General features: G+C 67.2%; 108 protein-coding genes and 1 pseudogene (2 of these 109 cut by a window edge). 36 read left to right on the top strand and 73 right to left on the bottom strand.

Annotated elements, in window-relative coordinates; genetic code table 11:
• Nucleotides 1–506, top strand: the 3' portion of a protein-coding gene (locus ACSFA7_RS06995; protein ID WP_435498696.1) for a bifunctional acetate--CoA ligase family protein/GNAT family N-acetyltransferase. It extends 2,194 nt beyond the left edge of the window; 506 of the gene's 2,700 nt are visible here — the last part of the coding sequence; the start codon falls outside the window, past its left edge; its stop codon occupies nt 504–506.
• Between the two features lie 18 nt (nt 507–524).
• Here the strand turns inward: ACSFA7_RS06995 and ACSFA7_RS07000 are convergent, their stop codons facing one another.
• Both ACSFA7_RS07000 and ACSFA7_RS07005 read right to left on the bottom strand, forming a co-directional pair.
• Nucleotides 525–1,493: a hypothetical protein gene (locus tag ACSFA7_RS07000; RefSeq protein ID WP_435498697.1), complete on the bottom strand. Its 969-nt coding sequence runs from the start codon at nt 1,491–1,493 to the stop codon at nt 525–527.
• Nucleotides 1,494–1,537: 44 nt separating this feature from the next.
• Nucleotides 1,538–4,678, bottom strand: a complete 3,141-nt coding sequence (locus ACSFA7_RS07005) for an amidohydrolase family protein (RefSeq protein WP_435498698.1) — start codon at nt 4,676–4,678, stop codon at nt 1,538–1,540.
• Nucleotides 4,679–4,893: 215 nt separating this feature from the next.
• Between ACSFA7_RS07005 and ACSFA7_RS07010 the strand changes: the two genes are divergently transcribed.
• Genes ACSFA7_RS07010 through ACSFA7_RS07020 form a run of 3 tightly spaced genes read left to right on the top strand, consistent with a single transcriptional unit; the run spans nt 4,894 to nt 8,151 of the window.
• Entirely contained in the window at nt 4,894–5,934 is a 1,041-nt protein-coding gene (locus ACSFA7_RS07010) for an Lnb N-terminal periplasmic domain-containing protein (protein ID WP_435498699.1), read from the top strand.
• On the top strand, nt 5,931–7,868 hold the full coding sequence (locus ACSFA7_RS07015; protein ID WP_435498700.1) for an esterase/lipase family protein: 1,938 nt from the start codon (nt 5,931–5,933) through the stop codon (nt 7,866–7,868). The genes ACSFA7_RS07010 and ACSFA7_RS07015 overlap by 4 nt, the downstream gene beginning before the upstream one ends.
• 37 nt (nt 7,869–7,905) lie before the next feature.
• Nucleotides 7,906–8,151 carry a hypothetical protein gene (locus tag ACSFA7_RS07020; RefSeq protein ID WP_206173390.1) on the top strand — a complete coding sequence of 82 codons (246 nt, stop codon included), beginning with the start codon at nt 7,906–7,908 and terminating at the stop codon, nt 8,149–8,151.
• On the opposite strand, the gene ACSFA7_RS07025 is transcribed toward ACSFA7_RS07020, so the two are convergent.
• From ACSFA7_RS07025 to ACSFA7_RS07075, 11 genes are all read right to left on the bottom strand, one after another.
• Nucleotides 8,135–9,325: a YeeE/YedE family protein gene (locus ACSFA7_RS07025; RefSeq protein WP_435498701.1), complete on the bottom strand. Its 1,191-nt coding sequence runs from the start codon at nt 9,323–9,325 to the stop codon at nt 8,135–8,137. The genes ACSFA7_RS07020 and ACSFA7_RS07025 overlap by 17 nt on opposite strands.
• 142 nt (nt 9,326–9,467) lie before the next feature.
• Nucleotides 9,468–10,418, bottom strand: a complete 951-nt coding sequence (locus ACSFA7_RS07030; protein WP_206173392.1) for a sulfurtransferase — start codon at nt 10,416–10,418, stop codon at nt 9,468–9,470.
• A 136-nt stretch (nt 10,419–10,554) separates the two neighbouring features.
• On the bottom strand, nt 10,555–11,604 hold the full coding sequence (locus ACSFA7_RS07035) for an LLM class flavin-dependent oxidoreductase (protein ID WP_435498702.1): 1,050 nt from the start codon (nt 11,602–11,604) through the stop codon (nt 10,555–10,557).
• 20 nt (nt 11,605–11,624) lie between these two features.
• On the bottom strand, nt 11,625–12,551 hold the full coding sequence (locus ACSFA7_RS07040) for an ABC transporter substrate-binding protein (RefSeq protein ID WP_435498703.1): 927 nt from the start codon (nt 12,549–12,551) through the stop codon (nt 11,625–11,627).
• Nucleotides 12,552–12,564: 13 nt separating this feature from the next.
• Nucleotides 12,565–13,497, bottom strand: coding sequence for an ABC transporter substrate-binding protein (locus ACSFA7_RS07045; RefSeq protein ID WP_435498704.1), 933 nt, complete (start codon nt 13,495–13,497; stop codon nt 12,565–12,567).
• A 35-nt stretch (nt 13,498–13,532) separates the two neighbouring features.
• On the bottom strand, nt 13,533–15,371 hold the full coding sequence (locus ACSFA7_RS07050) for an amino acid ABC transporter permease/ATP-binding protein (protein WP_435498705.1): 1,839 nt from the start codon (nt 15,369–15,371) through the stop codon (nt 13,533–13,535).
• Nucleotides 15,368–15,904, bottom strand: a complete 537-nt coding sequence (locus tag ACSFA7_RS07055; RefSeq protein WP_435498706.1) for a GNAT family N-acetyltransferase — start codon at nt 15,902–15,904, stop codon at nt 15,368–15,370. The genes ACSFA7_RS07050 and ACSFA7_RS07055 overlap by 4 nt, the downstream gene beginning before the upstream one ends.
• A complete protein-coding gene (locus ACSFA7_RS07060; protein WP_435498707.1) occupies nt 15,904–17,238 on the bottom strand; it encodes an LLM class flavin-dependent oxidoreductase in 1,335 nt (444 codons plus the stop codon). The genes ACSFA7_RS07055 and ACSFA7_RS07060 overlap by 1 nt, the downstream gene beginning before the upstream one ends.
• 46 nt (nt 17,239–17,284) lie before the next feature.
• On the bottom strand, nt 17,285–18,289 hold the full coding sequence (locus ACSFA7_RS07065; RefSeq protein WP_435498708.1) for an LLM class flavin-dependent oxidoreductase: 1,005 nt from the start codon (nt 18,287–18,289) through the stop codon (nt 17,285–17,287).
• A gap of 100 nt (nt 18,290–18,389) precedes the next feature.
• Nucleotides 18,390–18,890: a P-loop nucleotide/nucleoside kinase family protein gene (locus ACSFA7_RS07070; RefSeq protein ID WP_435498709.1), complete on the bottom strand. Its 501-nt coding sequence runs from the start codon at nt 18,888–18,890 to the stop codon at nt 18,390–18,392.
• Nucleotide 18,891: 1 nt separating this feature from the next.
• A complete protein-coding gene (locus ACSFA7_RS07075; RefSeq protein ID WP_435498710.1) occupies nt 18,892–19,089 on the bottom strand; it encodes a hypothetical protein in 198 nt (65 codons plus the stop codon).
• A gap of 151 nt (nt 19,090–19,240) precedes the next feature.
• On the opposite strand from ACSFA7_RS07075, the gene ACSFA7_RS07080 reads away from it, so the two are divergent.
• Nucleotides 19,241–19,447: a dodecin gene (locus tag ACSFA7_RS07080; RefSeq protein ID WP_012747952.1), complete on the top strand. Its 207-nt coding sequence runs from the start codon at nt 19,241–19,243 to the stop codon at nt 19,445–19,447.
• Between the two features lie 24 nt (nt 19,448–19,471).
• Here the strand turns inward: ACSFA7_RS07080 and mgrA are convergent, their stop codons facing one another.
• Nucleotides 19,472–20,512, bottom strand: coding sequence for an L-glyceraldehyde 3-phosphate reductase (mgrA, locus tag ACSFA7_RS07085; protein ID WP_435498711.1), 1,041 nt, complete (start codon nt 20,510–20,512; stop codon nt 19,472–19,474).
• 153 nt (nt 20,513–20,665) lie between these two features.
• Between mgrA and ACSFA7_RS07090 the strand changes: the two genes are divergently transcribed.
• The 5 genes from ACSFA7_RS07090 (at nt 20,666) to ACSFA7_RS07110 (ending at nt 24,753) form a co-directional block, all read left to right on the top strand.
• A complete protein-coding gene (locus ACSFA7_RS07090; RefSeq protein ID WP_435498712.1) occupies nt 20,666–21,721 on the top strand; it encodes an ABC transporter substrate-binding protein in 1,056 nt (351 codons plus the stop codon).
• Between the two features lie 12 nt (nt 21,722–21,733).
• Complete coding sequence (locus ACSFA7_RS07095) at nt 21,734–22,543, top strand: ABC transporter ATP-binding protein (protein WP_435498713.1); 810 nt, start codon at nt 21,734–21,736, stop codon at nt 22,541–22,543.
• The gene (locus ACSFA7_RS07100; protein ID WP_435498714.1) at nt 22,540–23,367 is read left to right on the top strand and encodes an ABC transporter permease; all 828 of its coding nucleotides are present in this window, start codon (nt 22,540–22,542) and stop codon (nt 23,365–23,367) included. The genes ACSFA7_RS07095 and ACSFA7_RS07100 overlap by 4 nt, the downstream gene beginning before the upstream one ends.
• Nucleotides 23,360–24,220 (top strand): substrate-binding periplasmic protein, encoded by an 861-nt coding sequence (locus tag ACSFA7_RS07105; protein ID WP_435498715.1) that lies wholly within the window; start codon nt 23,360–23,362, stop codon nt 24,218–24,220. Before ACSFA7_RS07100 ends, ACSFA7_RS07105 begins: the two co-directional genes overlap by 8 nt.
• A 104-nt stretch (nt 24,221–24,324) precedes the next feature.
• Complete coding sequence (locus ACSFA7_RS07110) at nt 24,325–24,753, top strand: GNAT family N-acetyltransferase (protein WP_435498716.1); 429 nt, start codon at nt 24,325–24,327, stop codon at nt 24,751–24,753.
• A gap of 24 nt (nt 24,754–24,777) precedes the next feature.
• Here the strand turns inward: ACSFA7_RS07110 and ACSFA7_RS07115 are convergent, their stop codons facing one another.
• Nucleotides 24,778–26,265, bottom strand: a complete 1,488-nt coding sequence (locus ACSFA7_RS07115) for an MFS transporter (RefSeq protein ID WP_435498717.1) — start codon at nt 26,263–26,265, stop codon at nt 24,778–24,780.
• A gap of 111 nt (nt 26,266–26,376) precedes the next feature.
• Here ACSFA7_RS07115 and ACSFA7_RS07120 point away from each other — a divergent pair, with 111 nt between their 5' ends.
• Nucleotides 26,377–27,303, top strand: a complete 927-nt coding sequence (locus ACSFA7_RS07120; RefSeq protein ID WP_435498718.1) for a LysR substrate-binding domain-containing protein — start codon at nt 26,377–26,379, stop codon at nt 27,301–27,303.
• 137 nt (nt 27,304–27,440) lie between these two features.
• The gene (locus ACSFA7_RS07125) at nt 27,441–29,153 is read left to right on the top strand and encodes a carboxylesterase/lipase family protein (protein ID WP_435498719.1); all 1,713 of its coding nucleotides are present in this window, start codon (nt 27,441–27,443) and stop codon (nt 29,151–29,153) included.
• Between the two features lie 17 nt (nt 29,154–29,170).
• Here ACSFA7_RS07125 and ACSFA7_RS07130 read toward each other — a convergent pair whose 3' ends face one another.
• The 3 genes from ACSFA7_RS07130 to ACSFA7_RS07140 all read right to left on the bottom strand — a co-directional run bounded on the left by ACSFA7_RS07130 (nt 29,171) and on the right by ACSFA7_RS07140 (nt 32,483).
• Nucleotides 29,171–30,403, bottom strand: a complete 1,233-nt coding sequence (locus ACSFA7_RS07130) for a class I SAM-dependent methyltransferase (RefSeq protein WP_435498720.1) — start codon at nt 30,401–30,403, stop codon at nt 29,171–29,173.
• Nucleotides 30,404–30,526: 123 nt separating this feature from the next.
• On the bottom strand, nt 30,527–31,468 hold the full coding sequence (locus tag ACSFA7_RS07135; RefSeq protein ID WP_435498721.1) for a cation diffusion facilitator family transporter: 942 nt from the start codon (nt 31,466–31,468) through the stop codon (nt 30,527–30,529).
• A gap of 22 nt (nt 31,469–31,490) precedes the next feature.
• Complete coding sequence (locus ACSFA7_RS07140) at nt 31,491–32,483, bottom strand: AraC family transcriptional regulator (protein WP_435498722.1); 993 nt, start codon at nt 32,481–32,483, stop codon at nt 31,491–31,493.
• A 222-nt stretch (nt 32,484–32,705) separates the two neighbouring features.
• On the opposite strand from ACSFA7_RS07140, the gene ACSFA7_RS07145 reads away from it, so the two are divergent.
• On the top strand, nt 32,706–33,740 hold the full coding sequence (locus ACSFA7_RS07145; protein WP_435498723.1) for an aldo/keto reductase: 1,035 nt from the start codon (nt 32,706–32,708) through the stop codon (nt 33,738–33,740).
• Nucleotides 33,741–33,749: 9 nt separating this feature from the next.
• Here ACSFA7_RS07145 and bioD read toward each other — a convergent pair whose 3' ends face one another.
• From bioD to ACSFA7_RS07165, 4 genes are all read right to left on the bottom strand, one after another.
• Nucleotides 33,750–34,478, bottom strand: coding sequence for a dethiobiotin synthase (bioD, locus tag ACSFA7_RS07150; RefSeq protein WP_435498724.1), 729 nt, complete (start codon nt 34,476–34,478; stop codon nt 33,750–33,752).
• Nucleotides 34,475–35,707 carry an 8-amino-7-oxononanoate synthase gene (gene bioF, locus ACSFA7_RS07155; RefSeq protein WP_435498725.1) on the bottom strand — a complete coding sequence of 411 codons (1,233 nt, stop codon included), beginning with the start codon at nt 35,705–35,707 and terminating at the stop codon, nt 34,475–34,477. Before bioF ends, bioD begins: the two co-directional genes overlap by 4 nt.
• Nucleotides 35,691–37,088: an adenosylmethionine--8-amino-7-oxononanoate transaminase gene (bioA, locus tag ACSFA7_RS07160; protein ID WP_435498726.1), complete on the bottom strand. Its 1,398-nt coding sequence runs from the start codon at nt 37,086–37,088 to the stop codon at nt 35,691–35,693. Before bioA ends, bioF begins: the two co-directional genes overlap by 17 nt.
• A 311-nt stretch (nt 37,089–37,399) precedes the next feature.
• On the bottom strand, nt 37,400–37,906 hold the full coding sequence (locus ACSFA7_RS07165; RefSeq protein ID WP_435498727.1) for a DUF3658 domain-containing protein: 507 nt from the start codon (nt 37,904–37,906) through the stop codon (nt 37,400–37,402).
• A 73-nt stretch (nt 37,907–37,979) separates the two neighbouring features.
• Between ACSFA7_RS07165 and ACSFA7_RS07170 the strand changes: the two genes are divergently transcribed.
• Nucleotides 37,980–39,143, top strand: coding sequence for a hypothetical protein (locus ACSFA7_RS07170; RefSeq protein ID WP_435498728.1), 1,164 nt, complete (start codon nt 37,980–37,982; stop codon nt 39,141–39,143).
• A 124-nt stretch (nt 39,144–39,267) separates the two neighbouring features.
• Here the strand turns inward: ACSFA7_RS07170 and ACSFA7_RS07175 are convergent.
• From ACSFA7_RS07175 to ACSFA7_RS07205, 7 genes and pseudogenes are all read right to left on the bottom strand, one after another.
• Nucleotides 39,268–39,614, bottom strand: a pseudogene (locus ACSFA7_RS07175) (esterase-like activity of phytase family protein).
• Nucleotides 39,615–39,656: 42 nt separating this feature from the next.
• Nucleotides 39,657–40,523, bottom strand: coding sequence for an NmrA family NAD(P)-binding protein (locus ACSFA7_RS07180; RefSeq protein ID WP_435498729.1), 867 nt, complete (start codon nt 40,521–40,523; stop codon nt 39,657–39,659).
• A 10-nt stretch (nt 40,524–40,533) separates the two neighbouring features.
• Nucleotides 40,534–40,848: a plasmid stabilization protein gene (locus tag ACSFA7_RS07185; protein ID WP_435498730.1), complete on the bottom strand. Its 315-nt coding sequence runs from the start codon at nt 40,846–40,848 to the stop codon at nt 40,534–40,536.
• A 123-nt stretch (nt 40,849–40,971) separates the two neighbouring features.
• Nucleotides 40,972–41,685 (bottom strand): glycosyltransferase family 2 protein, encoded by a 714-nt coding sequence (locus ACSFA7_RS07190; protein WP_435498731.1) that lies wholly within the window; start codon nt 41,683–41,685, stop codon nt 40,972–40,974.
• The gene (locus ACSFA7_RS07195; protein ID WP_206173429.1) at nt 41,682–42,296 is read right to left on the bottom strand and encodes a class I SAM-dependent methyltransferase; all 615 of its coding nucleotides are present in this window, start codon (nt 42,294–42,296) and stop codon (nt 41,682–41,684) included. Before ACSFA7_RS07195 ends, ACSFA7_RS07190 begins: the two co-directional genes overlap by 4 nt.
• On the bottom strand, nt 42,293–43,054 hold the full coding sequence (locus ACSFA7_RS07200; protein ID WP_435498732.1) for a PIG-L deacetylase family protein: 762 nt from the start codon (nt 43,052–43,054) through the stop codon (nt 42,293–42,295). Before ACSFA7_RS07200 ends, ACSFA7_RS07195 begins: the two co-directional genes overlap by 4 nt.
• On the bottom strand, nt 43,042–44,052 hold the full coding sequence (locus tag ACSFA7_RS07205) for an acyl-CoA dehydrogenase family protein (protein WP_435498733.1): 1,011 nt from the start codon (nt 44,050–44,052) through the stop codon (nt 43,042–43,044). Before ACSFA7_RS07205 ends, ACSFA7_RS07200 begins: the two co-directional genes overlap by 13 nt.
• A 275-nt stretch (nt 44,053–44,327) precedes the next feature.
• On the opposite strand from ACSFA7_RS07205, the gene ACSFA7_RS07210 reads away from it, so the two are divergent.
• A complete protein-coding gene (locus ACSFA7_RS07210) occupies nt 44,328–44,540 on the top strand; it encodes a hypothetical protein (protein WP_435498734.1) in 213 nt (70 codons plus the stop codon).
• Nucleotides 44,541–44,613: 73 nt separating this feature from the next.
• On the opposite strand, the gene ACSFA7_RS07215 is transcribed toward ACSFA7_RS07210, so the two are convergent.
• From ACSFA7_RS07215 to ACSFA7_RS07255, 9 genes are all read right to left on the bottom strand, one after another.
• Nucleotides 44,614–45,243: an ANTAR domain-containing response regulator gene (locus ACSFA7_RS07215; RefSeq protein WP_435498735.1), complete on the bottom strand. Its 630-nt coding sequence runs from the start codon at nt 45,241–45,243 to the stop codon at nt 44,614–44,616.
• Nucleotides 45,244–45,247: 4 nt separating this feature from the next.
• Entirely contained in the window at nt 45,248–46,396 is a 1,149-nt protein-coding gene (locus tag ACSFA7_RS07220; protein WP_435498736.1) for a transporter substrate-binding domain-containing protein, read from the bottom strand.
• Nucleotides 46,397–46,456: 60 nt separating this feature from the next.
• Nucleotides 46,457–47,173 (bottom strand): branched-chain amino acid ABC transporter ATP-binding protein, encoded by a 717-nt coding sequence (locus ACSFA7_RS07225; protein ID WP_435498737.1) that lies wholly within the window; start codon nt 47,171–47,173, stop codon nt 46,457–46,459.
• Nucleotides 47,170–48,969 (bottom strand): ABC transporter permease subunit, encoded by a 1,800-nt coding sequence (locus ACSFA7_RS07230; RefSeq protein WP_435498738.1) that lies wholly within the window; start codon nt 48,967–48,969, stop codon nt 47,170–47,172. The genes ACSFA7_RS07225 and ACSFA7_RS07230 overlap by 4 nt, the downstream gene beginning before the upstream one ends.
• Nucleotides 48,970–48,973: 4 nt before the next feature.
• On the bottom strand, nt 48,974–49,807 hold the full coding sequence (locus ACSFA7_RS07235) for a branched-chain amino acid ABC transporter permease (protein ID WP_435498739.1): 834 nt from the start codon (nt 49,805–49,807) through the stop codon (nt 48,974–48,976).
• Nucleotides 49,808–49,843: 36 nt separating this feature from the next.
• Nucleotides 49,844–51,004 carry a substrate-binding protein gene (locus tag ACSFA7_RS07240; RefSeq protein WP_435498740.1) on the bottom strand — a complete coding sequence of 387 codons (1,161 nt, stop codon included), beginning with the start codon at nt 51,002–51,004 and terminating at the stop codon, nt 49,844–49,846.
• Nucleotides 51,005–51,071: 67 nt separating this feature from the next.
• Entirely contained in the window at nt 51,072–51,962 is an 891-nt protein-coding gene (locus tag ACSFA7_RS07245; RefSeq protein ID WP_435498741.1) for a nitrilase family protein, read from the bottom strand.
• A 154-nt stretch (nt 51,963–52,116) separates the two neighbouring features.
• The gene (locus ACSFA7_RS07250) at nt 52,117–52,758 is read right to left on the bottom strand and encodes an alpha-ketoglutarate-dependent dioxygenase AlkB (RefSeq protein WP_435498742.1); all 642 of its coding nucleotides are present in this window, start codon (nt 52,756–52,758) and stop codon (nt 52,117–52,119) included.
• Nucleotides 52,745–55,063 (bottom strand): ATP-dependent DNA helicase, encoded by a 2,319-nt coding sequence (locus ACSFA7_RS07255; protein WP_435498743.1) that lies wholly within the window; start codon nt 55,061–55,063, stop codon nt 52,745–52,747. Before ACSFA7_RS07255 ends, ACSFA7_RS07250 begins: the two co-directional genes overlap by 14 nt.
• Nucleotides 55,064–55,209: 146 nt before the next feature.
• On the opposite strand from ACSFA7_RS07255, the gene ACSFA7_RS07260 reads away from it, so the two are divergent.
• From ACSFA7_RS07260 to ACSFA7_RS07285, 6 genes are all read left to right on the top strand, one after another.
• On the top strand, nt 55,210–58,707 hold the full coding sequence (locus ACSFA7_RS07260; protein WP_435498744.1) for a response regulator: 3,498 nt from the start codon (nt 55,210–55,212) through the stop codon (nt 58,705–58,707).
• An 86-nt stretch (nt 58,708–58,793) separates the two neighbouring features.
• Complete coding sequence (locus ACSFA7_RS07265; protein ID WP_435498902.1) at nt 58,794–59,576, top strand: CheR family methyltransferase; 783 nt, start codon at nt 58,794–58,796, stop codon at nt 59,574–59,576.
• Nucleotides 59,573–60,178 carry a chemotaxis protein CheB gene (locus ACSFA7_RS07270; RefSeq protein ID WP_435498745.1) on the top strand — a complete coding sequence of 202 codons (606 nt, stop codon included), beginning with the start codon at nt 59,573–59,575 and terminating at the stop codon, nt 60,176–60,178. Before ACSFA7_RS07265 ends, ACSFA7_RS07270 begins: the two co-directional genes overlap by 4 nt.
• A complete protein-coding gene (locus tag ACSFA7_RS07275; RefSeq protein ID WP_435498746.1) occupies nt 60,168–61,385 on the top strand; it encodes a hybrid sensor histidine kinase/response regulator in 1,218 nt (405 codons plus the stop codon). Before ACSFA7_RS07270 ends, ACSFA7_RS07275 begins: the two co-directional genes overlap by 11 nt.
• A 73-nt stretch (nt 61,386–61,458) precedes the next feature.
• Nucleotides 61,459–61,821 carry a response regulator gene (locus tag ACSFA7_RS07280; RefSeq protein WP_206173444.1) on the top strand — a complete coding sequence of 121 codons (363 nt, stop codon included), beginning with the start codon at nt 61,459–61,461 and terminating at the stop codon, nt 61,819–61,821.
• A gap of 63 nt (nt 61,822–61,884) precedes the next feature.
• Nucleotides 61,885–62,370 (top strand): hypothetical protein, encoded by a 486-nt coding sequence (locus ACSFA7_RS07285; RefSeq protein WP_435498747.1) that lies wholly within the window; start codon nt 61,885–61,887, stop codon nt 62,368–62,370.
• 22 nt (nt 62,371–62,392) lie between these two features.
• On the opposite strand, the gene ACSFA7_RS07290 is transcribed toward ACSFA7_RS07285, so the two are convergent.
• The 6 genes from ACSFA7_RS07290 to ACSFA7_RS07315 all read right to left on the bottom strand — a co-directional run bounded on the left by ACSFA7_RS07290 (nt 62,393) and on the right by ACSFA7_RS07315 (nt 68,328).
• Nucleotides 62,393–63,034 (bottom strand): CAP domain-containing protein, encoded by a 642-nt coding sequence (locus ACSFA7_RS07290; RefSeq protein WP_435498748.1) that lies wholly within the window; start codon nt 63,032–63,034, stop codon nt 62,393–62,395.
• A gap of 51 nt (nt 63,035–63,085) precedes the next feature.
• On the bottom strand, nt 63,086–63,430 hold the full coding sequence (locus ACSFA7_RS07295) for a hypothetical protein (protein WP_435498749.1): 345 nt from the start codon (nt 63,428–63,430) through the stop codon (nt 63,086–63,088).
• Nucleotides 63,427–64,902, bottom strand: coding sequence for a DUF1501 domain-containing protein (locus ACSFA7_RS07300; RefSeq protein ID WP_435498750.1), 1,476 nt, complete (start codon nt 64,900–64,902; stop codon nt 63,427–63,429). The genes ACSFA7_RS07295 and ACSFA7_RS07300 overlap by 4 nt, the downstream gene beginning before the upstream one ends.
• A gap of 16 nt (nt 64,903–64,918) precedes the next feature.
• Complete coding sequence (locus ACSFA7_RS07305) at nt 64,919–66,742, bottom strand: DUF1800 domain-containing protein (protein ID WP_435498751.1); 1,824 nt, start codon at nt 66,740–66,742, stop codon at nt 64,919–64,921.
• Between the two features lie 211 nt (nt 66,743–66,953).
• Complete coding sequence (locus ACSFA7_RS07310; RefSeq protein ID WP_435498752.1) at nt 66,954–67,307, bottom strand: hypothetical protein; 354 nt, start codon at nt 67,305–67,307, stop codon at nt 66,954–66,956.
• A 73-nt stretch (nt 67,308–67,380) separates the two neighbouring features.
• Entirely contained in the window at nt 67,381–68,328 is a 948-nt protein-coding gene (locus ACSFA7_RS07315) for an adenylate/guanylate cyclase domain-containing protein (protein ID WP_435498753.1), read from the bottom strand.
• 264 nt (nt 68,329–68,592) lie between these two features.
• On the opposite strand from ACSFA7_RS07315, the gene ACSFA7_RS07320 reads away from it, so the two are divergent.
• Complete coding sequence (locus ACSFA7_RS07320) at nt 68,593–68,931, top strand: hypothetical protein (RefSeq protein WP_206173451.1); 339 nt, start codon at nt 68,593–68,595, stop codon at nt 68,929–68,931.
• A gap of 45 nt (nt 68,932–68,976) precedes the next feature.
• Here the strand turns inward: ACSFA7_RS07320 and ACSFA7_RS07325 are convergent, their stop codons facing one another.
• From ACSFA7_RS07325 to ACSFA7_RS07360, 8 genes are all read right to left on the bottom strand, one after another.
• Entirely contained in the window at nt 68,977–69,936 is a 960-nt protein-coding gene (locus ACSFA7_RS07325) for an LD-carboxypeptidase (protein ID WP_435498754.1), read from the bottom strand.
• Entirely contained in the window at nt 69,933–71,039 is a 1,107-nt protein-coding gene (gene tadA / locus ACSFA7_RS07330; protein WP_435498755.1) for a tRNA adenosine(34) deaminase TadA, read from the bottom strand. The genes ACSFA7_RS07325 and tadA overlap by 4 nt, the downstream gene beginning before the upstream one ends.
• Entirely contained in the window at nt 71,029–71,259 is a 231-nt protein-coding gene (locus ACSFA7_RS07335) for a hypothetical protein (RefSeq protein ID WP_435498756.1), read from the bottom strand. Before ACSFA7_RS07335 ends, tadA begins: the two co-directional genes overlap by 11 nt.
• A 7-nt stretch (nt 71,260–71,266) precedes the next feature.
• Nucleotides 71,267–71,911 carry an FMN-binding negative transcriptional regulator gene (locus ACSFA7_RS07340; protein ID WP_435498757.1) on the bottom strand — a complete coding sequence of 215 codons (645 nt, stop codon included), beginning with the start codon at nt 71,909–71,911 and terminating at the stop codon, nt 71,267–71,269.
• 44 nt (nt 71,912–71,955) lie between these two features.
• Nucleotides 71,956–72,654 carry an ankyrin repeat domain-containing protein gene (locus ACSFA7_RS07345; RefSeq protein WP_435498758.1) on the bottom strand — a complete coding sequence of 233 codons (699 nt, stop codon included), beginning with the start codon at nt 72,652–72,654 and terminating at the stop codon, nt 71,956–71,958.
• Nucleotides 72,654–73,148 carry a GlcG/HbpS family heme-binding protein gene (locus ACSFA7_RS07350; protein WP_435498759.1) on the bottom strand — a complete coding sequence of 165 codons (495 nt, stop codon included), beginning with the start codon at nt 73,146–73,148 and terminating at the stop codon, nt 72,654–72,656. The genes ACSFA7_RS07345 and ACSFA7_RS07350 overlap by 1 nt, the downstream gene beginning before the upstream one ends.
• Nucleotides 73,149–73,283: 135 nt before the next feature.
• Nucleotides 73,284–73,922 (bottom strand): response regulator transcription factor, encoded by a 639-nt coding sequence (locus tag ACSFA7_RS07355; protein ID WP_435498760.1) that lies wholly within the window; start codon nt 73,920–73,922, stop codon nt 73,284–73,286.
• The gene (locus tag ACSFA7_RS07360) at nt 73,919–75,397 is read right to left on the bottom strand and encodes a sensor histidine kinase (RefSeq protein ID WP_435498761.1); all 1,479 of its coding nucleotides are present in this window, start codon (nt 75,395–75,397) and stop codon (nt 73,919–73,921) included. Before ACSFA7_RS07360 ends, ACSFA7_RS07355 begins: the two co-directional genes overlap by 4 nt.
• Nucleotides 75,398–75,458: 61 nt before the next feature.
• Between ACSFA7_RS07360 and ACSFA7_RS07365 the strand changes: the two genes are divergently transcribed.
• Both ACSFA7_RS07365 and ACSFA7_RS07370 read left to right on the top strand, forming a co-directional pair.
• Complete coding sequence (locus tag ACSFA7_RS07365; protein WP_435498762.1) at nt 75,459–76,538, top strand: DUF72 domain-containing protein; 1,080 nt, start codon at nt 75,459–75,461, stop codon at nt 76,536–76,538.
• A 57-nt stretch (nt 76,539–76,595) separates the two neighbouring features.
• Nucleotides 76,596–77,126, top strand: a complete 531-nt coding sequence (locus ACSFA7_RS07370; RefSeq protein ID WP_435498763.1) for a DinB family protein — start codon at nt 76,596–76,598, stop codon at nt 77,124–77,126.
• A gap of 3 nt (nt 77,127–77,129) precedes the next feature.
• Here ACSFA7_RS07370 and ACSFA7_RS07375 read toward each other — a convergent pair whose 3' ends face one another.
• The 7 genes from ACSFA7_RS07375 to ACSFA7_RS07405 all read right to left on the bottom strand — a co-directional run bounded on the left by ACSFA7_RS07375 (nt 77,130) and on the right by ACSFA7_RS07405 (nt 82,144).
• Nucleotides 77,130–77,624, bottom strand: a complete 495-nt coding sequence (locus ACSFA7_RS07375; RefSeq protein ID WP_435498764.1) for a RidA family protein — start codon at nt 77,622–77,624, stop codon at nt 77,130–77,132.
• A 92-nt stretch (nt 77,625–77,716) separates the two neighbouring features.
• On the bottom strand, nt 77,717–78,037 hold the full coding sequence (locus ACSFA7_RS07380) for a non-heme iron oxygenase ferredoxin subunit (protein WP_435498765.1): 321 nt from the start codon (nt 78,035–78,037) through the stop codon (nt 77,717–77,719).
• Nucleotides 78,038–78,057: 20 nt separating this feature from the next.
• The gene (locus ACSFA7_RS07385; RefSeq protein ID WP_435498766.1) at nt 78,058–79,017 is read right to left on the bottom strand and encodes a Bug family tripartite tricarboxylate transporter substrate binding protein; all 960 of its coding nucleotides are present in this window, start codon (nt 79,015–79,017) and stop codon (nt 78,058–78,060) included.
• Complete coding sequence (locus ACSFA7_RS07390) at nt 79,014–79,382, bottom strand: chorismate mutase (protein ID WP_435498767.1); 369 nt, start codon at nt 79,380–79,382, stop codon at nt 79,014–79,016. The genes ACSFA7_RS07385 and ACSFA7_RS07390 overlap by 4 nt, the downstream gene beginning before the upstream one ends.
• A 3-nt stretch (nt 79,383–79,385) precedes the next feature.
• Nucleotides 79,386–79,871 carry an aromatic-ring-hydroxylating dioxygenase subunit beta gene (locus ACSFA7_RS07395; protein WP_435498768.1) on the bottom strand — a complete coding sequence of 162 codons (486 nt, stop codon included), beginning with the start codon at nt 79,869–79,871 and terminating at the stop codon, nt 79,386–79,388.
• A complete protein-coding gene (locus ACSFA7_RS07400) occupies nt 79,868–81,127 on the bottom strand; it encodes an aromatic ring-hydroxylating dioxygenase subunit alpha (protein WP_435498769.1) in 1,260 nt (419 codons plus the stop codon). The genes ACSFA7_RS07395 and ACSFA7_RS07400 overlap by 4 nt, the downstream gene beginning before the upstream one ends.
• Before the next feature lie 27 nt (nt 81,128–81,154).
• Nucleotides 81,155–82,144, bottom strand: coding sequence for a 2Fe-2S iron-sulfur cluster-binding protein (locus tag ACSFA7_RS07405; RefSeq protein ID WP_435498770.1), 990 nt, complete (start codon nt 82,142–82,144; stop codon nt 81,155–81,157).
• A 137-nt stretch (nt 82,145–82,281) separates the two neighbouring features.
• Between ACSFA7_RS07405 and ACSFA7_RS07410 the strand changes: the two genes are divergently transcribed.
• On the top strand, nt 82,282–83,196 hold the full coding sequence (locus ACSFA7_RS07410; protein WP_435498771.1) for a LysR family transcriptional regulator: 915 nt from the start codon (nt 82,282–82,284) through the stop codon (nt 83,194–83,196).
• Nucleotides 83,197–83,222: 26 nt separating this feature from the next.
• Here ACSFA7_RS07410 and ACSFA7_RS07415 read toward each other — a convergent pair whose 3' ends face one another.
• The 7 genes from ACSFA7_RS07415 to ACSFA7_RS07445 form a co-directional block, all read right to left on the bottom strand.
• The gene (locus ACSFA7_RS07415; protein WP_435498772.1) at nt 83,223–83,723 is read right to left on the bottom strand and encodes a pentapeptide repeat-containing protein; all 501 of its coding nucleotides are present in this window, start codon (nt 83,721–83,723) and stop codon (nt 83,223–83,225) included.
• 95 nt (nt 83,724–83,818) lie between these two features.
• Entirely contained in the window at nt 83,819–84,481 is a 663-nt protein-coding gene (locus ACSFA7_RS07420) for an Imm43 family immunity protein (protein ID WP_435498773.1), read from the bottom strand.
• 4 nt (nt 84,482–84,485) lie between these two features.
• Entirely contained in the window at nt 84,486–89,297 is a 4,812-nt protein-coding gene (locus ACSFA7_RS07425) for an RHS repeat-associated core domain-containing protein (RefSeq protein WP_435498774.1), read from the bottom strand.
• A gap of 52 nt (nt 89,298–89,349) precedes the next feature.
• Nucleotides 89,350–92,436 carry a type VI secretion system Vgr family protein gene (locus ACSFA7_RS07430; RefSeq protein WP_435498775.1) on the bottom strand — a complete coding sequence of 1,029 codons (3,087 nt, stop codon included), beginning with the start codon at nt 92,434–92,436 and terminating at the stop codon, nt 89,350–89,352.
• Nucleotides 92,437–92,614: 178 nt separating this feature from the next.
• Nucleotides 92,615–93,148 carry an endonuclease V gene (locus tag ACSFA7_RS07435; RefSeq protein ID WP_435498776.1) on the bottom strand — a complete coding sequence of 178 codons (534 nt, stop codon included), beginning with the start codon at nt 93,146–93,148 and terminating at the stop codon, nt 92,615–92,617.
• Nucleotides 93,145–93,750 carry a 2'-5' RNA ligase family protein gene (locus ACSFA7_RS07440; RefSeq protein WP_435498777.1) on the bottom strand — a complete coding sequence of 202 codons (606 nt, stop codon included), beginning with the start codon at nt 93,748–93,750 and terminating at the stop codon, nt 93,145–93,147. Before ACSFA7_RS07440 ends, ACSFA7_RS07435 begins: the two co-directional genes overlap by 4 nt.
• Before the next feature lie 81 nt (nt 93,751–93,831).
• A complete protein-coding gene (locus tag ACSFA7_RS07445) occupies nt 93,832–94,734 on the bottom strand; it encodes a LysR family transcriptional regulator (RefSeq protein ID WP_435498778.1) in 903 nt (300 codons plus the stop codon).
• 130 nt (nt 94,735–94,864) lie between these two features.
• Between ACSFA7_RS07445 and ACSFA7_RS07450 the strand changes: the two genes are divergently transcribed.
• Entirely contained in the window at nt 94,865–95,731 is an 867-nt protein-coding gene (locus ACSFA7_RS07450) for a pirin family protein (protein WP_435498779.1), read from the top strand.
• Between the two features lie 42 nt (nt 95,732–95,773).
• Here the strand turns inward: ACSFA7_RS07450 and ACSFA7_RS07455 are convergent, their stop codons facing one another.
• Complete coding sequence (locus ACSFA7_RS07455) at nt 95,774–96,712, bottom strand: LysR family transcriptional regulator (RefSeq protein WP_435498780.1); 939 nt, start codon at nt 96,710–96,712, stop codon at nt 95,774–95,776.
• 123 nt (nt 96,713–96,835) lie between these two features.
• Here ACSFA7_RS07455 and ACSFA7_RS07460 point away from each other — a divergent pair, with 123 nt between their 5' ends.
• The 6 genes from ACSFA7_RS07460 (at nt 96,836) to ACSFA7_RS07485 (ending at nt 104,692) form a co-directional block, all read left to right on the top strand.
• The gene (locus ACSFA7_RS07460; protein ID WP_435498781.1) at nt 96,836–98,317 is read left to right on the top strand and encodes a short-chain fatty acid transporter; all 1,482 of its coding nucleotides are present in this window, start codon (nt 96,836–96,838) and stop codon (nt 98,315–98,317) included.
• Between the two features lie 17 nt (nt 98,318–98,334).
• A complete protein-coding gene (locus tag ACSFA7_RS07465) occupies nt 98,335–101,613 on the top strand; it encodes a molybdopterin-dependent oxidoreductase (RefSeq protein ID WP_435498782.1) in 3,279 nt (1,092 codons plus the stop codon).
• Between the two features lie 26 nt (nt 101,614–101,639).
• On the top strand, nt 101,640–101,795 hold the full coding sequence (locus ACSFA7_RS07470) for a 2Fe-2S iron-sulfur cluster-binding protein (protein WP_435498783.1): 156 nt from the start codon (nt 101,640–101,642) through the stop codon (nt 101,793–101,795).
• Between the two features lie 30 nt (nt 101,796–101,825).
• Nucleotides 101,826–102,770, top strand: coding sequence for a bifunctional Delta(1)-pyrroline-2-carboxylate/Delta(1)-piperideine-2-carboxylate reductase (gene lhpI / locus ACSFA7_RS07475; protein WP_435498784.1), 945 nt, complete (start codon nt 101,826–101,828; stop codon nt 102,768–102,770).
• A gap of 226 nt (nt 102,771–102,996) precedes the next feature.
• The gene (locus tag ACSFA7_RS07480) at nt 102,997–103,590 is read left to right on the top strand and encodes a TetR/AcrR family transcriptional regulator (protein WP_435498785.1); all 594 of its coding nucleotides are present in this window, start codon (nt 102,997–102,999) and stop codon (nt 103,588–103,590) included.
• Between the two features lie 64 nt (nt 103,591–103,654).
• Nucleotides 103,655–104,692 carry an MBL fold metallo-hydrolase gene (locus tag ACSFA7_RS07485; RefSeq protein ID WP_435498786.1) on the top strand — a complete coding sequence of 346 codons (1,038 nt, stop codon included), beginning with the start codon at nt 103,655–103,657 and terminating at the stop codon, nt 104,690–104,692.
• A gap of 24 nt (nt 104,693–104,716) precedes the next feature.
• Here ACSFA7_RS07485 and guaA read toward each other — a convergent pair whose 3' ends face one another.
• The 4 genes from guaA to guaB all read right to left on the bottom strand — a co-directional run bounded on the left by guaA (nt 104,717) and on the right by guaB (nt 108,571).
• Nucleotides 104,717–106,333, bottom strand: a complete 1,617-nt coding sequence (gene guaA / locus ACSFA7_RS07490; protein WP_435498787.1) for a glutamine-hydrolyzing GMP synthase — start codon at nt 106,331–106,333, stop codon at nt 104,717–104,719.
• 11 nt (nt 106,334–106,344) lie between these two features.
• Nucleotides 106,345–106,764 (bottom strand): type II toxin-antitoxin system VapC family toxin, encoded by a 420-nt coding sequence (locus ACSFA7_RS07495; RefSeq protein WP_435498788.1) that lies wholly within the window; start codon nt 106,762–106,764, stop codon nt 106,345–106,347.
• 11 nt (nt 106,765–106,775) lie between these two features.
• On the bottom strand, nt 106,776–107,024 hold the full coding sequence (locus ACSFA7_RS07500; RefSeq protein WP_435498789.1) for a type II toxin-antitoxin system Phd/YefM family antitoxin: 249 nt from the start codon (nt 107,022–107,024) through the stop codon (nt 106,776–106,778).
• A gap of 77 nt (nt 107,025–107,101) precedes the next feature.
• Entirely contained in the window at nt 107,102–108,571 is a 1,470-nt protein-coding gene (gene guaB, locus ACSFA7_RS07505) for an IMP dehydrogenase (RefSeq protein ID WP_435498790.1), read from the bottom strand.
• Nucleotides 108,572–108,699: 128 nt separating this feature from the next.
• Here guaB and ACSFA7_RS07510 point away from each other — a divergent pair, with 128 nt between their 5' ends.
• A complete protein-coding gene (locus tag ACSFA7_RS07510; RefSeq protein ID WP_435498791.1) occupies nt 108,700–109,221 on the top strand; it encodes a DUF4124 domain-containing protein in 522 nt (173 codons plus the stop codon).
• A gap of 22 nt (nt 109,222–109,243) precedes the next feature.
• On the opposite strand, the gene ACSFA7_RS07515 is transcribed toward ACSFA7_RS07510, so the two are convergent.
• Nucleotides 109,244–109,579: an RnfH family protein gene (locus ACSFA7_RS07515; RefSeq protein ID WP_435498792.1), complete on the bottom strand. Its 336-nt coding sequence runs from the start codon at nt 109,577–109,579 to the stop codon at nt 109,244–109,246.
• Nucleotides 109,580–110,026 carry a type II toxin-antitoxin system RatA family toxin gene (locus ACSFA7_RS07520; protein WP_435498793.1) on the bottom strand — a complete coding sequence of 149 codons (447 nt, stop codon included), beginning with the start codon at nt 110,024–110,026 and terminating at the stop codon, nt 109,580–109,582.
• A 62-nt stretch (nt 110,027–110,088) separates the two neighbouring features.
• On the opposite strand from ACSFA7_RS07520, the gene smpB reads away from it, so the two are divergent.
• From smpB to ACSFA7_RS07535, 3 genes are all read left to right on the top strand, one after another.
• Nucleotides 110,089–110,565, top strand: coding sequence for an SsrA-binding protein SmpB (gene smpB, locus ACSFA7_RS07525; RefSeq protein ID WP_042576821.1), 477 nt, complete (start codon nt 110,089–110,091; stop codon nt 110,563–110,565).
• 97 nt (nt 110,566–110,662) lie between these two features.
• The gene (locus ACSFA7_RS07530) at nt 110,663–111,052 is read left to right on the top strand and encodes a COG4315 family predicted lipoprotein (protein ID WP_435498794.1); all 390 of its coding nucleotides are present in this window, start codon (nt 110,663–110,665) and stop codon (nt 111,050–111,052) included.
• Nucleotides 111,053–111,076: 24 nt separating this feature from the next.
• Nucleotides 111,077–111,121, top strand: partial view of a sigma-70 family RNA polymerase sigma factor gene (locus ACSFA7_RS07535; RefSeq protein ID WP_435498795.1) — the 5' portion only. It continues 471 nt past the right edge of the window; only the first 45 of its 516 coding nucleotides appear in the window; the start codon lies at nt 111,077–111,079; the stop codon falls past the right edge of the window.

Consider the following 111,121-nt stretch of genomic DNA (forward strand, 5'->3'; position numbering starts at 1 on the left):
GCGACATCTACACCGTGCGGCCTGTGCATCCGAACGACGCGCAGATGCTGCAGGCGCTGGTGCAGGGCCTCTCGCCCGAGAGCCGGTGGTTTCGCTTCGTCTCGCGCTTCCACGAGCTGCCGCCGTCGATGCTCTCGCGCTTCACGCTGATCGACTACGACCGCGAGATGGCGCTGGTGGCGGTGGTGATGGAGCGCAGCAACGCGCCCGACGGCACCATCCTCGACAGCGAGCGCATCGTGGGCGTGTCGCGCTATGTCACCAACCCCGACCAGACCAGCTGCGAGTTCTCGCTGGTGGTGGCCGACGAGTTCAGCGGCAAGGGCATCGGCTCGCGGCTGCTCGAAAGCATCATCGACGTGGCGCGCGACCGGGGCCTGGCGGAAGTCGACGGCCTCGTGCTCGCGAACAACCCCGACATGCTGAAGCTGGTGCGCCGGCTGGGCTTCAGCGTGAAGTCGTTCCCCGAAGACCCCGATTTCAAGCTCGTGACCTACATGCTGTAGCTGGGTGCGTCGGTTCGCTCAGTTCGAATCGACCATGTAGAACCAGATCGGCTCCAGCCGCGAGGTAGCCGTGGGCCGGTGCAGGTAGATGTCGTAGACCAGCGTGCGGTCTTGCCTGAACTTCTGGTACGGCACGCGCAGCACGCCTTCGCCGAGGTTGGGTGCATCGGTCCGCTTCAGGCGAACCAGCTTGTTGCCCGACAGCGTCTCGACGGCGTAGTTCTCCAGCGGCGCCAGCGTCATGCCACCTCCATTCACCGAGTTCACCCACTGGTCGAACCGGCGCCGCGCTTCATCGGGCGTCATGTAGTTGACCTCGTAGGCCATGAACTCGGCCTTGGCCAGTGCCCCCATGAAGGCCACGCCGTTCCTCTTGCGGAAGTCGTCCATCAGCCGTTCGTAGGCCGCGACCACCTCGGTCTTCAGTTGCGCATCGCCCGCATCCAGCGGCACGCTGTTGCGCCAACCAGCGAGCGCATAGGGCACCGACGCATCGAAGGTGAGCGACTTCGAGGCCTCGTTCCCCTGCTTGAATTCGGGCTGCTTGCCATCGACCAGCTTGGGCAATTCGTAGTTGGCCAGCGTCTTCGCCGGCTCGCGCCCGCCTCCCTTCATCCAGCCGCTCGCGATCACCTCGAGCTTGAACGCGTCGGTGTCGGGCAGCCGCTCCTGACCGGGGCCGGGTGCGAAGCGCACTGTCACCGTCTGCGGCCCGCTTTGCAGGATCGCCTGATTGACGAAGAATTTGAAGGTGCCGGCCCGCTTGAGCGGACTCTTGTAGAGCGGCAGTTCATTGACGAACACCTGGAAGGCCAGCGTGCCGTCGCCGGTAACCGCCACCTCGTAGGTTGGCTTGCGGTCGTACTGCACGAGGTTCTTGAACGCCTGCGCGGAGGGTGGACGCGGCGCGGGGGCCATGGGTTGCGCGAACGCTGCGAGTGCCTGCAGCAGCAACAGCGAAACGACGACACGAACGATCCTCTTCATCCCATGGCCCTTTTTTCTTGAACGACGATGCAGCCGCTGCGCGCTCAGTCCGCGTGGTTCATGTCCGCGCAGTTGTGCGGATCGGCACGGCACAGCTTCTCATAAGCGACCACCGCTTTCCTTCGCTCGTGCAAGGCGGCCGGCGTGCGGAACGGCGCGAGGATCTCGCCGAGCGACATGCTCACCCCGTTCTTCACCACGTACTCGACGGCGGCCGCGGCCTTCAGGTCCTGCAGCGGATTGCCGCGCACGATCACCAGGTCGGCCAGCTTGCCGACCTCCACCGTGCCCAGGTCCTGCTCGACGCGGCTCATCCGCGCGGCGTTGATGGTCACATCCTGCAGTGCCTGGTGGTTGGTCGCGGCCATGCCCGCCGCGCGCAGGTTGGTCTGCAGCGCGATGCCGGGCGCGACCAGCGGCGTATCGGTGCCGATGGCCAGCAGGCCGCCCGCGCGCTGCACCTTGGCCGATTGCTCGGCGTCCTTGCGGGCGAGCTGCAGCACGGCCGGGGTCGGCGCCTTGGTGTCGCGCAGGCCCGTGAGGAAGTTCGGCGGGATCAGCAGCTTGAAGCGGTCGTCGCTGGTCATCAACGGGTCTTCCCCCACCAGTGCAAGCGAGGAGAACAGCGTGTCGACCAGGCGGAAATCGGCCTTCGCATGCAGGTCGTACGCGTCCTGGTAGGTGAAGCCGCCGACCGACTTCGACCATCCATAGCCCATGCGCTGCGTCGCCGACAGGTGCGTGGTGCCGCCGATGCCGGCCGCCGCGCCCGGCGCCAGCATGTGCGTGCCGGTGGGCACGCCCATGTCGAGCCCGGCCTGCGCGATCTTCGCCATGATCGGGATCGGCGCGCGCACGTACGACTTCAGGTAGTCAGCCCCCATGGCCTTGGCCTTCGCGATCTCCAGGTCGGCCACCTCGGGCGTGCGCAGGGTCCGCGCAAAGCTGTAGAAGAGCCGGTTGCCCTCCCACAGCGGCGGCGAGACGAACAGGCGCGGGCCCACGAGGTTGCCCGCGTCCAGCGCCTCGCGCATCTCGATGCTCTGGTGCAGCGGCCCCGCGACCGATTGCGTCGAGGTGATGCCATAGGCCAGCATCGACGCGGCCACCTGCCCGTACTGCCCGCCCTGGTACAGGGTGAGCGGATGGAAGTGCGGGTCCCACAGCCCCGGCATCACAGTGAGCGCCGATGCGTCGATGTACTTGCGGGCACGCCGCGCAGCCGCCGGATCGTGCGGGCGAATCGCCGTGATGCGGTTGCCGTTGATGACGATGTCGACGTCGGTGCGCAAGGTGTCGCTGTTGCCGTCCCACAGGCGGCCCGCGCGCACGATCGTGGTTCCGTTCGACACGGCCTGCGTCCACGAGAGATCGAGCGGAATCTCCCTGGCGCCCGAGCCGTCGGCCGCGATGGTCTTGAGCTTGTCGGTCGCCTTGTAGAGGATGGTGCGCGAGTCGCCCGCCCACGAAGGCAGGTCTGCCGCCTCCCCGGCGAGCTTGACCGGCGCGCCGAAGGGCGAGCCGTCGGGGTTGAGCTGCATCACGTGCAACACCGAATCCATGATGAAGGCCACCTTGGTGCCGTCCGGCGACACGACCGCGGCGCCCTCCTCGCGGTCGGAGATCTGCATCGGCTCCTTGGCCACGGAATGGAAGGTGCCGGTCCGGGCCGCGATGTCGATCACGCGCAGCTTGTTGTAGCCCTCGCGAAAGCGGTTGTTCATGCGCTCGTTGTCCACCAGCACCACCCGCTTGCCGTCCGGCAGCCACGAGGGCGTGCTGACCTGCGAGCTCACCTGCGCGATCACCACCTGCGGCGTGCGCGAGGCGATGTCCCACACCTCGAGCTGGCCGGAGCCAGTGGTGTAGGCGATGCGGTCCCCAGTCGGCGACATCTTCGGCGTGACCATCGACTTCGCCTGGATCGCCGCAAGGCGCGTGCGCCGCTTCGAGCCGATCTCGACCTGGTCGATGGCCAGTGCGCCGCCGTTGCCCTTCTCGGTCGAGAAGTACACGGCACGCCCGTCGGGCGTGAACTGTGGGCTGCCATCGCGCGCCTTGTCGTTGGTCAGGCGCACCGGCGTCTGGCCGATCTTCATCACCCACACGTCGTTGAGCGCGACGAAGGCCACGCTCTGGCCGTCGGGCGAGATCACCGGTCCGCTGATGCCGCGCACCGGCTGCGGGCCCATGGCGTTGAAGCCGCGGTCTTTCTGCTTGTCGATGGCGGGCCGGCGCACGGTCAGCGTCGCGCTGAAGGGCACGTTGGCGGGCGCTTCGCCGGCCGCATTGCGGATCTTGATCTGGCCGTCCGCCGTGTACATGAAGCGACCATCCGCAAGGTGGCGCACCGGGAACGGGAAGAAGTCTTCGTTCTGCGCCACGTCCTTGCCGCGCACGCTCAAGGTCTTGCGGTCGGTCTGGAACACCAGGCCCGAGCCGTCGGGCGCCCATGCGGGCATGGTGCCGGGGCCGACGAGCTTCGGGGCCTCGGTGCTGCCGACCGTCCGCGTGAAGACGCGGGCCGTGTCCACGAAGGCAAGCTGCCTGCCGTCGGGCGAGAGGGCCGGATTGCTTTCCGCACCGGCGCCCGAGGTCAGGGCCGTGTAGCGCGCATCGTCGAGCGACACGCGCCAGATCTTGTATTGGCCGTCGTTGCTGCGGTCCGATGCGAAGACCAGGCCCCTGCCGTCCGGCGTCCACGCGGGCTCGCGGTCGTCGTAGGGGCCGGTGGTGATGCGCCGAAGGCCTGCGCCATCGGGCTGCACGACCCAGAGGTGATAGTTGCCTTCCGCGTCGTAGTTCTGGAATGCTACGAGGCGACCATCAGGCGACCACACCGGTGCGGTCGGCTCCATGTCCCAGCTCGTGATGCGCGTGGCGATGCCGCCGCGCAGCGGAAGCATCCAGAGCGCGCCCATCGCGGTGAATGCGATGCGCTTGCCGTCGGGCGACGGCGCGGCGGCCATGTTGGTGCCTTCGTGGAATTCGACCGACACGTCCTTGGTCGAGCCCTGCAGCGTGTTCACGCTCGTGATCGGCACGGCGGGCTTCGTGACGCCCGTGGAATCGGTACGGGCAACGAGGCCGCTGCTGCTGCCGATGCCGATGCCGCATCCGGCGATCAATACCGAAACGGCCGCGGCAACAGCCAAGGCCGGCGCGTGTTTGCGCATCTTCTTCATGAGGGAGGTCTCCTGTTGGTCTTCTTGTTCCGCACATTCGCCTGCGGACGGACGGCACACGGGGGCGTACCGGTTCACTCTGTGTGCGCTTTCTGACAGCGCGCTTACCCGCTAGCGGTGGAGACCACAAACCGCCGGCGCGCCGTAATAAGCTTGGGCGTTGCGCGCCCTGCGTAATGAATTCGTTGCAAATCACCGGTTTCCCTTCCCCTTCCATGATTCGAACCTTCCTGCGTTTCTCCGGCCGCCTCGTGGCCTCGCTCGCCGTGCTGCTCACGGCCGCATGGGCCTGTGCGGCCCTGTGGTACCAGCTGCCGGCAACACCCGCCATCAAGATCGCAGCCGGCGTGCTCTGGGCCGGCTTCGGCCTCGTGGCGATCGCGCTGCTGTGGCGCGGCAAGGCCGCACGCGCCCTGCTCTCGTATGCCGTGGGGTTCGCCATGGTGCTCGCGTGGTGGGGCACCGTCCTGCCTTCGCAGGATCGCGTCTGGGCCGACGACGTGGCGCGGCAGCTCGTCGCGCGCGTCGAGGGGAACGTGGTCACGATGGAGAACGTGCGCAACTTCGACTGGCGCAGCGACACCGACTACACCCCGCGGTGGGAAACCCGCCGCTACGACCTCGACCGCCTTCGCTCGGTCGACGTGTCGCTCTCCTACTGGACCGGCCCAGCCATCGCCCACACGCTCGTGTCCTTCGGCTTCGACGACGGCCAGTTCGTCACCTTCTCCATCGAGATCCGCAAGGAACGCGGCGAGAGCTTCTCGTCCGTCGGCGGTTTCTTCAAGGAGTTCGAAATGAGCCTCGTCGCGGCCGACGAGCACGACATCCTGCGGGTGCGCACCAACGTGCGCGGCGAAGACGTCTACATGTACCGCGTGCGCCTGCCCCAGGCCGAGATGCGCTCGCTGTTCCTCGGCTATCTGAATGAAGGCGCGGCGCTGGTGCGCGCGCCGAGCTTCTACAACACGCTCACCGCCAACTGCACGACCATCGTCTACGCGCTTGCCAGGCATGTGGTGCCGGGGCTGCCGATGGACTGGCGGCTGCTGGCGTCGGGTTACCTGCCGGAGTACCTCCACGACGTCGGTGCCCTGACGCCGGGCCTTGGCATGGAAGCGTTGCGCGCGGCCGGGCGCATCACCGAACGTGCACGCGCGTTCGACAAGAATCCCGGCGCGGACAACTTCTCGCAGGCCATCCGGGACGAATTGCCGGGCGTCGAAATGGCAGTCGATGCCGGAGCCAAGCCATGACGGCTTCGCGTTTCCTGGCACTGCCGGCCCTGCTCTGCGCCGCCCTGCTGCTGACCGGCTGCGCAGGCGTCACGGTCGGCTCGATCTCTCCCTCCGAATACCTTGCGCAGCGCCGCGGCGACGTGCTCATCACCGGCAAGCTGAGCACCTCGGCGCAGGAGGTGCTGCGCGTGATCGGATCGGACACCGACCAGTGCACCGCGAACGGACAGGCCTGCCGCCAGGCCCTGGCCGACTCCACCGGCCTCACCGATGAGCAACGGCTCTCCGCCCTCTCGGAAGTCTGGCTCCAGGTGGCACTCACGACCGGCAAGGCCGGTGGCACGAATGCCGGCCCCTCTGCGCCCGAGACCATCGAGGCCTACCTGGAGACCGCGCGCCATGCCTACGCCTACCTGTTCTTCACCGCGCGCAAGCCGCGCGACCGGGCCTTCGAAGACCGCCAGACGCAGGTGCGCGACTACTACAACTACGCGGTGCAACAGGCCATCACCGGCCTCTTCAGCCGCTACCGCCAGAGCGGCCTCGCAGGCGACGATGCGCTGCCGCGCGTGCCGCAGGTGGGTGCCTGGCGCATCGACACCGACCTGTCCGCGCTCGAACTGCGTCCCGACGATCCGGTGCCGCAGGCGCTGATTCCCGCCGCCTCGCTCACCTTCTCAGGCCTGCGCAATACCTACCGGCGCGACGGATTCGGCGCCGAGCTGGTGGTGGAGACCAACCAGCCGGCGCCCTCGCCACGCCCCGCGGACAACAAGACCGAGGACGACACGCCGCCCTACAGCGAGATGCCCTTCCCCGGTCTGACCGCGCTCCTGCGCTTCGAAGGCGCGGACCTGCGCGCGGTGCTCGCCACGCACACCGCGCGCATCGTGGTGTTCGACCCCTATCGCACCTCGACCACGCGACTCGCGGAGCAGGACATTCCGCTTGCCGCCAACTTCACCTCCGGCTACGGCCTCTGGCTCGCCCGCTCCGACTTCGCACGCCAAGCGCTGCGCAGCCTGTTCGGCAGCGCCGACGGGCTCACCCGGCCGCGCATCTACCTGATGCAGCCCTACGACCCGAACCGGCGCACGGTCATCATGCTGCACGGCCTCGCGAGCAGCCCCGAGGCGTGGATCAACGTGGCCAACGAGGTGCTGGGCGACGAAACGCTGCGCCGCAGCTACCAGATCTGGCAGGTCTACTACCCGACGAATGCGCCGCTGCCGATCAACAACTTCGCGATCCGCCAGGCCATCACCGAGACGCTGGCGCACTTCGACCCGGGCGGCAAAGCCGAGGCCTCCCGCAACATCACGCTGATCGGGCACAGCATGGGCGGCGTGCTCTCGCGCCTCTTGGTGTCTTCGTCGGGCGACAAGCTGTGGGACGCGCTCATCACGAGCTACCCCATGCAGGGCGCACAGCAGCAGCGCATCGAGCAGCGGCTCGCGCCCTACCTGCGCTTCGAGCCGCTGCCGCAGGTGAGCGATGCGATCTTCATCGCCTCGCCGCACCGCGGCACGCCGTTCGCCAACAACCGCGTCGCGCGCTGGGTGGCCAACCTCATCACGCTGCCGGTGGCGATGCTGGGGCAGCTGAACGACATCTCCCGCGATCTGATGCGCATCGCGCCCGGCAAGCAGGACATCGGGCCGCTGCGCATTCCCAACAGCATCGACAACCTGAGCGACCGCGATGCCTTCGTGCAGATGTCCTCGGGCCTGCCGATGAACCCGCGCGTGCGCTTCCACTCGATCATCGGCAACGACACGCCGGGCGTCGCCCAGGCGCTCTCGAGCGACGGCATCGTGCCCTACGAGAGCGCGCACCTGGACGGCGCGGCGTCCGAGCTGGTGCTTCGGTCGGCGCACAGCGTGCAGGAGAACCCGCTGGCCATTCTGGAAATTCGGCGAATACTCCGGGAACAATTGCGGCCCGCCCGGTAGTCAGAGCAGGCGCCCCCCACATCATCCCCACTCGCCCATGGACAACTTGCAAGCATTGCAGTCGCTCGGCATCACCCTGCCGAGCCCGGCCTACATCTTCGGTGCCGTCCTGTTCGGCCTCGCGGGCATCGCGGCGTACAGGTACGGCAAGCGCTCCGGCCGCAAGCGAAGCAAATGGATCGGCGTGGCGCTGATGTTCTATCCCTACGCGGTCCCATGGACCTGGTTGCTCTACGTCGTCGGCATCGCGCTGTGCGCGGGCGTCTTCATCGACCGCGATTGAGTACGCGCAGCCCCGCCCACACCGCAAACAGCACGCTCGCACCGAACACCCAGCCCGACAGCGCACCAGCCATGGTGCCCGAGAGCAGGTTGCCGACCGTGCAGCCGAGCCCGGTCATCGCGCCCCATCCGAGCAGCACGCCGCCGCCGAGACCGCGCGCGATCTGACCGGGCTTCGGCCATGCAGGCTTGAACTGCCCGCTTGCGAGCGCCGCGGCCAGCGCGCCAGCCACGATCCCGCCGATCAGCAATGCATTGGGCGTTTGCCAGAGGCTCTCGACCACGGCTGTGACGCAACCGCCGAAGCCATCGAGCCCGTCGAGCCGCTGCGGCAGAAGGTCCTGTGCGTTCCCGAGGTCGCGCGCCGCGCTGCCCAGCGCGGCCGTCACGCCCAGCGGGCGCAACCGCAGCACCACGATCACAGCGATCGCGCCGACCGCGATGCCGCCCCAGCCATAGGCCCAACGCCCTTGCAGCAAGCCGCGCAACGCAGCCGCAAAGCTGCGGGGCGTTGTCGCCGGTGCTTCGGGCGTTGGCAACCGTCGCCAGAGCACGGCGCTCAGCACACCGAGCAACGCGAGCTGCAACGCGGCCGATCCCGCATAGCCCAGGTGATGCGGCAGCCACACCACCGGCGCAGTGGCGATGGTGGCGCTGTAGAGCCAGTTCCAACTGTTGAAGCCCAGCAGGAACCCACCTGCAGCCCCCAGCAGCGCGAAAGGCGCGGTCGGCGAGCCTTCGCCCAGCCGGTACCAATGGGCGCTGATGCACGAGCCGGACACCACCATGCCCGCGCCGAAGGCTAGGCCCGCGAGCACCAGCGCCCAGCTGACCGGCCCGATGTGCGCATCGGGCGGAAGCCGGCCGGGCTGCGGCACCGGCAGCCAGCCCGTCATGACGACATGCATGCCCACCGTGCCGACCGCGAGCGCCGCCACGATGGCGAGCAGCCCGCGCGCATCGCCACCCTCGAAGTAGTCGCGCGCATGGCAGTAGAAGCAGAAGCGCGAACGCTGCAGCACCACGCCGAGCACGGCGCCCAGCCCGAGTGCGAACGCGAGCGCCCGGCCGCCGCTGCGTTCGCCGAGCAGGTGCACGCCGGCGGCGATCAGCAGCACCGTCGCCGTTGCTGCGACGAGGCCGGTGCGGGAAAGTGAAGGCAATGAAGTGGCCATGTCCGTTCCGGGTCATCCATAAAAAAAGCGAGCCCGAAGGCCCGCTCAAAAGTCGTCCATCAAGTTGGCTGTGAAGACAACCCGACTCCGACTCACCTCGAACTCATTCGTCAACCTGGCTGGAAGCCTGTTTGGAGAGCTGTCACTTGGAAGCCCAGACCGTGCCGCTCGGGTTGTTGACCGGCACGCCGACCGCGTTGCCGTATTCGGTCCACGAGCCGTCGTAGTTGCGCACGTTCTTGTAGCCAAGGATCCTGTTGAGCGCGAACCAGGTGTGGCTCGAACGCTCGCCGATGCGGCAGTAGGTGATGGCCGGCTTGCTGCCGTCGATGCCCACGCCCGCATAGAGCGCCTTCAGTTCGGCGGCCGACTTGAAGGTGCCGTCTTCATTGACCGCACGGCCCCATGGCACGTTGGCCGCGCCGGGGATGTGGCCTGCACGCACCGCCAGCTCGGCGGCGCCGGCGGGCGCAAAGATCTTGCCGCTGTACTCGTCGGCCGAGCGGATGTCGACCAGCTTCGTGTCGCTCTTGCCCTCGGCCACGGCCAGCACGTCGGCCAGCCGCGCGCGAATCTGCGGATTGGGTTGCGTCACCTTGAAGCGGGTGGCGGCGTACTCGGGCGCGCGGTTGTCCAGGCCCCGGTTCTCGGCCTCCCATTTCTTGCGGCCGCCATCGAGCAGCTTCACGTTCGACAGGCCGTACTGGTCGAAGACCCAGGCGCCCCATGCCGCGAACCAGTTGTTGTTGTCGCCGTACAGGACGATGGTGGTGTCCTTGTCGACGCCGGCCGCGGACAGCAGCTTCTCGAAATCGGCCTGGCTCACGATGTCGCGCCGCACGCGGTCGTTGAGGTCGTTGTGCCACGAGAAGTTGACGGCGCCGGGAATGTGGCCGCGCTCGTAGAGGCCGGGGTTCACGCTGACCTCGATCACGCGCAGCTTCGGGTTCTTGAGGTTCTTCTCGAGCCACTCGGTCGACACGAGCGGGCCGCTGCCGTCGGCCGATGCCTGGGCGAACGCGACGGGCGAGGTGGCCAGGAAGGTCAGCGTGGCGAAGGACGCGGCTCGCCACCATCTGCTGAGAATCGACATGCGGAACTCCTTGTGAATGATCATGAAAAAGACAGGCTGGACTCTAGGCAAGCGCGCGCCGATCACCAACGAAGCGTTTGCGATAAGTCCATAACCAATTCAGCAAATACACCCAGCTCGACTAAGGGCAGCCGCATCAATCGGCAAGGAGCGCGGCTTCGCGCACGGGCTTGGGCTCGGCGGGCGCATGCCATCCCAGCTCGGGCGCGATGCGACGTGCGAGGTCGTCCAGGATCTGCTCGTACTCCTCGCTCGCGAAGTTGTAGGGCAGCTCCACGCGCAGTTCGCGCACCTGCGGCAGCACCGGGTCCTTGCGAAGCCGCTCCAGGATTTCGTCGGACGAGCCCACGAGGTCCGTCGCGAAGAGCGTGCGCCGCTCGCCCTGCGGCGTGAGCGTGCGTTCGACGCGGCCCGCCGCGAACTCGCGGTAGCGCCTTCGCATGGCCGCATCGGCACCATCCAGCGGCACGATCACGCGGCCCAATGCCACCCGGCCAGTGCGCAGCCCGGCCTCGCTCGCGCGGTAGCGCTCGATGAGGGCCGACTGAGCCTGCAGGAAATCGTCCGTGTGCTCGCCCGAGAGCACGTTGCCCAGCAACAGGTTGAATCCGTTGCGCCCCGCCCATTCGGCCGAGCGCAGCGATCCGCCGCCGTACCAGAGCCGGTCGATGAGCCCCGGCGCATAGGGCTGCACGCGCGGACGCACGCGCCCGCCCGCCGATTCGACGAAGGTGTCTTCGTCGCCGAGCAGCACGTCTTCCAGGTTGGCTCTGAGGCGCGCCACGCGCTTGTGCGTGAAGTCGATGGTGTTCGGCGCCGCGTCGTAGAAGCGGCTGCCCAGCAGCGCGCCATGCGGCGGCACGCCCGCGCTCAGGCCGACCTGCAGCCGGCCGCGCGAGAGCACGTCGACGGTGGCCAGGTCTTCGGCGAGGCGGAACGGGTTCTCGTAGCCCATCTGGATCACCGCGGCGCCCAGCTCGATGCAGCGCGTGCGCTGTGTCGCGGCCGCGAGGATGGTCGTGGCCGACGACACGCCGCGCTCCAGGTGCCGCTGCCGCACCCAGGCGCTGTCGAAGCCGCGCCGCTCGCCGAACTCGAAGAGCTTCAGTGCCGCCTCGAGGCCGGCCAGCGGGTTGGCCTCGGCGTAATTGCCGGGCGTGAGAAAACCGATGTGATGGATGGCCACGGTACCGCCCTCCTTCTTCTTCAGAACTTGGGCAAGCCCGGGGGATTGATCTCGGACTTGGGCAGCGCCTCTTCCGCGAGGCTCCAGCGCGCGAGCGCCTTGCCGTAGGTGCCGCTGCGGATCAGGTTGTTGGCTGCCACGCTCAGCGCCGCAGCAAGGCCGCTGCCCTTGCGCGTGGCGATCGCCACGTCGGACTTCAGCGGCCAGCCCGCATTCACCGTGCCGACCAGCCGCAACTGCCCGTTCTTCGCCGCCTCGTAGGCCTGCGGCGCGTTGGGGTTGAAGTTGGCATCGACGCGCTTCGTGGTCACCGCCAGCCAGCGTGTCACATCGTCGTCGAAGTACTGGATCGCGACCGGCTTCAGGCCCGCGGCCACGTTCTGCCGGTCCCATTCGAGCAGGATGCGTTCCTGGTTCGTGCCGGCGCCGGTCGTGAGCTTCAGGCCCGCCACGTCCTTCGGTTCCTTGATCGATTTGATGGCGCTGTCCGTGCGCACGTAGAAGCCGTGAAGGCCGAGCCGGTAGGTGGAGAAATCGAACTTCTCCTTGCGCTGCTCGGTCACGCCCACGTTGGAAATCACCGCGTCGTACTTGCCCGAGGCCAGGCCCAGCGGCCAATCAGCCCAGGCGACGGGCTGCAGCTCGAGCTTCAGGCCCAGCGACTCGGCAATGAGGAGCGCGAAGTCGGGGTCGAAGCCAACGACGGTCTTCGCATCGGTGGCGTAGGTGGAGATGGGCGGCGCGAACGGCGAGATCGCGATGGTCAGCACGCCCTCCTTCACGAACTTGAAGCCCGGTGGAATGGCGTTGACCGCTTCGGCGTCCTTGGCCGTATGCAGGCGGCCTTTCTGTTCGGGGCTGAAGTCGAACTTGTCGGCGGCGTGTGCCGTCGTTGCGGCCATCAGGCCGAAGGCGACCAGCGCGACCACTTGGGTCTTGAAAGACATGGTGACTTCGGCCTCAGTTCTTCGGCAGGCCCGGCGGATTGGTGCGCGCCACCTCGATGGCCTCGGAGCTCAGGTTCCAGCGCGACAGGGCCTTGGCGTAGTTGCCGTTCTTGATCTGCGCGTTCAGCGCCACCGTGATGGCCTCGGCAATGCCCGAGCCCTTGCGGGAGGTCACCGCGATCTCGGCATTCAGCGGCCAGCCGCCGGAGACCAGGCCGGCGAGCCGCGTCTTGCCGTCGCGTGCCTCGTACGCAGCCAGGGCGTTGGGGCCGACGTAGGCATCGGCGCGGCCCGACTGGAGCGCGAGGCGCTGCACCACATCGTCGTCGTAGTACTGGATCTCCACGGGCTTCAGCCCGGCCGCGATGTTCTGCTTGTTCCAGCGCAGCAGGATCTGCTCCTGGTTCGTGCTGGCCGACACGATGAGCTTGAGCCCTGCGATGTCCTTCGGCTCCTTGATCGCACCGAGCTTGCTGTCGGACTTCACGTAGATGCCCAACTGGTCATTGCGGTAGGTGGAGAAATCGAACTTCTCCTTGCGCTCCTCGGTGACGGTCACGTTGGACACCACCACATCGAACTTGCCCGACTGCAGGCCCAGCGGCCAGTCGGCCCAGACGGTGGAGACCAGCTCGAGCTTGCGGCCCAGGCTGTCGGCCACGAGCTGTGCGATGTCGGGTGCATTGCCCACGGGCGTCTTCGTGTCGGTGGCGTACGCCGCCAGCGGCAGCCGTCCCGTGGTGGTACCCACCACCAGCACGCCCTCCTTCAGGAACTTGAAATCCTTGGCGAGCCTGACGGCCTCTTCCACCTTCTGCGAACGCGGGCGGCTGGCCTGTTCCGGGCTCAGGTCGTCGGCGGCAGCAGCTCGCTGAGCCGATGCGGCCAGGGGCACCAGCATGGCAGCGCCCAGGAGCGCGGAGAGGATGTTCTTGCGATGGATCATGGGAAGGATTTCAGTCAGAGAGGGGAAAAAAGCAGTCAGAGAACCTTGGCCAGGAACTCGGACGTGCGCGGATGCGAAGGCGCGTTGAACACCTTGTCGGGCGTGCCGGTTTCGAGAATGCGGCCCTGCTCCATGAAGACGATGGTGTCGGCCACCTCGCGGGCAAAGCCGATTTCGTGCGTCACGATGACCAGCGTGGTGCCCGAGCGCGCGAGTTCCTTGATGACGGCCAGCACCTCGCCCACCAGCTCGGGGTCGAGCGCCGAGGTGGGCTCGTCGAACAGCAGCACCTTGGGCTTGAGCGCGAGCGCGCGGGCAATGGCCACGCGCTGCTGCTGGCCGCCCGAGAGCTGGCGCGGATAGGCATGTGTCTTGTTGCCGAGGCCCACGCGCACCAACAGCTCCGAAGCCAGCGCCTCGGCCTCGTCGCGTGCCAGGCCGCGCACCGACACGGGCGCCTCGACGATGTTCTCGAGCACCGTGAGGTGTGGGAACAGGTTGAAGTTCTGGAACACCATGCCGACGTCGACACGACGCTTGAGGATGTCCTTCTCGTGCAGCTCGTACAGCGTGTCCTCGTCGCGCCGGTAGCCGATGAGTTCGCCGTCGATCGCGATGAAGCCGTCGTCCACGCGCTCCAGGTGATTGATCGCGCGCAGCAGCGTCGACTTGCCCGAGCCCGACTGCCCGAGGATCACCGTCACGCTGCCCTGCGGCACGGTGAGCGTCACGTCGTCGAGCACCTTGAGTGCGCCGAAGCTCTTCGAGACACCATGGATCGTGACCTCGCCGCCCAGCGTGAGCGGATCGGTCCAGCGCGGCACCAGCACCGGTGCGGGCGGCGCGGACACCAGCGGCTCCGCCGCCACCGGCGCCTTCGACCGCCACAGCCCGCGCGCCACGCCGGCCAGCCGCGAGCGCGGCGGGTTGCGCAGCGCACCGCGCGAGAAATGCCGCTCGATGTAGTGCTGCGCCACCGACAGCACCGTGAGGATCACCAGGTACCAGACGGTCGCCACCATCAGCAGCGGAATCACTTCCAGGTTGCGCCGGTAGATGATCTGGATCGTGTAGAACAGCTCGGGCAGCGCGAGGATGTAGAGGTTCGACGTGCCCTTGGCGAGGCCGATGATGTCGTTGAACGCCGTCGGCAAGATGGTCCGCATCGCCTGCGGCAGCACGATGCGAAAGGCCTGGCGCTTGCGAGAAAGGCCCAGCGCCGCCGCCGCCTCGAGCTGCCCCTGCTCCACCGACAGGATGCCGCCGCGCACGATCTCCGAGGCAAAGGCCGCCTGGTTCAGCGTGAGGCCCAGCAGCGCCGCGATGAACGGGCTGATCAGCTGCGTGGTCGGGTACGAGAAGAAGGTGATGTCGGTGCCCGGGATGCCCAGCGCCACCGTCTCGTAGAGGTAGCCGAGGTTGTTGATGATCAACAGCAGCACGATGATCGGCACCGAGCGGAAGAGCCAGGTGAACACCCACGACAGCCGCGCCAGCAGCGGCGAGCGCGAGACGCGTGCCAGCGCCAGCCCGGTGCCGAGCACGAAGCCGAACACCGCACCCAGCGCCGTCAGGAGCAAGGTGCGGCCGAGCCCTGCGAGCACTGGCTCGGAGAAGAACCATTCGGCAAAAACGCCCCATCCCCAGCGCGGATTGGTCAACACCGAATGCAGCACGATGCCGATGAGCAGCACGGCGAATACCGTGCCGACCGTGCGTGCCGGGTACTTCGCGGGCACCACGCGGAAGTGCGAGTAGTCGCCTTTCGCGGGCGCGGCTTGCTGGGGCGTCGAAGGCTCGGGCCGGACGACGGGACGAACCGGTGCCGGGTTGCGCGGCTCTGGGCCAACGTCCAGGATGGTGGTCGTGTTCATCGCTGCACCGCCTCGCTCAACGCTTCGGTGGCTCGGGCCTGATGGCGCTGCGTCACCAGGTATTTCTCGAACGGCAGCTTGCGCGGCACTTCGGGGTCCGCCGCTTCTTCGAACAATGCGGTATAGCCATGGCCGCGATACAGGCCCACGGCCTCGGGCTGACGAAATCCCGTCGTGAGGTAGATGCGCTCGTAGCCCTGGCGCCGCACCTGCGCCTCCAGCTCCAGCAGTACCTTGCTTGCGAGGCCCTGCCGGCGCAGGTCGGTGCGCGTCCATACGCGCTTGAGTTCGGCGGTGCGCTCGTCATGCCGCATGAAGGCGCCGCCGCCGATGGCGATGCCGTCGCGCAGCAACAGCACGAAGTTGCCGTGCGGCGGCGCGAACACCTCGGGCGGATAGCGGTCCATCTCGCGCGGTGCACCGGGCTCGCGCAGCACGTCGCCGTAGCGGCTGTCGTACTCGAAGGTCAGGCCCTCGACCAATGGCTGGGCGCGCGGATCGAGAGGCGTGGTGTAGACGAACTGTTCGCTCATCACGCGGCCTTTCGGGAGGTGGCGTCGCTTGTCGCCGCATAGCGGCTCGCCTTGCGCGGCAGCCCGAGGTGATCGCGCAAGGTCTGCCCGGGCAGCTCGCGCTGGTAGCGCCCGCGCGCCTCCAGCACGGGAATCACGAACTCGATGAAATCGTCCAGTCCCTGCCCCAGCACCGGAAAGCCGAGGATGAAACCATCGGCCGCGCCCTCGTCCACCCAGCGGATGATCTCGTCGGCAATGCGCTCGCCGGTGCCCACGAACTGCGTGCGCGGCGTCGCGACTTCGAGCGCCACCTCGCGCAAGGTCTGGCCGCCGGCCTTCGCCTTGGCCTTGATGCGGTCGGTGGTCGAACGGAAGCTGTTGCGGCCGATCTCGCCCAGCTCGGGAAAAGCTTCGTCGAGCGGGTACTGGCTGAAATCGTGGTGGTCGAAGAAGCGGCCGAGGTAGGCCAGTGCTTCCTCGATGGTCAGCAGTTCGCGGATGGCGCGGTACTTGGCCTCGGCCTCTTCCTCGGTGGCCGCGACGACGGGGCCGATGCCGGGAAAGATCTTCACGTCGTCGGCCTGCCGGCCCTGCGCCACCGCGCTGGCCTTCACCTGCTTCAGGAAAGCACGCGTTTCCTCGATCGACGGGGAATGGGTGAACACCGCATCCGCGTACTTGCCAGCAAGGCCCACGCCCGCATCCGACGAGCCGGCCTGGAAGATCACCGGCTGCCCCTGCGGTGAGCGCTGGATGTTGAGTGGCCCCGCCACCTGGAAGAAGCGCCCCTTGTGGTCCAGCGTGTGCAACTTCTCGCGGTCGAAGAACTGGCCGGTCTCGCGGCTGCGCATGAAGGCGTCTTCATCCCAGCTGTCCCACAGGCCCTGCGTCACGGCCAGGTACTCATCGGCGATCTCGTAGCGCAGCGCGTGCTCGGGGTGGTTCCGGCTGTAGTTCTTCGCGCTGCCTTCCAGCGGCGTGGTCACCACGTTCCAGCCCGCACGCCCGCCGCTGATCAGGTCGAGCGAGGCGAACTGGCGCGCCACCGTGAACGGATCGCTGTACGAGCTGGAGACGGTGCCCGCGAGACCGATCTTCGAGGTGACGGTCGCGAGCGCCGACAGGATCGAGATCGGCTCGAAGCGGTTGAGGAAATGCGGGATCGACTTCTCGTTGATGTAGAGCCCGTCCGCCACGAAGGCGAAGGCGATGCCGTTGTCTTCTGCCTTCTTCGCGGTGCGCACGAAGAAGTCGAGGTTGACGCTGGCATCGGCCGGACCGCCCGGATGCTTCCACGAATTCATGTGGCTGCCGGCACCTTGCAGCATGACGCCGAACTTGATGTTGCTCATCGCGACTCGTTCTTGTAGAGGTGGAAAAGGGAAACGGTGAAGGCGTTCAGGCCAGCGCGGGTTCTCGCGCCTGCGCCAGCAGCTCCACGGCCGTGGCGCGCTCGGCGAAACCGGCCACGGGGATGTCGATGACGAACTCCTCGATGCCGTAGCGCTCACTCAGCGCATCGAGTTCGTCGCGCACCTCGTCGGCCGTGCCCGCGATCACATGCGGGCGCCGCTCCTCGGTGCGGTAGTCGGTCGCGCCGGCCTGCCGCGCGAACTCGGCGGCGGCCTCGAGGCTCCCGAGGTTCACGCTCTGGCCGCTGGGCAGGTGCACCTTGAAGCTGCGCAGCGCGCCGACGAGTTCGGCGGCCTTCTCATGCGTCTCGGCCGCGAAGGCGAAGAGCGCGAGCAAGGGCGCGCGGCCGGTGGCCGAGCGATAGGCCTCGATGGATTGCCCGATGTTCACCGGGTCGCCGTTGAAGTGCCCGGCGTAGACGAACTCCCAGCCGAGGCGCGCCGCGAGCACTGCGCTCTCGGGCGTGCCACCGAGCAGCACGCGCTGCGGCAACTGCGGCGGGTTCGGAGTGGCGACCGCGCCAGCCAGCGCATGGTCCGCGGCAACACCGTCATGCAGGAACGCATCGAGCTCGGCGAGGCGGACCGCGAAGTCCTCCTTCTTCTTCACCGGATCGTGCAGCCACTGCAGCGCCTTGCTGGTCAGCGGCAGGCCACCGGGCGCCTTGCCGACGCCCAGGTCCACGCGACCCGGCGCCAGCGAAGCCAGCACGCGGAAAGTCTCCGCGACCTTGAACGGGCTGTAGTGCTGAAGCATGACGCCGCCCGTACCGACGCGGATGCGCGAGGTCTTCGCGAGCAGGTGCGAAGCCAGCACCTCGGGCGCCGAGCCGGCATAGCCGCGATTGCCGTGATGCTCCGCGAGCCAGTAGCGGCGGTAGCCCAGGCGCTCGGCGCTTTGAGCGAGCGCGATCGTGTGCTGGAACGCTTGGGCGGCATCGGCGCCCTCGGGGATCAGGCTCTTGTCGAGCAGAGACAGCGAATAGGACACGGTGTGCAGCAATGACGCCTTTGAAAGAATTGCTGCGAATTCTCTTGGGCATCGCGCGCACCGCTTGCGCCGATTTCCTCTATCGATATCTGCATATTGTTCAGAGGCGGGCTGCTGCGGCGATCCGCTGCGCCGCGTCGACGGCGCTGACGGTGGCCGTGTCGATGACCAGGCGTTCCGTCGTCCACGGCGCATAGTCGTGCCGCAGTACAGAAGCCCAGTCGGGCAGCACGTGATCCGGAATGTCGGGCTCGCGATGCTCTATGCGCCGACGATGCTCCGCGGCATCCGAGCAGATGACCTCGACCTCCAGCACGCGCGACGATGTGCTCGCCGCGACCGCGCGCCACGCTTCGCGCGTGACCGGCAGCGGGTTGACGCAATCGGCCACCACCGTGAGGCCGAGCGCAAGGTTGGAGCGCGCGAGCGCATAGGCAACGTCGTAGCCCGCGGGCCCGACCTCCCCGGCCAGCGCCTTCGCCGACACCAGCGCCTGCTCGATGGCATCGATGCGCAGATAGACAGCCGAAAGCCGCGCCACGAGCTCGCGCGCGACCGTGGTCTTGCCCGAGCCGGGCAAGCCTGAAAGAACGATCAGCATCTCACCATGAGTGCGGCAGCAAGGCCAGGGCCGCAGCTGCATGGAAGCGCCGCATGGCGCGAATCGGCACATAGCCGTGCGGTGCACGGCGCGCCACTTCGTGCGGCGAAGACGGCGCGATGCGCCACGCTGCCGTGGTCAGCGCGAGAACGTGGCGGGCCTGGGCCGCCGGAGAAACATAAGGACTGCGCTGTGGCATGAGGGACTTCCGGTGAACGCTGCGGCGATTCTGCGCAGCCGGCCTGCTTTCTCAAAGAAGGATTGCGAGTTACCTGATGCAGAAAATTCCACCCGCCGCGGCGCGCCGTGACTACGATGGCCCCACACACCCATTCACAAGGAGCAGAGACATGTCGAACCACGTCTACAAGTCCCTCGAGCTGACCGGCTCGTCGCCCATCGGCATCGAGGATGCGGTGCAGACCGCCATTGCCAAGGCCCACGAAACGGTGCGCAACATCCAGTGGTTCACCGTCACCGAGACGCGCGGCCATGTGGTGGACGGCAAGGTCGCGCACTGGCAGGTGACGGTGAAGATCGGGTTCACGCTGGAGTAGCAGCCGCGGCAGCGAAGGCCGTCGTCACGCGAAGTCGGTCGACGGCTTTTCCCACAGATTCACGCCGCCTTCCACCGCGTACTTGTCGATCTCCGCGAGCTCCTCGGCACTCAGCGGCGCATGGCGCAGCGCCGCGACGTTGTCGACGATCTGCTCGGGCCGGCTCGCACCAATCAGCGCGGAGCTCACGCGCGGATCGCGCAGCGTCCACGTCAGCGCAAGCTGCGCGAGGCTCTGGCCACGGCGCTTGGCGATCTCGTTGAGCGCGCGTGCGCGTTCAACGTTCTCATCCGACAGGTGCTCCTGCTTGAGCGAGCCGCCGCCGGGCCGGTTGATGCGCGCATCGGCCGGAATGCCCTTGAGGTACTTGTCGGTGAGCAACCCCTGCGCGAGTGGCGTGAAGGCGATCACGCCCGTGCCGAGTTCATCCGTCGCATCGAGCAGGTCTTTCTCGATCCAGCGGTTGAACAGGTTGTAGGCCGGTTGATGGATGAGCAGCGGCACCTTCCATTCGCGCAGCAGCGCTGCGATCTCGCGCGTCTTGCCGGCGGAATAGGACGAGATGCCGATATACAGCGCCTTGCCCTGTTGCACGGCCTGCGCCAATGCGGACGCGGTTTCTTCCAGGGGCGTGTGCGGATCGAAACGATGCGAATAGAAGATGTCGACGTAGTCAAGGCCCAGGCGCTGCAGGCTCTGGTCGAGGCTCGCGAGCACGTATTTGCGGGAGCCTCCGCCCTGGCCGTACGGGCCGGGCCACATGTCCCAGCCGGCCTTGCTGGAAATGATGAGCTCGTCGCGATAGACCTTGAAGTCTTCGCGCAGCAGGCGCCCGAAATTGGTCTCGGCGCTGCCGTACGGCGGACCGTAGTTGTTGGCCAGGTCGAAGTGGTTGATGCCCAGGTCGAAGGCCGTGCGCAGCAGCTTGCGTTGCACGTCGATGGGCGTGCTGTCGCCGAAGTTGTGCCACAGGCCGAGCGAGATGGCGGGCAGCACGAGCCCGCTGCGCCCGACGCGGCGGTAGGGAATGGCGTCGTAGCGCTCGGGGGCGGCAAGGTAGGTCATGGGATGCGGAGGAAAAGTGGGAAGGGAGCGACATGATGCCCGCGTGTTTGCGCATATGCATGCGCGGTTTTCTTCGTTGGTGACGCGGGCAGGGCTTTCTACGATCGTCGCTTCCCAACCAGCCCCACCGCTCCCGTGCCGGAGCGCGCCGTCATGCCCACCGAGACGCCCTCTTCCATTCCTTCGCGCCGCATGGCGCTCAAGACCCTCGCCTCGTTGGCGGCCATCGGCGGCCTGGCGCTCGCGGGCTGCTCGCGGGAAGACGGCAACAAGGCCGCAGCGGCCGGCGGTCCGGCCGTGGTGAAGAAGACCGGCGAGAAGGTCGCCTTCAAGTACCCCAACAACCCGTCGTTCGACCTCATCTACCTGGCCGACGAGCTCGGTTACTTCGAGGGCACCAACACCCGCCCCGAGTACGTCGGCAAGATCGCCGCGCCGCAGATCATTCCGCTCGTGGGCACGGGCGAGATCGATTTCGGCAGCCGCATGGTGCCGCTGGTGATCTCGGCCATTGCCTCGGGCGCCGACCTCAAGGTGGTGGCGGCGGGGGGCAAGACGCTGCAGGAAGCGCCGCACATGAAGTACTTCGTTCGCAAGGACTCGGGCATCCGCAACCCGAAGGACCTGGAAGGCAAGACCATCGGCTTCAACAGCTTCGGCGCCTGCGCCGAGTTCGTGACCAAGAAGTACCTGCGCCAGCACGACGTGGACGTGAACAAGATCAACTTCGTCGTCATTCCCGACGAGCAGGCCGAACAGACGCTGGTCACGGGCAACACCGATCTCGCGATCATCCACGCGCCTTTTTCCGGCCGCGCCGACAACGCCGAATCGCTGGTGCGCCTGTGGAGCGACTTCGACCTGGACGGCGGCCTCGGCGGCATGGCGCCCTACAGCGCGCACGGCCAGTTCATCCGCCAGCACCCCGAGGCGGTGCGGGACGTGGTGGTGGCGCTCGCCAAGGCCGGCAACTGGGTCAACGCCAACACCGAAGAGGCGCGCAAGCTCGTGGCCAAGCGCATCAACATGGACCTGAAGAACGTCGACCGCTACGCCTATGTCGACGACCTGGTGGTGACCGAGCCGCCGATCCAGTACTACATCGACATCCTGCAGTCCGAGGGCAAGCTCGCCGCCGGCAAGGTGGCGGTGAAGGACGTGTACACCAACGAATTCAACCCCTTCGCGCAGCAGGCCGCGAAGTCCTGACCCGTGCGCGCCATGAGCCTCAAGATCTCGGCCCGCGACGTGCGGATGGACTACGCGGCGCGCGGCGCAAGCGAGCGCGTGCGCGTGCTCGAAGGCTTCGACCTCGACGTGCGCGACGGAGAATTCCTCTCGGTGCTCGGCCCTTCCGGCTGCGGAAAATCAACCTTCCTCGGCATACTGGCCGGGCTCACCGAGCGCACAGGCGGCCGCATCGCCATCAACGGCCAGCCGCTCGCAGGCGTCAACCGCAACCAGGGCGTGGTGTTCCAGGGCTATGCGCTCTTTCCTTGGCTCTCGGTGCTCGACAACATCGCGGTGGGCCTCGAGATCCGAGGCATCGGCAAGACCGAGCGCCGCCGCACCGCGCACGAATACCTCGAGCTCGTCGGCCTGCACGGCTTTGCCGACCGCTATCCGCACGAGATCTCGGGCGGGATGAAGCAGCGCGTAGCCATCGCCCGCTCGCTCGCCTACAAGCCCGACGTGCTGCTGATGGACGAGCCCTTCGCCGCGCTCGACGCGCAGACGCGCGAGATCCTGCAGGGCGAGCTGCTGCGCATCTGGGAGCAGTACCGCAAGACCATCGTCTTCATCACGCACAGCCTCGAGGAGGCGGTGTACCTGTCGGACCGCGTGGCGGTGATGACGCAGCGGCCCGGACGCATCAAGGACATCGTCGACATCCCACTCGCGCGTCCGCGTTCTGCGGAGATTCGTCACTCGACCGAGTTCGCCGCGCTGCGACAGCGCGCGTGGGAGGTGCTGAAGGACGAAGTGCAGGTCGGGCTGAAGCCGCGATCGCTGGAAGGAGTGGTGTCATGAGTGCCGTGCTCGATGCACCGGCAGTGCGCCCACCCCATCGCTTCTTCAAGTTCGCGCGCGGCTTCGCCCGGGTGGCCGAACGCGGCATCGGCATCGTGATCTTCCTGGCGTTGTGGGAGGCGCTGCCGCGCCTGGGCATCGTAAGCGATGCCTACCTGAGCCCGCCCTCCGCCGTGGTCGCGAGCATCGCCCAGCTCGTGGACACCGGCCAGCTCTGGAAGCACCTGGCCGCGAGCCTGCAGCGCTCGCTGTGGGGCCTGCTGCTCGCGAGCTTCTTCGGCGTGGTGCTGGGTTTGCTGATCGGCAGTTCGAAGCGCCTCGCGGCCATCGTCGATCCGGTGCTGCAGCTCTTTCGCCAGACCTCGGCCTTCGCGCTGTTCCCGGTGTTCATCCTGTTCCTGGGCATCGGCGAACTCTCGAAGGTGGCGATCATCTTCTGGGCCTCGTTCTGGCCGGTGCTGCTCAGCACGGTGAGCGGCGTGAAGCAGGTCGACCGCCTGCTCGTCAATTCGGCGCTGTCGATGGGCGCGTCGCGGCGCTTCATCTTCTTCAAGGTGGTGCTGCCGGCCTCGCTGCCGTCGATCTTCACGGGCGTGCGGCTGGCGGGGGCGTACAGCATCACCGCGCTCGTGGCGGCCGAGATGATCGGTGCGCATTCGGGGCTGGGCTTTCTCACGCTCAATTCGCAGGAGACTTTTCAGATCCCGACGATGTACGCCGGCATCCTGCTGCTGGCCGTGCTCGGGTTGCTGCTCAACTACCTGCTCGCCTTGCTGGAGCGGCGGCTGCTGCGCTGGCGCAAGGGACTGAGCCTCGATGACTGAGCGCAAGCTGGTTCTTGCGGGCGCGGCGCTCGCTGCAGCCGTGGCGCTCGCCGGCATCGGCGGCGCATGGGCCTTTGCGACACCTTCGCTGTCGAGCCTGCCGAAGGGGCCGGTGCTGGCGCAAGCCATCGAGCGCGGAAAGCTCGTCGTCGGTGTGCGGCGCTATCCGCGCCCTGCCCCGCCCGAGGCACCGACACCGCCCGAGCCCGATGGCTTCGACGCGACGTTGGCGCGACAGGTGGCGGCATCACTCGGCGTTCCACTGGAACTGGTCGGCCTCGATGCGGCCGCGCAAGAAGCCGCGCTGCGCGAAGGTCGCATCGACCTGCTGGTCGCCGGCGTGCCTGCTTCTTCAACCGCACAGGACATCGCCGCTGCACCCGGCAGCTACGACACCGGCCGCGGCCTAGTGGTCGCACTGCGCCGCGGCAAGGTGCAGGACGAAGCCGCGCTGCGCGGCGCCTCGGTCTGCGTCGGCGAAGGCTCAGGCTATGCGGGTGCGGTGTCGCAGCGCTACGGTGCGCAGCCGCGCAGCTACCCGTCGTCGGTGCATGCGGCATCGGCCTTCATGGCTGGCGAATGCGCAGCGCTGGCCGAGGATGGCGAGGTGCTCGCGCGGCTCATGCAGAACGAAGAGTGGCGCTTCTACAAGCCGCTGGCGAGCGATGTGCGCCTGCCATCCGATGCTGCGATTCGACTGGCCGATGGCGATGCGGCCTCGCGCGACTATCTGGCGGCGGCCCTGCGCCAATGGCGCTCGGACGGCACGTTGGCCAAGGCGAGGGATGCGCGTGCGGGCAACTTGCAGTTCGAGATCACGCTGCTCAAGGACGGGTTCGTCTGCCACTCCTAGCGCGCGCATCCTGTCTTGGTGGACCGCGGGTGTCGCAAAATCGCGTCCCGCATCGAAAAGCCGACCGTCCCAAGAACCTCGCTGCATTCCCGGCCGCCCCCCCGATGAACACCATCCACATCGTTCCTCCCACCGACGAAGAACTCCGTTCCGGCGAACTCGGCCGCAAGCTTCGGCATTTCAACTACGGCGTCGTCGGCGAGTACCCCGAGCAAAAATACATCCGCCTGAACGCCAAGGACGACAGCGGCCGCCTGCTCGGCGGACTTCGCGGCTTCGTCTTTCTCTACTGGTTCAACGTGGAAGTGCTCTTCGTCGAGGAAGACGCACGCGGCGCGGGCCTCGGCCGTCGCCTGCTCGCGGAAGGCGAGCGCCAGGCCATGGCCCTGGGAGCGAAACACGCGAAGCTGGACACCTTCGAATGGCAGGCCAGGCCCTTCTACCTGAAGCAGGGCTACGAGGAGTACGGCCGCATCGACGATTACGCAGCCGGCTTCTACCTCGTGCACATGAAGAAAGCGTTGACGGGCTGAGCCCACCCACCGCGAACGGCCAGGCTACTTCTGCACAACCTTGTTGTCCTTGACCGCCTGCGTCCCCAACCCTTCCTTGGGCAGCCACAACGCCAGCGCCACCACGCCAAGGCTCACGACCAGCATCATCAAAAACGTGAGATGCAGCGAGCTTCCCAACGCCAGCCGGATGCCCGCATCCCCCGCGACGGAACCGTGCACGCCCTGCAGCAGCAGACGCAGCTCGTCGTCGGTGAACATCATGCTGCCGTCCCCACGCGTCAGCCCGAAGTTGAAGACGGCACCGAAGAACGCCGCGCCCAACGCGCTCCCCAGGTTGCGCGAGAACACGTTCGAAGCCGTCGCGATGCCGCGCTGCGAGAGCTCCACGCCCTCCTGGATCAGGATCAGCGAAGCCAGGCTCATCACGCCCATGCCCAGGCCGATGATGAACGAGCCGATGGCCGGCAGCACCGGCGAGCTGCCGGCCCCGAGCAATGCGAAGGTCGACGTGCCCACCGGAATCAGCGCGGCGCCGACGACCACCATGCGCCAGAGCCCGATGCGGTGAAAGGTGCGCGAGGTCAGCGTCGCGCCGATGGGCCAGCCGAGCATCACCATCGTGAGCGTGAGGCCGGCCGTGACCGACGAGCGCTCCAGCACCACCTGAACGTACATCGGCAGGAAGGTCGTGATGCCGATCAGCACCATGCCCGCCAGCATTGCCGCACCGTTGACGGTCGCGATCATCCGCGCGCCCCAGAGCTTGAGCGACACCATCGGGTCGGCCGCGCGGCGCTCCTGTGCGATGAACAGCGCGAGCGTGACCACGAAGAGCCCCGCCCATGCGAGCGCGACGCCCGAGTTGCCGACGCCGAACTCGGTCAGCGCGATCATCAGCGACGCGATGCCGACGGTGAACAGCACCGCGCCCACCATGTCGATGGACGAACGGCGCACCGTCGGCGCCTCGTGCAGGAAGAACCAGAAGCCCGCCGCCGCGGCCAGGCCGATGGGCACGTTGACCCAGAAGATCCAGGCCCACGACAGCTTCTGGACGATCAGCGCGCCGATCATCGGCCCCACGACGGCCGACACGGCCCACACGCTCGCGAGATAGCCCTGCACCTTGCCGCGTTCGCGCACCGGATAGAGATCGCCCACGATGGTGAGCGACACGGGCTGGATCGCACCCGCGCCGATGCCCTGGATGAGCCGGAAGCAGATCATGGCCGGCATCGACCACGAGAAGCCCGCCAGCACCGAGCCGATGACGAAGATCGCGATGCCCACGAACATGATGGGCTTGCGCCCGTACAGGTCGGAGAGCTTGCCGAACACCACGGTCATCGCGGTCTGCGCCAGCAGGAACGAGGCAAAGACCCAGCTGTAGAGATGCAACCCGCCGAGTTCGGAGGCAATCTGCGGCATGACGGTCGAGACGATCGTGGCTTCGATGGCGACCATGGCCATCGAAGCCATGATCGCCGCGATGACCAAGGGGCGGTTTGTTGTTTTGGTGCTGGACGTCATGAGGGGGTGGATGCTATCGGGAGTGCTAAGCCTTGTCCGTCGCTCAAGCTCTCGCGCCCGGGCGCAGAATGCGGCCCGGTTCGAGAGGGCTGAAACCTGGAGGCAAATGGCATGGATGAAATGGACGGCGTCGTCGACGACCTGATCGCGCTCGTGCTCGTGGTGGAGGCCGGCGGCTTCAATGCGGCCAGCGTGCGCCACGGCATTCCCGTCTCACGGCTGAGCCGCCGCATCGCGGCCCTCGAGAAACGACTGGGCGTGGGCCTCTTGATGCGCAGCTCGCGTCGCTTCAAGGTGACCGAAGTCGGTGAGCGCCTCTACCAGCACGGCCTGGCGATCCGCGCCGAGACGCGCAATGCGCTGGCCGTGGCGCAGGACACGCTGAACGAACCCGCGGGGCACCTGCGCGTGTCGTGCCCCGTGGCGCTGGCGACCAGCCTGGTCGGCCGCTTGTGCGTCGAGTTCGTCAAGCGGCATCCGAAAGTCACGCTCACGCTGGACTCCACCGATGGCCGCCCCACCGCTTCCGGCGAGGCGGCCGACCTGCTGATCCGCCCAAGCATCGACACCCTGCCCGATTCGAGCATGGTGTCGCGCAAGCTCGGCGACTTTCCCTACGTTCTCGCGGCCACGCCTGACCTGTACGAATCGCTTGGCCGCCCGGCCACGCCGGCCGCGCTCGCCGGCTGCCCCGCCATCGGCTGGACCTTCGGCGTGCACCCATCGCGCTGGCCGCTGCACGGGCCGGACGGTGCCGAAGCCGAACTGCACGTGCAGACGCGCTTCACCAGTGACAGCCTGCTGCAGATCCGCCAGGCGACGCTGGCGGGCATCGGCATCGCGCGCCTGCCGCTGACGATGTGCAGCGCCGACCTGGCGCAAGGCGGCCTCTGTCTCGTCGCTCCGGGCTGGACGCCGCCGACCATTTCAGTCCACGCGCTGTATCCGTCGCGGCGCGACCTCACCCGGGCGGGACGCGAGTTCCTGGCGCTGCTGGTCGAGTCGATGGAGCCCTATTCGAAAGAGATTCGCCGGTAGGCACGCAGGCGCCTGGACCTTCATTTTCAGAAAGCTGCGTTGCACTCGCGCGGGTGTCATCGCGCGGTCATCACTCCTAGCATCGGCCCGGCAAGCCAGACCTGCTGTGGGTCGGCGATCAGCCAAGAGAGACGACGATGACGCAACGAGGCGATTCTTTTTCGACCCGGCCGGACTCCCGCCGGCGGTTCATCCAGGCAGCCGGCGCGCTGATCGCGGTGCCGTTGGCTGGCTGTGGCGGCGGTGGCGGTGGCGGCTTCTCGATGCCCTTCGCAGGCGCCGGCACGGCATCTGCCTCGCGTGTCGCCGAAACGACGTCGGGGAGCTTCAAGGGACAGGTCAGCGGCGACGTCGTCTCCTACCTGGGCATTCCATATGCGCAGCCGCCCGTCGGCGCATTGCGCTTCCAGTCGCCCAAGCCGTACAAGCCCGCGGCGGAAGTCGTCAATGCCGATCGCTTTGGCGCCGCGAGCGTGCAGACGCTGCCGCCCTACGTCACCTGGATCTACCCCGTCCCGGCACTGCAGGGCGAGGACTGCCTGACCGTCAACGTATGGGCGCCCGCGAACGCAAACGGCGCTCCCGTCATCGTGTGGCTGCACGGCGGCGCCTGGCGCACGGGGGCCACGAGCATGCCGCTGATGAACGGCCAGGCGCTCGCCGCGCTCGGCGTCGTGGTGGTTACCGTCAACTTCCGGCTGGCCGCAATGGGCGGGCTCTCGCACCCGGACTTGGCCGACAACGACAACGGCAGCACCGCCAACTGGCAGCTGCAGGACCAGATGGCCGCGCTGCAATGGGTGCACCAAAACGCCGCGGCCTTCGGTGGCAACGCCGGCAACATCTGCCTCATGGGGCAGTCCGCCGGCGGCACCAGCGCAGCGGTGATCGCGCAGAACCCCGCGTCGCGAAAATTCCTTCGCAAGGTCGTGCTGCTGAGCCCGGGAAGCAATGCCGCGCCCGGCGGCTTCAACCTCAAGGATGCGGCCGCGTACACCGAGTTGCTGGCCGCGCGCCTGAGCACCACGCCCCGGGGCCTGCGCGACGTGCCCGCGGCCACACTGCACGCCGCCGAGATCGCCCTCAACGCCCTGCCGCTTCCCGCGGGCATTGCGACGGGCCGCGGCTCGAGGTTCATTCCCGTCATCGACGGGCAGTTCTGCCTGGCGGACTGGACGCGCACGCCATGGCCGGCCGACCTGCCCGTGATCATCACGACCACCGCCACGGAAGGCACCTTCTTCGTCGATCTCATCGACCCCGCCGGCAAGGTGCTGACCGCGCCCCTGCCGCAGAACGATGCACAACTGTTGGCGGCCGTGATGGCATTGACCCGCTCCGAGGCTGCAAGCAACCAGGTCATCGCCGCCTACCGGCAGGCGGCCACGCAGGAGTCGCGTGCCGGCGGCGCGGGCGACCTGTGGGTCGAAATCTACGGCGACTTCACGATACGGAATCACTCTGTCCGCTACGCGGGCCAGCTCGCTCGCGAAGGCATCGACGTGCGCCTGGGCACCTACGCCCACACGCTGAAGGCACCCGCGCATGGCGCGCCGCATTGCGCCGATCTTCCGCTGCTGTTCGGCACCTACGGTCTCGACTACTACAAGGAAAAGGTCGGTGCCGGTGCCGCGGAGGCCCGGTTGTCCACAGCCATGATGGCCGCGCTGGTGTCGTTCGCCGGGGAGTCGCAGACCGTCGCCTTCGGTGCCGATGTCTCGTGGCCACGCTATGCCCCGCAGGCCGCGACATCGGTCCGTATGGGCGAAGGCGCCCGCAGCGACGTCGTGGTGGGCACGGTCCCGAAGCTCGCGCAGTTGGCCGTCTGGGACACCGTGCTTGGCTATTGAAGCCGGCAGCGCGAAGTTCAGCCCGCGTTCAACGCCGAGGTGCCGTCGTAGATATAGCGGCGCGACCACGGCAGCGTCTTCGCCGCCCTGCCCGCCTTGCGCCCCACGATCTGGTAGATCGCCACGTCGTCGTTCTCGAAGGCATACGCGCAGCCCGCGAGGTACACGCGCCAGATGCGGAATTTCTCCTCGTCGACCATCGCGTGCAGCTTCTCGCTGTTGGCCTCGTAGCTGTCGCTCCAGTAGCGCAGCGTCTGCGCATAGTGACGGCGCAGGTTCTCGATGTCGAAGGCCTCGAGCCCGCCCTGCTGCATGGCCTGCAGCGCGAGGCTGATGTGCGGCAGCTCGCCGTTGGGGAACACGTAGCGGTCGATGAAGTCGCCGCCGCCGTACGAGACGCCACCGCCCTCGGGGTCGGACGAGGTGATGCCGTGGTTCATCACCACGCCGTCGTCGGCCAGCAATTCGCGCACACGCTTGAAATACGCCGGCAGGTTCTTGCGGCCCACGTGCTCGAACATGCCCACGCTGGTGATGCGGTCGAACTGGCCTGTCACGTCGCGGTAATCCTGCAGGCGGATCTCGATGCGGTCTTGCAGGCCCGCGGCCTTCACGCGCTCGGTGGCCAGGTCGAACTGGTTCTGCGAGAGCGTGACGCCCACGCAGCGTGCGCCGAACTTCTGCGCGGCGCGGATCACCAGCGCGCCCCAGCCGCAGCCGATGTCCAGCAGCGTCTGGCCCGGCCGCAAGTCGATCTTGGTGAGGATATGGTCGATCTTCTTCAACTGCGCGGTGGCGAGGTCTTCATCGCCGTTCTCGAAGTAGGCGCACGAATAGACCATGTTCGGGTCCAGCCACTGCTGGTAGAACTCGTTGGAAACGTCGTAGTGGTACTGGATCGATTTCTTGTCCGACGACTTGGTGTGCGTGAAATAGCGCGCCATGTTCTGCAGCGCGCCGCCCTGCTTGTCGATCGACGTCTTCGCCAGGCCGTAGGCGATGTCGATCACGTCGCTGAGCTTGCCCTCGATGTCGATTTTGCTCTTGACGTAGGCCTCGCCCAGGTTGTCGAGCGTGGGCTGCAGCATGAGCGACAGCGCAGCGGGCGACTTGACGTGCAGCGTGACCGAAGGTCCGCTGAAATTGCCGAAATCGTAGGACTGGCCGTCCCACAGCGTCAGCCGCGCGGGCAGGTTCGCGCGGTCACGAACGGCGGCGCTCCACTGCGCCAGCTTTTTTTCCCAAAGCATGCATCTCTCCGTGTTGTTTGGTTCTCCCGGCGCCTGTGCGCCAGGGTGCTGCAGCGAGCAAAACAATAACGAAAAAATTTGAAACCTGCATGGTCGTGACGACGCAAGAAATTGCAGTAAGTGCTACAAGGCGCCGCCGTCCTTTGCCGGTGCCGCGTCGGCCTGCGGCGCATCGGTCGCCTCGATGAAGATGCGCTTGATCGTCGGGAAACGCGCACGCACCTGTTGCTCGATGGCCGCGATGGCTTCGCCCGCCTCGCCGGTGGAGATGTCGTCCTTGAAGTTCACGTCGACGATCACCAGCGCCTCGTCGGCCCCGATGTACATCGACAGCACATGGCCCACGTCCTGGACGCTGGGCTGCTCCATTGCGATGGCGCGGATGGCGCGCGCGGTCTCGGGCCGGATGCCTTCGCCGATCAGGAGGCCCCGAGCCTGCGCGATGAGCAGCACGGCCACGCCCGCGAGCAGCACGCCGATGACCACCGAGGCCACGCCGTCGAGCACCGGCATGTCCAGCGTGTGGCTGAAGTAGATGCCGAGCGCGGCCACCAGCAGGCCCACGAGGGCTGCGGAGTCCTCGGCCAGCACGGTGTAGGTGGTCGGGTCCTTGCTGCGGTCCAGCGCCTGCCAGAACGGCGTTCCCCCGGCCTGCGCACGAAACTGCTTCAAGGCAATGAGGAAGCTCGCACCCTCGAACACGAAGGCCGCCGCGAGCACGACGTAGTTCCATGTCGGATCGCGCATCGGCTCCGGCGCGCGGATGTGCTGGATGCCTTCGTAGAACGACACGCCGCCGCCCAGCCCGAAGATCAGCACCCCCACGATCAGGCTCCAGAAATAGAGCTCCTTGCCATGGCCGAACGGATGCTCGGGCGTCGCAGGCCGCTTGCTGAGCTTCAGGCCCACGAGCAGCAGCACGCCGTTGAAGGTGTCGACCGCCGAGTGGATGCCCTCCGACAGCATCGCCGAGCTGCCGGTGATGCCCGCCACGACGAACTTGGTGATGGCGATCGCGACATTGGCGCCGATGGCGCCATAGATCGCGACCTTGGATTCGGCCATGCGGCTCAGTCAGCCGGGCCGCTCAGGCCGCTTCCATCGACGCCGCCGCCATCGCATCGTTGCCGGCCTCGGAGAGCCAGCGCTGCTTGTCGCGCAGCGGCGGTGCACCGAACATGCGGCCGTACTCGCGCGCGAACTGCGACGGGCTTTCGTAGCCCACGCTGTGCGCCGCGCTCGCCACGTCGATTCCGGTCACCAGCATCTGGCGACGCGCCTCCTGCAGGCGAAGCTGCTTCTGGTACTGCAGCGGGCTCATCGCGGTCACCGCCTTGAAGTGATGGTGGAACGACGACACGCTCATGTGCACCGCGCGCGCCATGTCTTCCACCCGCAGCGACTGCGCATAGTTCACGCGCAGCGCGCTGATGGCCTTGGCGATGCGCTGGGTGTGGCTGTCCTGCAGCGCGATCTGGCGCAGGCGCGCGCCCTCGCCGTTCACCAGCAGGCGATACATGATCTCGCGCTTGATGAGCGGCGCCATGATCGGCACGTCCTCCGGCGTCTCGACGAGTCGCAGCAACCGCAGCACCGGCTCCAGCACCGGCATCGCGATGCGGTTGACGTACATGCCGCGGGAAGCCGGCGCGTTGGCCTTGGCGGGCAACTTCTCGTCGCCGATGAGTTCGCCGATCTCGTCGAGCGCAAGCTCCAGCCGCAGGCCCAGGTAGGGCTCGTTGTCGCTCGTCAGGCGCACCTGGCCGCACACCGGCAGGTCGACCGAGGTGACGAGGTAGTGCATCGGGTCGTACACATAGATGTCGTCGCCCATGATGATCCGCTTGGAGCCCTGCGCGATCAGCCCGAGCGCCGGGGTGGCGAAGGCGTGCTTGGGGCGGTCGGGCTTGCTGATGCAATACACCTGCAGGCCGGCCACCGGCGTTTCCACCGTGCCGTCGCGCCCGCCGGTGATGCGGTTGATCAGCGCCACCAGTTCCTTCCTGGCTTCGTCGAGTTCGGGCTCCAGCGGCATCGGCTGGGCAATGGCTACAGCGATTTCGGGTGTTTCGTCGGACATGTAGAGGGCCTTGTCGCGGTTGAGGACACGGTGGCGCGCACCGTGGAGGATCGGGTGGTTTGCAGCTTAGCGCCGCTCCCATGAAACTGCACGCCCGCGGAACAAGGTCTGGAGAAATAGGCAAAGACTTTGCAGGAACGCGCTCGCCGCCCCGGGGGTCGCAGGCGGATACTTTTTGCCAACACCTCCCCGAACACCTCTCCCAACACAAAGGACCTTTCCATGCAGTACCGCAAATTCGGCCGCACCGGCCTCCTGGTTTCCGAACTCTGCCTCGGCACGATGACCTTCGGCGGCGGCTCGGGCATCTGGAGCCAGATCGGCGACCTCCAGCAGAGCGAGGCCGAAGGCCTTGTCGGCCGGGCCGTCGACGCCGGCATCAACTTCATCGACACCGCCGACGTGTACTCCGAAGGTCAGTCGGAAGTCATCACCGGCCAGGCGCTGAAGAACCTCAAAATCCCGCGCGACAGCGTGGTGGTCGCCACCAAGGTGCTCGGCGAAACCGGCAGCAAGGGCCCGAACGCGGGCGGCGCCTCGCGTTATCACATCATGGACGGCGTCAAGGCGAGCCTGAAGCGCCTGCAGCTCGACCACATCGACCTGTACCAGATCCACGGCTTCGACCCGCTCACGCCGATCGAGGAAACCGTGCATGCGCTGGACAACCTCGTGCAACAAGGCCACGTGCGCTATGTCGGCGTGTCGAACTGGGCCGCCTGGCAGATCGCCAAGGCGCTGGGCATCGCCGAGCGCGACCGGCTCGCGCGCTTCGAGTCGCTGCAGGCCTACTACACCATCGCCGGGCGCGACCTGGAGCGCGAGCTGGTGCCGATGCTGCGCAGCGAGAACGTCGGCCTCATGGTCTGGAGCCCGCTGGCCGGCGGCCTCCTGAGCGGCAAGGTCGACCGCCACACTGAAACCGAAAAGGGCACCCGCCGCGCCACCTTCGACTTCCCGCCGGTGAACCGGGACCGAGCCTACGACTGCATCGATGCGATGCGCGTGCTGGCCGAGGCCCGCAAGGTGTCCGTCGCGCAGATCGCGCTGGCGTGGCTGCTGCACCAGCCTGTGGTGACCAGCGTGATCATCGGCGCCAAGCGCGTCGACCAGCTGGACGACAACATCGCCGCCACCGCCATCGAGCTCTCCGCCGACGAGCTCGCCACCCTCGACAAGGCGAGCGCGCTGCCGGCCGAGTACCCGGGCTGGATGCTGGAGCGCCAGCGCGCGAACCGCGACAAGCACCTGGCCTGATCGAACGGTTCAGGCCAATGCAAGCGCGGCCGAGCGCCGCGCGGCGTGGGCCGCGGTCGCGCGCAGTGCGCGCAGGTCGAGGTGCCGCGCGGCGCTGGCCGCACCGGGCTCGGCCAGATGCGGCACCACGCCGAGCAACGGCGCACCGAGCCGGTCGCGCAGGGTCTGCAGGTTGGCCTCGGGCGACAGCATCTGCGGCTCGATGACGCTCGCGACCCAGCCCGCCAGCACGAGGCCACGCGCGCGAATGGCCTCGGCGGTCAGCAGCGCATGGCTCAGACAGCCGAGCCGGAGCCCGACCACGAGGATCACCGGCAGGTCGAGCGCCACCGCAAGGTCGGCGCTGTCGAGGTCGTCGCCGAACGGCACGCAGAACCCGCCCACGCCTTCGACCACCACCGCATCGGCGCGCTGCGACAGCGCCGCGAAGGCCGACAGCAGCGGCGGCAGCTCGATGCGCACGCCCTCTTCCCGCGCCGCGAGATGCGGTGACATCGGTGCGCGCAGCAGGTAGGGGCAGCGCAAGGCCAGCGGCGCATCGACATTGCCGGCCGCGCGCAGTTGCTCGACGTCTTCGTTCTGCCATGCCCCGTCAACACGCTCCAGGCCCGCGGCCACCGGCTTCATGCCGACCGCGCGCAGGCCCGACGCGGCCAGCAGGCTCAGCATCGCGCTGCTGACCAGCGTCTTTCCTACCCCCGTATCGGTGCCCGTGACGAACCAGCGGCGCTGTGTCATGCGGCCTCCTTCCACGGCTGCGCCAGTGCCTCGCCCAGCACATCGACCAGACGGGCGACGTCGGCCTCACTGTGACTGGCTGAGAGCGCGATTCGCAGGCGCGCGGTGCCGGCAGGCACGGTCGGCGGGCGGATCGCACCGACACGAAGGCCGCGCGCATCGAGCTGCGCCATCGTCCGCATCGCGCGCGCGTTGTCGCAGAGGATCAGCGGCTGGATCGCGGTAGGTGAATCAGGCAGCCAGGCGCTGCCATCCGCCGGCAGGATTGCTCGCACGCCCCGGCGCAGCTGTGCAATGCGCGCCTTCAATTGCGCACGACGCTCGTCACCCTCCTCGCCCTCGATCAGCGCGAGGCTCGCGAGCAGCGCATGCGCAATGGCCGGCGGCGCGGCCGTGGTGAAGATGTACGGGCGCGCCCGCTGCACGAGGTAGTCGATGACGGTGCGATGCGCCGCTACGAACGCACCCGACACCCCCGCCGCCTTGCCCAGCGTGCCGATGAGCACCAGCCGCTCCGAGCGCAGCGCCACCGCCTGCAGCGCACCCCGGCCCGTGGCGCCCAGCACGCCGAAGCCATGCGCGTCGTCCAGCACCAGCCACGCGTCGTGGCGCTCCGCAAGCGCGAGCAGTTCGGCCACGGGCGCGATGTTGCCGTCCATGCTGAAAACCGCATCGCTCACGATGAGCTTGACCGGCGCGTCGCAGGCCGCGAGCTGCGCGTCGAGCGCCGCCACGTCGCAATGCGGATAGCGCTCGACCCGCGCCTTGGCCAGCCGCGCGCCGTCGATCAGCGAGGCGTGATTGAGCGACTCCGAAAATATCACCGCCTCCGCGCCACCCAGCGCCGACAGCACAGCGAGGTTGGCCATGTAGCCCGTGCAGAAAAAGAGGCTGCGCGCCTCGGGGATGAATGGCGCCATCCAGTCGGCCAGCCGTTCTTCGAGCGCGGCATGCGCGCGCGAGTGGCCGAGGATCAGGTGCGACCCGCCGCTGCCCGTGCCGTAGCGCGCCGCGCCTTCGGCCAGAGCGGCCGACAGCGCCGGATGCGCGGCAAGGCCGAGGTAGTCGTTGCTGCTGAAGCCGAGCATGGTGCGCGGCGCGGTCGCACCGCCCAGCGTCAGCGACTGCTCGGGCGCGCAGGCCGTCTCGGCGACTTGACGGCGGCGGCGCAGCGATTGCGCATCGAGCGCCGTGATCTCATCCTGCAGGCGTTCAAGCAAGCGCAGCATCGCGGACTCCTGCTTCTGCATGGCCGGGAATGGACACCGCCTGCAGCGTGGCCAGCGTGCCATCGACCAGCAGGTCGATCTCGTCGTCGTTGATAGCGTAGGGAGGCATGAGGTAGACGGTCGGACCGATGGGCCGCATCAGCAGTCCGTTCGCACGCGCGGCGAGATGAAAGCGCTCGGCAAAACGGCCCCCGGGCTCGCGCACGTCGAAGGCCGTGATCATTCCGCGCTGGCGCAGGTGGTCGACGGGCATGCCACGGAGCCCTTCGCGCAACCGGCCGATCAAGCGTTCGACACGGCCGCGGTTGCGCCGCAATGCATCCTCGCGCTCGAACAGGTCGAGCGTCGCGAGCGCCGCTCGGCAGGCCAGCGCGTTGCCGGTGTAGGAATGCGAATGCAGGAAGCTGCGCGCCACGTCGTCGTCCACGAAGCCTTCGTAGATCGCATCGCGCGTCATCACCAACGCGAGCGGCAGGTAGCCGCCGCTGATGCCTTTGGAAAGGCACAGGAAATCGGGCCAGATGCCGGCCTGCTCACATGCGAAGAAAGTGCCGGAACGGCCGCAGCCCACCGCGATCTCGTCCGCGATGAGGTGCACTTCGTAGCGATCGCACAGGGCGCGCACAAGGCGCAGGTATTCGGGGTCGTGCATCGCCATGCCGGTGGCGCACTGCACGAGCGGCTCGACGATCACGGCGGCGATGGATGCGTGCCGCTCGGCCAGCAGCGCTTCGAGTTCTGCGGCAGCACGCCGCGCCACGGCGAGCGCATCCTCGCCCGGCAGCGCGGTTCGCGCGTCGGGCGACGCGACAAGGTGCGCGTTCGCCAGCAGCGGCGCATAGGCATCGCGGAACACCGGCACGTCGGTCACATGCAATGCGCCCAGCGTTTCGCCGTGGTAGCCATGTCGCAGCGCGACGAAGTTCTGCTTGCCGCTGCGACCTGCGTTGCGCCATGCGTGGAAGCTCATCTTCAGCGCGATCTCCACGGCCGAGGCGCCATCGGAGGCATAGAAGCAATGGCCCAGCGCGTGTCCGGTCAATGCGGACAAGCGCTCGGCCAGTTCGACGGCCGGCGCGTGCGTGCAGCCGGCGAGCATCACGTGCGAGAGCGTGTCGAGCTGGTCCTTCAGCGCTGCGTTGATGGCCGGATGCGCATGGCCGAAGAGATTGACCCACCACGAGCTCGTTGCGTCGAGATAGCGGCGGCCGTCATGGTCGTAGAGCCAGACGCCCTCGCCCCGCGCGATCGGCAGCGGCGGCACCGCTTCGAGCCGGATGCTCTGCGTGCATGGATGCCAGACATGGCGTCGGCTGCGCTGCTGCCAGCCGGTGTTTTTCGACGGCGCAGGCATTGTGGGAGAAGCAATCGTTGGAGGCATCCGCGCATTCCTTTGAGGGGCAAGGCGCGGGATCGTATCGATGCGAATCCGCTGCGGCAAACGACTGGCGCGGGTGTTGAATGGCTCGCACTTGAGCGACGTTGGCAGGCATAGGCCGCTCGTTCCGGGCAGCCTCGCGCAACACGACGGCTTCACGTGTGGTGGCCGCCGCAAGGGACACATGCAAGTTGTCTTGCAGGCACCAAAGATAGTGGTGGAATGTCTGATTTCCGCCGATAGAAGGCTGTTTTTTCGTCTATCGGACAGCCCAATGGCCGATCCAGACTAAAGAGCCTGGATTGCCCTTCATTTCAGTTGCCGGGCAACCTGACCTCGCTGTGGCGCATGTGATCGAGGTTGCCTTGCGACTCCAGTTGTCCCGCTTCGACCAATACTTTCACCCTCTGCACGAAGTACCCATATGGGATGTCCGCGAACTGATTGGCCCCGCGCGTCGACGCCATGCCGACCACGCTCGCAACCTTTTTCCACGACGGCGCGCAAGCCGCAAGAAGGAACTCATCGATCTCGCGCGTCTGTGCTGCAGTCAGCCGACTCACTGCGTCCTGCTCATCCGGTTCCAGCAATGTGCTGGGGACCCCATTCGGAGTGCCCGTGTCGAGTTCGGGAAACTGAAGAACCAATGGGGCACGCAGCCTGGAAAGCATGTCCACGGTGACGTCACTGTGCGCATGCAGCAGCTTGTCGCGTGCAGGCCCCTCGGGTATGTTCCAGAGCAATGCTTCAGCCTCGTCCAGCGCGCCGAGGGCACGTTCGTAGGCTTGGTACAACGCCTCAGCGTCTTGTTGACTGATCATGGTTGGAGCGTATGTGACGATGCGCCACGCATCAAGAGTCCGCCGACAGAGATCGGCATCCAGCATCTTTCGCATGACTGCGCCCAACAACCATTCCTCGGTTCTCATTGCCTACGGCAGCCGTGCACCGGGCGGTGCCAACCACCACATCTACGCATCCTTGCCCGGAAAGTGGCGCAAGGGATTCATCAACCAGATCTGCCACGAGGCACCCGACGACATTGGCCCGGGAGAGGGACACCTGATCGAGGCATGGCTCCTCGAACTGCCGGGCAAGAACGTCGAGATGTACACGCCGGAATACGAGGCTCGGAAGAGAACGCTGCACGACATCTGGACCGGCCTCGATGCAGCCATCGGCCCCGAATGGGGGCGCACCGACATGAGGTGGTGGCCCGAGGGTTCCGAGCCGCTCGCCAGCGCCGGCGGGATGCTCGTTGCCAACATCCACGTGCCGCTCCATCGCTTCGCCTACCTCGCCGACCCGGACGATGTACCGCACCCGGACGATGCGGACGACATCGTGAAGTTATGGCAACAGGTCAAGCGAGGCGAGAAGGAATACGACTGGTCTCATTTCCCCGCGCTCATCAAGGACGCGGACCCCGCCGAGTTCGACGACCTGTTCGGCGAACTGCCGAATTCCCACAAGTTCCTGTCTCGGCTCAAGCAACTGTTTGCCGACCATCTGTTGAGCAAAACCTCGGTGCTCACGGATGGTGAAGAAAAGTTCTACTGGTATGTCTACCCGTTGCAACGCAACGCCTTGCCCATGTCCGCGCTGATGGAACTTGCCAAGCAGGACATCGCTCAGCGGGTGGCGTTCCTGCGCCGACGTGACCTCGACGCTGAAGCCGATGTCTTGGCACGTCTTCATTTCGAGCCGGGCAGTCCCGACGATCCGGTCTATGAACCCGCCGCAGCGGCGATGGCCAGGTTCGACGACGAACTGCGCTATACCGGCCAGGATCATCCACGTTGGATGTACTGCCTCAAGGAGGCCTGCTATGGCATCGCGGCCAGCTTCGTGCTTCGGGATTGGCTGATGCTGGCCCTGAATGTCGAATTCCTGCGGCCGGCCCGGGCGTCGCATGGAATGCTCAAGACGCTGGGTCTGCGCAAGGGCGAGCCAGCGTTCGATCTGGAGCCTGCTTATCGGCTTTGGAAGGCCGGAGGCGAGTACGTGCTGGACGGCGAAACCTGCTTTGTCCGTGAGGTCGACCGACGCCAAGCGTGATCTTCCGGCCCGTCATGGCCCAAAGAAAGTCCGATGTTCGAGATGCAGCGCTACGGCAAGCTGACCGACCGTTTCGGCGGACACTGGATGCTGAACCGCACAGGCCCTGCGCGCTAGCCCAGCCCTACTTCCCCACCACCTCGAAAGCCAGCACCTGCGTGATCTGGCTCGCGGCATTGAAGTTGTTGTCCGACACCAGCACCAGCGTGTCATGCCCGTTGGCGAGCTTCGGGCCCCAGGTCATTCCTTCGATGTTATCGAGCTTCTTCAGGCCCAGTGTGTTGAGGTTGAGCACCAGGCGCTTCTGCACGGGTTGTAGTCGGCGCCGGCCAGGCTCGCGATGGCGCGGACGTCGGTGGCACCGGCGATGTCGATCTGGTAGAGGCGGATGTAGTTGACGTAGACGCCGTCGGCACCCTGCACGCCCGAGCGTTCGATCACGAGGAACTGGTGGTCGTTGATCGCCAGCATCTCCTAGACGCCGTTGTCCGCCGACTTGCCGGCCCGGCCCACTCAGCCTGTGTTCTTCCTGACCAGCGCCGTGATGTATTCGTCCAGCGAAGTCGCCCCGCGCTCCGGCTTCCCTGGCTCTTCCTTGCTCTCCAGCGTCATGCGGGTCATGGCCACATACGACTTCGCTGCAGCCTCTGAAAATCCCTGCGACCGGAACGCCTGCTCCCACTGCTCGGGCGGCGTCACCGCCACCTCCACAGATCGCCCCAGCGCCTGAGAAAACGCCCGCGCAACATCGCCCGGCGAATAGCGCTTCGGCCCTTCGACGTAGTGCGGCCCCGAGGCCTCGGCCGCGCCCAGCATCAGCCGTGCGGCGAACTCCCCGAGGTCATGCGGCGCGACCATCGGCAGCCTGAAGTCGGGCGGGTACATGCTGTGGACCTTGCCTTCCTTCTGCGCGGTTTCCAGCGAGGCGTCCCAGTTGCTCATGTAGTAGGCCGCACGGATGGCGCTGACCGGTGCTGCGCCGGCTGCCCGCAGCGCTTGCTCCATGTCGTACAGCACGCCGAGGTCGCCGATGCCGTCGCCGGGTTGCGCGCCGTAGGTCGATTCGCAAACGATCTTCTCGAGCTTGCAGCCCTCGAGCGCGGCCACGATGGCGTGCAGGCTCCTGCGCTCTTCGGCGACCGTGTCGGTCGATGGCGGCGCCGGTGGGTTGAGCGCGAAGAGCCGCTGCCCACTCGCGATCACGCGGTGCAACGCGGCCGTGTCGAACACGTCGACCTCGGCCACATGGGCGCCCTTCGTCTTCAGCGACTCTGCGTGGCGCGCATCGCGCGTAACCACGGTAACCGGCTCGTTGCGCGCCAGCAGGGCTTGCGCGAGCGACGAGCCGACGTGGCCCGTAGCGCCCAGGATGATGTGCATCGCCATCTCCTTACGACCGCTTCTCGGCGGCATTGCGCTTACGCGTGGCGGCGCCCTTCTTCGCGGACGCCGAGCGCTCCGCGGCAGTGCGGGATGCTGCAGCCGCCCCGCCCTTGTGGCCGCCCTTGCGCGACGGCGCATGGTTCTCGGCCTTGCCGCGGCCCGATCCGCTCTTCTTGCCGCCGCCGGTCTCGGCATTCACCGTGGCCCAGGCGCGCCTTTCGGCTTCGCCCTTGCCGACACCGCGGTGCTCATAGCCTTCCTCGATGTGCTCGGCCTTGCGTTTCTGCTTGTCCGTGTAGGACGATTTGTCGCCTCTTGGCATGGTCATCGCTCCTTCAGGTTGAGAAGCTTCACATGCTGGGCGTGCGAATCGCGACGCGGGTAAGAAGACGGACGCGATGCGCGTCAGCGTTGTCCGTCGCGATGCAGGCTCAACGTGAGCCGCTCAGGCTGCGGTTTGCCCGAATGGGCTGAGTCCTGGTTCGGGCGGCTTCGCGAGCGACGCGACCATGGCAAGGATGGTGTCGCCGAAGCCGCCGCGGGCGCGCGCATCGGTTCTTGCGCTGGTCGTCACGCGCGGCCCCGCGCTCCATGCGATGCGCGCCCCGGCCGCCTGCAGCGCCTCGACCAGTGCCACGTCTTCGCTGCACGCCAGCGGCGGGAACCCGCCCACGCGGCAATAGGCCTCGGTCGACACGCCCAGGTTGGCGCCGTGGATGTGCCGATGGCCGTCGGCATCGACATAGTGAGTCGCGAAATGCGCCTGCACCGCGCTGCCTTCGAGGCCATACACGCCCCAGTCTTCCACCCCGATCGAGCCGCAGACGACATCGGCGTTCTCGGCCAGTTGCTTGACCAGCCAATCCGGCGAGACAAGCGTGTCGGCGTCGGTGAAGGCGAGCCAGCGCGCGCCGCCGCCGACGAACAACTCCGCGCCGCGGGCCCGTGCGATGCCGACATTGCGGGCATCGAGCGCAATGCCGGTGACGGGGTATTGCGCGACCACCGCGCCCGTCGAATCGCTGCAGCTGTCGAGCACCACCGCCACGCCGACCGTTTCACCGAAGAGCGCCGGGTGTGCCGCCGCATGCAGCACCGCCTCGAGCGCCGCGCCGATGCGCTCGCCCTCGTTGTGCGCGGGAATGACGACGCCGATCACCGGATGCCCTCGCGCTCGGCCACCGAGCGGCTGTCGCGGGTCCAGACCTGCATCACGAAATCGTCTTCTTCATGGAGCGCCAGCCGGGCGAGCCCGAGCGCGGCGAGCGCGCCGTGCACATCCTTCGTGGACAGGCTGCGCTGCGCGAAATCGGGGCGCCAGTCGCAGGCGACGAGGGTGCCGTCGGCTTCCAGCGTTTCTTCGCAGCAACTGGCCAGGCGCTGCATGTCGTTGCGGTCGAGAAAGTAGCCCAGCTCGCTCAGCACGATGAGGTCGAAGCGGCCGTCCTCGCGCGGCCAGTCGGCAGGCAGCACGTGCTGCGCGATGCGCACGTTGGCGCGGCCCTCGGTGCGCTTTCGTGCAAGCGCCACCGCATGCGCCGAGAAATCGCTCGCCAGCAGATGGTCGCAGCGGTGCGACAGCGCCAGCGTGAGCTCGCCGATGCCGCAGCCCGGCTCGTAGACCCGCCGGTAGCGCGCCTGCGGCAAGGCCGCCAGCAGCAGCGCCCGCTTGCGCGCTTCGTACCAGCGCTGGCGCAGCGCATAGGGGTCTTCGCTGGCCGAATAGAGCGCGTCGAAATAAGGCCGCTGGTCATTGTTGCCGGCGCTCACAGGAAGATCACCTCGAAGGGGCGCGCCGCGCGCTGGACGGTGGTGGCGCGCAGCACCGGGCCGGAGCCGGTGGACGCATCGCGCCGCAGTTGGCTGGTGAACGCATTGACGGCCGCGCGCTTGCGCCGCACCGCCTCTTCGCTGAGCGGGAGCCGGAAGGCGTGCTGCCAGGGCATGCGCACGTCGCCGGGGCGCGACCAGTGCCAGCCCCACACGGGCACTTCCGCGAGCCGCGCGCCGGTGCTGGCGGCGGCCAGCGCGCAGGCCTCGCCGGTCGCTTCATGGTCGGGGTGGCCGTCGCGGCGCCAAGTGGTGAACACCACGTCGCCGGGCCGCAGCAATGACACGAGCCGCGCCGCGAGCACGGCGCGCACCCCCTTCAGGCCGCCATCGGGCAGGCCCAGGCGGATGGGTTCGATGGCGAGGCCGAGGCACTGGAGCGCCTTCAGGCTCTCGCGCGGCCGGGTGCGTGCAAGCCGCTCGACGGACCATTCGGTCGAGCCCCGGTGGCTGGCGGTGCCGTCGGTGACCGCGATCACCTCGACAGGTCGGCCGCACGCGGCCAGTTGCGCGAGCAGGCCGCCGACCGAGAGCACCTCGTCGTCGGGATGCGGCGCGACGACCACCGCGCGGGCGCTCTTCGGAACCAGGTCCTGCGGGGTGATCGCGGGCAGGCGTGCCAGGCCGGGCCAGCGGCTCCACTCGGCCTCGGTCGTGCCCTCCCCCCGGATGGCGCGTCGTTGCGCTACAGCGTCCATGACGATGGCTCCTCTTGCTCGTTCACAGCGAATTGACCGAGGGCGGCGAGATCGCGCTCGGCATGGCTCTGGCGCAGGAACACCGGCAGGTCCGCCATCGCGCGGGCGAAGCGCGGGTCGCGGCAGAGCGGGCCCGCGCCGACCGCGCGGCCGGCGTGGTGCATCACCTCGTTGGCGGCCTGTTCCACGGCGAGGCGGGCGCGCAAGGCGATGCGCTGCGCGTTGTCCTGCGGATGGCGGTCGATCCAGGCGGCGGCTTCACGCAGTTGCGCGGCCGCTGCGGTCAGTGCGACGTCGATGGCGCCGAGATGTGCGAGGCGGTGAGCGTCCGGCTTGGGCCCCTTGCGCTGCTGGACCATGCGCGCAATGCCGAGCACGCCGCCGAACCAGCAGGCCGCGATGCCCGCGCCGCCCTGCCAGAAGCCGGCGCGGCTCACATAGTCGCCGGGCCGGCCGATCTGCGTGGCCACCGCGCGGTTGAACCGAACATCGACGCTGGCGCTTGCAGCCATGCCAACGGCATGCCAGCCGTTCTCGGTCACCCAGACGGTGGGCTGGTCCATGGCGACGGCCGCCAGGCACGGCTCGCCGGCCGCATTCCAGCAGCTGACGACAGCGTGCGACACGGTTGCTGCGCCCGAGCACCAAGCCTTGGTGCCGCTCAGGCGAACGCGGCCGTTCTGTTGCGCATCGAGCGTGACGCGTGCATCGGGCGGCTCCGCGCACCACGTTCCCCAAGATGCGCCTGCCGGCGTGTCCGGGGTGCCGCCGAGTTCGGCCAGGATGGCGAGCGCGTCGGTGTGCCCCTCGAACAGCTTCACCAAGGAGAGGTCATGCGCCGCCACTTCGGCCAGCACGCGCCAGCGCGCGAGGGTCTGGCCGGCGCCGGGCCGTGGAAGCGCGTCGATGCGCGCATCGACCAGATGCTTCAGCGCCAGGTCGCCGCCGTGGCGAAGCTGCAATTGCAGGAGGGCATCGTCGGGAGCAGGTTGAAGCATGACGGTGGGCCACATGAATCGAAAGAAAAAGAAACTTCGACCCAAGGTAGGCAAGCCATGCAACGCGAATCGTCGGTGGGCAGCCTTCGCCCGTGTAGGAGGAACCGAATAACGCGGCCATTGCCCATGGAAGCCGCACTCAGGCCACGCGCAGCCACCCGCGCGGCATGGCCGACGCCCGGGGTCGGCCTCTTCCCACATGACACGGCCAGCCACGGGAAGAGAAAGGTGCTTTCACCCGCACATTCATTCATCCATCCATGCAAGGAGCCCCGATGACGAAACCCAGCACCATCGATACCCGCGAAGACACGAACGAACGCGACGACAGCGACACCACGCAGCCCTCGGCGCACAACAAGGCGGGCCACCAGCAACCCACCTCCCGCAACGAGCCGCGCCGCACGCCCGAGAGCCGCCACGACCGCGAAAGCCATGTGGGCGGCAGCAATCAGATTCAATCCCGCCGAGGAGGCGGCTCGCGATGAAGCATCGGGCGCGATGACCCGGTGCATGGCCACGGTCTGACGACAGCGGCCTGGGGGCAGCATCTGCCCCCGTTCAGCTCCCGCCGCCGCCCTCGCGCAGGCGCCCGAGGCCCAGCTTCTCCATCGCCTCGTGCGCCTCCACCACCATCAACGCCACTTCCGCCACCGTAACCCGCAGCGTGGTGGCACGCGTTCGCATGTGCTCGTAGGCCTTGGCTTCGGTCAATGACTGCGTTTCGGCCAGCATGCGAACGGCCTTCTCGATCTGCCGGCGCGACCTGATCGTCTCTTCGAGCTTGCTGACCTTGCTCTGCAGCCGCTCCTGGTAGCCGCGCGACGAACGCGCCAGCACCAGCGTGCTCAGCACGCCCGACGAACGGAACGGCCGGGTCAGCACGCCGTGCGCGCTGGTGTCGAGCAGCAGCTTCAGCGTGGTCGGGCTTTCGTAGTCGGACAGCGCGATCAGCGTCGCCTCCACCGCGCTGGCGCACCAGCTGGTGCTGTCCTGCAGTTCCTGCGAGACCTGAAAGAAGATCACATCGCACCCGGTGGGCGGCGCGGAGGGAAAGGGCCAGATGATCTTGAGCCGGCAGCCGATGCGCTTGAGCTGGTCGAGAAGGATGTCGCGATCCTCGCCCGGTGGGTACACCACCGCGACGCAGATGCTGCGCAGGTCATCGTAGAGGCGACGCAAGCTGCTCATTGGGTCAGCTCAGCCAGAACTCGGAAAAACCGAAGGTCGACAGATAAGGGTCCGGCTTGACCGGCCCCGCCCCTTCCCACAACAGGTCGAACTGTCCGTCGCTGCGGCACACGCCGATGCGAGGGGTCAGGAACGTGTGATTGTTCTCGGCATCAATGGACAGCGGCCCCTCGGGCGACTCGAAACGCACCGAGCGCACGGCGTTGACGAGCTTGCGCGTGTCCAGGCTGCCGCTGCGCTCCAGCGCCCGCGCGAACAGGTGGACCTGGCTGTAGGCCGCCTCGGACCACATGCTGGTGGGCCGGTCGCCATAGCGCTTGCGCCACAGCGCGCTGAAGCGGTCGTTGCATTCGTTCTTCAGCGAACTGAAGTACGTGGCCGAGGTGATGTGCCCCGCGCAGGCGTCGGCGCCGGTCATGCGAACCTCTTCCTCCACCATCGACAGGCTGGCGATGGGCATGCGCTGCGGATCGAGCCCGTGCTCGCGGTAGATCTGGTAGAGGCGCCGGGCCGACTGGCCGACGATGGTGCAGAAGATGACGTCGGGCTGCGCATCGGCGATGTCGCGCATGACGTCCTGCAGTTGAGTCTCGGAAGCCTCCAGCGGCACGTAGACCTCGTCGAGGATCTCGCCGCCGTGCTGCTCGACCATCTCGCGCATCACGCGGTTCGACTCGCGCGGAAAGATGTAGTCGGCGCCGATCAGGAAGAAGCGCCGGCCCCGGTTCTTCAGCAGGTAGGCCGCGAGTTGCACGCTGTTCTGGTTGGGCACCGCGCCGGTGTAGATGACGTTGGACGAGTATTCGAAGCCCTCGTAGAACGAGCAATACCAAAGGAGCGCGTTGTTGCGCTCGATCACCGGCAACACCGCCTTGCGGCTGGACGAGCGCGAGCAGCCGAAGATCACGTTGACCTCGTCCTCCAGTAAGAGCCGGGTGGCGAGCCGCCGGTATTCGTCGGCATCGCCCTTGGGGTCGTAGGCCACCGGCAGCAGCGGGCGGTCTAGTACGCCGCCGAGGCCGTTGATTTCCTCGATGGCCAGCGCGGTTCCGAAGAAGTGCTCCGACTCGGTCACGCCGGTCGCGCCCGAGCGCGAATGCAGCACGCCGATGCGCCAGCCGTCTTCGGCGGGGGCGGGTTTGTCAGTGGTCATCGGCTTTCTCCATCGTCATTCAAGAAGGCACCAGCAGAATCCGTGCCTCCGCGTCCGAAGTCAGACACGCAGGTGATCGAAAACGGACGCTGCGGCACCTGGGGCCTTCGCATTTCCCTCGTCCACCAGCTCGCCCTGCTTGAGCACCACATAGCGGTCGGCGACCTGGAGCGCGAACGGCACGTTCTGCTCCACGATCAGCATCGCGGTGCCGCGCCGGGCGCGTTCGTCCATCAGCGCGCGGGCCAGCCGGTCGATGACCGAGGGTTGCAGCCCTTCGGTGATCTCGTCCAGCAGGATCATCGTGGGCCGCATCATCAGGGCACGGGCGAGCAGCAGCATTTTCTGCTCACCGCCCGAGAGCGTGCCCGCGTCCTGCTTCAGCCGGGTCTTGAAGACCGGGAACAGCGGCTCGATGTCCGCAAAGCGCTCGTCGAACACGGACTCTTTCGCGAGTCCCAGCCGCAGGTTGTCACGGATGCTCAGGTCGGCGAACAGCGCCTGCTCCTGCGCCGCATAGGCGATGCCCTGCCGCGCGATGCGGTGCGGCGGTTGCCGCGTGATGTCCTGCCCGTTCAGGTGGACGTGGCCGCCCTTCTTGGGCAGGTAGCCCATCACGGTCTTGAGCAGCGTGCTCTTGCCCATGCCGTTCTTGCCCAGGAGCGCCACGGCCTCGCCGGCTACGACGTCCAGCGACAGCCCGCGCAGTACCACGGAAGCCCCGTAGCCGCTGCTCAGTTGCTCCAGCCGCAATGCCTTCGTCTGGTCTTCGCTCATGCGGCCTCCTGCGGTGCGTGCGCGCTGCCGGCGTAGATGGTCTTCACCAGCGGCGAATTCACCACCTCCTCGAAGCTGCCCTGCATCACGATGGTTCCCTGGTGCAGCACCACGATGCGGGTGGCGATCTGCTCGACGAAATCGAGATCGTGTTCCACCAGCAGGCAGCACAGGCCATGGCGGTGCGCGAGCGACGAGAGCACCTCGCCGATCTGCGAACGTTCGGTCTTGGTGAGCCCTGCGGTCGGCTCGTCGAGCAGCACGATGCGCGGCTCCAGCGCCAGCACCATCGCGAGTTCGAGCGCCTGCTGCTCGCCGTGCGAGAGATCGCGCGCGACGGTGGCCAGCTTGGCGTCGAGCCCGGTAGTGCGCACCACGTCGAGCGCATAGGCCGGCAGGCGCAGCGCGGCCTCCTGGCGCACCAGCGAGGGCTTCTCGAGCAGGGTGCCCGCGATGCGAAGGCACTGCGCCACCGTGAGCGACTCGAAGATGTTGGCGTTCTGGAACTTGCGCCCGAGGCCGAAGCGCACGCAGGCCTCGGGCGGCAGGTCTCGGATGTCGTGGCCGCACAGCCTCACGGTGCCGGCGCTGCGCTCGGCCCCGTCGCTCATGCAGCGCATCAGCGTGGTCTTGCCCGCGCCGTTCGGCCCGATCAGCCCGACCAACTCGCCGGCGCGCGCTTCCAGGTCGATGCCCTGCAGCACCTTGAGCGCACCGTAGTGCTTCGCCACCTGCTGCATGTGCAGGGCCGGCTCGGTTGCCTCTGCCGCCACGCTCCTGCCCTGTCGTGCTTCGAGCACCGGAACGCGCGCGGCGATGCGGCCCAGCCCGAAGGGCTTGAGCAGCAGCGGCACCAGCCCCTGCGGCAGCAGCACGATGACCAACACGAAGGCCACGCCGACGATCAGTTGCCACGCGAACGGCATGCTGCCGCTGAGATAAGCCGTGGCCACGTTGATCAGCACCGCGCCGATCAGCGGCCCCCAGAGCGTGCCCCGCCCGCCCAGCGCGACCCAGATGATCAGCTCGGTGCCCAGCGCGAAGCCGGTGAGCTCGGGTGCCACCACGCCGCTGAACGCGCCGTAGCCGAAGCCGGCGATGCCCGCGACCATCGCCATGACGGTCAGCAGCGCGATCTTGACCGCCGCGGTCGGAATGCCGAGGTAGGTGCAGCGCGATTCGTTGTCGCGAATGGCGGCGAGCACGCGTCCGGCGTCGCTGCGCACCAGCAGCCAGCCCAGGAGGCCGAACAGCACGAGCATGCCCCCGGCCACCCAGTACCAGGCCTCGATCGAAAAGTCGAAGCTCTCGTAGCCGGTCAGGCCCGAGCTGGAGCCCGTCCACTGGCCGCCCGACAGCAGCAGTTGCGTCAGCACGATAGGCAGCACCAGCGAGATGACCGTCGCGAAGAACGGCGAGGCGCCCCGGTAGAACGACAGCCACCCCACCAGCGCCCCGACTGCCGCGCTGACGGCGATGGCGGCGCCCAGCGCCAGCAGCGCCGTCGACATGCTGAAACCGCTGTGCGTGAACACCAGCCCCGCCGCATAGGCGCCGATGCCGAAGAGGGCCGACTGGCCGAAGCTCAGGTAGCCCGTGTAGCCCCACAGCACATCGACCGTGATCGCGGCGATAGCGAAGAAGAAGGCCTTGACGAGGATGTTGAGCAGGTAGGTGTCGAACACCCAGGGCCCGGCCACGATCAGCAGCAGGCCGATGCCGCCCAGCACCGAGAGCCCGCGGCCCGAACGCAGCGTGGCGCGCAGCGAAGCAGGCGCCGTGGAGGCGATTGCCATGTTCTCAGCCACGGGCAAACCCCTTCGGACGGATGCGCAGCGTGACCGCCGCGAGCACCGCGATGGTCAGTCCGCCGAGCACCGGATTGGCATAGGTGCTCACCAGCACCTGGCAGGCCCCGAACACCACGCAGGTCAGCAAGAGGCTCGGCATCGAATGGCCCGACACCATGACCAGCATGAAGGCGCTCACCAGCCAGGGCAGCCCCATGTTCGGATCGACGCTGGACAGCGGCGTGATCATCGTGCCCGCCAGCGTGCCCAGCCCCGCACCCAGGCTGAAGGTGATGAAGCGCACGCGTCCCGCGTGGATGCCCAGGCCGCTGGCCAGCTCCTCGTTCATGATCACCGCGCGTGTGCGGATGCCGAAGCGCGTGCCGTTCAGCAGCGCGGTGAGCAGCAGGCACAGCGCGATGGCGATGGGCACCAGCAGCAGGCGATAGGCCGAGTAGTCCACGCCGCCGATCGACCAGGTGCCCGCGAGCGGCGCGTCGACGAACTGCACCTCGCGCCCGAACGCCATCACGATCGACTGCCCGATGACGATGCCCAGCCCCCAGGTCGCGAGGATGGCGTCGAGCGGACGCTTGTAGAGCGGTTTCACGATCAGCCATTCCACCGCCATGCCCGCCACCACGCCGACCACCAGCGCCAGCGGCCAGCTCAGCCACGGGTCGAGCTTGAGCTGGGTCACCACGTAGCTCGCATAGCCGCCCAGCGTGAGCAGCGCGCCGTGGGCGAAATTGACGATCTTCATGACCCCGAAGATCATCATCAGCCCGGCGGTGACGATGAAGAGCATCGCGGCGGTCGTGAGCAAATCCAGCAACAGCACCATGTAGAGGCCTTTGTCTGCGACGTTGTTTCTGCGACGTTATTTCAGGTTCGGGCACTGGGCACCGGGATCGACGCTCGCGAAGGTCTCGAGGATCTTGATCGATCCATCCGCCTGCACCTGACCCAGGCGCATCGACAGTGGCGTGTGGCGGCTCTTGTTCATCGACACCGCACCGCGCGGGCCGGTGAACGACACCTCGCCGAGCGCCTTGACCACCTTGGCCGCATCGGTCGAGCCGGCCTTTTCAACGGCGGCCTTGTAGAGGAAGAAGGCCTCGTACTGCGGCTCCGACAACTCGTTGGGCGTTTTCAGGTCGGCGCCGAACTTCTTCTTCATCGCATCGAGAAACTTCTTGTTCTCGGGAATGTCGATGCCCGTCAGGTACGAAGCCGACATGTACATGCCGCTGGCCACGTCGCCCATGGTCTTTGCCGTGCCCTCGTCGATCGCGAGGTTGCCGTAGGGCAGCGTGAGGCCCGCGCCCTTGAGCTGCTTGGCCAGCGAGACGTTGGGCGCGCCGCCCGCGGTGGCGCTGATGAGCGCATCGGGCTTGGCGGCGCGCAGCTTGGAGATCACCGAGGTCCAGTCGCTGCCGTCGATCGGCAGGTATTCCTCGCCCACCACCTTGCCGCCCTTCTGCTCGATGTACTTGCGGGTGAAGTCGAGCATGCCGCGGCCGAAGGCGTAGTCGTTGCCGACAAGGAAGAAGGTCTTGGCGTTCTTGCTCTTGAGGAAGTAGTCGACCACCGGTGCGACCTGCTGCTCGGGGACCCAGCCGTTCACGTACATCCAGTTGTTGCACGAGCGCCCCTCGTAGAACGAGGTGTAGATGTAGGGCACCTTGCCCTTGCTCACCACCGGCAGCGCCGCATTGCGCGCCGCGCTGTTCTCCATCGCGATGATGGCTGCCACCTTCTTCTGGAACACCAGCGTGTCGAAGGCCTTCTGCGCGCCGACGGCGCCGGAGGCGTCGTCCACGATCTCCAGCTCGACCTTGCGGCCGAGGATGCCGCCGGCGGCGTTGATCTCGTCGACGGCCAGCTGCGACGACTGCACCGCGGCCGGCGCCACGACGCTGTTGGCGCCCGACAGGCCGACCGCCACGCCGATGCGTAAGGGGTCGGCGGCCTGGGCGTGGGCAGCCAGCAAGGTGGCGGCCGTCATGGCGCCGAGGCGCAGGAGGGAAGCGATCTTCATGTTCAGAGTCCTCTTGGGGGTCGATGGAAAAGTTGAGTGGGTGACAGCGGAAAAAGAAACCGTGGGTTCAGTGCCGCGGCAGCGGCCAGCCCGTGCCCAGCATCGGGTCGTAGATGTCGTCGCGGCGGTCGCGCAGCACATCGTTGAACGCGTTCAGGTGGCGCGCCTGGCGCGATGCCTTGAGGTTGATGCGGGCGAAAAGAATCTCCTCGCCATCGTGCGAGGCGGGCCCCGCCAGCGGCCAGCCCTGCGCGCCCACGATCACGCTCTGCCCGACGAAGGGCTGGCCCCGCTCGGTGCCCGTGCGGTTGGCGCAGACGATGTTCATGCCGTTGCTGTGCGCGCTGGCCATCGCCAGCGTGGTGGCCATGGCCGGGCGGTCCGCGGGTTGCCGCGGCATGGGCACCCAGTTGGTCGGCATGCAGACGATGTCGACGCCCTGCATCGCGAGCAGGCGATAGGCCTCGGGGAACCAGCCGTCGTAGCAGATCATCACGCCCAGCCGGCCGAGCTCGGTGTGGAACACCGGCAGCCCCTTGTTGCCCGGTTCGAAGAACAGGTGTTCGTCGCCCCAGAGGTGCAGCTTGCGGTAGGTGCCGAGCCAGCCGCGCGGGCCGAGCACCGCGGCCGCGTTGTAGAGGCGGTCGTCCTCGCGCTCGGCGATGCCCGCGACCACGTGCACGTTGCAGCGCCGGGCCGCATCGGCCCAGGCCTGCGTGCTCGGCCCGTCGGGCACGGGCTCGGCCAGCGCGAAGGCCTCGGCACGGCTGGCGAACACGTAGCCGCTGTTGGCCAGTTCCGGCAGCACCACGATCGATGCGCCCTGTGCGGCCGCCTCTTCGATCAGTTGCACCGACCGTGCGACGTTGGCCGCTGTGTGGCCCACGTGCGGCTCCATCTGCACGCTCGCCACGACGAGGTCCGGAAAACCCAAGCCTTCTTCTTCCTGCACTGTCATTCAAGCTCCAAAAAGCAAAAAGCCCTCGACCCCGCTTGCGCGTTGTTCGAGGGCTTTCATAGCCGGTATGTGAAGCAGCGATGTTGCTGCCCGACGTGCACTCAAGGGCGAGTGCTGTCGTGGGGTCGGAGATTAGAAGAAGGTATTCGCGGTGTCAATTGGAATTTTCTGCGGCGCGCGGACGACGTGTGGACGAGGTGCGCAGCGTGATCGAGTAGCGCAAGGCTTCGGTCGGCGCAATCGCGTGCTGCCAGGCCCATCGCGCCGGACCGCGCAAGAGATAGATCGAGCGCGGCTCGATCAGGAACTGCACGTTGCCCGCATCGGAGGTCGATGCCCCGCCCGGCCGATAGGGCCTGAACTGCATCACCGCATCGCCGAGGAGCGAGACGCCTACGATCTCTTCGAAGTCCGGCACGTCGCGGTGCCAGCCGAGCGGCGTGCCGGGCTGGTACTCGGCGATCAGCATGTGGGTGAGCTCCTCGGGCGCAATGCCGAGCCATGCCGCCGCTCTCGCCCGCAATGGATGCAGCGTCTCGGGCAGCGGCGCACCGGGCTTGAGGCGGTTGGTGTCGAAGTCGTAGCTGCCGCCGAAGCTGGTGCCGCGGCGGCGCGCCGTGTATTCCTTGTAGCGCATCTCCTTGAGCGGCAAGGCCTGCACGATGCGCAGCAGCCCGGCCTCTTCATCCCTCGACAGGAACTCGCGCTCGTAGCGCAGCCCTTCGATGACGGCCGCGGGCGTTCCGCCGAACAGGTCGTCTTGCCCTGCGTGTTCGAGGCGTCTAACGGCGCGCATCGCCGGCCCTTCCCACCTCCACATGCCACCAGCGCGGCAGCAGTTCGCGGATCTCCGTTCGTGCAAAACGGTCGTCGAGCAGATGCAGCACGCCCTGGTCTTCCTCCGTGCGAATCACGCGCCCGGCCGCCTGCACCACCTTCTGCAGGCCCGGATAGAGATACGTGTATTCATAGCCCTTGCCGAAGCGCGACTGCATGCGCTCGCGCGTGATCTCGTTGAGCGCGTTGTACTGCGGCAGCCCCAGGCTCGCGACGAAGGCGCCGACGAGGCGGCTACCCGGCAGGTCGATGCCCTCGCCGAACGCGCCGCCGAGCACGGCGAAGCCGATGCCTCGGCCGCCCTCCTCGAAGCGCGCGATGAAACCGTGGCGGTCGGCCTCGAGCATGCCGCGCGTCTGCGTCCACACGGGCACGCCGGGGTGCCGCGCCGAGAAGGCGGCGCGAGCGCTCTCCAGGTAGTCGAAGCTGCTGAAGAAGGCCAGGTAGTTGCCGGGCATGCGCTCGAACTGGGCGCCGATGATGCCCGCCACGTTGCCCAGCGATCCGGCGCGATCGCGAAAGCGCGTGGAGACGTCCATCGCCACTTCGACGCGCAGTTGCCGGCTGTTGAACGGCGAGGCCACGTCGAGCAGCGCGGTGTCCGGCGGCAGGCCGAGCGCGTCGCGGTAGAACTCGAAGGGCGAGAGCGTGCCCGAGAAGCAGGTGACCGACACCGCATCCGCGAACCGTCCTTCGAGGAACGGCGCAGGCACGAGGTTGCGGATGGCCAGGGTGCGGTCTTGTTGCGTGATGCCGAGCGTGCGCTCGAACACGGAGTGGTCGTCGAACACCTCGGCGAGCCGGGCGAAGTGCAGCGCATCGAAGAAGAAGCGTTGCAGCGGCCCCTGCGCGGCCTCGGGCTTGGCGGCGAAGTACTCAGCCATGGCCGTGTTGGCGGCCTGCAGCGCGCGCACGAAACGCTCGGGGATCTCGTCGGCGGTTTCGTAGTTCTCGTTCTGCGACTGCTGCACGGTGTCCCACTCGCGAAAGAGCCGTGCGAGCGGGCCGCGCACCGGTGCGGGCGCGATGCGGTGCGCCTCTTCGAGCGCCCCGCCTTCGAGCTGCGCGGTGTACATGCCGCGCGCCCGCTCCAGCAGGTTGTGCGCTTCGTCCACGAGCACCGCCACGCGCCAGCCGGCGTCCTTCATCGTGGCGAAGAGGAAGGCACTGCCGTCGAAGTAATAGTTGTAGTCGCCCACGATCAGGTCGCTCCAGTGGGCCATTTCCTGCGCCAGGAAATAGGGGCACACCGTGTGCTGCAGCGCGACCTGCCGCAGCGCCTGCCGGTCGAGCCAGCCGGTCTGTGCGGCTTCGATGCGGGCGGCGGGCAAGCGGTCGTAGAAGCCCTTGGCGAGCGGGCACGAGTCGCCGTTGCAGGCGCGGTCGGGGTACTCGCAGACCTTTTCGCGCGCCGCGAGTTCGAGCACGCGCGGTTGCGCGCCATCCGCTGCACAGCCTTTGCCGAGCACTCGCAGCGCATCGAGCGCCACCGGCCGGCCGGAGGTCTTGGCGGTGAGGAAGAAAACCTTGTCGAGCTTCCCAGCCGCGCGAGCCTTGAGCAGCGGAAAGAGGGTGGCCAGCGTCTTGCCGATGCCGGTCGGCGCCTGCGCCATGAGGCAGCGCCCGCCGGCGGCGGCGCGGTAGACGGCTTCGGCCAGTTCGCGCTGGCCGGTGCGAAAGGACTGGTGCGGGAATGCGAGCTGCGCCAGCGTTCGGTCGAGCGCGCCGTGGTGGTCGGCTTCCTGCTGCGCCCACGCGGCGTAGCAGTCGCACAACGATTCGAAGTGCACGCGCAGCGCATCCCAGGTGTGGCGTTCCTCGAGCACGGTTTCCTCGCCGGTGGCGAGATCGAGGTAGACGAGCGCGACCGTCATCTGCGCGTGGCCATGCTGCTCGCACAGCATCCAGCCGTAGGTGCGGGCCTGTGCCCAGTGCAGCGCGCGGTGGTTGCCGCGGAGGGCGTCGAAGTCGCCGCGGAAGGTCTTGATCTCTTCCACGCGGGGTTCGTCGGGCGCATAGCCGTCGGCACGGCCGCGAACGCGCAGCGCGCCATGCCGGGCTTCGAGCGACACCTCGCTCTGATAGTTACCGCCCCGCCGCCCCTGCACCAGCGCATGGCCGGCCATGCCTTCGAGCGCGCTGGGCGCGGGCACGAAGCGCAGGTCGAGGTCGCCCGCCTTCGCGCCGAAGGCGCAGAGCGCCTTGACGGAAACGACGTAGGCGGCCGAAGCCGGATCTGGCGAGGTGGAGGAAGCCGGGGCCATCTCTCGAATGACTGTATGAAATCACAGTATAGCGAGAGACACAGTGTTAACGTTCATGGTCAATGTGTCCTGTCTCGGGGTCTTCTCCGACAGGATGACCCTCCCTTTTCGGCAAAACTCGACAAGTTTTGCTTACAAATGTGCCGATGAAAACTCCTGCCGCCATCGATCCCCACGACTTCGACCGTCTGCTGAGTCGCAATCTCAAGCTCCCGATGCTCGGGGGACTGTTCGGCGCCGTGGTGTTCGTCGGGCTCATCCTGTTCCTGCTCTCGACCATCAGCTGGGTCGAGCACACCGACCGCGTCACCCGTTCGGCCAGCGAACTACAGCGCCGCAGCATCGACATGGAAACGGGCCTGCGCGGCTTCCTGCTCACCGGCGAAGAGAGTTTCCTGGAGCCCTACCAGAGCGCCCTGCCGCGTCTGAAACCCGACACCGATGCGCTGCGCAAGCAAGTGTCGGACAACCAGCAACAGGTCGAGCGGGTCGATCGCATCGCCGGCCTGCAGGAAGCCTGGAACGAATTCGCCCGCGACATGATCACGGCCCGCCGCGCCGGCGGCGACATCCAGGCCATCGTGCGCCTGGGCCGCGGCAAGCGGCTGACCGACGACATGCGCGCCGAATACACCGCGTTCATGGACACCGAGCAGACCCTGCGCTTCCAGCGCAACAACGACGCCAACCGCACCAGCTGGTGGGTGGTCGGGCTCTTCCTGTTCTTCACGCTGACGCTGACCGCGCTGATCGCCTACTTCGGCCGCCGCCAGCTGGTGCGGCTGTCGGACAGCTACGACGTCGTGCTCAAGGAGCAGACGGCGCATTCCCAGCGGCTGTCGGAGGAAGCGTGGCTGCGCGGCGCCCAGACCGAGCTGGTGGGCGAACTGGTCGGCGAGCTGACCGCGCCGGACATGGGCCGCAAGATCCTCGCCTTCTTCTCGCGCCACCTGGGCAGCAGCGTCGGCGCGATGTATGTGCGGGAGCGCCACGGTCCGCTGCGCCGGGCTGCAAGCTATGGGTTCTCGGCCGATGCGGAGGCCTCGCCGCAGGTCTTCTCGCCCACCGAGAGCCTGGTGGGCCAGGCCGCCGCCGAGCGGCGCCGCATGCTGATCGACCCGATCGACGCCAGCTACCTCAAGGTCAACTCGGGCCTCGGTGAGATGGCGCCCAACACCGTGCTGCTGATGCCGGTGATGAGCGACGGCATCGTCAACGGCGTGGTCGAGCTCGGCCTGCCCGGCGCTCCCGACGAGCGCGCGAGCCAGCTGCTGGAGGTGGTGTGCGACGACATCGGCACCTCGCTCGCGGCGGCCCGCTACCGCGAGCAGTTGCAGGAAGTGCTGGCGGAGACCCAGCAACTCAACGAGGAACTGCAGGTGCAGCAGGAAGAACTGCGCACCGCCAACGAAGAGCTCGAAGAGCAGTCGCGCGCCCTGCGCGCCTCCCAGGCCATGCTGGAGAACCAGCAGGCCGAGCTGGAGCAGACCAACAGCCAGCTCTCCGAGCGCACCGAGGCGCTCGACCAGCGCAACACCGCCCTGCGCCGGGTGCAGCGCGACCTGGAAGACCGTGCCGACGAGCTGCAGCGCGCGAGCCGCTACAAGTCGGAGTTCCTCGCGAACATGTCGCACGAGCTTCGCACGCCGCTCAACAGCGCGCTGATCCTGGCCAAGCTGCTGGGCGACAACCCCCAGGGCAACCTCACGCTGGAGCAGGTGAAGTTCGCCGAGTCGATCTATTCGTCGGGCAACGACCTCCTGGTGCTGATCAACGACATCCTGGACATCGCCAAGGTCGAGGCGGGCAAGCTCGAGGTGGTGCCCGAAGACGTGTCGCTCGCACGGCTGGGGCAGAGCCTGGAGAGCACCTTCAGCCCGCTCGCGATGCAGAAGAGCCTGAGCTTCCGGCTCGAAGTGCAGCCCGGCGCGCCGGCCTCGCTGGTCACCGACCGGCAGCGGGTCGAGCAGATCCTGAAGAACCTGCTGTCCAACGCCCTCAAGTTCACCGACAAGGGCGAGGTGGCGCTGGTGGTCTCTGCCACGGCGGACGGCGGCGCGGCCTTCGCGGTGTCGGACTCGGGCATCGGCATCGACCCGCAGCAGCACGAGCTGATCTTCGAGGCCTTCCGCCAGGCCGACGGCACCACCAGCCGGCGCTACGGCGGCACGGGGCTGGGCCTGTCGATCTCGCGCGACCTCACGCACCTCCTGGGCGGCACGCTCACCGTGCAGAGCGAAGCCGGCAAGGGCAGCACCTTCATCCTGCAACTGCCGGCCCTCGCGCCGCAGGCTTCGGCGCAACAGGCCACCGCCCCCCGGAGCGTGCCGACCTATGCGCCCGGCAACCGCAGCCCCGCTGCCGCGCCCGTCGCGGTCGCACCGCAGGCGCCCTCGCCGCGGGCCGTGGTGCCGGCACCGCAGTTCGACGATGACCGCGCGATCCCGCGCGACCAGGTGCGGCGCGTGCTGGTGATCGAGGACGAGCCGCAGTTCGCGCACATCCTCTACGACCTGGCGCACGAGCTGGGCTACCGGTGCCTGGTGGCGCACGGCGCGGCCGACGGCTTCGAGCTGGCCACGCAGTTCGTGCCCGATGCGATCCTGCTGGACATGCGTCTGCCCGACAGCACCGGCCTCGATGTGCTGCAGAAACTCAAGGATTCGCCGCACACGCGCCACATCCCGATCCACGTGGTCTCGGCCGCCGACAACGCGCAGGCCGCCGCGCTGCACATGGGCGCCATCGGCTTCGCGCTGAAGCCGGCCACCCGCGACGAGCTGATGAAGGTGTTCGGCCGGCTCGAGGAAAAGCTCACGCAGAAGGTCAAGGTCGTGCTTCTGGTGGAAGACGACGAGCTGCAGCGCGAAGCCGTGATCAAGCTGATCGGCGACGACGACATCGAGATCGTCGCCGTCGGCTCCGGCGAAGAAGCGCTGGAGCTGCTGCGCACGCGCGTCTTCGACTGCATGGTCACCGACCTGCGGCTGCCCGACATGCAGGGCAGCGAGCTGCTCAAGGCCATGGCGGCGGAAGAGATCGTGTCGTTCCCGCCGGTCATCGTCTACACCGGTCGCAACCTCACGCGCGACGAGGAGACGGAGCTTCAGCGCTACTCGCGCTCGATCATCATCAAGGGTGCCCGCTCGCCGGAGCGCTTGCTCGACGAGGTGACGCTCTTCCTGCACAAGGTGGAGGCCTCGCTCTCCACCGAGCGTCAGGGCATGCTGAAGACCGCGCGCGGGCGCGACCGCATCTTCGAGGGCCGCACCATCCTGCTGGTGGACGACGACGTGCGCAACATCTTTGCCCTGACGAGTGCGCTGGAGCAGCGCGGCGCGGCGGTGGAGATCGGCCGCAACGGCCGCGAGGCGCTCGAGAAACTCGACCAGGTGCGCGAGATCGATCTGGTGCTGATGGACGTGATGATGCCGGAGATGGATGGCCTGGAAGCCACGCGGCGCCTGCGTGCCGACCCGCGCTTCGAGAAGATGCCGGTGATCGCCATCACCGCCAAGGCCATGAAGGACGACCGCGAGCAGTGCCTCGCAGCCGGCGCCAATGATTACCTCGCCAAGCCCGTCGACCTGGAGCGCCTGTTCTCGCTCCTGCGCGTATGGATGCCGAAGATGGAGCGCCTGTGACCGACAAGCCGCCCTCACCTCCGCCGTCTTCCCCACCCTCGCCGCTTCAGCCGCTGAGCGACACCGAGATCGAGCTGCGCCTCCTGATGGAGGCCATCTACCTCAAATACAGCTACGACTTCCGCAACTACACCACCGCCTCACAGAAGCGCCGCGTGCTGTATGCGCTCGACCAGCTCGGGCTGCCGAGCATCTCGGCGCTGCAGGAGAAAGTGCTGCGCGACGCGGGACTGTTCGGGCGACTGCTGCAGTTCCTGACGATTCCGGTGAGCGAGATGTTCCGCGACCCGTCGTACTTTCTAGCGCTGCGCGAGCACGTGGTGCCGATCCTGCACACCTACCCATCGGTGAAGGTGTGGGTGGCGGGCTGCAGCACGGGCGAGGAGGTGTTCTCGCTCGCCATCCTGCTGCGGGAAGAAGGCCTGCTCGAGCGCACCCAGATCTATGCGACCGACATCAACCCGGCCTCGCTCGAGAAGGCGCGCCAGGGGATCTTTCCGTTGGAAGCCATTCGCGGCTACACCACCAACTACCAGCGCGCGGGCGGGCGCAGTTCGTTTTCCGATTACTACACCGCCGCCTACGATGCGGCGCGCTTCGACCCGTCGCTCTGCGCCGACGTGATCTTTGCGGACCACAGCCTGGCGACCGACAGCGTGTTCGCAGAGACGCAGCTGGTGTCGTGCCGCAACGTGCTCATCTACTTCAACCGGCTGCTGCAGGACCGCGCCCTCGGGCTGTTCCACGAGTCGCTGTCGCACCGCGGCTTCCTGGGCCTCGGGTCCAAGGAAAGCATCGACTTCTCCGGCTATGCGGACCGCTTCGCGCCGCACGCCCGCGCCGAGCGCATCTACCGCAAGGCGACATGACGACGCTGCCTCGCCCCTATACCCGCAAGCGTGTGGACAAAGTCGTGCTCGGCGCTTCGGCCGGCGGCATCGATGCGCTCATGGTGCTGCTCGACGGACTGCCCGCGGGCTGGCGACTGCCGATGACGGTGGTGCTCCACCTGCCCGAGAACCACGACAGCCATCTCGCCGAGATCTTTGCGCTGCGCCTGCCCATTCCCGTGCACGAGGCGGCCGACAAGATGCCGGTCGCGGCCGGCTGCCTTTATTTCGCGCCGCCGGGCTATCACCTGTCGATCGAGCGCGAGCGCTGCTTCTCGCTCAGTTGCGAGGCGCCCGTGTTGTTCTCACGGCCATCCATCGACGTGCTGATGGCCTCGGCCGCCGATGCCTACGGCCCCGCGCTGGCCGGTTTTCTCCTGACCGGCGCCAACGACGACGGCGCCGAAGGTCTGCATTGCATTCACCTGGCCGGCGGACTCACCGCCGTGCAGGACCCCAAAGAAGCCCTGATTTCCATCATGCCCAACGCCGCCCTTGCGCGACACGCCCCCGACCACGTACTGCCGCTGCGCGAGCTTCGCGCCCTGCTCCTGCAACTGGAGGCCGCCCATGCCCATTGACGTCCAAAGCAAGCTGCTGATCGTCGATGACCTGCCGGAGAACCTGCTGGCGCTGGAGGCGCTGATCCGCTCGCCCGACCGCGTCGTGTACCGCGCCGGCTCGGCCGAGGCGGCGCTCTCGCTGCTCCTGGAACATGAATTCGCGCTCGCCATCGTCGATGTGCAGATGCCCGGCATGAACGGCTTCGAGCTGGCCGAAATGATGCGCGGCACCGAGCGCACGCGGCACATCCCGATCATCTTCGTGAGCGCCGCGGGGCGCGAACTGAACTACGCCTTCCAGGGCTACGAGAGCGGCGCGGTCGACTTCCTGCACAAGCCGCTCGATCCGCATGCGGTGGTCAGCAAGGTGAACGTGTTCGTCGACCTGTACCAGCACCGGAAGGCGTTGCGCCATGAGATGGAATCGCTCGCGGTCGCGCACCGCAAGCAGGAAGAGCTGGTGCAGCAGCTGCAGCACACCCAGCAAGAGCTGGAGCGCGCGGTGCGCATGCGCGACGACTTCATGTCGATGGTCTCGCACGAACTGCGCACGCCGCTCAACACGCTGTACCTAGAGGCGCAGCTGCGCCAGCTTCACCTTTCGAAGGGCAACCTCGCCAACTTCGCGGCGGACCGGCTGCCCGCGATGATCGAGCGCGACCAGCGGCAGATCCGCAACATGGTCCGCCTCATCGACGACATGCTCGATGTGACGCGCATGCGGCGCGATGCGCTGTCGATCCAGACCAAGCCGGTCGACCTGGCGGTGCTTGCCCGCGCCGTGGTCGAGAACCTGCGCCAGCAGGCCGAGGCCGCGGGCTCGGTGATCTCGCTCGAAGCGCCGGCCGAGCTGCGCGGCGTGTGGGACGAGTTCCGCATCGAACAGGTGCTGACCAACCTCTTGACCAACGCGCTGCGCTACGGCGGCGGCAAGCCGGTCGAGATGATGGTCGAGCGGGCCGGCGACGTGGCGCGCGTGAGCGTGCGCGACCACGGCATCGGCATCGCGCCCGAGGACCAGGCGCGCATCTTCGAGCAGTTCGAGCGCACCGAGCACAGCCGCCAGCATGCGGCCGGGCTGGGCCTCGGGCTCTACATCACGCGCAAGATCGTGGACCTGCACGCCGGGCAGATCGGCGTGGAGAGCGCGGCCGGCCAGGGCGCGCGCTTCACCGTCGAGTTACCGCTGCAGGCCGACGCCGCAGGCCCCGTGCCCCACGCGTAGGAACACCCCTACGGCACTCAGGACACATTCCGTTGATACTGCTGCTTTCGACTTAACAAAGAGACAAACCACCGTGAACGTGCTGATCGTCGATGACAACGAAGCCGCTGCCGACCTCTTGCAGGAACTGCTCACGCTGCAGGACCACACGGCCCGCTGCACCTACACGGCGCAGCAGGCGATGGACGCGGCGGCCGTGGAGCACTTCGATGCCGCGCTGATCGACCTCACCCTGCCCGACTTTCCGGGCACCGAGGTGGCGCGGCGGCTGCGCGCGAGCACTGCCGAAGGCACGCCGCGGTTGCTGGTTGCGATCTCGGGCTTCTCGGCGCAGGACGCGGCGGGCGAATCGGCCAAGGGGTTGTTCGACCATCACCTGCAGAAGCCGATCGACATTGCGCAGCTCGATCGCATCCTGGCGCAACCTTCGCTCTAGGCAAACCGGAGGCCTGTGCCGATGCGCTGCCTCTTCTTTCTTCCTGTCGTTCTCTCGCTTCTCATGCCGCTTGCATCGACGGCGGGATGGACCGACGGTGCCGGCAAGCCGATTCCGGATTCCGAATCCATGCGAAGCGATGGCGAGTTTCTTGTCCAATTGCTCATCACCCCGGACGAGGCTGAGCTCCGCAAGGCCTGGAGCACCTCCAGCCGCGCGCCGACGGTGCGGATCACCGACAGCGTGAAGCGCGGCATCAGTTCCAGCGCGATGCTGTTCCTGCGCGGCTGCGCGCCGAATGGCATGGGCCGGTGCGATGTGGTGGTCGAGTTCTTCCTGATCACTCCCAGCGGACAGCGCGTGCCGGCCGGAGGCGGTCCGCTCTGGACTTCGGAGCCGCCCCCGGCAACTTTGGTGCTCGGTTCGGCCAGCATGAACTTCAGCTTCGGCCCGGCCAATGAGACCGGGCTCTACAGCGTGCAGGCCAAGGTGGTCGACCGCATCGGCAAACACACGCTCGAACTGTGGGGCCGCATCCGGCTGGACTGACGCGCGCGGTCGTGGATGTCGGTCAGGGCGTTCCGAGCACCATCGTCCAGTAGTACGGATAGGCATTGCCCGCGCCACCGCGCACGCAGGCCAGCGCGACGTGCTTGTAGTTCGCGCCCATCAGGTTGCGGCAATGGCCTTCGCTCAGTTGCCACGAGTTCATGGCCGATGCAACGCTGGTCTGCCCGGCCGCGATGTTCTCGCCGACGCCCGACCACTTGTAGCCCGCGTCGGTGGCGCGGGTGCCCACGGTGCTGCCGTCCGAACCGGTGTGATCGAAGAAATTCTTCGCGACCATGTCGCGCGAATGGCGTGCCGCGGCCGCGTCGAGCTGGCTGTTCCAGGCGATGGGCGCGGCGGCCGGGTACTGCGTGGCGCCGCAGGTGCGCGCCTCGCTGCGGAACTGGTTGACGCGGGTGATGGTGTCCTGAACGAAGTCCGGCAGGCCGCAGCTTTCCAGCGCGGTGGGGCCGGGTGCGGGTGCAGGCGCGGGTGCAGCGGCGGGGTCCGGTGCCGGCGCAGGTGCGGGAGCGGCTGCAGGTGGAACGCCCAGCCCGAGCGGCAACGCACCGCCACCGCCGCCACCGCCTCCTCCCCCTCCGCACGATGCAAGCAACAGGGTCGCGAGGGTGCCGATGGCGGCGGTCTGGAATTTCGAACGCATGGTTTCTGGGGGCCTTGTGAAAGAGAAAAGAAAAAAAGAAAGGCAAGGGGTTCAAGCCCGGCGCATCGCCTTGAAGCGATAGCGCCGGAACCCGTTCTTCTGCATGAAGCTGATGGGCTCCCAGCCGCGCGCCAGCGCACGGTCGGTGATCTGCGCCATCTGCACGCCGAGGTAGTCCTGCAGGTTGTCGGACACCGAGAGCTCGAACTCCCGCAGCCCGCGGTCCAGCGCGTCGATGGCCGCGATGGCTCCCTCGACGCTGGAGTAGGGATGCATCGGCGTCAGGTCCGCACCGCGAACGGGGGAGGACGTCTTCCGCGACGGAAAGGACACGCGCGTGCCGCCGTCCTCCCCGATCAAGCCCTTCATCCCCTTCATGCCGCTCGTGTCGTTCATCCCATGAACCCCACGTTGCGCGGGTACGCGATGCCGCTCGGCGCCGTCATGCCGAAGTTCTTGAGGTTGGGCAGGATGCCGTCGAGCTGGTCGTCGGGCACACCGAACCAGCGCGCCAGCGTGCCCGCGTACTGGTCGACCGAGGTGGTGGGCAAGAGGCGGCCCTGTCCCACGTGCCACTGGTCGATGTCGCTCGCGGTGTTGGTGATGCTCACCGGCGGCGCCGTGCCGTAGATCGCCTTGCCCTTTACCGCACCGCCGACCACGAGGTGGTGGCCGCCCCAGCCGTGGTCGGAGCCATTGCTGTTGCTCGAGAGCGTGCGGCCGAAGTCGGAGGCGGTAAACGCCGTGACCTTGTCGGCCACGCCGAGCGCGATCGTCTGGTTGTGGAACGCGACCAGTGCCTCGGACAGCCCCTTCATCAATCCGGGCTGGCGCGCGATCAGGTCGTCGTGCAGGTCGAATCCGCCCATCGAGACGAAGAACACTTGGCGCTTGACGCCGAGCGCCTCGCGCCCGCGGATCAGGCGCGCCACCATCTTGAGCTGGTCGGCCAGGTAGTTCTGCGACGGGAAGGTGCCGGAGGGAAAGTCCGACTGGATCGCCTCGGTGATCTTTCCCTCGGCAGAGACCGCGCGCCGGATGACCTTGGTGTATTCGTTCTCCAGCGTATGGCCGCTCTCGCGTTGCACGATCTGCTGCATGGCCGCCTTCACCGTCGCCGAGCCGAAGAGGTTGCCGCCGGCGCCGCTCACCGCGCCGATGCGCACCGCGCCGCCCGTTCCCACCTGGTACTGCAGCGCCTGGTCGCCCGAGAGAAACACCGCATTGCCCGAGACCGACATGCAGGTGAAGAGCGATCCCATGTTCGGCCCAAGCGCCAGGTCGCCCAGGTTGCCGCCCCAGCCGACGGTCGAGCCTTCGGGCGAAGACGACTGCCAGACCGACTGCTGGTCGTTGTGCGAGAAAAGCTTGGGTGGAATCGGGAAGTCGCGGCGGTTGCTGCTGTTGTATTGCGCGCGCGTCAGCGGCTTGATCAACGGGCCGACGTTCAGCTGCACCGCCACCTTGCCCTGGTTGTTGAAGAGGTCGGCCAGCCCCGTCATCGACGGATGCAGCGCGTACGCGCGCCCGCCCGGGAGCGCCTGCATCGGCTTGAGCTCGGTCGCGGCCAGCGCGGCGCGCGCGATGGCGATGCCGCCGCCCGCCTCGCCGTTGCCGCCACGGATCAGGCTGTACTTGCCGTAGCTGTCGGCGTCGTAGGTGACAACGGTGTTTGCATAGTCGTTGCCACCGAAGAGAAACACGCACACCAGCGCGCGGTAATCGTCGCCGGGCGCGGCCTGGGCGGCGGCCTCGCCCATGGCGGCGAGGTTGAGCGCGAACGGCAGCGCGGTGCCGGCCATCGCGAGTTGGCCCGTGCGGCGGAGGAACGCGCGGCGGGTGTGACGGGCGGGATCGATCAGGTACATGAAAGACGCTCTCGCTTTATTTCTGGACAAGGTATTCGGGCGAACCCATCACCAGGAGGACGGCGGCGCAGATGCGATTGAGCTTTGCGCCGTCGCTGCTCGCCGCCGTGAGGTTGGGCGTGGCGAGCGCGGTGGTGATGAGGGCGACGGTCGAGGCGGCCAGCTGGTTGCCGGTCAGCACCAGGTTGAGCCGACGCACCAGCGCGGCCGGATCGAGCACCAGCGCCTTCTCGGCGGCATAGCTCGCCAGCACGTCCTTGCCGTTGAAGCCGCTGGGCAGCACGCTCTGCATGAAGTTGAGGTACCCGCCCACGCTGCTTTCATTGACCAGCTGGAACTCGGGCGCCACCAGCTTGCTGCTCGCGATGGCGGTCGATGGCGGCACATAGCCGGGCCGGAAGAAGTTGAAGACCGAGGGCGAGCGCAGCGGGCTCTGGCCGAGGCCGAAGCTCGCGTCCGAGAGGATGCCGATCTTCCACGCGTCGGTGGCCGAGGCGATGCCGCAGGTACGGCCCCACTGCACGAAGCGCAGCATCGGCTCGCGCAGGCGCCCGAAGTTCGGGTCCGAGAGACCGCCCGGGCCGCGCGCCTCGTCGTCCAGCAGGATGGCCGCGAACACGCTCTTCATGTCGCCACGCACGCCCGCGCCGTTGTTGGCAAAGACACCGGCCACCCGCTTGACGTAGGCCGGGCTCGGGTTGCTGGTCACCAGCCGCTGGATCAGTTGCTTGCCGATGAAGGGGCCGACGTTGGGGTGGTTGAAGAGCGCATCGAGTGCGATCTTCAGCGCCGCCGGGCCGGGCGTGCCGCCGGGCACGGTGGTGCCGAGGAACTTCGCCTCCAGCATGGAGTGGTTCGCGGCCAGGTAGGCCATGGGGCGCGTGGTCCAGTCCTTGGTGTCGAAGGCGCCGCCACCGTTGGGCGGCCTGAAGCCCTCGCGCTCCCCGGCGCGGATATCGAGCACATAGCCGGTGAAGACGCGCGCAAGGTTCGTCACGTCGTCCTGCGTGTAGGTGTCCAGCGGCTGGCCGTCGGGGCCGGTCTTCACCGTGCCGTCGGCGTTGAGCTGCGACAGGCCGATGGTCATGAGCTGCATGACTTCGCGCGCGTAGTTCTCGTCAGGCTGCCGGCCGCGGCCGTCTTCCTTGCGGTTGTCGCGGGTGTTGAGATAGAAGCCCATCGCAGGGTTGAGCGTGATGTCTTCCAGCAGCGTGCGGAAGTTGCCGGTGACGCCCGCGACCAGGGTGTCGAAGTACTGGGCCATCATGGCGTGGGGCCAGTTCGAGCCGATCTCGTTGGCCGAGACCACGAAGATCTCGCTGAGCGCGAGCGCCATGCGCTTGCGCACCGGATCGGCCGACACCATCAGCTGGCGCCAGATGGCGGCGTCGATCGCGGCGGAGTCCCAGGGCTTGCTGTCGATCCACTCCCACGCCGACTGCGCGCGCGGTGCGCTGAACTGCTCGCTGAGCCAGGGCAGGTAGCCCTTGTTGCGCACGTCTGCAATCTCGGCGTCCGAGGCCGAGAACTGGGCCTGCAGCAGGAAGCGCGCGGCTTCGTCGTCGGTCTTGGCCTGTGTGTAGCGGTAGGGGCCCGCGTCCGGTCCCGCGCCGGGGCCCGGAGCAGGCAGGCCGCCGAGGCCGCCGCCGAATCCGCCCCCGCCGCTTCCCCCGCCACCGCCACCACCGCAGGCCGCGAGCGCAGCCGCGATGGAGAACGTCGCCAGGGCCTTCAAGGGCCTGGACGACGTTTCGGTCTCGCTTGTATCTGTTGCCGGCGCATCGACGTACGCCAAATCGTCGGCCACGCTTGCGCAGCCGGCTTCTATCGGTTCCACCATGTTTCCTCGCTCCTGCGGCGTTCTTGCGCCGGGAGCGATCAAGGCAAGTGCCGTGCCCTGCGGATTTCGGTGGTGAGAACCTTTGACGACGGGGTCGTCAATCCAATAATTGTGACTTTATGTGACTTTTTCGTCACTTGTGAAACAAAATTGGCAGCTCCAGAGACCTGCGCGAGCAAGTCTTAAGCTAGTGCGCGCCTGTGTGAGGACTTCAGTCCTGCTCGTCGTCCCATTCGTAGCCGTTCGGCGGGCGGTACGGATAGCCGGGACCGTAGTAGATGCGTCCGGGCGGCGGGCTGTAGATGGGGGCCGGGCGGTAGTACACCGGCGGCGGCGGCCGGTAGTAGACGGGCGGTGCGGGCTGGTAGTAGATCGGTGCCGGGTAATAAACCGGCGGCGGCACGTAGTACGGCGCCGGATAGCCGCCGCCCACATAACCGGGCGTGCCGATCTGCACCGACCAGTGGCCGCGCGCATTCGCGGCGCCAGCGGCGAGCAACGCGCCGGCCGCGATCGCGCCGAGGGTTGCCCATTTGAAAACAGAAGAATGTTGTTTGAAGTTCACAGTGGCTCCAGGCCAAGGGCGAACAGCGCCCGGTTCACAAGCAACGCCCGACGCGTTGCGCCGGTGCACCTTCTCAAGGGCTCACCTCGCGGCGCGACAGCATCACCTCGCCGCCAGTCGTGCTGAAGGCGATGGTCGGGGCGCTGAAGTCACTCAGCGGCGCGCCCAGGCCAATTTCGCCGCGGCCGTGCAGCACGCATTCCTCGCGGCGCAGGGCGATCTCGGTGCTCGGCCCGCCGTTGCCATGAAAGCGCACCCAGGTGCCATAGGTGCTGATGTCGATCAGCACACAGCTGCCCTGCCGCATCTCGATGCGCGCATGCAGCCGCGAGACCCGCGGGTCGCTGACCACGAACTGCGCGTCGTCGACACGGCCCAGGTGGATCGGCAACTGCTCGCTGCTGAACATGGAGCGCACGTCGAGCCAGGACAGCTCGATCTGGCCGAACGACGAGTCCGGCATCCGCATCGGCGCCAGCGCGGCCGGCACGGTGAGGAAGGTGGTCACGTCCTCCTGCCAGTCGATGCGGTGCACCACCGACATCTCGCTGCGGCCGCGGATGTTGATGAGCCCGAGGTCGCGATGCTGGACGCTGCCTTCGCGCAGCTGCGAGATGACCGCATCGGTCACCCAGATCTGGCCGGGACCGGCCAGGTCGCTCAGCCGCGAGGCGAGGTTGACGGCATCGCCGAAGCAGTCGCCCTCCAGCTCGACCACCTCGCCGCTGGCCACGCCGATCTGCAGCGCCATGCGCAGCGGCGCCGGCCAGACCTGCAAACGCTTCTGGTGGTAGCGCTGGAGTTCGATCACCGCATGCGTGGCGGCCGCGCCGCTTGAGAAGATGGCGAACACGCCGTCTCCCAGCGACTTCACCACGCGGCCGCCGTGCGCCTGGCAGACACCGCCGATCCACTGGGTCAGGCGCGTCACCGTCTCGGTGGCCCGTGCATTCCCCATGGCTTCGAAGACCCGGGTGCTCCCCGTCAGGTCCGCGAAAACGACTGTGGCATTGACACCCATACTGTCCTGTACTCGGTAGCGATCGCTGGTTGATTATGGTCAGGAAGCCTTGCGGCCCCCTTCCCGTGTTTTGGTTGACATATGCCCAACCCTGGCCCCGCCGGAGGATGTAGTACTTTTGATATCAAATTTCAATGAGCGCTGAAAGTGATACGTAAAGCTTGTTGTTTGCAGACAAGAAACACTGTTTAACATCTTGTGTAATGCCGAACTCAAGCTTAAGGTAGCGGCCGTCTCGGCTTCCGGCAATACGCTATTCGTCACATGGTGCTCTTCCGCCGCATTTTTCGTCTGCTGAATGTGCCCAGTTTCGGTTCCCGCCAGGCGACTGAAAGCCAGTTGGGGCGGATTCGCACGGCCATGCTGTCGGTGCTCCAGGCCCATGGCGGCCATTCGATCCAGCGCGTCAGCCAGCGCGTGCGCTTCGCGGTCGACGTCGAAGCCCTCTGGTACCTGCGGCAGGACGTGATGACCGCCCTGAGCGCCATCGACGGCGAATCCGCCGCCCGCCGCCAGATGAAATCCATCAACAGCATGTTCAAGGGCGGCTTGCCCGGCTCGATGGGTCCGCGCGCCCATCAGCGTTTCACCAACAACGGCTGAAGGCGGAGGGGCTTTCGACAGCCGCTGCCCGCCAGCCGGGCGACATCAGTGTGCGTGCGCGTGGTCATGGTCGTGCGAATGGGCATGGCGATGCCCCCACACGAGGAAGACGTCGCACCCTTCGGCCGCCATCGCCACCTTCGCTCCCACCGGCAGCAGCACCTTCGTCGGCACGTGGCCGAACGGCAGGCCCGTGAGCACCGGCACCTTTTTCAATGACGCGCGCAACCGGTCGACCACGGTATCGAGCCCGAACCCGCGGTCGTAGCCGGGCACCTTGCGAATGCCGGTGAACTGGCCGAACACGATCGCCTTCTGCTTCGCAAGCACGCCAGCCATCTTCAGCTGGTCGAGCATGCGTTCGATGCGATAGGGATGCTCGTTGGTGTCCTCGATGAAGAGGATGCCCTTGTCGACCGCCGGAAAGTACGGCGTGCCGAGCAGGCTGGTCAGCACGCAGAGGTTGCCGCCCCAGAGCACCGCGTCTTCCACGGGCTTGAACTTCAGGTCGGCATCGCGCGCCGGCATGCGCCAGCCGGTGCCTTCGCCCTGCCCGCTCAACAGATCGTCGAAACAGGCTTCCATGATGTCGTCGGCACCAGCTTCGGCGCCGAAGTCTTCGCCGACCGCGGGGCCCGACCAGGTGACCGCGCCGGTCTTGACGAGCAGCGCGTTCTGCAGCGCGGTGAAGTCGCTGCAGCCGACGAACTCGGTGCCGCGGTGGATCGCCTTGGCCACGACCTTGTACGGGATCTGGTCGAGGATGCGCGTGAGGCCGTAGCCGCCACGTGCGATGAGCGCGATGTTCGCGCCGCTCGCAGCGGCTCGCGAAATGGCGGCCAGCCGCGTGGCATCGTCGCCCGCAAAACGCTGGTGCACGGAGAGTGCATCGGCGTCGATCTCGACTTCGTGGCCCAGGGCCTGGAGTCTCTTCACGCCGCGCCGGAAGGCGGCCTTGTCGCGGATCGCGCTGGAGGGAGAGTAGATGTAGATGTGTTTGGTCACGAGGTCGAGTATCCCATTGCGTTGCGCGCCAGCCGGGCGAGCGCCGCGGCCTGCGCGGCCGTCGGGCCCGAGGACGAAGCGATCGGTCCGAGCGCGCGCAGCGCGGCTTCGTAGCCGCGGTCGGGGTACGGCGCGCGCCATGCGTCCTTGATGCGCTCGCCGCCATCGGGAGCAACGATGGCAGCCACGAAACGATCGGCGGCGGTGGCTTGCAACAACGATGCAAGTTCGCTGGCCGCAGCACTGTGCACCAGCACCACGGGCTGCGGCTGCACGCGGTCCAGCCATTCGAGCAGCACATCGCGGTGCCATGCGAGCTTGTGCGCGGCTTCGCGCTTGGGCTTGTCGCTCTTGCCGAAGCCGATGAGGTCGGGCACCAGGGTGCGCAGCCCCTGTGTACCGACGAGATGGCGGAAGAAGTAGCCCCATTCGCCGGGGCCATGCAGGCAGAGGCAGCAGGCCAGTTGGCCGTCTTCGCCCTGCTCGTCCACATAGTGCATGCGCCAGCCTTGCAGGCTCGGCAAGTCCTGCACGTGGTGCGGCGCAAAGGCGTAGTCGCTCAGCGAAGCGAAGCGTTCGGGAGGCGTGCGCAGCGCGTCGTCGCGCAAGGGCTCAGCCTGCTCGCGCGCCACGCTGCGCCGCTGCTGGAAGAAGCCCTGCAGCACCGCGCTGCATGCCTCCGCGAGCACGCCGCCCTGCACTTGCGTGCGGTGGTTCAGCCGCGGCTCGGCAAAGAGATCGAGCACCGATCCCGCTGCCCCGGTCTTGGGATCGGCCGCGCCGAACACCACCCGCGCGAGCCGCGAATGCAGCATTGCGCCCGCACACATCGCGCAGGGCTCGAGCGTGACGAACAGCTCGCAGCCGTCGAGCCGGTAGTTGCCCAGCGCGGCGGCACCAGCGCGCAGTGCGTTGATTTCCGCATGGGCGCTCGGGTCGCGCTGCGCCACGGGCGTGTTGCGGCCGGTCGCGATGACCTGGCCGTCCTTGACCAGCACCGCGCCCACCGGCACCTCGCCCGCCTCGGCCGCGAGACGCGCCTCGGCCAGCGCGAGCGCCATCCAGTGCGCGTCGTTTGTCTGCGAGGGCAACTCAGTTGTCATCCGGCATCTTGCGCGGCTGCGTCGCGGCGTCGAGCGCGTCCTTCACCTGCTGCTGCACCTGCTGGCTCTGCGTGCGCACATCGACGGGCGCCTCGCCGGGGACGGGGGCCGCGGCACCAGGCACGGACGGCAACGCGGGCGCCACGGCCGTCGTCAGTTGCTTCTTGGCGATCAGCCCGACGATCACAAGCGCCAGCACCAGGCCAAGCAATCCGAACATGCGCATCTCAGTTTCCTTCTGCAACCTGCGCCTCGGCATTCATGCCGAGCCGGTCCATCCACGCGGCCAGTGCCTGCTCGTCCGGCGTGCCGGCGCCGTACATGGCGCGCATGGCCGCATGCGATTCCTTGCGGTGCTGGTTGATCTTGACCTTGCACTGCAGCGCGGTCACCTTCAGCTCGAAGCCGACGATGCCGTTGAGCATCTTGAGCTGGAACTCCTCGCCCAGGTCGCGCCACTGCTGCGCGTAGGCGGGTTCGTGGTCGCCGATGAGCTTCTTGAGCAGCACGTCCTTCTCGGCCGGCTCCTCGATCAAACGGGCCTCGACCGTGCAATGCACCGCGAGGTAATTCCACGTCGGCACACGCGCCAGGTCGGGATAGACCTGGGGCGACAGGTACGAATGCGGACCGAGGAAGGTGGCAACCGCCTGCGGCCGCGCCTGCAGGTAGCGCCAATGCGGGTTGGGCTTGGCGCAGTGCCCCCACAACACCAGCTGGTCACCCTCGCCCTGCTCCGCCACCAGCGGCAGGTGCGTGACGAACGGCAGGCCGTCGTTGTCGTTCGAGATCAGGCTCGCGAACGGGTGCGAGCGCATCAACTCCAGCGCGATGGCCGGGTCCTTGGCATTGAACTGCGGGGGCATGTACATGGGGCGTTTTCCTCGTGGCGAACCCCGATTGTCCCCGAGCCGGCCTATCTTGCGCGCGGTGCTTCCAGGAGCTTGACCATCGCGGTGTAGCCGCGCGCCCTGGCCAGTTGCAGCGGCGTGTTGCCCTGGCGGTCGGTCAGCTTCACGCTCGCGCCCGCGTCAACCAATGCGGCCAGCGTGCGCTGGTGGCGCGGCCCGCCGTCGCCGAGCACGATCGATTCGATCACCGCCGTCCAGTGCAGGTTGTTCACGTGATCGAGCGGCGCGCCGGCCGCAATCAGGCGGCGCACCACCTCGTCGTGGCCCAGGTGCGCGGCGGCGATGAGTGCGGTGCCGTCGTAGCGGCTCGTCGTCTGCCCGGCCTTGGCGCCGAGCGAGAGCAGCAGCGTGAGCGTGGTCACGTCATCCGCGACTGAGGCGATGGTCACCGCGTCATAGCGGTCGTCTTCGAGCCGGTCGAGGTTCGCGCCCGCTTTGGCGAGCAGCCTGATCGACTCGCGTTGCCGCGCATAGGTGGCAACGTGCAGCGGCGTGCGGCCCTTCGCATCGCGCGCATCGAGGTTCGCGCCCGAGGCGACCAGCGCCTTGAGCTTCGGCAGGTCGCCATGCCAGGCCGCCTTGTGCAGCCCTTCATAGGCCAGCACCTCGGCCGCAAGCGGCGGCACCTGGGCCGACACGCCGGCCGATGCGCCCAAGCCGAGCGCGCCTGCCAGGATGAAAGACCCGACACCGCGCTTCATCATCAGCCCAGCAGGCCCTTGACCTTCTCGATCGCCGCGTTCGCGCACTGGTCGTCCAGGTGACCGCCCGGCGCGCCGCCCACGCCCACGGCGCCGATCACTTCATTGCCCGACTTCACCGGCACTCCACCGCCCAGCAGCAGGAAGCCCGGCAGGTACACGAGGTTCGCGGCGCCGGGGTTCTTCTGCGCGCCTTCCATCATGGCCTGCGTCGCGTTCTTGGCCGACGCCGAGGTCCAGGCCTTGCGCTCGCTCGAGGCCAGCGTGTGCGGGCCGGCGTTGTCGGCGCGCTGCACCGCACGCACGGTGCCGGCACGGTCGACCACGGTGGCCGCCACGTTGTAGCCGTTGGCGGCGCAGGCGGCCACGGCTTCGGCCGCGATCTGGTTGGCCAGCGCGAGCGAGATGTTCTTTTCGGTACGCACGGCGGGCGCCGGCGTCTGGGCTTGAACGGCCGATGCGGCGAGCAGAGCGGCAAGGCAAAGGGTGGAACGCATTTCTTGTTTCTCCAGTGGATGCAGGGTGACTGCGCCGGCCTGTTGCCGACGGCTGCGCCACTGTAGAAAAGGCCGTGCGCCGCGACCATTCGTACGGCTACGCCCGGCACTCCGTAGAACTACGGAGCGCGCCCCTCACTCGTCCGAAGTCACCAGCACGGCATACCGCCGGATCAACTGCGCGAGCGAATCGCAGTCCAGCTTCGCGAACAGGTTGGCCCGGTGCGTCTCGACCGTGCGCGGCGACAGCGCCAGCGTGCGCGCGATCTCCTTGTTGGTGAGCCCCTGCACGATGAAGGCCAGCACCTCGCGCTCGCGCTCCGACAGCTGCGCGACCCGCTCGCGCGCGGCGTTGTCGGCCTGCGAGCGTTCGCGCGTGCGCACATGCTGGCGCACCGCCTGCTGCAGCGCCTCGAGCAATTGCTCGTCGTCCACCGGCTTCTCCAGGAACTCGGCTGCGCCGGCCTTAAAGGCGCGGCGGCACATCTCGACCGTGCCGTGGCCGGTCAGCATGATCACCGGCTGGTCGACGCCCTGCGCCATCAGCCGGTCGAGCACAGTGAGCCCGCTGATGCCGGGCATGCGCACGTCCAGCACGATGGCTCCCACGCTCGCACGGTCGAAGCCGTCGATGAAGGCCTGCGGATCGGCCCAGCCCTGCACACGCAGCCCGACCGTGCCGATCAGCAGCGAGAGGCTGTCGCGCACAGCCTGGTCGTCGTCGATCAGGTGGATCAACGGCGACTGCGGTTGATGGGTGGCGGAGAAATTCATGCCGATGGCGCCACCAGCGGCAGCAGCAAGGTGAAGCGCGCGCCGCGCGGCGCTGCGTTGGCGGCCGTCAGGCTGCCGCCCATGCCGCTCGCCAGCGTCTCGCTGAGGCTCAGGCCCAACCCGAGGCCGCCCTCCCGCGTGCTGAAGAAAGGCTCGAAGAGCCGCGGCATCGCCTCGGGCGAGATGCCGCGTCCGTTGTCGGTCACGGTCAGCACGCCCTCCTGCCCATTGCGGCCGACCGACACCACGAGCCGGCGCTCGGCGGCGGGCACGAGGTCGAGTGCCTGCAGCGCGTTCATCAGCAGGTTGTGCACGATCTGCTCCAGCGCCACCGCCTCGGCCTGCACGCGCACCGGCGCCTGCGCGCCCGCATCGAACTGGGCCGCGACGCCGCGCTGCGCGAACTCGGGCGCGAGCAGGTGCATCGCGCTGCGCACCACCTCCTGCAGCACCAGCGGCTTCACGTCGCCGCCGGCCTCGGGCCGTTCGATCACGCGGCGCAAGCGGCCGACCACGCCGGCCGCGCGGCGGGCCTGCTCCACGGCCTGCCCCATCGCGTCTCGCGCGGTGGCGAGGTCGGGCGGATCGTCGTCGAGCAGACGGCGCGCGGCCTGCGCGTTGGCGAGCACGGCGGTGAGCGGCTGGTTGAGTTCGTGCGCCAGGCCTGCCGACAACTCGCCCAATGCGTTGAGCCGCGCGACCTGCCCGAGCCGCAGCAGTTCTTCAGCCCGACGACGTGCAATGCGCTGGCGCTGCGCCATCCAGAGGCCGGCCAACAGCACCGCCATCGCCACGGCCCAGCCAGCGATGCTGCGCCACGGCAGTTCACCCCAACCGACCTGGCGCTCTGCCACCAGATCGAACGGCTGGCTCGGCGAAGCGAGCGCCTTGGTGAGGCCGAAGCGCCAACCGCCCTCGCCCAGCCGACCGGGCTGCAGCACCAGTTGCTGCCCATCGCGCTGCAGGCTCACGCGCACCGGGCTGCGCTGCGGATTCATCGGCCAGTCGCGCCAGGGCACGGAGCCGGCCAGGTCGATTTCGAGCGCGTAGCTGAAGGGCGTGGCACCGATCACGAGCTGATAGCGGCCCTGCGCGAGATTGAGCGATGCGAGCTCGGCGCGCTGCTGGCTGCGCGAACGTGCCTCGGCGGCGACCAATGCGCCGGCCGGTTTTTCGTCGGGCCACGGTTCGTCGCGCGCACGGCGCTGCACCTTCAGGATCGATGAATACACGGATGGCAAGCGCTGCTCCGGCTGCCCCGCATCCGCGCCGGGTTCCAGAAGCGCGAGCGTGGCCAGCACCGCGTCGTACTGCACCACCTGCTGGCTCATGAGCCGGTGCGCGATGCGCGCGTCGGTCTCGAAGTCCTGTTGCAGTTGCGCGAGCTCCGCGCGCGCCAGCCACACCGCGCCCGCGGCCGTGAGGACCAGCCATGCCAGCCACCAACCACCCTGCGAGCGCAACCACTGTTTCATGGCGCGGATTGTGCCCGCCGCTGCGAGGCGGCCCGGTGTTGGCCGAGAATGCGTCCCCAGCATGAGCGAAGTACAGGACTCTCTTTTCCCCGACCTGCCGCGCCCGCAAGAGGCGCCCGCGGCCCCGCCGCCGAACGAGGCCGAAGCGCCCGCGAAGAAGAAATCGCGCGGCGCCACCGTCGCTCCCGCACCCACGGACCCGGCACTCGTCGAGCTGGCTTCGGCGCTCTCGCCCAACCTGCGCCTGGGCACCTCGTCATGGAGCTACCCGGGCTGGGCCAACCTCGTGTGGGACGGTGAATACGCCGAGACCGTGCTCTCGAAGAACGGTCTCTCCGCCCTGGCGCAGCACCCGCTGTTCCGCACCGTGAGCCTGGACCGCAACTTCTACCGCGCCCTGACGGCGAGCCAGTACGCGCGCTACGCGGCCATGGTGCCCGCGGACTTCCGCTTCGTGGTGAAGGCGCCCAGCCTCGTGACCGATGCCACCGTGCGCGACGAAAGCGGCCGCGGCACGCAGGTCAACCCCGTGTTCCTCAACAGCGAGATCGCGATCCAGGAGTTCGTGCAGCCCGCGCTCGACGGCCTGGGCGACCGCATCGGCGCGCTGGTGTTCCAGCTGAGCCCGATCCCGTCGCAACTGCTGGCCGACCGGCCCGCGCTGCTCGCACGAATCGGCGAAATGCTCGAGGCGCTGCCCGGCCTGAAGCAGGTGGCGCCCGACGCCGTCATCGCCGTCGAGGTGCGCGACCCGCAACTGCTGTGCCCCGCCTTCGCCGACATGCTGCGCAGCGTGGGCGCGACCTTCTGCATGGGCCTGCATGCCAAGATGCCGCCGATCGAAGACCAGTTGCCGATGCTGCGCGCCCTGTGGCCCGGGCCGCTGGTGTGCCGCTGGAACCTGCATCGCCGGCACGGCCGCTTCGGCTATGAGGATGCAGAGAAGCTCTACGGCCCGTTCGACAAGATCGTCGATCCCGACCCCGAGACACGCGCGGCCTTGGCCAAGGTGATCGCCGGCACCACGCGCGCGGGCCAGAACGCCTTCGTGACTGTCAGCAACAACGCCGAGGGCTGTGCGCCGCTGACCATCGCCTCGCTCGCGCGGGACATCGTCGATCTGGAGCTGCGCAAGGGGTAGACAGGAAATCCTATTCACGTAGCATGGCCCGCGCCTCCCCCACAGGAACACCCGGTCATGAGCTCTCTCTCATTGCTTCGCACCCTCTTCGGCTACCGCGCCTGGGCCAACGACGAACTGCTCGAGAAGATGAAAGGCTTCGATCCGGAGCGACACCAGGACGCGCGGCACGACGCCATCCGCCTCATGAACCACTGCCACGTGGTGGACCAGATCTTCGCGGCGCACCTCACCGGCAAAGCGCACGGTTTTGCCGCCGACAACACGCCCGATACGCCTTCGCTGCACGACCTTCGCGCCGCCGTTGCCGCACTCGACCGCTGGTACCTCGACTACGTCGAAACCGCGACGTCCGAGCAGCTGGCCGAATCGGTGCCGTTCAGCTTCACCGATGGTGACAAGGGCTTCATGACGCGCGAGGAAATGCTGGCCCATGTGGTTACCCACGGTGGCTATCACCGCGGCGAGGTCGGGCGGCTCATGCGGCAGCATTCGGTGGGCCTGCCGTGGGACACCTTCGCGGTGTACTTGCACAGCACAGACCCGTCGCGCCGGCTGCAGGGCCAGAGCCAATTGCAGGCCGCGTAGGCCTCAGGCCTTGTCGCCCTTGGCCGCGACCGTCATCTCCAGCTCGACGCTCGCATTCTTCGGCAACTGATACACGCCGACCGCCGTGCGCACATGCACGCCGGCATCGCCGAAAACGCGGTGCAGCAGATCGGACGCCGCATCCGCCACTTCGCTTTGCTGCGTGAACTCGGCCGTGCACTGGATGAACACGCCCACTCGCAGCACTTTCTCGACGCCATCGAGCGAACCGAGTTCGCGGCGCAGCAGCGTGAGACAGCGCAGTGCGCAGACCTGTGCGCCTTCGCGTGCTTTCTCGAGCGACACCGTATCGCCCACGCGGCCGGTGACGACCACCGTCGTACCCACGCGCGGCACCTGCCCGCTGGTATAGACGGTACGGCCGTCGCGCACGATGGGCACGTAGTGCCCGCCCGCAAGCATCTCCCCGGCGAAGCTGTGGCCCAGCTCGGCGGCAATCTGATCGGCAATCTGGTCTCGGCTTTGCGCTGTCGTCATATGTGTTCCATGAAACGGCGTGCCATTGTCGCCAACCGCTTGCGGGGAAAACAGATACAGATCGCGTGGACCGGAGGCGGAACAGATGCCCGCTACGCCTCGAACGCCAGGAACACCCGCCCGCCCTCGATCTTCACCGGATAGCTGCGCAGGTCTTCCGTGAGCGGCGCGCACATCGCCTTGCCGGTGCGGACATCGAAGCGCCCCTGATGCAGCGGGCATTCGATCTCGTGGCCTTCGAGAAAACCGTCGCACAGCCGTGCATGGCCGTGCGTGCAGATGTTGTCGGTCGCGTGGATGCCGTCTTCGGTGCCGTAGAGGGCGATGTCGCGGCCCTGCACCTCGAGGCCCAGCACGTCGTCGGCGGGAACGTCGTCGACCGCCGCGGCGTCGACCCATGTCATCGTGCTCATGTCTTTTTTCCTTCGCTTGTTCAGTTGTCGGGCTTGAGGCCGGCGCGCTGGATCACCGGCTTCCAGCGAACCAGCTCTTCGCCCATGAACTTCGCCAGCGCCTCGGGCGTGCTGCCCACGGGGTCGAAGTACGCGGTCTGCAGGCGCTTCACCGTCTCGGGGTCTTTCAGCACCGCGGCGATCTCGCGGCTCATGCGCTGTACCACCTCGGGCGGCGTGCCCTTGGGCGCCATGTAGGCGAACCACGGCACGGCCTGGATGTCGGGCAGGCCCGATTCGCGCAGCGTGGGCAGCTCGGGCAACAGGGCCGAGCGCTCGGCCGACGTCACGGCCAGCGCCTTCAGGCGCCCGGCCTTGGCCTGCGGCATCACGGTGACGGGTGGCAGGCACGCGTACTGCACATCGCCCTGGATGATCGCTGTGACCGCTTGCCCCGAAGAGGCATACGGAATGTGCACCGCGAACGAATTGGTTTTGAGCTTGATGAGTTCGACGCCCAGGTGCGAGATCGAGCCGTTCCCCGTCGATGCGAAATTGAACTTGCCGGGGTTCTGCTTCATCGCGGCAAGCCAGCCCTTCACCGAATCGACATTCATCGAATTGGAGACCGCGCACACGTTCGGCGTGGTCGCAGCGAGCGACACCGGCACGAGGTCCTTGAACGGGTCGTACGGCAGGTTCTTGTAGAGCACCGTGTTGTAGACCAGCGGCGCATTCACCGAGAGCAGGAAGGTGTAGCCATCGGGCTGCGACTTGCTCGCCTGGTCGGTGCCCGTGTTGCCACCCGCGCCGGGCTTGTTGTCGACGATCAGCGGCTGGCCGATGCGCGCTGCGAGCTTGTCGTTGACGATGCGCGCGAGGATGTCGGGCGACGAGCCGGCCGCGAACGGCACGACGATGCGCACGGGGCGCTGCGGCCAGTCCTGCGCATGTGCGCCGGCCGCCACTGCCACGATGGCGAAAACGATGGCGCGCCTCATGGCTTCGCCTCCACATCGACCATGCCCTGATGGTCCCGCTGCTCGCGTGCGATGAAGCCCGCGATGAGCGCACGGTACGCCGCCTCGACCACCTCGGGACAAGCGCCCTCCTTCTCGGCCAGCGCCCTCACCTTGTCGATCACCTCCTGCTGGCGCTGCGGCGCCGACACCTGGAAGGCATCGCGCTTGAAGCGCGCCGCGTCCTTCACATAGCGGCCGCGCTCGGCCAGCAGCGCGACGATCTGGCGGTCGAGCCGGTCGATGTTCTCGCGCACCTCGGCGAGGTTGTCGCACAGCGGCTGGTAGGCCGGATCGGTGAAGCGGCGCAGCGGTGCGCCGTGTGTCTCGGGTTCTTTTTCTTGCATGACTCAGATGGGGTAGATGATGGAGTTCGGGATCATTTCGCTGTCGAACACGCAGAGGCGCGAGGCGAACTTCAAGCCTTCGGGGGTGGACACGACCTTGTCGATGTAGCGGCCGACGTTGAACACGGTCGAGGGGCCGTCGAGCTTCGTGCGGAACACTGCATAGTTCGCTTCGCTGTGGATCGCGCCGTCGTCATCGATCTTGTGCACCACAGGAAGACCGACCACATGCCGCTGGTAGTACGGGTCATGGAACAGCGTCTCCTGGATGCCGTACACGCGGTCTTCCAGCATGCCCCGGCTTTCGAACGACAGCGTGGCCAGCGGCAGGTTGCGCTCGTGGTTCTCGCGCGGCTGCAGCCGGTAGCTGCATGCCTCGATGAAGAACGCGGGCCACAAATCCCACTTGCCCGAATCGACCGCATGCGCATAGGCCGCATAGAGGCCTGCCAGTTCGAGATAGGCGTTGGCGTCGAGCTTCTTCGTCATGCCGCCTCCATCACTTCGCGCCAGTAGCGGTACATGCCGCGGATCAGCGTCTCGGTCACCATGTGGTCGGTGTTCTCGACCTCGCGCCCGCCCAGCTCGGCGAGCGTGCGGTGGTACGGCTTCTGCTCGAAGCCTTCCTGAGAAAACTCGATGACCTCGCCGTCGTCGGCCGAGACGAAGCCTGCCGGGCCGAACAGGTTGGCCTGCCGCAAGCGCCGCTGCGTCATCTCTTCGGTGTCGTCCTCGAAACCGAAATGCGTCCACACGAAATCGAAGGCGTCGTGCCCCACCGGCTGGATGTGCCGCGTCGACACGCTGTTGACCTGCTGCTGCAGGATCAGGCTCGGGAACAACGTCATCATCACGGCCGTCGGTCCGCCCCACCAGGGCTCGGGCACGATGTCCAGGAAGCGCGGGTCCTTCAGCTGCATGCTTTCCTTGAAGCTGGAGACCTGCGTCACCTGTGCGGCCTTGCCCGCATTGCCGCGCGTGGAAATCATTGCGGCGTGGCGGCTGCGCGCGTCCATCTTCAGCTCCGACTTGTTGTCCGCGCGCCAGAGCCCGAAGGTCACGAACCAGGTGTGCAGGAGGCCGGGGTGGTACGGGTCCTTGATGTTCTCCTGCATCAGCTTCCAGTTGCCCGGAATGCGCTGGCGGCTGTAGCCGAGGATGGTGAGCTTGCGGCCGTCGAAGAGACGGTCGAAGTAGTGAAGGATGTCGGAGCCGAGGAAGTCTTCGAACGATTCCACCTCATGGTCGAACGACGCGAACACCACGCCGCCGCGCGACGCCACCTTGAGCTTGTTCAGACCATGCTCCTCGGTCTTGAAGTCCGCAGGCATGCCACCGTGGACCTTGCCGTCCTGCTTCACGCCGCGGCGGAACGGCACGCCCTGCAGGTCGCCCTTGAGCGTGTAGTTCCACTGGTGATAAGGGCAGACGAATTCCTTCTTGTTGCCATGGCGCTCGCGGCAGAACTGCATGCCGCGGTGCGCGCAGACGTTCTCGAACACATGGATCGCGCCCTCTTCGTCGCGCGACATGACGACCGAGCGCTCGCCGATGGCCGTGCGCTTGAAGTCGCCCGGGTTCGGAATCTCGGCTTCCAGGCCGACGTAGCACCAGTGCTTTTCGTAGAAGAAGCGCTGCAGTTCCTTCTTGTGCAGCGCCTCGTCGGTATAGGCCATGAAGGGAATGCGGCTGGTTTTCTCGCTCTCCCAGTGCAGCTCGATGGGGAACACGGGTTGCGTGGTCATCGCGGGTCTCCTTGTCTTTTGGATTCTTCAGGTGCCTTGCAGGTAGAAGGCATCGGCATGGGTCTGCTCGGGCGCGAGGCCGCGGGCGCGTACGAGTTGCGTCACGGCCTCGACCATCGGGGGCGAGCCGCAGAGGTAGGCGCGCCAGCCGTCGAGGCTGCCGGGCCAGTCGACGCGGATGGCGTCGGTGATGAGGCCCAGGCGCTGGCCTTCGCGCGCGGGGCCGGTGACGACGACCACGTGCACCTTCAGGCCCGGGTGCTGCGCCTGCAGTTCGCGCAATTCGGCGAGGCCATACACGTCCGCATCGGAACGCACGCCCAGGTAGAGATGAGTCGGCTGCATCAACCCGCCCGCGATGGCGCCGCGCACGATGGAAAGGATCGGCGCGAGCCCGGTCCCGCCCGCCGCGCAGAGCATCGGCCCACGATGCTTCGTGCGCAGGTAGGCGGTGCCGAGCGGCCCGCTCACGCGCACCGAATCGCCGACGCGCAACTGCTCGAAGATGTGCGCCGTGACCCGCCCGCCCGGCACCTTGCGCACATGGAATTCGAGTTCCGTATCGCGGCTCAGTCCGGCCATCGAATACGGCCGCGCCAGATCGGGCGCGAACTGCAGCTGCGCGTACTGCCCGGGAGAAAACTCCAACGGCTTGTTCGGCCTGAGCCGCAGGCGCCGGATGTCGTGCGTGAGCACGTCGATGCCCGTCACCGTCGCCTTGAGGATGCGCGCCGGATGCACCACCACCTCGTCGGGCTCGGGGATCTCGATGGCGCAGCTTTCGGTCAGCGTGCTCTGGCAGGCCAGCACGTAGCGCTCGCCCTGACCGTCGGGGCGGATGGCGTCCTGCCCGCCGTCGAGCACCTGGCCCGACACCACCTTGCAGCGGCAGGTGCCGCAGCGCCCCGATAGGCAGCTGTAAGACACCGGCACATGGTGCTCGCGCAGCACCTCGAGCAGGTTCGCGCCGGGGCGGACCTCGAGGGTGCGGGCAAGGGGGTGAATGTGCAGGTCCATCGTGGGGCTCTCGCTTTTCTTTGACGCCGACGTCGGGGTCGGCTTGTCTCTTGAGGACGGATGATGCGCGGCCCCTGCAGATTGACCAATAGAATCTGGTGAATCGATCCCATCACGGATATGAATAAAGGTCCGGCATGCAACTCAAGGACATCGACCTCAACCTGCTCCTGATGTTCGACCGCATGCTGGCCGAGAAGCGCGTCTCGGCGGTGGCCGAATCGCTTGGGCTCTCGCAGCCCGCCATCAGCAATGCGCTGGCCCGGTTGCGCAAGCTCCTTGGCGACGAGCTGTTCCTGCGCACCGCGCGCGGCATGGAGCCCACGCCCTTCGCGCTGCAGCTGGCCGAACCGGTCGCCTACGCGATGGGCGCGCTGCACACCGCGCTCAACCAGCAGGTGGTGTTCGACCCCGCCACCAGCACGCGCAGCTTCACGCTCGCGATGACCGACATCGGCGAGATCTACTTCACGCCCCGGTTGATGGAGGCGCTGTCGGTCGCGGCGCCGGGCGTGACGATCAGCACGCTGCGCAACAACACGGCAACGAACCTGCGCGACGAGCTCGAGGCCGGCCATGTGGACATCGCCATCGGCCTCCTGCCGCAGCTGAAGGCGGGCGTGTTCCAGCGCCGGCTGTTTCTGCAGCGCTATGTGTGCCTCTTCTCAGGCACGCATCCGCTCGCGCGCAAGCGCAGCGTGTCACTCAAGGACTTCAGCGCCGCCGACCACGTGCTGGTGCAGGCCGCCGGCACGGGCCACGGCAAGGCCGACGACGTGATGGCTGCGCAGGGCATCCACCGGCGCATCCGCCTGAAGGTGCCGCACTTCGTGGCGATCGGGCACATCCTGCGTTCGAGCGGAATGATCGCCACCGTGCCCGAGCGGCTCGCAGAGAGCATCGCCGAGCCCTTCGGCCTCGTGTGGCGCCCTCACCCGGTGGCGCTGCCGCAGATCGCGATCAACCTCTTCTGGCACGCGAAGGTGCACCGCGATCCGGGGAACCAGTGGCTGCGCGGGTTGCTGTTCGACAGCTTTGCGGACAAGGACTGAACGGCCACGCGGCCCCGCAAGCCGCGTCAGACCGTGTTGATCTGCGCGTTGCGGAACTCGAGCTGCTCGAAGTGGCTGCCCGTGAAATCGACCATTTCGCCGCGGAGGCCATCGGCACTGATCTGGTTGCCGTTGCAGTTCAGGACATCGACGCGCGTCCAGCGGCCGTTGTCGAAACCCAGGTTGTTCCAGGTGCAGCGGTTGAAGGTGCAGCCGCGCAGTTGCGCAGTGCTGAATTGCGAGTTGCTGAAGGTGCAGCCGGTGAACGTGCAGCCCGTGATGGCGATGCCCTGGAAGTCGCACGCGGTGAAGGTGCAGGCGTTGAACTGGCAGCCGGTCCAGCCCGCGTTCTGGAAGGTCGTGGCGGTGAAGCTGGTGCCGGTGAAGGCGCTGGAGGCGAACTGCGCGAGGTTGAGGTCGAGGCCCGCGTAGGCGAAGGTGTCTGCCTGCCCGATGAGGCCGGCGGGGGCGCCGCCTGCGCCTTTGCGCCAGAGGTTGTGGTTGAGGATGATGAGTTGGGAGGTCATGGGGTCACTTGATCGGAAATTCCTGGGAACTGGAATAAACCACGGTTCGACCTTCGAGGAAAATCATGGCTTCTTGAAGCCGCCCCTCTTTTTTACTAGAGAATTGCGAGAATTTCCTTGGGATCATAGGAAAATGAATTCACATCCGGCCATTTCGCGACGTCCAGATCGACAAAATCCACGCCTTTGACGCCTATTTTCCTTGCTGCGACCACGAACCTTTCAGAGCAAATTATTGTATTGTGCTTTGGTTCGAGGTTTTGAATTCCAAAAACGTCCGCCTCCACATCTTTATTGATTTTCAACTTCTTCAACGCCAGAAAGTCAAACTCATCCCTCTCCAGATCAGAGGTTGACAAATCGATTACGGAAGATTCACTCAAATAAAATTCCCGGGCAAATATCGATGCAAAGTATTTTGCCTCCGTGATTTCATTTTTATGAGCATTTGAGACAACAATAATTTCCTTGCAATCCTTTATGCTCACTCCGAAATTCTGCAAGAGATGTAAAAAATCTTCTCTCAGGTACTGATGCGATGCATCTGACCTGATCGAAAAGTCAATCAGCTTCTCCTTCACCACCAAACACATTCCGGACGGAAACGATTTCAGATTTTTCTTGTCCGCATACCACGGGTAGACCATGCCATGCTGAATGGACTCGGGGTGCTCCGGGCAGTGATCGTAGAGAACTGCATTCAAATAACCGATCGGGCAGCCTCGTTCTTTTTTTTGCGTTATGGCGTAATACTTCATTTATTCACATCAGCCTTCCCGTTTTCGGATTTCGAGGCACCGCCCCAAGAAGAATTTCGGCTCTCAAACTGGTTTGCAGCGCCGCAATTCTGGATTTTGCCTGACCCGCATCGATCTTCTCGGCATCGTATAGTTTTTCAATTTTCGTGATTCTTGCACCAACTTCTGCCGAATAAAGTGCATGAGAGCCGCAGTGATAGACTTTCCTCTTCATCTGCTTCATTTTTTTCTGGTTGCTCGGCATCAGCAGGCCATTTTCCGAATTGTCTTTTTGCCCGCTCAATCCTATTTTCCCCAGGAAGGCGGCATTCTTGCCCCAGATCTCTTCCGGAATAAGGTGATGCGCCTGCATCTGGTCGCCTGTGGCGCCGCCCAGATTCCTGTCCAAGGTGGTGCTGCACAAGCCACCGGGATCAATCCAGCCCGTCGGATTCGGGGCATAGGCCTGCAAATTTATTCCGCCGAACAATCCAATCGGGTCCTTGCTCACAAACCGCCCGCTGTGCGGATCGTAATACCGGTGCCGGTTGTAATGCAGCCCCGTCTCCTCGTCGAAATACTGCCCCTGGAACCGGATCGGATTCCTGATTCCCGCACTCTGCGCGGCCTGCGCGATCGCTTCCCGCGCCTCGCCCCACGCCCGGTACTGCGCCGACCACGCGATGCGTCCTTCGTCGTCGGTCAGTTCCTGCGGCGTGCCGAGGTGGTCGCACTGGTAGTAGCAGATCTCCTCCATCGCGAAGGGCTGCGCGACCGGCTCGCTCGTCCACAGCGGATCGCGCGCCACGTCGTAGTCGCCCTCCTCGGCCACCATCGCTACGTAGTCCGGCGTGGCATGCAGCGTGATGGCCTGCTGTTTCCTCGCCTGCAGCAGCGGCCTGAAGCTGCCGGGTTCGTAGAGGTAATGAACGGTTCGGGCCTGTTCCTTGGCGGTCTTGCTGCCGACCACACTCTCGAAGGCGAGCACGTCGCCGTCCCAGCCGTACACGGTGTGACCCTTCGGGCTGTGCTTGGCCACGCGGCGGCCCAGCGCGTCGTAGGCGAAGGTGGTGGTGCCCTGGTGGCTCTTGGCCGCGACCATGCGGCCGAAGCCGTCCCACTCGAAGCTCGTGCGCTCGCCGTTGCGGATTCGCTCGACCAGGTTGCCCTGGGCGTCGTAGCGGTAAGAGGTGCCCGCGTAATCCTTGAGCAGGTTGTCGAGCAGCTTGTGCGCGGCCACGGGGCTGATGCGCGATTCGAAGGGCTCGCCCCGAATGGCTTGCGGGCGCGGCGTCAGTGTCGACGTGGATTGCCCCGGCGCATCGAGTGCCCCCGGCGTGGCGATGTTCCCTGCGGGATCGAAGGCGAAGACCTCCCTGCCCAGGGCGCTGTTGGCCTGGACCAGCCGGCCCACCGGGTCGTAGCGATAGTCGAGCCGGCCGCGCCGGGTGTCGCCGATGCCGACCAGTTGCCCGACCTTGTCGTAGGCATAGGTGCGCCGCACCAGCGCGCTGCCGGCGGGGCCCGCTTGCCCCGTCGATGAAACCCTCTGCTCCAGCAGCCGCCCCATGACGTCGTAGTCCAGGCTCTGGCTCAACCCGTTGCCCTGTTCGCGCCCGACTTCCCGGTGCAGGTCGTCGCGCTCGAAGGAGAGGATGTCCTGCCCGTCCAGCATCAGCCCGTGCACATGGCCCGAACCGTAGGTGAGCAGGCGAACCTCGTGGCCATCCGGCCGCGTGCTCACGATGCGGTTGCCCAGCTCGTCGTACTGGTGGCGCCAGACGGCGGTCATCGGCTTTTCCAGCGCGCGCGCCTCGTAGTGCTGGTGTTCGCGCACCGTGTTGCCCACAGGGTCGTAGAACCACTGCAGCCGCGCATCGCGGTTGTTCGCCAGCACCAAGCGCCCCGAGGCGTCGTAGCCGAAGGTCTCGCTGGCCTCGCCGGCGGTGCGTTCCAGGAGGCGCCCCATCGCGTCGAAGCGCATGTCGATGGACTGCAGCGGCTGCTCGATCTTCTCCAGCACGCCGTTGAATTCGGCGTACGCGTAGCCGGTCTTCTGGCCGTCGAAGCCCACCTCCGCGAGCAGGCGGCCCACGGGGTCGTAGCTGAAGGTGTAGCTGCTGCGGTTTTCGTTGTCGAGCTGCACGAGGCGCCCGAGCTTGTCCCACCGGTACGCGAGCTGCTGGCCCGCGGCATCGGTGCGCCTCGCGATCAGGCCGGCCTCGCTGTAGCCGTAGCGGGTCGTGTGGCCGAGCACATCGGTGTGCGCGAGCAGGCGGCCCTCGGCGTCGTGGCTGAAGCGCTCGGTGCTCTGGTCGGGGTTGACGATGCTCTCGAGCTGCCCGCGTGCGTAGCGGTACTGCGTGGCCTGGCCTGCTGCATCGGTGCTTTGAACCAACCGGCCGCGCGCGTCGTAGGCCCAGGTCGTGGTCTTGCCCGAGCAGTCGGTGCGCGACAGCAATTGGCCCACGGAGTTGTAGACCATGCGGGTGATGCCGCCCTTCGCATCGGTCACGCGCACGGGCAGCCCGGCCTTGTCGTATTCGTACTTGGTCTTGTGGCCGAGCGGATCGGTCTCTTCGACGAGGTTGCCTTGCACGTCGTATGCACGAAGCCACACCTGGCCCTCGGGGTCGAGGATCTTCACGAGGTTGCCGCTGTCGTCCCAGTCCATGTGGATCTCGGTGCCGTCGGCGCGCGTCTGGCTGATGAGTTGTCCCTGCGCGTCGTAGCTGAAGTGCTCGACGCCGCCGTTGGGCTGGATGTGGCGCACGATGTTGCGGGCCTCGTCGCGGAAGAACCATTCATCGCGCAGGTCGGGGTGCGTCATGCGATACGTGTAGCCCAGCTCGTCGTAGTAGTAGCGGGTCTCGTGGCCCAGCGCATCGGTCACGGTCGTGAGGCGGATGTGCTCGGTCCAGCGCACGCGGGTGTCAAAGCTGCCGTCGTCCATCCACTCGCGCACGGCGCGGGCGTTGACGCCGGTACCGTCGTAGGCGAGGTTCACGCCGCGGCCGGTGCGGTCTTCGTAGCGGGTCAGCAGATGGTGGCTGTACTGGTAATGCCATGCGGTGGAGACGCGCTGCGTTTCGTCGACCAGCGCGCCCGCCGCCATGGGGCCGTTTTCGTCCTGCGCCTCGATGAGGTCGCCGTTCGCGTCGTAGGCATAGGCGGCAAGCTGGCGAATGACCTGGCCTTCCTTGATTTCCCACAGCCCGGCCAGCCGCCCCTGCGCGTCGATGCGCGTCCCTGCATGGGCGATGGTCGTGTCGCCCTGCTTGACCATGATGTCGCTGAGCACCGTGTGGTCCGCGCGCAGCGGATGCACATGGTCGTAGCGCAAGGCCACGCTCGCGCCGGCGCGCATCTGCATGAGTGCGAGCCGGAAGAACGCGCGCTCGCCGCCGAGCGCCGGAATGCGCTCGTAGGTCTGCATCCAGTCGCGGCCCTGGTTGATGGTGAGCAGGTCGGGCGAGAGGCGCACGAGCGTCAAGTCCTCGATGACGTCGCGGTGCGTCTGTCCCACGGCGAGCGCGGGGTAGCGCTTCGTGCGGCCGTCTTCAGCGTGATAGAGAAAAGCGCCTTCGCTGCCGTCGTCGAGCAGCTCGATGTCCAGCTGCGTCGTGTAGGGCGTGATCCAGCGCGCGCCCAGCACGCCCTGGTCATACGCCGCGAGGTCCGAGCGATAGGTGCGGCTCCAGGTGATCGGCAAGGCGCCGGGCAATTCGAAATCGGTGTGCGTGAGCGTTTCGGCGCCCAGGCTCAGGGAGATGGAGCGCGCCGTCGCAGAACCGGGGCACTTGCAGGGGCGGCCGTCGGCGGTGCTGCGCTTCTGGCGCCTGCGCGGCTCCAGCGTGCCGGGGCCGCGCTTGTCCTTGACGTTGTTGACCCTGCGCGGATGCACCGTGCCGCCGCGCTTGCGCTTGAGCTTGGGCGCGACCTCCAGGATCTTCATCAGCAGCCAGCCGATGCTGAACATCGTGCCGGGGTCGACCAGCTCGAGCATCTTCCTGGCGGCCAGTTTGCCGAGCGCACGCATGGCCTTGGCGAGGGACTGGATGTGCGTCCTGAATTCGGGCGAGATGTAGGTGGCCACGCTGGAGGCACCGCCCAGCGCCATATTGGCGACCTCCTTGTTGCTGGCCACGAACATGTTCTTGGCCGCGCGCAGCAGGTGCTCCGACTTTTCGAGCGGGTCCCACCACGAGGTGCGGTCCGCGGCCTTGAGTGCGACGCTGGCCGAGCGCACGCTAGTGTTGGAGTTGAACAGGTGCCCGTCCAGCGCCGACAACAGCGCATCGGCCAGTGCGTTGGCCAGCTTCTCCGCGAACTTGCCGCACTCCTCCAGCATGTCTCGCAGCTGTTTCTGCGCGGTCTTGATGAACTCCTCGAGTTCGCCCTTGATGGCGTTCGCCAGGTGTCCCGCGATGGCGATGAGGAAGTCTTCCGCGAGGTTCTTGGCACCCTGCTTGAGCTTCTGCTTGGCGAGCTGCAGCGGTGCGCGCAACGCCACGCGCGCCGGCCCGGTGCCGGGCATCGGGATCACGCCGATGGCGTCGACGCCCAGGTTGACCCACGAGATGAACGACACCTCCTTGCCGGCCTGTTTCAGGTCGTTGATCTCGATGATGTCGTAGACCACATCGGAAAACGCGATGAGGTTCGAGACGCCCGGAATCGCGTTGCCCACGGTCTTGAGGCGGTCGAGCGTGACGATGCCGTCGGTGTTCTCGCGCAGCCACTTGTCGAAGGGGCTGAAGCCCTCGGCCACCTCGGAGGCGTTGATCCGCTCGAGCGGTTCGATCGCGTATTCGCCAGCGTCGGCAGATTCGGCCATGAAGTGGGGTCCCTGGAAGTCGGTTGTTCGTTGTCGGTTGCTCGCGACCCGCTCAGCCCACGAAGCCGGGGATCTTCAGACCCGCGATCTCGGGCAGTGCCGTTGCCGCTGCTGTCGGGGTTGCGCGCGGCAGCAGGTTGGCCGCGGCGTCGGCCAGCTTGGGAGGCATCAGGGAGCCTGCAACCTGCGTTGCCGCGCCCGTGAGCGAACCCGCCGGGTTGCCCAGCAAGCTCGCGGCCCCGCCCGCGATGCCCGCCAGATCGCCCTTGCCCACCGCTTGCAAGGTGCGCGCGGCCTGGAGGCCCGATTGCACGGTCTGCGCGAGACTGGCAAGCCCGCCCGCATCGGCCGCGACGCCGCTCTTTCCGAGCACGCCGGCGACCTGCCCCATCGCGGCCTGCGCTGCGCCGCCCAGACCTCCGGCGCCGGCCGCATCCGCGCCGCCGGCCGCATCGTTCCTGGGCTTGCCGAAGTAGCTGCCCTCCTCCCACGTCCGGCTCGGGTCGTCGCCGAAGGTGACGCTCGCAGGCCCCGGGAACAGCCCCGCGACGCTGGCGAAGCCGTTCGCATCGAGCTTGCCGGTCTTGACGGTGCCGAGCGCATCGACGACCTCGTAGTCGCCCCCCTTCACGCCGCGCTGGTCGGCCACGTACTTGTTGAAGAGCTCGAGCGTGCCGTTGCCCGGCGCGGGCGGCGCAGGGAACGAGGCGGGCTGCGTGTCGGGCCCGATCAGCGAATGCGAGGCCGCATGCGCGACCCACGCGCCGCTGGTGCCGCTGCGGATGCCTTCGGCGCTCCAGTGCGTGTAGCTGCCCGCGCCGACGATGGTGACCTTCTGCTTGGCGGTGATCACGATCTCGTCGGCGGTCTGCGTGATCTTGAGTTTCGCGAGCAGGTTGAGGTTGTCCTTCAGCGCCTGGATGTCGATGTCGCCGTTGGCCGCGACCAGCTTCATGCCGAGCTTGTAGGCAAACACCCGCACCGACTCGATGGCGCTCGCGAGCAGCCGCTTGCCCACCGAAAAACTCATGTGCTGCGCGCTGGTCAACGCCACGTGTTCCTCGCTGTGCAGGTGCGTCGACTTGACCGAGGTCGCGGCGATGCCGGCCGGGCTCGCGAGCACCATGTGCGGCTCCTTCAGCTCCGGGAACTCGCCCTGCTGCGGGTTGCCGCCCGAACCCTTGACCGCATCGCTCTGGGCCTTCAGGGCCTTGCCGACTTCGTCCTGGTCGCCGCCCTTGTCCTGCGCCTGGTGCTGCTGCGCGAGGTCGGCCAGGCTCTCCTGCTGGTCGCCGGCGTTCGCGAGCCGCGCCACGGTCTCCCCCATGTCGGTGATGTGCGCCTGCGCGTTGGGGCGCGGCTCGGTGCTGATGAGCAAACCCGCCATCGCACGGATTGCGCCGTGGCCGTCGGTGCGCAACTCGAAGCCCTGGCCGCGCTCGTCCTTGCGGCCCGCGTTGTCCTCGATGCGCGCGATGTGGCCCAGGCTCAGCTGGCTTGCGTCGTGGTCGCTGCGCAGTTGCGCCTGGATCTTGCCCGGCGTGTCGTCCAGAAGCAGGTGATTGCTCTTGCCGCCGGGCTCGTTGCCCGAGCCTTCGGCGAGCTCGCGGCTGCGCAGGCCCATGAGCGCCTTCTGCCCCGGCAGCGCCCACGGCGGCATGCGCCGCGCGTTGTAGACCACGCCCATCACCACCGGATGGTCGGGGTTGCCATCGAGGCACTGCACCACCACTTCGGAGCCCACACGGGGGAACGACACCATGCCGGTTTCGCCGCCGGCCCAGTTGCTCAGCACCCGCACCCAGGCCGAGCTCTTTTCGTCGTTCTGGCCTTCGCGGTCCCAATGGAATTGCACCCGGATGCGGCCGTACTCGTCGGTGTGGATGCTGCCCTCGCTGGCCGGGCCCACCACCGTGGCGGTCTGCGGCGCGAGCACGCGCTGCTCGACGCTGTGAAAGCCGCGGCCCGGCATCCACGGCACGAAGCGGCGGCTTGAGGTTAAGCTGTTCCTGTACTCGGCGCGCGACCCCTTCGGCCTGCCTTCTGTCGTGCCAGGCTCCTGCAGGTAGTTGTTGCTGGCGCGGTGCTCGACCGAGAGGATGAGGAATTCGCTTTCGGAGCCATCGCCCTGCGTGCGCCCGAAATGGTCGATGAGGCGGAACCAGCGGCCGGGCAGCACGAAGCGGTTGTTGCCCTCGGCCTCGAAGCGCTTGGCCTTCGCCTCGATCTCGCCGATGCGTCGCCGCGCCACGCCCTCGCCTTCGAGCGAGGTCTTGAAATGGCGCGCGCCACCGTACTCGTGCACTTCCAGCTGGGGTACGTCGCCCTGCTGGTTGTTGCTGGGCATCTCGGCATGTTGCGGGCGCGGGCTCTTGAAGTCGAAGGCGCTCACGGCGGCCTGCGCCGTGACCAGTTCGCGCACGGCAGTCCACTGGCTGATGGCGTCTTCCTCCTGTGCGCCGCCTTCATCCTGGAAGCGGATGCCAGAGGACGAGCCGTCCACGGCCTTGGCCAGCGTGCTGTCGTCGCACACGTGCAGGGTGTGGCCTTCAGCCGAATGCTCATACCAGTAGCTGTAGCCCGCCGCCTCCCAGCGCCGGTGCAGGTAGTTGTGGTCTGTCTCTCCACCAGCGCCGCCGCCCTGCACAGCCATCGTGTGGGGCGGGTCTTCGCCGCGAACGAACCACTCCCACTTGGGCAGCACGCCGTAGTCGTTGAAGATGGACTCGGTCTGCGCGCGCAGCGTCTGCCGATGGAAAAGCCGGTTGTTTGCGCGCAGCCGCAGGTACTGGAGCCACGGGCCGAGCCGGGCTTCGTAGAAAGCAAGGTTGCCATCGGTGCGCACGAGGCGGAATCCGAAGACGATGCCGGTGAAATGGCGCAGCGTGCCGTCGGGCCGCACGAGTTCCACGCAGAGCATCTTGCCCTGCAGGTCCTTCAGGGACAGCCCCGCGTTGCTGCTGAGCAGCCCGGCGGTAAATTCGAAATCGCGCGAGAGGCCTTCGGATGCATGCAGCGTGTTGACCACGAGGTCGCTGCCCGCCGGCGCCCCGCCCTGGGGGAACGACAGCCGCAGCAATCGGTCGTGCTGCCGGTCGGCGACAAGTTCCGCGAGATGACGGCCCGGCGGGCCGCTCATCGGATGCGCCCTTGCAGGATCGATCTCGCCACGATGTGGTTCACGCTGACTCTCCCTCCGGCTGCTTGAGAAATGCTGGCCAGAGGAGCTTCGGCGCTAAATATGTCGTCTGCTTGACAGCAACCCGAGGGCCGCAGCCCACATGCAGAAGGAAGTTGTACGCGCGATAGAAATTTTTCTAGTCGCTCGTCCCGATGCGGTCCGGCATGGCCGACTGGCGCGCAAGCTGGTCGACCGCACGCAACAAGGTCGGCACGCGGTACTCGCCATGCATGCGCTTCACCTCGGCGGCCGCAGCGGCGAGGTCGATGCCGATGGCCGTCACGAACAGCGGCGAGGTGCTCTGGCCGCGCAGTACCTCAATCACATCACTCGCGCTGCGGTAGGCGGTTTTCGCAACGCCGACCACGGGTACCTTGCAATCGAGCGCCTCGTGCAGATGCGCGCCCAGACCCGGATGCCCCAGCTCCAGCGACACATAGCCATCGACGATGACGATGTCCGCCAGCGGCCCTTCGCGCAGCACGCCCAGCAGGCACGGCAGCTCGCGGCGATAGAACTCGCCGGGTTGGTACTCGGCCACTTCGCGAAAGCCCGCGACAGCCTGCGTCTCTTCGCGTTCGGCCATCCACCCGCGAAACCAGAGGCCCGCGGCCACCGCCGTGTCGGCGCGGTAGTCGACGTCGAGGCAGACGATGAGCGGCTCGCTCATGCAGGCCACCGTCCGAGCACTTCGTGCACGCCCTCCCCGACGTGGCTGTCGATGAGTGCGAAGGAGCCCGCCGTCCAGCGCACCGGATCGATCGCATGCTTCTCGATCTTGCGCCGCGTGTACGCAACGGTCATGTGCGGCGTGAAGCTGCGATCGGGCCTGAGCCCTGCATCGGCCAGCGCTTCGCCCAGGCGCTGCCTGAAGTCCGCGAGCGCGGTGGTGCCCTCTTCGCCGCACAGCACGAACGCCTTGCTGTTCGCATAGGTCATGGCCTGGTCGAAGACGACGTCGAACGCAGGCGGCGCCACGGCAGCGGCCGCTTCGAGCGCCGCCTGCACCTTCTTGCGCGGTACCGTGTCGTAGCCGCCGAGATCGTGCAGCGTGACATGCAGCCGATGCGCCTCGCTCAACGTTCCTTTCAGCGAATGCCGGTCGTCGAGTTGCGCGCCGAGCGCGGCGATGGATGAGGCATCTTCGGCACTCGGAAAGATCGCGAGGAAGAGCGTGTGCGCCAGCGGCTCCTTGCGACGTGCCTTGGTTCGGGGTCGCGGCAGGGGCCGCGGCGGGGGATCGATTCCGGGAAGAAGAAGCTGTTCTGACATGCGTCGATCATCGCGCACGGCCGCCCTCTTCACGAGGCCTTCAGCAACGACAAAGGCCAGCGAACTGATCGTCGAGAGCGATCAGTCTTCATCCAGCGCCTGGAATCGCTCCGCCAGAAAGTCCACCAGCGCCCGCACCGCCGGCAGCAGCCCGCGGCGCGAGGCGAACACCACGTGGATGATTTCGCGCTGCGGCGCCCAGCCCGGGATCACGCGGACCAGTTCGCCGCGCTCGATCTGCTCGCGCACCATCATCGTGGGCAACTGCACCACGCCCACGCCGGCAACCGCAGCAGCGCGCAGGGCCAGCATGCCGCGCGTGACGAGGCGCGGCTGGTGGCGGATGGCGGCCTGCGTGCCGTCCGGGCCGATCAGGCTCCACACGTGCTCGTGCGCCGGCAGGCCCAGGTCCATGCTCGGCAGGCCCGCCAGGTCGGCAGGCACCTGGGGGATGCCGTTCGCCAACAAACGCGGGCAGGCCACCAGGCACTGCCCTCGCTCGGCGAGCACGCGCATCACCAGGTCGCTGTCCTCGATCGGCGGCGGACGCACGCGGACGGCCACGTCGATGCCCTCGCCCACCACGTCCACGCGGCGGTTGGTTTCTTCCAGGTGGATCTCCACGCGCGGATGCGCAACCATGAACGCCGCCAGCATGTCGGCGATGCGCGCATCGAGCAGCGCCACCGGGCAGGTCATGCGCACGATGCCGCACGGCTCGGCATGGGTCAGCGCGATGGCTTCGTCGGCGGCGTCGGCCTCCACCAGCATCGCCTTGCAGTGGCCGTAGTAGGTCTGGCCGGTCTCGGTGACCGCAAAGCGCCGCGTGGACCGCTGGATCAGGCGCGTGCCCAGACGCTCTTCCAGCAGCGCAATGCGCCGGCTCAACTTGGATTTGGGCATGCCCAGCGCGCGCCCGGCCGGTGCGAAGCCGCGGTGGTCCACCACCTCCACGAAGTAGTAGAGGTCGTTCAGGTCTTTCATGGCAAACCGCCTTCATCGTTCCTTGAATAGGACTCTGATGGCAAATAGCGACCGCTACCGCCTTCATCGTTCAGCCCATATCTCTATCCATCGGCCAGGAGCTTCCTCCTGGCGACACAAGGAGATGAAGATGAAGAAAGTCCTCGGTGTCTACAGCGCCCCTCGTCCGCACTGGGTGGGCGACGGTTTTCCGGTGCGTTCGCTGTTCGGCTACGAAGGCCTGGGCAAGCACCTGAGCCCGTTCCTGCTGCTGGACCACGCGGCACCGACGCCCTTCGAGCCGGCGGTGCGCCCGCGCGGCGTCGGCCAGCATCCGCACCGCGGTTTCGAGACCGTGACCATCGTCTACCAGGGCGAGCTGGAACATAAGGATTCCACCGGCGCGGGCGGGTTGATCGGCCCCGGCGACGTGCAATGGATGACCGCCGGCGGCGGCATCCTGCACGAGGAGTTCCACTCGCGCGCCTTCACCGAACGCGGCGGCACCATCGAGATGGTGCAGCTCTGGGTCAACCTGCCCGCGAAGGACAAGACGGCCGAGCCGGGCTACCAGACCCTGCTGGATGCGCAGATCCCGTCGGTGGACCTGCCCGGCGGCGCTGGCCGGGTGCGGGTGATCGCCGGGGAATTCGACGGGCATCGCGGCCCGGCGCGGACCTTCACGCCGATGGACGTGTGGGACCTGCGCATCGGCCAGGGCGGCATCGGCCGGTTCGACGCGAAGGAAGGCCATACGCTGGCGCTGGTCGTCCTGCACGGCACGGTGCTGGTCAACGGCGCGACCGTTGCGCGCGAGGGGCAACTGGTGCATCTGGACCGCGCCGGCAGCGGCGTGGAGATCGAGGCCAACAGCGATGCGACCGTGCTGTGGCTGTCGGGCGAGCCGATCGACGAGCCTGTGGTGGGCTACGGCCCGTTCGTGATGAACAGCGAGGACGAGATCCGCCAGGCCATGGCCGACTTCAACAGCGGCCGCTTCGGACGCATGCCGGCCTGAGCGATCGAGCCCCCGCGTCGAAAGAAGACGCGGGGGCTTTGTTCATGGGCCGTCGCCGGCTCGCAGATCAGACTCCCGCGTCACCGTCTTGGCCAGCAGCCGCAAGGTGCTCGCACACGCAGCGACCGCCTCGGACAGGACGCCGCTGCGCCGGTAGGCCAGCCCCAGGTCCATCGACGGCACCGCGCCCGCCATCGCCGTGCGGCGAATGCGTCCGCCGTCGTGCGACCACGGGCGAAACACCAGGTCCGACAGGATCGTCACGCCGACGTTCTGCGCGACCAGGCTGCGCACGGCCTCGATCGACTTGGTCCGGAACACGACCTTGGGCTCGAGCTTCGCCGCGCCCCAGTAGCGGCCCACGGTCTCCACGTGCTCGTCCATGTCGAGCAGCACGAAGGGAAGCTGTGCGATCTCCCGCAACGACACCGACTGCCCGGTGGCCAATGGATGGTCGAGGGAGGTCCACAGGCGACGCTGCGACTTCAGCAGGTTCTCGCGCCGGATGTCGGGCGCCTGCGAGAGGTTCGAGACGAGCACCACGGCCAGGTCGAACTCGCCGCGGCGCAGCCCTGCCTCGATCTCCTCGCGGTTGCGTTCGACCGGCTCGAACTCGATCAGCGGCAACTGCCGGCGCATGGCGCCGATGATCTTCGGCAGCATGTATTCGGACACCGTGTCCGTGATGGCGATCCGCACGCGCCCCTCGACGGAAGACGCCGAGCCGTGGGTCTCCTCCATCGCCACTTCCAGCGTGCGCAGGATGTGCTGCGCGTGGCGCAGAAAGCCTTCGCCGTGCACCGTGAGCCGCAGCCCGTCGGAGTGCCGCGTGAACAGTTGGACCTTCAGCGCGGTCTCGAGATTGCGCAGCGAGGTCGTCAACGAGGGCTGGCTCACATAGCAACGCTGCGCCGCGCGCGAGACCTGCCCGGTGTGGGCCGTGGCGACGAAGTGCTGCAGCTGCTTGATCGTGATCGACATAGATCAATCCTATATCACTCTATTGATATTCAATATTTGAATTGATGATGCTGTTCGCCCATAGTCGCCCCGCACGACATCCCGGGCGCGAAAGACGCCCCAGGCCCAGCCACTGGAGACACCATGCCCTCGACATCAAGAACAGCCCCCGGGCAAGACGCCCTGCTCCCTTCCGCCGCGCACCTCAGCCCTGCGGGTGCCGGCCTCCTGAGCCGCCTGGGCCTGCGCTTCACCGCCTGGGCCGAGCGCTGGTTCCCCGATGCCTACATGTTCGCGGCCATCGCCGCGGCGCTGGTGGCGGTCGCGGCACTGGTCAATGGATCGAGCCCGCTGGTCGTGGCCAAGTCCTTCGGCGACGGCTTCTGGAGCCTGATCGTCTTCACGATGCAGATGGCGCTGGTCGCGATCGGCGGCTACGTGGTGGCGACCTCGCCGCCGGCCGCGCGCTTCATCGGCCGCCTGGCGGCAGTGCCCGTGTCGGGACGCCAGGCCATCGCCTATGTGGCGGCGATCAGCATGATCCTGTCGCTCTTCAACTGGGGCATCTCGCTGATCTTCAGCGCGCTCTACGTGCGCGCCCTGGCGCGCCGGACCGAACTGCGCATGGACTACCGCGCCGCCGGTGCGGCCGCCTATCTCGGGCTGGGAGCGACCTGGGCGCTCGGCATGAGCTCCTCGGCGGCGCAACTGCAGGCGAACGCCGCCAGCCTGCCCAAGAGCATCCTCGACATCACCGGCGTGATTCCATTCAGCCAGACCATCTTCCTGTGGCAGTCGATGGTCATGGCGCTAGTGCTGATCACCGTCTCGGTCGCGATCGCGCTCTGGTCCGCGCCCACGGCCGAAAACGCGGTCACGGCGCAGGACCTCGGCATCGACCTGGCCGAAGCCAAGGCGGCTTCCGACGCAACCGCCGCGCGGCGCCCCGGCGAATGGCTCGAGCGCAGCCCGCTGCTTACCCTGCTGCTGTGCGCCCTCGGCTTCGGTTGGCTCGCGCAGGAGTTCATGGCCAAGAGCCCGCTGATCGCGATCGCGGGGCTCAACACCTACAACCTGCTGTTCCTGATGATCGGCATGCTGCTGCACTGGCGCCCGCGCAGCTTTCTCGACGCCGTGTCGCGCTCGGTGCCCTCGACCGCGGGCGTGATCATCCAGTTCCCGCTCTACGGCGCCATCGCGGCCATGCTGACCGCCGCCAAGGGCGATGGCGGCCACACGCTGTCGGACCGCATCGCGCACCTGTTCGTGAGCATCTCCAGCGTCGACAGCTTCGCGGTGGTGATGGGCGCGTACTCCGCCATCCTGGGCTTCTTCATTCCCTCGGGCGGCGGCAAGTGGATCATCGAGGCGCCCTACGTCATGCAGGCGGCCAATGAACTGAAGGTCCACCTCGGATGGGCGGTGCAGGTCTACAACGCGGCCGAGGCGCTGCCCAACCTGATCAACCCGTTCTGGATGCTTCCACTGCTGGGGGTGCTCTCGCTGAAGGCGCGCGACATCGTCGGCTTCACCTTCCTGCAGTTGCTGGTCCACGCGCCGCTGGTGCTCTTCATGCTGTGGTTCCTGGGCCGCACGCTGAGCTACGTTGCGCCCGTGATGCCGTGAGCGGGCCGGACGCTTCGATGGACGCGGCCACGACGGAAATCAAGCGCGGCTACTGCACGCTCTGCCGCTCGCGCTGCGGCACGCTCAACGAGGTGCGCAGTGACATGCTGGTGTCGGTGCGCCCCGACACGGCGCATCCGACCGGCCAGGCGATGTGCATGAAGGGCAAGGCCGCGCCCGAGCTGGTGCACAGCCCGCACCGCGTGCTGCATCCCATGCGCCGCACGCGGCCCAAGGGCGATCCGGATCCGGGCTGGGTGCGCATCGGCTGGGAAGAGGCGCTGGCCGAGGCCGCGCAGCGCCTGGGCGCCATCAGGGCCGAGAGCGGCGCCGAATCGGTGGTGTTCGCGGTCACCACGCCGAGCGGTACGCCGCTGTCCGACAGCATCGACTGGATCGAGCGCTTCGTGCGCCTCTTCGGCAGCCCCAACATCTGCTATGCGACCGAGGTCTGCAACTGGCACAAGGACTTCGCCCATGCCTTCACCTTCGGCTGCGGCATGCCGCCGGCCGACTATGCCCAGGCCGAGCTGATCGTGCTGTGGGGCCACAACCCCACGAACACCTGGCTGGCCCAGGCCAACGCCATCGCGAAGGGCCGCGCGAAAGGCGCGCGGCTGATCGTGGTCGATCCGCGTCCCACGGCGCTGGCGCGCCAGGCCGATGTGTGGCTGCCGGTGCGGCCCGGCACCGATGCGGCGCTCGCGCTCGGGCTGATCCGCCTGCTGATCGAGGACGACCGCTTCGATGCGGCCTTCGTGCGCGACTGGACCAACGCGCCGCTGCTGGTGCGCGACGACGACGGGCATCTGCTGCGCGAGCGTGACCTGCGGCCCGATGCCGAGGGCGACCGCTTCATGGTCTGGAGCGATGCGGACCAGGGGGCAGTGCCTTACGACACCGCTCGGGCCGCACAAGCTCAAGGCTCGGCCCACTTCCGCCTGCGCGGTGCTGTCACGCTGACGGCGAAGAACGGCCAGCGCCTCGCCTGCCGCCCGGCCTTCGATCTGCTGGCCCAGGCCTGCGCCGCCTGGAAGCCACAGGAGGTGGAACGCATCACCGGCGTGCCCGAAGCCCCGCTGCGCGCCGCGGCCGAACTGTTCGGCGGCGGGCACCGCACGGCCTATCACGCCTGGACCGGCATCGGCCAGCACACCAACGCGACCCAGTCGGAACGCGCGGTCGCCACCCTGTACGCGCTGTGCGGCAGCTTCGATCGCATCGGCGGCAACCGCGTGCGCACCGGTCCGCGCGTCGACACGGTCAATGCGCTCTCGCTGCTGCCCGCTGCGCAGCGCGCGAAGGCGCTCGGCCTGAAGGAACGGCCGATCGGGCCGCCTGCCCATGGCTGGGTGACCGCGCGCGACACCTATCGCGCGATCGTCGAGGGCGAGCCGTACAAGGTGCGCGCGATGATGGCCTTCGGCACCAACCTGCCGGTTTCGCAGGCCGACACCGCGCTCGCGCAGCAGGCGCTGTCGCAGCTCGAGTTCCACGTGCACTGCGACCTGTTCGAAACACCGGCCGCGCGCTACGCCGACATCCTGCTGCCGATCAACACGCCCTGGGAGCGCGAGGGCCTGCGCGTCGGCTTCGAGATCGACGACCGCGCGGCCGGCTGGGTGCAACTGCGCCAGCGCATGGTGGCGCCGCGCGGGGAATCGCGCTCCGACAACGAGGTGCTGTTCGATCTCGCGCGCCGGCTCGGCATGGGCGACGAATTCTTCGGCGGCAGCCTGGAGGCCGGGTGGAACCACGTCCTCGAGCCGCTGGGGCTCACAGTGGCGCAGTTGCGCGAGCGGCCCGAAGGCGTGGCTTGCGACATCGACGCGGGCGAGCGGAAATACGCGCGCGACACCCCGACTGGCGTGCGAGGCTTCGACACGCCCACGCGCCGCGTCGAGCTCTATTCCGAAACCCTGCTGCGCCACGGCCAGCCGCCCGTGGCGACCTTCGTCGAGCCCGCCGACACGCCGCGCGACGCCAGCGCGACCGGACACGGCCGCTTCCCCTATGTGCTGAGCTCGGCCAAGAACGGCCTCTACTGCCACAGCCAGCATCGCAGCCTGCCCTCGCTGCGCAGGCGTGCCCCCGAGCCGGTGGCCGAACTGAGCCCCGCGCTCGCGAAGGCCAAGGACATCGTCGAGGGCGACTGGCTGCGCATCCGCACGCGCGTGGGCGATGCCCGCTTCGTCGCGCGCATCACGCCCGGCCTGGCGGACGATCTCGTCGTGGCCGAGTTCGGCTGGTGGCAGGGCTGCTCCGAACTGGACCGCGACGGCCTGCCGCTGGACGGTGCGCTGGGCAGCAATTTCAACGCGCTGATCTCGGCCGACCATTGCGACCCGATCAGCGGCTCGGTGCCGCACCGCTCCTTTCTCTGCGACATCGAACGCGATGCCGCCACGGCGCTGCGACAGCGCTCATGGACGGGCACGCGCCGCTTTCGAATCGACGAACTGCGGCCCGAGGCCGAGGGCGTGCTGGGCATTCGCTTCGCGCCGATCGACGACGCGCCCCTGCCCGACTACCGGCCCGGCCAGCATGTCGAACTGAAGCTCGATCTCGGCGACGGTACCCCAGTCTCGCGTGCCTATTCGCTCACCGGTGCGGCCGAGCAAGAGGATCGGCGCGGCTACAGCATCGCGGTGCGGCACCAGCGCGGCCGTGCGGCCGACGGCACGCCGTACCAGGGGCGCATGTCGGGCCATCTGCACCGCGACCTGAAGCTCGGCGACACAGTCGAACTGCGGGCGCCGTCCGGCGGCTTCGTGATTCCCCGCCGTTCGCCCCAGCCGCTGGTCCTGTTCGCGGGCGGCATCGGCATCACCCCGTTCATCAGCCTGCTCGAGTCGCTGCCCGATGGCGCGGACGGCCCCGCCATCCGGCTCTACTACGCCAACCAGAACAGCGCGACGCACGCCTTTCGCGAACGCATCGCGCAGCACCGCGCACGCCTGCCCCGGCTGCAGGTGATCGACCACTACAACGCGCCGCTGCCCGAGGACCGCCTCGGCATCGAGTACCAGTCGGATCAGTACATCGATGCCGGCGTGGTCGACGACGCGCTGATCGCGCAACGGGCCCGCTTCTACCTCTGCGGCCCGCCCGCCATGATGGACAGCGTCATCACAGGACTGGTGGCGCGCGGCGTTCCGCGCTTCGACATCTTCAGCGAGGTGTTCCGCTCTCCCGCCGCGCCGCCGGTGGACGGTCCTCAGCAGTTCGACGTCCGCTTCGCGCGCTCGGGCCGCGGGCCGGTCTCACGTGGACGCCCAGGCAGGGCACGCTGCTGAGCTTTGGCGAATCGCTCGGCCTGCAGATGCCCAGCGGCTGCCGCGTGGGGCAATGCGAAAGCTGCGCCGTGCGCCTGATCGCCGGCAAGGTGTCTCACCTGCACGGCCGTGAACCCGAAGACCCGACCGTGTGCCTGACATGCCAGGCCGTGCCGCTCGAACACCTCGTGCTCGATGCATGAGCCCCGCCCTCCGTTTTCACTTCAAGCCCCATGAAAATCATCGATACCGAAAGCACCCGCCACGCCCTGCGCTTCGAGCGCCTCATTCCCGCGCTGCGCGACATGTTCGTCGCCGGCTGCGAAGTGCCGTTGCGGCATGTGCACACGCTCCAGAACCAGGCCGCGCAACCGGGCGGGACCGTGCTGATCATGCCGGCGTGGCAAGAGGACCGCTACCTGGGCATCAAGACGGTCAACATCTTCCCCGGCAACGCCGAACGCGGCCTGCCCGGACTGTTCTCGACCTACATGCTCTACGACGCGCGCACCGGCGAGCCGCTGGCACAGATCGATGGCAACGAGATCACCTCGCGCCGTACCGCTGCCGCGTCGGCCCTTGCCGCGTCCTACCTCGCGCCCGCGCAGGCGCGCAGCCTGCTCGTCGTGGGCTGCGGCCGCGTCGGCGGCCTGGTGCCAGAGGCCTGTCGCACCGTGCGCCCCATCGAACGCGTGACGGTCTGGGATCGCAACGAAGTCGCGGCGAAGGCGCTCGCCGCACGCCTCCATGCGCAAGGTTTCGATGCGTTCGTCGCCGCCGACCTCGGCCAGGCCGCGGGCGAAGCCGACATCGTGAGCTGCGCCACGCTCGCGACGCAGCCGGTGATCGAAGGCGCATGGTTGGGAACGCGCAGCCACCTCGACCTGATCGGCAGCTTCACGCCGCAGATGCGCGAGGCCGACGATGCTTCGTTCGTCGGCGCGAAGCTCTTCATCGACACGCGGGAGGCACTGCAGAAGAGCGGCGAACTGCTCGGGCCGATGTCGCGCGGCGTGTTCACGGCCGCGGACGTGGCGGGAGACCTGGCCGACCTCGCCAGCGGCCGGGTCCAGGGACGAACCGAGTCCGACGGACGGACCGTCTTCAAGGCCGTGGGCACGGCGCTCGAGGACCTCGCGGCGGCGATCCTCGTCTATGAGAGCGCCGACGCGGCGTGAGACGTTGATCTCGACTCATTGGACCAAGTTGACAAAATAGATCAATACTGTAAAGTTCGACGCCTGTCCTAGCGGATTGGCGGCACGAGCTACGTGGTGCGCCGACCGGCGGGGCCTTGAACATCCACCCTCATCGCCGAACTCGCCCTATGCCTTCGCTGTCCCCCATTTCCGTCGGCCTCGCTCTTGCGATGCCCGTTGCGCGCCGCGCTGGAGCGCCCCGCTGATGGCCGCCGCTCCCGACAGGCGCATTGCGATCATGGAAGCCGCGCTCGGCGTCTTCCTGCGCTACGGCTACCGCAAGACGTCGATGGACGACCTCGCGCGCGCCGCCGGCATTTCCCGCCAGGGCCTCTACCTGCACTTCACGTCGAAGGACGAGCTCTTCAAGGAAGCCGTCACCTGGTTCGCGCAGCAGGGCCTCGCGGCCATGCGGGCCGCACTGGCGCGGGAGGACCTGCCGATCGAGGAACGACTGATCGGTGCCTTCGCGGCGCTGCATGCGCAGAACGACGGCTCTCAGATGTCGCTGGAACACATGGGCGAGATCGTTGCGACCGCGCGCGAACTCGTCGGTCCGGTGCTGGAAGAGTTCGATCAGGTCGTGCCCAAGGAGCTCGCGCGGGCGATCCAGTCGGCCGGGACCGCCGTGCCCTGGCGCGCCGCGGGCCTCACGGCCAAGTCGCTCGCACAGCACCTGTACGCGGCCTCGCACGGCCTCAAGCACTACGCCCGGACGCCGGCCGAGTACCAGGCCGGCATCCGCATCGCCGTGCGCCTGGTGTGCGGCGGACCGGCGCCGGCTGCGCCTCGATCGTGAGCTTCTTCGAATGAAGCGCAAGCCCTCTCACCTTCGCCAACTTTTCTTGATCGGAGTCATCGCCATGTCCACCTCTTCGCTCTGCGCCTGCGGTCCGCGCCTCGCAGCCAACCCAAAGTCACCGCAGCAGCGCGACGGCATCTACCGCAACGTCGTGCCGCGCGCGCCGATGGGTTTCCTGAAGACCGTCGCGATCGGCTGGCAGTTCCTGACCGGCAAGAGCGACACGACCGTGCCGAGCACGCCGATTCCGGTGCGCCCGCTGACGACGGCCGCACTCCTCGAGGCGCCGGACGGCAGCCTGTACCGCCTCGGCCATTCGACCTTGCTGCTCAAGCTGGACGGCGAGTTCTGGCTCACCGACCCGGTCTTCTCCGAGCGCGCGTCGCCGGTGCAGTGGGCCGGCCCGAAGCGATTCCATGCGACGCCGATCGACATCGACGCCCTGCCGCCGATCAAGGGCGTGATCCTCTCGCACGACCACTTCGACCACCTGGACCGTGCGGCCATCGCGCGGCTCGCGCCGAAGGTCGAAGTGTTCATCACGCCGCTCGGCGTGGGCGAGCGCCTGATCGCGTGGGGCGTCGATCCGGCTCGGGTCCGGCAGCTCGACTGGTGGGAGGAAACGAAGGTCGGCGGCGTCCGGCTGGCAGCGGTGCCGGCGCAGCACTTCTCGGGCCGCACCCTGCTCGACGAAGACCGCACGCTCTGGGCGTCGTGGGTGATCATGGCCGGCGATCTGCGGATTTTCTTCAGCGGCGACACCGGCTACCACGCCGACTTCAAGACCATCGGCGACCGCTACGGCCCCTTCGACATGACGATGATCGAGACTGGCGCGTACGACAAGCAGTGGGCCGACGTTCACATGCAGCCGGAAGAGACGCTGCAGGCGCATCTGGACCTGCGGGGGCGTTGGCTGCTGCCGGTGCACAACGGGACGTTCGACCTGGCGCTGCATCCCTGGGACGAGCCGTTCGAGCGGATTCAAGCGCTGGCGAAGGCGCGTGATGTGAAGCTGGCTACGCCGATGATGGGCGAGCGCGTGGCACTCGAGGCGCCGCAGGCGGGCGGTGCGTGGTGGGTGCGCGCCAAGGACTGAGCCTCTGAGCGTGCACCCGGCGGATCACTCCCACTCGATCGTCGCCGGCGGCTTGCTCGACACGTCGTAGGTCACGCGGTTGATGCCGCGCACCTCATTGATGATGCGGCCCGATACCTTCTTGAGCAGCGCATACGGCAGCTCCGCCCAGTCGGCCGTCATGAAGTCGCTGGTCTGCACGGCGCGCAGTGCGACGACGTAGTCGTAGGTGCGGCCGTCGCCCATCACCCCCACGCTCTTGACGGGCAGGAACACGGTGAAGGCCTGGCTCGTGAGGTCGTACCAGGTCTTGCCGCTCTCGTCCTTGAAGTTGCGCAGCTCCTCGATGAAGATCGCGTCGGCGCGGCGCAGCAGGTCGGCGTATTCTTTCTTCACTTCGCCCAGGATGCGCACGCCCAGGCCCGGGCCGGGGAACGGATGACGGTAGACCATCTCCGGCGGCAGGCCGAGCGCCACGCCGAGTTCGCGCACTTCGTCCTTGAACAAATCGCGCAGCGGTTCGAGCAGCTTCAGGCCCAGTTGCTCGGGCAGGCCACCCACGTTGTGGTGGCTCTTGATGGTGACGGCCTTCTTGCTCTTCGCGCCCCCCGATTCGATGACGTCAGGGTAGATCGTGCCCTGTGCGAGGAAGGTCGCGCCCTTGTGGCCGCCATCGCCGGCCTTGAGTTTCGCGGCTTCCTGCTTGAACACGGTGACGAACTCGCCGCCGATGATCTTGCGCTTGGCTTCAGGGTCGCTCACGCCCGCGAGCTTGCCGAGGAACAGGTCGCTGGCGTCCACGCGAATCACCTTCGCGTGCAGCTTGCCTTCGAACATTTCCATGACCATGTCGCCTTCGTTCAGGCGCAGAAGGCCATGGTCGACGAAAACGCAGGTCAGCTGGTCGCCGATGGCGCGGTGGATGAGCGCGGCGGCCACGCTCGAATCCACACCGCCCGAGAGGCCGAGGATGACTTCTTCATCGCCCACCTGCTCGCGGATCTTCTGCACGGCTTCGGCGATGTGATCGCGCATCACCCAGTCGGGCTTGGCTTCGCAGATGCCGAGCACGAAGCGCTCGATGATCGCCTTGCCCTGCACCGTGTGCGTGACTTCGGGGTGGAACTGCAGCGCGTAGTAGCGGCGCGCCTCGTCGGCCATGCCGGCGATGGGGCAGCTGTCGGTGCTCGCCATGAGCTTGAATCCCGGGGGCAGCTCGGTGACCTTGTCGCCATGGCTCATCCACACGTTGAGCATGCCGTGGCCTTCGGGCGTGGTGAAGTCGGTGATGTCCTTCAGCAGCGCGGTGTGGCCATGCGCACGCACGGCGGCGAAGCCGAACTCGCGCTTGTGACCGCCTTCGACCTTGCCGCCCAACTGGTGCGCCATGGTCTGCATGCCGTAGCAGATGCCGAGCACCGGAATGCCGAGGTCGAACACCGCTTGCGGGCACTTGTCCGTGGTTTCCTCGTACACGCTGGCGTGGCTGCCCGAAAGGATCACGCCCTTCAAGTGGCCGTCGGCGGCGTATTCGCGCACCCATCCGTCGGTGACGTCGCAGGGATGCACTTCGCTCAGCACATGCGCCTCGCGCACGCGGCGTGCAATGAGCTGCGTGACTTGCGAGCCGAAGTCGAGGATAAGGATCTTGTCGTGTTGCATGGCGAGAGGACTCAGAGCGTTGAAATGTCGAACAGCTTCACGCCCGCCTTGGGCGCTGCCTGGATGAGGTGCTCGTCGAAGGTGGCGAGCGGGAGATTGAGCGATTTGGCGAGCCAGAGGTAGCCCGCGTCGTAGGTCGAGATTCCGGCGTCGATGGCCACTGCGAGCACGGCCTTGTGCTGGGCGGGCGCGAGTTCGTGCAGTTCGACGCGATGGCGGATGGCGTCGAGCACGCTCCACAGCCCCTCGACAGCAGACGTCGGAATGCGGCCGCTGCGCACGCCGTTCGCAAGGATGTTGGCGCACTCCCATTGCCAGGCGTTGGGCGCCTGCGGCTCGACCTCGTCGCGGCGGATGGCGGCGTAGAGCTTGCGGGTGTGTTCGCTGGCCTGGTCGGGCAAGAGCCAGGCGGCGGTGACGGAAGCGTCCATGACGAAGGCTGTCACGATTGGCGCCCTTCGTCGAGCAGTGCGCGAATGGAAAGGCCCGGCTGGATGGTGGCGTGCAGCGCGTCGATCTGGCCGAGTTCGCGCTCGATCTGCTCGTCGGTGATGACGGGCTTGCGGCGCACCGGCAGCATGCGCACCACTTCTTTGCCGTGGCGGGTGATGCGAACCTCCTCGCCCTTTTCGACCGAGTCGATCAGGGCCGAGAAGTTGTTCTTGGCTTCAGCGATGCCGATGGATTGCATTTGGGCCAGAAAATTTGAATCTGGCCCAAATTTTAAACCGAATCTGGCCTGACTTTCAAGGTCTGGCCAGATTGGGCTTATTCAGCCCGGTAGTTCGGGGCTTCCTTGGTGATCTGCACGTCGTGCACGTGGCTCTCACGGATGCCGGCGGTCGTGATCTCGACGAACTCGGCCTTGTTCTGCATGTCCGCGATGGTGGCGCAGCCGCAGTAGCCCATGCTGGCGCGCACGCCGCCGGCCATCTGGTAGACGATGGAGACGATCGAGCCCTTGTAGGGCACGCGGCCTTCGATGCCCTCGGGCACGAGCTTGTCGGTGTTGGGGTTGCCGGTGGTCGATTCCTGGAAGTAGCGGTCGGCACTGCCCTGCTGCATCGCGCCGATGGAGCCCATGCCGCGGTAGCTCTTGTAGCTGCGGCCCTGGTACAGCACGATTTCGCCGGGGGCCTCTTCGGTGCCGGCGAACATGCTGCCCATCATCACGGTGCTCGCACCGGCGGCGATGGCCTTGGCGATGTCGCCCGAGTAGCGCACGCCGCCGTCGGAGATCAGCGGAACGCCCGTGCCCTGCAGCGCGGTGGCCACGCTGTCGACCGCCATGATCTGCGGCACGCCCACGCCCGCCACGATGCGGGTGGTGCAGATGGAGCCCGGGCCGATGCCGACCTTGACCGCGTCGGCGCCGACATCGGCCAGCGCACGCGCTGCGTCGCCGGTGGCGATGTTGCCGCCGATCACGTCGACCTGCGGATAGTTGCGCTTGACCCAGCGCACACGCTCGATCACGCCGGCGCTGTGGCCGTGGGCGGTATCGACCACGATGGCATCGACCCCGGCCTTCACCAGCGCTTCGACGCGCTCCTCGGTGCCGTCGCCCACGCCGACTGCCGCGCCTACGCGCAGGCGCCCGCTCGGGTCACGTGCGGCATTGGGGAAGCTGGTCTGCTTGGTGATGTCCTTGACGGTGATGAGGCCCTTGAGCTCCCAGTCGCTGTTGATGACCAGAAGGCGCTCGAGCTTGTACTTGTTGAGCAGCGCCTTGGCATCGGCGAGCGTGGTGCCATCGGGCACGGTGATGAGCTTGTCGCGCTGCGTCATGATTTCGCTGACGGGCACGTCGTAGCGGGTTTCGAAGCGCAGGTCGCGCCCCGTCACGATGCCGACCACCTTGCCGCCGTCGATCACCGGAAACCCGGAGATGCCGAGCTGGTCGGACAGCGCCATCACCTGGCGCACCGAGTGCGTCGGCGTGATCACCACCGGGTCGCGCAGCACGCCCGATTCATAGCGCTTCACGCGGGCCACTTCGGCGGCCTGCTGTTGCGCGGTGAGGTTCTTGTGCACGATTCCCATGCCGCCCTCCTGCGCGATGGCGATCGCGAGGCGGGCTTCTGTCACGGTGTCCATGGCCGCCGAGACGAGCGGCAGGTTCAGCGTGATGTTGCGGGAGAGTTTGGTGGCGAGGGAGGTGTCCTTGGGCAGGACCTGGGAGAACGCTGGCACCAACAACACGTCGTCGAAGGTGAGCGCTTTGCCGAGAAGGCGCATGAGTGAAGCTCCAAAAGACGGATTGTAACGAGGCTCCCGAGTCGTTCGCCGGCCCGGGCTTTTTCGGACCGTTGCAAAAGCACCCATCAAGGATGTTGCAAGAAGTAAGGCGAGGCTAAACTTCGGGGATGAAATTCATGCACTGGCTGCTGGTGGGATGTGTCGTGGCGCTGCCGCTCTCTGCGAGCGCGCAATGGCAATGGATCGACAAGAACGGCAAGAAGGTCTTCAGCGACCAGGCGCCGCCGCCCGACGTTCCCGAGAAGAACATCCTGCGCCGTTCGGGTACGCCGCCACCGCGGCCGGCCACTGGCATTGACGCCCCGGCGACCGAGGGCACCGAGGCGGCAGCGCCCAAGGCGCGCGAAAGCGCCGCGGCGCCCAAGCCGAGCGGCGTCGACAAGGAGCTCGAGGAAAAGACCAAGAAGGCCGAGGCTGAAGAGAAGGCCAAGCGCGCTGCCGAAGAGGCGAAGGTCGCCAAGGCCAAGGCCGACAACTGCGCTCGTGCCCGCGAAGGCAAATCCACGCTCGACAGCGGCATGCGCATTGCGAAGGTGAACGCCAAGGGCGAGCGCGAGATCATGGACGACAGCGCGCGCGTGGCCGAGCAGAAGCGGATTCAGTCGGTCATCGACAGCGACTGCAAATAAAAGACCGGCGGAACCGGCTGCCTCAGTAGCCGGTCTTGCCGCCCTTGCGCTGGCTCGCGAAGAGGCCGGTGCCCCGCGCGCCCTGGCGCTTGAAGCGCTCGCGGCGCGCCACCTTCGGATCGACCGTGAGCGGCCGGCACAGTTCGACGCGATCGCCGTCTTTCAGCACCTGGCTCCACTCGACCGTCCGGCCCCAGACACCCGGTGTCATGGCATGCCGCCAATCGAGATCGGGGAAGCGCTGAGACAATCCGCTCGCCTGCACCGCGTCGCTCAGGACGATGCCTTCTTCGAGCTGCAGGACCTGCTCGAACACCTCGCGTGCCGCGGGCGAGCAAGTCAGCGTGACCTCGATCATTCAGGGAGTGCCGTAGACCTGCTCGGCACGCTTGACAAAAGCCTCGACCAGGCTCGATGCGATGGTGTCGAACACCGGCCCCACGAGCGCCTGCAGGGCGAAGTTGCTGAAGCCGTAGCTCATGTGCAGCTCGACGCGGCAGGCGCGTTCGCCCGCTTCGCCCACGGGCACGAACTTCCAGTTGCCGTCGAGGTTGGAGAACGGCCCGTCGACCAGCTTGAGCTGCACCTCGCGTCCCGGCACATGCGTGTTGCGGGTGGTGAAGCTCTGGTGAAAGCCGCCGAAGGAGAGGCCGACTTCGGCGGTCATGCCGGCTTCGTCCTCTTCGATGATCCGGGCCTTGTCGCACCACGGAAGGAACTGCGGATACTTCGCCACATCGGTGACGAGCGCGTACATCTCTTCGGCGCTGTACCAGATGAGGACGGACTTGTTGACTGTTTTCATAGAATCGGTGCAGCGTGCGCGACGGATTGTATTGAAGCCATGCGCCCCCACCTTTCCGAGCCATGGCCACAAAGAAACAAGATACCTCCTCCCGCATTGCCGACAACAAGAAGGCCGCGTACAACTATTTCTTCGAAGAACGCTTCGAGGCCGGCATGGTGCTCGAAGGCTGGGAAGTCAAGTCGCTGCGCGAAGGCAAGGTGCAGCTCACCGACGGCTACGTGGTGATCCGCGACGGCGAGTTGTACGTCGTGGGCCTGCAGATCAACCCGCTCAAGAGCGCTTCGACGCACGTCAACCCCGACTCCATCCGCACCAAGAAGCTGCTGCTGCACAAGGAAGAAATCCGCCGGCTGGTCGGCAAGGTCGAGCAAAAGGGCTACACGCTGGTGCCGCTCAACCTGCACTGGAAGGCGGGCAAGGTCAAATGCGACATCGCACTGGCCAAGGGCAAGGCCGAGCACGACAAGCGCGACACCATCAAGGACCGCGAAGGCAAGCGCGAGGTCGAGCGCGCGATGAAGAGCCGCAGCCGCTGATCGTTCTTTTTTTGCGCGGCATGGAATAAAACGCGCTCTGCAGGCGTTTGTGCGGTGTCATCGGATTGCCGATGCCATCCAACCCAGGAGTCTTTCCATGTCGCCATTCCGCGCTTCTCGCATTTCCTCCGTCAGCATCGCCGCTGCCTTGCTCGGCAGCCTGCTCGCCCTCCCCGCATTCGCCCAACCCAAACCCGCCGATGGCGCGCTGGTCGGCGCGAACGGCATGACGCTCTACACCTTCGAGAAAGACACCGCCGGCAACGGCAAGTCCGTCTGCAATGGCGGCTGCGCCACCAACTGGCCGCCCTTCATGGCCGCCGACAGCGACAAGCCAAGCGGCGACTTCACCATCGTCACGCGCGACGATGGCAAGAAGCAGTGGGCTGCCAAGGGCTGGCCGCTCTACTACTGGGTGAAGGACACCAAGCCGGGCGACAAGACCGGCGACGGGGTGGGCGGCAACTGGAAGACCGCCAAGCCCTGATCCGCCCCCGCTCCCGGCCCACCCATGGACGCCCGCCTGCTGGTCGACCACATCCCGAGCCTGCGCCGC

This window comes from Variovorax trehalosi, from assembly GCF_051216415.1.
GTDB lineage: Bacteria > Pseudomonadota > Gammaproteobacteria > Burkholderiales > Burkholderiaceae_C > Variovorax.

Coding starts and splice junctions, on each gene's coding strand:
- ACSFA7_RS07000 (WP_435498697.1), bottom strand. CDS start 1,493: ATGAAGAGGATCGTTCGTGTCGTCGTTTCGCTGTTGCTGCTGCAGGCA.
- ACSFA7_RS07005 (WP_435498698.1), bottom strand. CDS start 4,678: ATGAAGAAGATGCGCAAACACGCGCCGGCCTTGGCTGTTGCCGCGGCC.
- ACSFA7_RS07010 (WP_435498699.1), top strand. CDS start 4,894: ATGATTCGAACCTTCCTGCGTTTCTCCGGCCGCCTCGTGGCCTCGCTC.
- ACSFA7_RS07015 (WP_435498700.1), top strand. CDS start 5,931: ATGACGGCTTCGCGTTTCCTGGCACTGCCGGCCCTGCTCTGCGCCGCC.
- ACSFA7_RS07020 (WP_206173390.1), top strand. CDS start 7,906: ATGGACAACTTGCAAGCATTGCAGTCGCTCGGCATCACCCTGCCGAGC.
- ACSFA7_RS07025 (WP_435498701.1), bottom strand. CDS start 9,325: ATGGCCACTTCATTGCCTTCACTTTCCCGCACCGGCCTCGTCGCAGCA.
- ACSFA7_RS07030 (WP_206173392.1), bottom strand. CDS start 10,418: ATGTCGATTCTCAGCAGATGGTGGCGAGCCGCGTCCTTCGCCACGCTG.
- ACSFA7_RS07040 (WP_435498703.1), bottom strand. CDS start 12,551: ATGTCTTTCAAGACCCAAGTGGTCGCGCTGGTCGCCTTCGGCCTGATG.
- ACSFA7_RS07045 (WP_435498704.1), bottom strand. CDS start 13,497: ATGATCCATCGCAAGAACATCCTCTCCGCGCTCCTGGGCGCTGCCATG.
- ACSFA7_RS07050 (WP_435498705.1), bottom strand. CDS start 15,371: ATGAACACGACCACCATCCTGGACGTTGGCCCAGAGCCGCGCAACCCG.
- ACSFA7_RS07055 (WP_435498706.1), bottom strand. CDS start 15,904: ATGAGCGAACAGTTCGTCTACACCACGCCTCTCGATCCGCGCGCCCAG.
- ACSFA7_RS07060 (WP_435498707.1), bottom strand. CDS start 17,238: ATGAGCAACATCAAGTTCGGCGTCATGCTGCAAGGTGCCGGCAGCCAC.
- ACSFA7_RS07070 (WP_435498709.1), bottom strand. CDS start 18,890: ATGCTGATCGTTCTTTCAGGCTTGCCCGGCTCGGGCAAGACCACGGTC.
- ACSFA7_RS07075 (WP_435498710.1), bottom strand. CDS start 19,089: ATGCCACAGCGCAGTCCTTATGTTTCTCCGGCGGCCCAGGCCCGCCAC.
- ACSFA7_RS07080 (WP_012747952.1), top strand. CDS start 19,241: ATGTCGAACCACGTCTACAAGTCCCTCGAGCTGACCGGCTCGTCGCCC.
- mgrA (WP_435498711.1), bottom strand. CDS start 20,512: ATGACCTACCTTGCCGCCCCCGAGCGCTACGACGCCATTCCCTACCGC.
- ACSFA7_RS07090 (WP_435498712.1), top strand. CDS start 20,666: ATGCCCACCGAGACGCCCTCTTCCATTCCTTCGCGCCGCATGGCGCTC.
- ACSFA7_RS07095 (WP_435498713.1), top strand. CDS start 21,734: ATGAGCCTCAAGATCTCGGCCCGCGACGTGCGGATGGACTACGCGGCG.
- ACSFA7_RS07100 (WP_435498714.1), top strand. CDS start 22,540: ATGAGTGCCGTGCTCGATGCACCGGCAGTGCGCCCACCCCATCGCTTC.
- ACSFA7_RS07105 (WP_435498715.1), top strand. CDS start 23,360: ATGACTGAGCGCAAGCTGGTTCTTGCGGGCGCGGCGCTCGCTGCAGCC.
- ACSFA7_RS07110 (WP_435498716.1), top strand. CDS start 24,325: ATGAACACCATCCACATCGTTCCTCCCACCGACGAAGAACTCCGTTCC.
- ACSFA7_RS07115 (WP_435498717.1), bottom strand. CDS start 26,265: ATGACGTCCAGCACCAAAACAACAAACCGCCCCTTGGTCATCGCGGCG.
- ACSFA7_RS07120 (WP_435498718.1), top strand. CDS start 26,377: ATGGATGAAATGGACGGCGTCGTCGACGACCTGATCGCGCTCGTGCTC.
- ACSFA7_RS07125 (WP_435498719.1), top strand. CDS start 27,441: ATGACGCAACGAGGCGATTCTTTTTCGACCCGGCCGGACTCCCGCCGG.
- ACSFA7_RS07130 (WP_435498720.1), bottom strand. CDS start 30,403: ATGCTTTGGGAAAAAAAGCTGGCGCAGTGGAGCGCCGCCGTTCGTGAC.
- ACSFA7_RS07135 (WP_435498721.1), bottom strand. CDS start 31,468: ATGGCCGAATCCAAGGTCGCGATCTATGGCGCCATCGGCGCCAATGTC.
- ACSFA7_RS07140 (WP_435498722.1), bottom strand. CDS start 32,483: ATGTCCGACGAAACACCCGAAATCGCTGTAGCCATTGCCCAGCCGATG.
- ACSFA7_RS07145 (WP_435498723.1), top strand. CDS start 32,706: ATGCAGTACCGCAAATTCGGCCGCACCGGCCTCCTGGTTTCCGAACTC.
- bioD (WP_435498724.1), bottom strand. CDS start 34,478: ATGACACAGCGCCGCTGGTTCGTCACGGGCACCGATACGGGGGTAGGA.
- bioF (WP_435498725.1), bottom strand. CDS start 35,707: ATGCTGCGCTTGCTTGAACGCCTGCAGGATGAGATCACGGCGCTCGAT.
- bioA (WP_435498726.1), bottom strand. CDS start 37,088: ATGCCTCCAACGATTGCTTCTCCCACAATGCCTGCGCCGTCGAAAAAC.
- ACSFA7_RS07165 (WP_435498727.1), bottom strand. CDS start 37,906: ATGATCAGTCAACAAGACGCTGAGGCGTTGTACCAAGCCTACGAACGT.
- ACSFA7_RS07170 (WP_435498728.1), top strand. CDS start 37,980: ATGACTGCGCCCAACAACCATTCCTCGGTTCTCATTGCCTACGGCAGC.
- ACSFA7_RS07180 (WP_435498729.1), bottom strand. CDS start 40,523: ATGCACATCATCCTGGGCGCTACGGGCCACGTCGGCTCGTCGCTCGCG.
- ACSFA7_RS07185 (WP_435498730.1), bottom strand. CDS start 40,848: ATGCCAAGAGGCGACAAATCGTCCTACACGGACAAGCAGAAACGCAAG.
- ACSFA7_RS07200 (WP_435498732.1), bottom strand. CDS start 43,054: ATGGACGCTGTAGCGCAACGACGCGCCATCCGGGGGGAGGGCACGACC.
- ACSFA7_RS07205 (WP_435498733.1), bottom strand. CDS start 44,052: ATGCTTCAACCTGCTCCCGACGATGCCCTCCTGCAATTGCAGCTTCGC.
- ACSFA7_RS07210 (WP_435498734.1), top strand. CDS start 44,328: ATGACGAAACCCAGCACCATCGATACCCGCGAAGACACGAACGAACGC.
- ACSFA7_RS07215 (WP_435498735.1), bottom strand. CDS start 45,243: ATGAGCAGCTTGCGTCGCCTCTACGATGACCTGCGCAGCATCTGCGTC.
- ACSFA7_RS07220 (WP_435498736.1), bottom strand. CDS start 46,396: ATGACCACTGACAAACCCGCCCCCGCCGAAGACGGCTGGCGCATCGGC.
- ACSFA7_RS07225 (WP_435498737.1), bottom strand. CDS start 47,173: ATGAGCGAAGACCAGACGAAGGCATTGCGGCTGGAGCAACTGAGCAGC.
- ACSFA7_RS07230 (WP_435498738.1), bottom strand. CDS start 48,969: ATGGCAATCGCCTCCACGGCGCCTGCTTCGCTGCGCGCCACGCTGCGT.
- ACSFA7_RS07235 (WP_435498739.1), bottom strand. CDS start 49,807: ATGGTGCTGTTGCTGGATTTGCTCACGACCGCCGCGATGCTCTTCATC.
- ACSFA7_RS07240 (WP_435498740.1), bottom strand. CDS start 51,004: ATGAAGATCGCTTCCCTCCTGCGCCTCGGCGCCATGACGGCCGCCACC.
- ACSFA7_RS07245 (WP_435498741.1), bottom strand. CDS start 51,962: ATGACAGTGCAGGAAGAAGAAGGCTTGGGTTTTCCGGACCTCGTCGTG.
- ACSFA7_RS07250 (WP_435498742.1), bottom strand. CDS start 52,758: ATGCGCGCCGTTAGACGCCTCGAACACGCAGGGCAAGACGACCTGTTC.
- ACSFA7_RS07255 (WP_435498743.1), bottom strand. CDS start 55,063: ATGGCCCCGGCTTCCTCCACCTCGCCAGATCCGGCTTCGGCCGCCTAC.
- ACSFA7_RS07260 (WP_435498744.1), top strand. CDS start 55,210: ATGAAAACTCCTGCCGCCATCGATCCCCACGACTTCGACCGTCTGCTG.
- ACSFA7_RS07265 (WP_435498902.1), top strand. CDS start 58,794: ATGGAGGCCATCTACCTCAAATACAGCTACGACTTCCGCAACTACACC.
- ACSFA7_RS07270 (WP_435498745.1), top strand. CDS start 59,573: ATGACGACGCTGCCTCGCCCCTATACCCGCAAGCGTGTGGACAAAGTC.
- ACSFA7_RS07275 (WP_435498746.1), top strand. CDS start 60,168: ATGCCCATTGACGTCCAAAGCAAGCTGCTGATCGTCGATGACCTGCCG.
- ACSFA7_RS07285 (WP_435498747.1), top strand. CDS start 61,885: ATGCCGCTTGCATCGACGGCGGGATGGACCGACGGTGCCGGCAAGCCG.
- ACSFA7_RS07290 (WP_435498748.1), bottom strand. CDS start 63,034: ATGCGTTCGAAATTCCAGACCGCCGCCATCGGCACCCTCGCGACCCTG.
- ACSFA7_RS07295 (WP_435498749.1), bottom strand. CDS start 63,430: ATGAACGACACGAGCGGCATGAAGGGGATGAAGGGCTTGATCGGGGAG.
- ACSFA7_RS07300 (WP_435498750.1), bottom strand. CDS start 64,902: ATGTACCTGATCGATCCCGCCCGTCACACCCGCCGCGCGTTCCTCCGC.
- ACSFA7_RS07305 (WP_435498751.1), bottom strand. CDS start 66,742: ATGGTGGAACCGATAGAAGCCGGCTGCGCAAGCGTGGCCGACGATTTG.
- ACSFA7_RS07315 (WP_435498753.1), bottom strand. CDS start 68,328: ATGGGTGTCAATGCCACAGTCGTTTTCGCGGACCTGACGGGGAGCACC.
- ACSFA7_RS07320 (WP_206173451.1), top strand. CDS start 68,593: ATGGTGCTCTTCCGCCGCATTTTTCGTCTGCTGAATGTGCCCAGTTTC.
- tadA (WP_435498755.1), bottom strand. CDS start 71,039: ATGACAACTGAGTTGCCCTCGCAGACAAACGACGCGCACTGGATGGCG.
- ACSFA7_RS07335 (WP_435498756.1), bottom strand. CDS start 71,259: ATGTTCGGATTGCTTGGCCTGGTGCTGGCGCTTGTGATCGTCGGGCTG.
- ACSFA7_RS07340 (WP_435498757.1), bottom strand. CDS start 71,911: ATGTACATGCCCCCGCAGTTCAATGCCAAGGACCCGGCCATCGCGCTG.
- ACSFA7_RS07345 (WP_435498758.1), bottom strand. CDS start 72,654: ATGATGAAGCGCGGTGTCGGGTCTTTCATCCTGGCAGGCGCGCTCGGC.
- ACSFA7_RS07350 (WP_435498759.1), bottom strand. CDS start 73,148: ATGCGTTCCACCCTTTGCCTTGCCGCTCTGCTCGCCGCATCGGCCGTT.
- ACSFA7_RS07355 (WP_435498760.1), bottom strand. CDS start 73,922: ATGAATTTCTCCGCCACCCATCAACCGCAGTCGCCGTTGATCCACCTG.
- ACSFA7_RS07360 (WP_435498761.1), bottom strand. CDS start 75,397: ATGAAACAGTGGTTGCGCTCGCAGGGTGGTTGGTGGCTGGCATGGCTG.
- ACSFA7_RS07365 (WP_435498762.1), top strand. CDS start 75,459: ATGAGCGAAGTACAGGACTCTCTTTTCCCCGACCTGCCGCGCCCGCAA.
- ACSFA7_RS07370 (WP_435498763.1), top strand. CDS start 76,596: ATGAGCTCTCTCTCATTGCTTCGCACCCTCTTCGGCTACCGCGCCTGG.
- ACSFA7_RS07375 (WP_435498764.1), bottom strand. CDS start 77,624: ATGACGACAGCGCAAAGCCGAGACCAGATTGCCGATCAGATTGCCGCC.
- ACSFA7_RS07380 (WP_435498765.1), bottom strand. CDS start 78,037: ATGAGCACGATGACATGGGTCGACGCCGCGGCGGTCGACGACGTTCCC.
- ACSFA7_RS07385 (WP_435498766.1), bottom strand. CDS start 79,017: ATGAGGCGCGCCATCGTTTTCGCCATCGTGGCAGTGGCGGCCGGCGCA.
- ACSFA7_RS07390 (WP_435498767.1), bottom strand. CDS start 79,382: ATGCAAGAAAAAGAACCCGAGACACACGGCGCACCGCTGCGCCGCTTC.
- ACSFA7_RS07395 (WP_435498768.1), bottom strand. CDS start 79,871: ATGACGAAGAAGCTCGACGCCAACGCCTATCTCGAACTGGCAGGCCTC.
- ACSFA7_RS07400 (WP_435498769.1), bottom strand. CDS start 81,127: ATGACCACGCAACCCGTGTTCCCCATCGAGCTGCACTGGGAGAGCGAG.
- ACSFA7_RS07405 (WP_435498770.1), bottom strand. CDS start 82,144: ATGGACCTGCACATTCACCCCCTTGCCCGCACCCTCGAGGTCCGCCCC.
- ACSFA7_RS07410 (WP_435498771.1), top strand. CDS start 82,282: ATGCAACTCAAGGACATCGACCTCAACCTGCTCCTGATGTTCGACCGC.
- ACSFA7_RS07415 (WP_435498772.1), bottom strand. CDS start 83,723: ATGACCTCCCAACTCATCATCCTCAACCACAACCTCTGGCGCAAAGGC.
- ACSFA7_RS07420 (WP_435498773.1), bottom strand. CDS start 84,481: ATGAAGTATTACGCCATAACGCAAAAAAAAGAACGAGGCTGCCCGATC.
- ACSFA7_RS07425 (WP_435498774.1), bottom strand. CDS start 89,297: ATGGCCGAATCTGCCGACGCTGGCGAATACGCGATCGAACCGCTCGAG.
- ACSFA7_RS07430 (WP_435498775.1), bottom strand. CDS start 92,436: ATGAGCGGCCCGCCGGGCCGTCATCTCGCGGAACTTGTCGCCGACCGG.
- ACSFA7_RS07435 (WP_435498776.1), bottom strand. CDS start 93,148: ATGAGCGAGCCGCTCATCGTCTGCCTCGACGTCGACTACCGCGCCGAC.
- ACSFA7_RS07440 (WP_435498777.1), bottom strand. CDS start 93,750: ATGTCAGAACAGCTTCTTCTTCCCGGAATCGATCCCCCGCCGCGGCCC.
- ACSFA7_RS07445 (WP_435498778.1), bottom strand. CDS start 94,734: ATGAAAGACCTGAACGACCTCTACTACTTCGTGGAGGTGGTGGACCAC.
- ACSFA7_RS07450 (WP_435498779.1), top strand. CDS start 94,865: ATGAAGAAAGTCCTCGGTGTCTACAGCGCCCCTCGTCCGCACTGGGTG.
- ACSFA7_RS07455 (WP_435498780.1), bottom strand. CDS start 96,712: ATGTCGATCACGATCAAGCAGCTGCAGCACTTCGTCGCCACGGCCCAC.
- ACSFA7_RS07460 (WP_435498781.1), top strand. CDS start 96,836: ATGCCCTCGACATCAAGAACAGCCCCCGGGCAAGACGCCCTGCTCCCT.
- ACSFA7_RS07465 (WP_435498782.1), top strand. CDS start 98,335: ATGGACGCGGCCACGACGGAAATCAAGCGCGGCTACTGCACGCTCTGC.
- ACSFA7_RS07470 (WP_435498783.1), top strand. CDS start 101,640: ATGCCCAGCGGCTGCCGCGTGGGGCAATGCGAAAGCTGCGCCGTGCGC.
- lhpI (WP_435498784.1), top strand. CDS start 101,826: ATGAAAATCATCGATACCGAAAGCACCCGCCACGCCCTGCGCTTCGAG.
- ACSFA7_RS07480 (WP_435498785.1), top strand. CDS start 102,997: ATGGCCGCCGCTCCCGACAGGCGCATTGCGATCATGGAAGCCGCGCTC.
- ACSFA7_RS07485 (WP_435498786.1), top strand. CDS start 103,655: ATGTCCACCTCTTCGCTCTGCGCCTGCGGTCCGCGCCTCGCAGCCAAC.
- guaA (WP_435498787.1), bottom strand. CDS start 106,333: ATGCAACACGACAAGATCCTTATCCTCGACTTCGGCTCGCAAGTCACG.
- ACSFA7_RS07495 (WP_435498788.1), bottom strand. CDS start 106,764: ATGGACGCTTCCGTCACCGCCGCCTGGCTCTTGCCCGACCAGGCCAGC.
- ACSFA7_RS07500 (WP_435498789.1), bottom strand. CDS start 107,024: ATGCAATCCATCGGCATCGCTGAAGCCAAGAACAACTTCTCGGCCCTG.
- guaB (WP_435498790.1), bottom strand. CDS start 108,571: ATGCGCCTTCTCGGCAAAGCGCTCACCTTCGACGACGTGTTGTTGGTG.
- ACSFA7_RS07510 (WP_435498791.1), top strand. CDS start 108,700: ATGAAATTCATGCACTGGCTGCTGGTGGGATGTGTCGTGGCGCTGCCG.
- ACSFA7_RS07515 (WP_435498792.1), bottom strand. CDS start 109,579: ATGATCGAGGTCACGCTGACTTGCTCGCCCGCGGCACGCGAGGTGTTC.
- ACSFA7_RS07520 (WP_435498793.1), bottom strand. CDS start 110,026: ATGAAAACAGTCAACAAGTCCGTCCTCATCTGGTACAGCGCCGAAGAG.
- smpB (WP_042576821.1), top strand. CDS start 110,089: ATGGCCACAAAGAAACAAGATACCTCCTCCCGCATTGCCGACAACAAG.
- ACSFA7_RS07530 (WP_435498794.1), top strand. CDS start 110,663: ATGTCGCCATTCCGCGCTTCTCGCATTTCCTCCGTCAGCATCGCCGCT.